This window comes from Sporolactobacillus spathodeae, from assembly GCF_016908935.1.
GTDB classification, from domain to species: Bacteria; Bacillota; Bacilli; order Bacillales; family Sporolactobacillaceae; genus Sporolactobacillus; species Sporolactobacillus spathodeae.
Map to the genome: position 1 here is coordinate 1 of NZ_JAFBEV010000013.1, position 86,689 is coordinate 86,689.

General features: G+C 43.5%; 75 protein-coding genes and 1 riboswitch. Of the genes, 54 read left to right on the forward strand and 21 right to left on the reverse strand.

Annotated elements, in window-relative coordinates:
* Nucleotides 1-404: 404 nt before the first annotated feature.
* The 12 genes from JOC27_RS07835 (at nt 405) to JOC27_RS07890 (ending at nt 10,160) form a co-directional block, all read left to right on the forward strand.
* Nucleotides 405-677, forward strand: a complete 273-nt coding sequence (locus JOC27_RS07835; protein ID WP_205006733.1) for an HU family DNA-binding protein — start codon at nt 405-407, stop codon at nt 675-677.
* Between the two features lie 706 nt (nt 678-1,383).
* Nucleotides 1,384-1,950 (forward strand): GTP cyclohydrolase I FolE, encoded by a 567-nt coding sequence (gene folE, locus JOC27_RS07840; protein WP_205006734.1) that lies wholly within the window; start codon nt 1,384-1,386, stop codon nt 1,948-1,950.
* A 25-nt stretch (nt 1,951-1,975) separates the two neighbouring features.
* A complete protein-coding gene (gene mtrB, locus JOC27_RS07845; protein WP_205006735.1) occupies nt 1,976-2,206 on the forward strand; it encodes a trp RNA-binding attenuation protein MtrB in 231 nt (76 codons plus the stop codon).
* Between the two features lie 58 nt (nt 2,207-2,264).
* A complete protein-coding gene (locus JOC27_RS07850; protein ID WP_205006736.1) occupies nt 2,265-3,053 on the forward strand; it encodes a heptaprenyl diphosphate synthase component 1 in 789 nt (262 codons plus the stop codon).
* On the forward strand, nt 3,050-3,760 hold the full coding sequence (locus JOC27_RS07855) for a demethylmenaquinone methyltransferase (RefSeq protein ID WP_205006737.1): 711 nt from the start codon (nt 3,050-3,052) through the stop codon (nt 3,758-3,760). The genes JOC27_RS07850 and JOC27_RS07855 overlap by 4 nt, the downstream gene beginning before the upstream one ends.
* Before the next feature lie 94 nt (nt 3,761-3,854).
* Entirely contained in the window at nt 3,855-4,829 is a 975-nt protein-coding gene (locus JOC27_RS07860; protein WP_205006738.1) for a polyprenyl synthetase family protein, read from the forward strand.
* Between the two features lie 110 nt (nt 4,830-4,939).
* Complete coding sequence (ndk, locus tag JOC27_RS07865; protein WP_205006797.1) at nt 4,940-5,359, forward strand: nucleoside-diphosphate kinase; 420 nt, start codon at nt 4,940-4,942, stop codon at nt 5,357-5,359.
* Nucleotides 5,360-5,757: 398 nt separating this feature from the next.
* Nucleotides 5,758-6,552, forward strand: a complete 795-nt coding sequence (locus tag JOC27_RS07870) for a CheR family methyltransferase (protein WP_205006739.1) — start codon at nt 5,758-5,760, stop codon at nt 6,550-6,552.
* Between the two features lie 54 nt (nt 6,553-6,606).
* Nucleotides 6,607-7,863 (forward strand): tetratricopeptide repeat protein, encoded by a 1,257-nt coding sequence (locus tag JOC27_RS07875; protein WP_205006740.1) that lies wholly within the window; start codon nt 6,607-6,609, stop codon nt 7,861-7,863.
* 67 nt (nt 7,864-7,930) lie between these two features.
* Nucleotides 7,931-8,479, forward strand: a complete 549-nt coding sequence (locus JOC27_RS07880; RefSeq protein WP_205006741.1) for a YpiB family protein — start codon at nt 7,931-7,933, stop codon at nt 8,477-8,479.
* A 135-nt stretch (nt 8,480-8,614) separates the two neighbouring features.
* Nucleotides 8,615-9,385: a sporulation protein YpjB gene (locus JOC27_RS07885; RefSeq protein ID WP_205006742.1), complete on the forward strand. Its 771-nt coding sequence runs from the start codon at nt 8,615-8,617 to the stop codon at nt 9,383-9,385.
* A gap of 88 nt (nt 9,386-9,473) precedes the next feature.
* The gene (locus tag JOC27_RS07890; RefSeq protein WP_205006743.1) at nt 9,474-10,160 is read left to right on the forward strand and encodes a zinc metallopeptidase; all 687 of its coding nucleotides are present in this window, start codon (nt 9,474-9,476) and stop codon (nt 10,158-10,160) included.
* Between the two features lie 153 nt (nt 10,161-10,313).
* On the opposite strand, the gene JOC27_RS07895 is transcribed toward JOC27_RS07890, so the two are convergent.
* Nucleotides 10,314-10,433 carry a YjcZ family sporulation protein gene (locus JOC27_RS07895; RefSeq protein WP_205006744.1) on the reverse strand — a complete coding sequence of 40 codons (120 nt, stop codon included), beginning with the start codon at nt 10,431-10,433 and terminating at the stop codon, nt 10,314-10,316.
* Between the two features lie 140 nt (nt 10,434-10,573).
* Nucleotides 10,574-10,622: riboswitch (PreQ1 riboswitch) on the forward strand.
* A gap of 10 nt (nt 10,623-10,632) precedes the next feature.
* On the opposite strand from JOC27_RS07895, the gene JOC27_RS07900 reads away from it, so the two are divergent.
* The 9 genes from JOC27_RS07900 to JOC27_RS07940 all read left to right on the forward strand — a co-directional run bounded on the left by JOC27_RS07900 (nt 10,633) and on the right by JOC27_RS07940 (nt 24,928).
* Nucleotides 10,633-11,127 carry a QueT transporter family protein gene (locus tag JOC27_RS07900; RefSeq protein WP_205006745.1) on the forward strand — a complete coding sequence of 165 codons (495 nt, stop codon included), beginning with the start codon at nt 10,633-10,635 and terminating at the stop codon, nt 11,125-11,127.
* Between the two features lie 164 nt (nt 11,128-11,291).
* Nucleotides 11,292-12,206 carry a 5'-3' exonuclease gene (locus JOC27_RS07905; RefSeq protein WP_205006746.1) on the forward strand — a complete coding sequence of 305 codons (915 nt, stop codon included), beginning with the start codon at nt 11,292-11,294 and terminating at the stop codon, nt 12,204-12,206.
* A gap of 621 nt (nt 12,207-12,827) precedes the next feature.
* Nucleotides 12,828-14,753: a 1,4-alpha-glucan branching protein GlgB gene (glgB, locus tag JOC27_RS07910; RefSeq protein ID WP_205006798.1), complete on the forward strand. Its 1,926-nt coding sequence runs from the start codon at nt 12,828-12,830 to the stop codon at nt 14,751-14,753.
* 47 nt (nt 14,754-14,800) lie between these two features.
* A complete protein-coding gene (gene glgA, locus JOC27_RS07915; protein ID WP_205006747.1) occupies nt 14,801-16,246 on the forward strand; it encodes a glycogen synthase GlgA in 1,446 nt (481 codons plus the stop codon).
* A gap of 299 nt (nt 16,247-16,545) precedes the next feature.
* A complete protein-coding gene (locus JOC27_RS07920; RefSeq protein WP_205006799.1) occupies nt 16,546-17,691 on the forward strand; it encodes a glucose-1-phosphate adenylyltransferase in 1,146 nt (381 codons plus the stop codon).
* Nucleotides 17,678-18,904, forward strand: coding sequence for a glucose-1-phosphate adenylyltransferase subunit GlgD (gene glgD, locus JOC27_RS07925; protein WP_205006748.1), 1,227 nt, complete (start codon nt 17,678-17,680; stop codon nt 18,902-18,904). Before JOC27_RS07920 ends, glgD begins: the two co-directional genes overlap by 14 nt.
* Nucleotides 18,905-19,108: 204 nt before the next feature.
* A complete protein-coding gene (locus tag JOC27_RS07930) occupies nt 19,109-21,532 on the forward strand; it encodes a glycogen/starch/alpha-glucan phosphorylase (RefSeq protein WP_205006749.1) in 2,424 nt (807 codons plus the stop codon).
* Between the two features lie 63 nt (nt 21,533-21,595).
* Nucleotides 21,596-23,449 carry a glycoside hydrolase family 13 protein gene (locus JOC27_RS07935; protein ID WP_205006750.1) on the forward strand — a complete coding sequence of 618 codons (1,854 nt, stop codon included), beginning with the start codon at nt 21,596-21,598 and terminating at the stop codon, nt 23,447-23,449.
* Nucleotides 23,450-24,007: 558 nt separating this feature from the next.
* Nucleotides 24,008-24,928, forward strand: coding sequence for a branched-chain amino acid transaminase (locus JOC27_RS07940; RefSeq protein ID WP_205006751.1), 921 nt, complete (start codon nt 24,008-24,010; stop codon nt 24,926-24,928).
* Nucleotides 24,929-25,150: 222 nt separating this feature from the next.
* Here JOC27_RS07940 and JOC27_RS07945 read toward each other — a convergent pair whose 3' ends face one another.
* On the reverse strand, nt 25,151-25,558 hold the full coding sequence (locus JOC27_RS07945) for a DUF2871 domain-containing protein (protein WP_205006752.1): 408 nt from the start codon (nt 25,556-25,558) through the stop codon (nt 25,151-25,153).
* Nucleotides 25,559-25,867: 309 nt separating this feature from the next.
* Here JOC27_RS07945 and plsX point away from each other — a divergent pair, with 309 nt between their 5' ends.
* Nucleotides 25,868-26,884 carry a phosphate acyltransferase PlsX gene (gene plsX, locus JOC27_RS07950; protein WP_205006753.1) on the forward strand — a complete coding sequence of 339 codons (1,017 nt, stop codon included), beginning with the start codon at nt 25,868-25,870 and terminating at the stop codon, nt 26,882-26,884.
* Between the two features lie 234 nt (nt 26,885-27,118).
* Here plsX and metA read toward each other — a convergent pair whose 3' ends face one another.
* Nucleotides 27,119-28,027: a homoserine O-acetyltransferase MetA gene (gene metA / locus JOC27_RS07955; protein WP_205006754.1), complete on the reverse strand. Its 909-nt coding sequence runs from the start codon at nt 28,025-28,027 to the stop codon at nt 27,119-27,121.
* Nucleotides 28,028-28,263: 236 nt separating this feature from the next.
* On the opposite strand from metA, the gene JOC27_RS07960 reads away from it, so the two are divergent.
* Together JOC27_RS07960 and JOC27_RS07965 are read left to right on the forward strand one after the other, a co-directional pair.
* On the forward strand, nt 28,264-30,438 hold the full coding sequence (locus JOC27_RS07960; protein ID WP_205006755.1) for a methyl-accepting chemotaxis protein: 2,175 nt from the start codon (nt 28,264-28,266) through the stop codon (nt 30,436-30,438).
* A 31-nt stretch (nt 30,439-30,469) separates the two neighbouring features.
* Nucleotides 30,470-32,047 carry a PucR family transcriptional regulator gene (locus JOC27_RS07965; RefSeq protein ID WP_205006756.1) on the forward strand — a complete coding sequence of 526 codons (1,578 nt, stop codon included), beginning with the start codon at nt 30,470-30,472 and terminating at the stop codon, nt 32,045-32,047.
* A 150-nt stretch (nt 32,048-32,197) separates the two neighbouring features.
* Here the strand turns inward: JOC27_RS07965 and codA are convergent, their stop codons facing one another.
* On the reverse strand, nt 32,198-33,472 hold the full coding sequence (gene codA, locus JOC27_RS07970; protein WP_205006757.1) for a cytosine deaminase: 1,275 nt from the start codon (nt 33,470-33,472) through the stop codon (nt 32,198-32,200).
* 17 nt (nt 33,473-33,489) lie between these two features.
* Nucleotides 33,490-34,893: a cytosine permease gene (locus JOC27_RS07975; RefSeq protein WP_239530088.1), complete on the reverse strand. Its 1,404-nt coding sequence runs from the start codon at nt 34,891-34,893 to the stop codon at nt 33,490-33,492.
* Nucleotides 34,894-35,621: 728 nt separating this feature from the next.
* On the opposite strand from JOC27_RS07975, the gene JOC27_RS07980 reads away from it, so the two are divergent.
* The 7 genes from JOC27_RS07980 to yfkAB all read left to right on the forward strand — a co-directional run bounded on the left by JOC27_RS07980 (nt 35,622) and on the right by yfkAB (nt 43,978).
* On the forward strand, nt 35,622-36,809 hold the full coding sequence (locus JOC27_RS07980) for a branched-chain amino acid ABC transporter substrate-binding protein (RefSeq protein ID WP_205006758.1): 1,188 nt from the start codon (nt 35,622-35,624) through the stop codon (nt 36,807-36,809).
* A gap of 136 nt (nt 36,810-36,945) precedes the next feature.
* Nucleotides 36,946-37,938: a branched-chain amino acid ABC transporter permease gene (locus JOC27_RS07985; protein WP_205006759.1), complete on the forward strand. Its 993-nt coding sequence runs from the start codon at nt 36,946-36,948 to the stop codon at nt 37,936-37,938.
* A 4-nt stretch (nt 37,939-37,942) separates the two neighbouring features.
* Nucleotides 37,943-39,250 (forward strand): branched-chain amino acid ABC transporter permease, encoded by a 1,308-nt coding sequence (locus JOC27_RS07990; RefSeq protein WP_205006760.1) that lies wholly within the window; start codon nt 37,943-37,945, stop codon nt 39,248-39,250.
* Entirely contained in the window at nt 39,247-40,023 is a 777-nt protein-coding gene (locus JOC27_RS07995) for an ABC transporter ATP-binding protein (RefSeq protein WP_205006761.1), read from the forward strand. Before JOC27_RS07990 ends, JOC27_RS07995 begins: the two co-directional genes overlap by 4 nt.
* Nucleotides 40,016-40,744: an ABC transporter ATP-binding protein gene (locus JOC27_RS08000; RefSeq protein WP_415641046.1), complete on the forward strand. Its 729-nt coding sequence runs from the start codon at nt 40,016-40,018 to the stop codon at nt 40,742-40,744. The genes JOC27_RS07995 and JOC27_RS08000 overlap by 8 nt, the downstream gene beginning before the upstream one ends.
* A gap of 279 nt (nt 40,745-41,023) precedes the next feature.
* Nucleotides 41,024-42,298: a hypothetical protein gene (locus JOC27_RS08005; protein ID WP_239530090.1), complete on the forward strand. Its 1,275-nt coding sequence runs from the start codon at nt 41,024-41,026 to the stop codon at nt 42,296-42,298.
* A gap of 549 nt (nt 42,299-42,847) precedes the next feature.
* The gene (gene yfkAB, locus JOC27_RS08010; protein ID WP_205006763.1) at nt 42,848-43,978 is read left to right on the forward strand and encodes a radical SAM/CxCxxxxC motif protein YfkAB; all 1,131 of its coding nucleotides are present in this window, start codon (nt 42,848-42,850) and stop codon (nt 43,976-43,978) included.
* 265 nt (nt 43,979-44,243) lie between these two features.
* On the opposite strand, the gene JOC27_RS08015 is transcribed toward yfkAB, so the two are convergent.
* Nucleotides 44,244-45,587 (reverse strand): MATE family efflux transporter, encoded by a 1,344-nt coding sequence (locus JOC27_RS08015; RefSeq protein WP_239530092.1) that lies wholly within the window; start codon nt 45,585-45,587, stop codon nt 44,244-44,246.
* Between the two features lie 84 nt (nt 45,588-45,671).
* The gene (lhgO, locus tag JOC27_RS08020; RefSeq protein ID WP_205006764.1) at nt 45,672-46,877 is read right to left on the reverse strand and encodes an L-2-hydroxyglutarate oxidase; all 1,206 of its coding nucleotides are present in this window, start codon (nt 46,875-46,877) and stop codon (nt 45,672-45,674) included.
* Nucleotides 46,878-47,101: 224 nt separating this feature from the next.
* On the opposite strand from lhgO, the gene JOC27_RS08025 reads away from it, so the two are divergent.
* Nucleotides 47,102-48,358 (forward strand): MFS transporter, encoded by a 1,257-nt coding sequence (locus tag JOC27_RS08025; RefSeq protein ID WP_205006765.1) that lies wholly within the window; start codon nt 47,102-47,104, stop codon nt 48,356-48,358.
* 58 nt (nt 48,359-48,416) lie between these two features.
* Here JOC27_RS08025 and JOC27_RS08030 read toward each other — a convergent pair whose 3' ends face one another.
* Both JOC27_RS08030 and JOC27_RS08035 read right to left on the reverse strand, forming a co-directional pair.
* The gene (locus tag JOC27_RS08030; protein ID WP_205006766.1) at nt 48,417-49,115 is read right to left on the reverse strand and encodes a 2,3-bisphosphoglycerate-dependent phosphoglycerate mutase; all 699 of its coding nucleotides are present in this window, start codon (nt 49,113-49,115) and stop codon (nt 48,417-48,419) included.
* 355 nt (nt 49,116-49,470) lie between these two features.
* Entirely contained in the window at nt 49,471-50,556 is a 1,086-nt protein-coding gene (locus JOC27_RS08035; RefSeq protein WP_415641048.1) for a CotS family spore coat protein, read from the reverse strand.
* 311 nt (nt 50,557-50,867) lie between these two features.
* Between JOC27_RS08035 and JOC27_RS08040 the strand changes: the two genes are divergently transcribed.
* The 3 genes from JOC27_RS08040 to JOC27_RS08050 are packed head-to-tail and all read left to right on the forward strand — an operon-like array spanning nt 50,868 to nt 53,491.
* Nucleotides 50,868-52,049 (forward strand): glycosyltransferase family 4 protein, encoded by a 1,182-nt coding sequence (locus JOC27_RS08040; protein WP_205006767.1) that lies wholly within the window; start codon nt 50,868-50,870, stop codon nt 52,047-52,049.
* Complete coding sequence (locus tag JOC27_RS08045; protein ID WP_205006768.1) at nt 52,027-53,079, forward strand: CotS family spore coat protein; 1,053 nt, start codon at nt 52,027-52,029, stop codon at nt 53,077-53,079. The genes JOC27_RS08040 and JOC27_RS08045 overlap by 23 nt, the downstream gene beginning before the upstream one ends.
* On the forward strand, nt 53,072-53,491 hold the full coding sequence (locus JOC27_RS08050) for a hypothetical protein (RefSeq protein ID WP_205006769.1): 420 nt from the start codon (nt 53,072-53,074) through the stop codon (nt 53,489-53,491). The genes JOC27_RS08045 and JOC27_RS08050 overlap by 8 nt, the downstream gene beginning before the upstream one ends.
* 85 nt (nt 53,492-53,576) lie before the next feature.
* Here JOC27_RS08050 and JOC27_RS08055 read toward each other — a convergent pair whose 3' ends face one another.
* Nucleotides 53,577-54,716 carry a glycosyltransferase family 4 protein gene (locus JOC27_RS08055; protein ID WP_205006770.1) on the reverse strand — a complete coding sequence of 380 codons (1,140 nt, stop codon included), beginning with the start codon at nt 54,714-54,716 and terminating at the stop codon, nt 53,577-53,579.
* Between the two features lie 448 nt (nt 54,717-55,164).
* Here JOC27_RS08055 and JOC27_RS08060 point away from each other — a divergent pair, with 448 nt between their 5' ends.
* Nucleotides 55,165-55,668, forward strand: coding sequence for an Lrp/AsnC family transcriptional regulator (locus JOC27_RS08060; RefSeq protein WP_205006771.1), 504 nt, complete (start codon nt 55,165-55,167; stop codon nt 55,666-55,668).
* Nucleotides 55,668-56,834, forward strand: coding sequence for an aminotransferase (locus JOC27_RS08065; protein WP_205006772.1), 1,167 nt, complete (start codon nt 55,668-55,670; stop codon nt 56,832-56,834). The genes JOC27_RS08060 and JOC27_RS08065 overlap by 1 nt, the downstream gene beginning before the upstream one ends.
* 378 nt (nt 56,835-57,212) lie before the next feature.
* Here the strand turns inward: JOC27_RS08065 and JOC27_RS08070 are convergent, their stop codons facing one another.
* The gene (locus JOC27_RS08070; RefSeq protein WP_205006773.1) at nt 57,213-57,863 is read right to left on the reverse strand and encodes a histidine phosphatase family protein; all 651 of its coding nucleotides are present in this window, start codon (nt 57,861-57,863) and stop codon (nt 57,213-57,215) included.
* Between the two features lie 237 nt (nt 57,864-58,100).
* Here JOC27_RS08070 and htpG point away from each other — a divergent pair, with 237 nt between their 5' ends.
* The gene (gene htpG, locus JOC27_RS08075) at nt 58,101-59,984 is read left to right on the forward strand and encodes a molecular chaperone HtpG (protein WP_205006774.1); all 1,884 of its coding nucleotides are present in this window, start codon (nt 58,101-58,103) and stop codon (nt 59,982-59,984) included.
* 70 nt (nt 59,985-60,054) lie between these two features.
* Here the strand turns inward: htpG and JOC27_RS08080 are convergent, their stop codons facing one another.
* Entirely contained in the window at nt 60,055-60,735 is a 681-nt protein-coding gene (locus JOC27_RS08080) for an SOS response-associated peptidase (RefSeq protein ID WP_205006804.1), read from the reverse strand.
* Between the two features lie 75 nt (nt 60,736-60,810).
* Nucleotides 60,811-62,235: an NAD(P)-binding domain-containing protein gene (locus JOC27_RS08085; protein WP_205006775.1), complete on the reverse strand. Its 1,425-nt coding sequence runs from the start codon at nt 62,233-62,235 to the stop codon at nt 60,811-60,813.
* 409 nt (nt 62,236-62,644) lie between these two features.
* Between JOC27_RS08085 and JOC27_RS13545 the strand changes: the two genes are divergently transcribed.
* A complete protein-coding gene (locus JOC27_RS13545; RefSeq protein ID WP_275587807.1) occupies nt 62,645-62,770 on the forward strand; it encodes a hypothetical protein in 126 nt (41 codons plus the stop codon).
* A gap of 207 nt (nt 62,771-62,977) precedes the next feature.
* On the opposite strand, the gene JOC27_RS08090 is transcribed toward JOC27_RS13545, so the two are convergent.
* A complete protein-coding gene (locus JOC27_RS08090) occupies nt 62,978-63,868 on the reverse strand; it encodes an SDR family oxidoreductase (protein ID WP_205006776.1) in 891 nt (296 codons plus the stop codon).
* Nucleotides 63,869-64,073: 205 nt separating this feature from the next.
* Between JOC27_RS08090 and JOC27_RS08095 the strand changes: the two genes are divergently transcribed.
* The 3 genes from JOC27_RS08095 to uraH are packed head-to-tail and all read left to right on the forward strand — an operon-like array spanning nt 64,074 to nt 66,564.
* Nucleotides 64,074-65,711, forward strand: coding sequence for a PucR family transcriptional regulator (locus tag JOC27_RS08095; protein WP_205006777.1), 1,638 nt, complete (start codon nt 64,074-64,076; stop codon nt 65,709-65,711).
* On the forward strand, nt 65,708-66,205 hold the full coding sequence (uraD, locus tag JOC27_RS08100; RefSeq protein WP_205006778.1) for a 2-oxo-4-hydroxy-4-carboxy-5-ureidoimidazoline decarboxylase: 498 nt from the start codon (nt 65,708-65,710) through the stop codon (nt 66,203-66,205). Before JOC27_RS08095 ends, uraD begins: the two co-directional genes overlap by 4 nt.
* A 14-nt stretch (nt 66,206-66,219) precedes the next feature.
* A complete protein-coding gene (gene uraH / locus JOC27_RS08105; RefSeq protein WP_205006779.1) occupies nt 66,220-66,564 on the forward strand; it encodes a hydroxyisourate hydrolase in 345 nt (114 codons plus the stop codon).
* A 147-nt stretch (nt 66,565-66,711) separates the two neighbouring features.
* On the opposite strand, the gene JOC27_RS08110 is transcribed toward uraH, so the two are convergent.
* From JOC27_RS08110 to JOC27_RS08120, 3 genes are read right to left on the reverse strand one after another with little or no spacing between them, the layout of a single operon-like run.
* The gene (locus tag JOC27_RS08110; RefSeq protein WP_205006780.1) at nt 66,712-68,049 is read right to left on the reverse strand and encodes a nucleobase:cation symporter-2 family protein; all 1,338 of its coding nucleotides are present in this window, start codon (nt 68,047-68,049) and stop codon (nt 66,712-66,714) included.
* Between the two features lie 34 nt (nt 68,050-68,083).
* Entirely contained in the window at nt 68,084-68,344 is a 261-nt protein-coding gene (locus JOC27_RS08115; RefSeq protein ID WP_205006781.1) for a ferredoxin, read from the reverse strand.
* A 27-nt stretch (nt 68,345-68,371) separates the two neighbouring features.
* A complete protein-coding gene (locus JOC27_RS08120; protein ID WP_205006782.1) occupies nt 68,372-69,412 on the reverse strand; it encodes an aromatic ring-hydroxylating oxygenase subunit alpha in 1,041 nt (346 codons plus the stop codon).
* A gap of 315 nt (nt 69,413-69,727) precedes the next feature.
* Between JOC27_RS08120 and allC the strand changes: the two genes are divergently transcribed.
* From allC to JOC27_RS08150, 6 genes are all read left to right on the forward strand, one after another.
* Complete coding sequence (allC, locus tag JOC27_RS08125) at nt 69,728-70,978, forward strand: allantoate deiminase (protein ID WP_338062789.1); 1,251 nt, start codon at nt 69,728-69,730, stop codon at nt 70,976-70,978.
* Nucleotides 70,979-71,003: 25 nt separating this feature from the next.
* Nucleotides 71,004-72,248 (forward strand): pyridoxal-phosphate-dependent aminotransferase family protein, encoded by a 1,245-nt coding sequence (locus tag JOC27_RS08130; protein WP_205006783.1) that lies wholly within the window; start codon nt 71,004-71,006, stop codon nt 72,246-72,248.
* Nucleotides 72,249-72,281: 33 nt separating this feature from the next.
* On the forward strand, nt 72,282-73,646 hold the full coding sequence (locus JOC27_RS08135; protein ID WP_205006784.1) for an allantoinase: 1,365 nt from the start codon (nt 72,282-72,284) through the stop codon (nt 73,644-73,646).
* Nucleotides 73,647-74,190: 544 nt separating this feature from the next.
* Nucleotides 74,191-75,654 carry an NCS1 family nucleobase:cation symporter-1 gene (locus JOC27_RS08140; protein WP_205006785.1) on the forward strand — a complete coding sequence of 488 codons (1,464 nt, stop codon included), beginning with the start codon at nt 74,191-74,193 and terminating at the stop codon, nt 75,652-75,654.
* Between the two features lie 387 nt (nt 75,655-76,041).
* Nucleotides 76,042-76,938, forward strand: coding sequence for a GNAT family N-acetyltransferase (locus JOC27_RS08145; protein ID WP_205006786.1), 897 nt, complete (start codon nt 76,042-76,044; stop codon nt 76,936-76,938).
* Between the two features lie 40 nt (nt 76,939-76,978).
* Entirely contained in the window at nt 76,979-77,563 is a 585-nt protein-coding gene (locus JOC27_RS08150; RefSeq protein ID WP_239530116.1) for a GNAT family N-acetyltransferase, read from the forward strand.
* Between the two features lie 169 nt (nt 77,564-77,732).
* On the opposite strand, the gene JOC27_RS08155 is transcribed toward JOC27_RS08150, so the two are convergent.
* From JOC27_RS08155 to JOC27_RS08165, 3 genes are all read right to left on the reverse strand, one after another.
* Nucleotides 77,733-78,158: a VOC family protein gene (locus JOC27_RS08155; RefSeq protein ID WP_205006787.1), complete on the reverse strand. Its 426-nt coding sequence runs from the start codon at nt 78,156-78,158 to the stop codon at nt 77,733-77,735.
* Between the two features lie 235 nt (nt 78,159-78,393).
* Complete coding sequence (locus JOC27_RS08160) at nt 78,394-79,335, reverse strand: AEC family transporter (protein ID WP_239530118.1); 942 nt, start codon at nt 79,333-79,335, stop codon at nt 78,394-78,396.
* Nucleotides 79,336-79,657: 322 nt separating this feature from the next.
* Nucleotides 79,658-79,852 carry a hypothetical protein gene (locus JOC27_RS08165; RefSeq protein ID WP_205006789.1) on the reverse strand — a complete coding sequence of 65 codons (195 nt, stop codon included), beginning with the start codon at nt 79,850-79,852 and terminating at the stop codon, nt 79,658-79,660.
* 365 nt (nt 79,853-80,217) lie between these two features.
* Here JOC27_RS08165 and JOC27_RS08170 point away from each other — a divergent pair, with 365 nt between their 5' ends.
* From JOC27_RS08170 to JOC27_RS08180, 3 genes are all read left to right on the forward strand, one after another.
* On the forward strand, nt 80,218-80,514 hold the full coding sequence (locus tag JOC27_RS08170; protein ID WP_205006790.1) for a hypothetical protein: 297 nt from the start codon (nt 80,218-80,220) through the stop codon (nt 80,512-80,514).
* 112 nt (nt 80,515-80,626) lie between these two features.
* Nucleotides 80,627-81,613 (forward strand): YeiH family protein, encoded by a 987-nt coding sequence (locus JOC27_RS08175; protein WP_205006791.1) that lies wholly within the window; start codon nt 80,627-80,629, stop codon nt 81,611-81,613.
* A gap of 667 nt (nt 81,614-82,280) precedes the next feature.
* Nucleotides 82,281-82,832, forward strand: a complete 552-nt coding sequence (locus tag JOC27_RS08180; protein WP_205006792.1) for a hypothetical protein — start codon at nt 82,281-82,283, stop codon at nt 82,830-82,832.
* Nucleotides 82,833-83,059: 227 nt separating this feature from the next.
* Here the strand turns inward: JOC27_RS08180 and JOC27_RS08185 are convergent, their stop codons facing one another.
* Complete coding sequence (locus JOC27_RS08185; protein ID WP_205006793.1) at nt 83,060-83,332, reverse strand: GNAT family N-acetyltransferase; 273 nt, start codon at nt 83,330-83,332, stop codon at nt 83,060-83,062.
* Between the two features lie 220 nt (nt 83,333-83,552).
* Here JOC27_RS08185 and JOC27_RS08190 point away from each other — a divergent pair, with 220 nt between their 5' ends.
* The 3 genes from JOC27_RS08190 (at nt 83,553) to JOC27_RS08200 (ending at nt 86,537) form a co-directional block, all read left to right on the forward strand.
* Nucleotides 83,553-83,885, forward strand: a complete 333-nt coding sequence (locus tag JOC27_RS08190) for a hypothetical protein (RefSeq protein WP_205006794.1) — start codon at nt 83,553-83,555, stop codon at nt 83,883-83,885.
* A 526-nt stretch (nt 83,886-84,411) separates the two neighbouring features.
* Complete coding sequence (locus JOC27_RS08195) at nt 84,412-85,953, forward strand: amidase family protein (RefSeq protein WP_205006795.1); 1,542 nt, start codon at nt 84,412-84,414, stop codon at nt 85,951-85,953.
* Nucleotides 85,954-86,102: 149 nt separating this feature from the next.
* Nucleotides 86,103-86,537, forward strand: a complete 435-nt coding sequence (locus tag JOC27_RS08200; protein WP_205006796.1) for a hypothetical protein — start codon at nt 86,103-86,105, stop codon at nt 86,535-86,537.
* Nucleotides 86,538-86,689: the final 152 nt, after the last annotated feature.

Sequence of the window (86,689 nt, forward strand, 5' to 3'; positions counted from 1 at the left end):
GCGTATGCGTGTAAATTATGGAACCGCCGTGTACGGAACCGTACGCACGGTGGTGTGAGAGGTCGGAAGCCGAAGGCTTCCTCCTACTCGATTTTTACGTAAAATAAATGTACCATTGTCCAAATGTTTAAAAAAAACATAGCGCGTCAATGATAATGAGGGGCGGAATAAATCAATTTAGGAGCTGTAGTGCGAAGGTGGCGAAAATGGTGATTGAGTCTGTGGACTGGCAATCGCTTACATTCTATCTGCTCCTAAATGGTATTGTGGTTTAAATAGGATTTAATTGGTAATATTTTTTATAAAAGCTGTTGAATTCTTCCATCAACTCGTATATGATAAGCGTTGTTGATGTTTCTTCCAGCGCAAACGGGAAGGCATTCCTTCTCAAGGAGGTGAAAATGTTGAATAAGACTGAATTGATTACAGCGGTTGCTGAAAGCACCGAATTGTCAAAAAAAGATGCGACTAAAGCAGTAGATTCTGTCCTGTCAACGATTGAAGACGCATTGAAAAGCGGAAATAAAGTTCAATTAATTGGTTTCGGAAACTTCGAAGTCCGTGAACGTTCTGCGCGTAAAGGGCGCAATCCGCAGACAGGTGAAGAAATTGAAATCAAAGCAAGCAAGATTCCAGCATTTAAGCCGGGCAAAGCTTTAAAAGATGCCGTCCAATGATCAATTGATACATAGGACGATCAGAATTGCGAGAGAGTCATCCTTGTGATGACTCTTTTTTAACAAGAAAATATAAGACTTTGCGCGTAGATTGTGGCAAAGGAGCTCTGGCGCCTACGAGAAGAGGAAGTTAAGCGCCCCCACAGATTCCAGCTTGTCTGCTGCTACGCGGTATCTGCGGCAAACGAGCGACCCAAGCACATTTGTTGCAAAAGAGGACTTGGCTAAGACAATGCTATGCCAAGTTTTTTTTGTAGGAGATTGCTATGTTTACATTTAATATTGTTTTTCTGACCAAAAGCCAATGTGTGCTGGCGCCTTGCGAAAACAGCGGGCCAGACGGGCTGCGCAGTTTCAAGTCGGTTCGAGAAGGCATCGATCTTGCCTGTGGTAAGCAAATAATCGAAGCGTATTGTTGCACAAAGACTTGGCTTTGCCGAGTTTTTCTTAAGCGTATCACTCAAAAGCTCTTAATTCGATAAGCTGATTGGTAGCGATGCCTCCCTGACGGTCAGAGTTGCAGCGTTTTCTTTACTTTTCATCTTTTTTTGTGCTAAAATTTTCATAAACCGCGAAAGTGAATTCGTGGTCTTTTACGGCGTCGGCTCGTGTTGATGCGAGTTGTGCACACCGAATTTTTGAATTTTAATGATACATAAGCAGATATATCTTTCTTCAGAAGGATAATCTGTTCGGGGGAACAAAGTTGACTGTTGATCATGAGAAAATCGAAAAAGCTGTTCGGATGATTTTGGAAGCAATTGGTGAAGATCCAGATCGCCAGGGTCTGATCGAAACACCGCAGCGGGTTGCACGCATGTATGATGAAATATTTCAGGGCATGTCGCAAGATCCGAGAGAATATCTAGCAAAGACGTTTGATGAATCACATGAAGAACTGGTGCTTGTCAAAGATATTCCATTTTATTCAATGTGCGAACATCACCTTGTTCCTTTTTTTGGAAAAGCACATGTCGGCTATATTCCGCGCGGTGGACGTGTCACGGGACTCAGTAAGCTGGCAAGAGCGGTTGAGGCCGTCGCGCGACGACCGCAGCTTCAGGAAAGGCTGACGACAACTGTTGCTGATAGCATTGTTGAGACATTAAGGCCATATGGCGTCATTGTAGTCGTTGAAGCGGAACATATGTGTATGACAATGCGCGGTATCAAGAAACCGGGTGCGCGGACGATTACGTCGGCAGTTCGTGGTATTTTTCAAACGGATCGAGCAGCGCGCGCCGAAGCGCTATCTTTAATTAATCATTCCTAAGAATTTTTAGAAAGCAGGTGTATCGATGGATCCGAGAAGTGAGGAAGTGCTAGGAGAATATTTTGTCATTAAAGCGGAAGAAGACGGTGTTAATGTTATCGGACTGACACGCGGTGCGGAAACACGATTTTTCCATACGGAAAAGCTGGATCAGGGGGAAGTACTGATCGCTCAATTCACCGAGCATACATCTGCGATTAAAGTCCATGGGAAGGCGACGATACAAACCAAACATGGTGTCATTAAATCTGAATAAGGCTCGCATTGCGGTTTGTACCGCTGACAGAGGGGCTTGATAGTAGGAGTATGAATATATGTCTTTAACTGAAGCGGTGGATCAATTAAAAAAAAGGCTGAGAGATGAAATTAACCATCCTTATGTTCGGCAATTTCTGAGTGAACCAGAAATTGATTGGGATAAACTGGTTGTCTATTATCTGCTCTTTGGCGGATTTGAGAATGAATCATTCGCCAGCACCTGTGCGCTGGCATTAATGGTTGCGGAGTTAGGTCTTGAAACGCACGAACAGATGACCACTTCGATAACTACGGGGCAGGAAGCGGTTCGCAAACGACAGCTCATTGCCTTATCCGGCGATTATTATAGCTCGCTCTACTACTACATTCTTGCTAAGGCCAATCAGTCCGAAATTACAGGTTGGGTTGCCCGCGCAATACAGGAGTATAATGTCAAAAAAAGCGAATTGTTCTATCCGCCGTTTCCAATTGCACGCGAACACATGATAAAATTGTTGCAAATTGTGGAAAGCAAGCTCGTGACGACGATCGCCGAGAAACTTGAAAGAGGCAATTTAACGCCGCTTCTTCAATCGTTCTTTTTGCTAAAAAGATTGATGCAGGAGCGTGGCGCTAAGGACAGCAAATTGCAGACTTATTTGATGGGGTGTTTCTCACTCAATCATTTAGCATACGCGCAGTGGCTACAATCGACAATACAAATCGCCCGAGAACAATTTGAAATTTCATCTGGCGCGTATCAGCGGACAGGTGCCGATAATGGGGAGCTGGTCTGGTCTTATCTGAGAGAACAGGTCACCCGCTTCAGAGTTGCAGGAACGACGGAAGAGGGACACACGATATGATAAATGAACAGCAAGAAAAATATGAGAAAGTTCATCATGTTTTTCAGACCATTTATAAAAAATATGATGCAATGAATTCATTAATCAGTTTCAATCGGCACATCGCTTGGCGCAAAAAAGCAAACGCTGTTGTTTCTGCAGAACCTGGGCAAAAGGCCATCGATGTTTGTTGCGGTACTGGCGATTGGACATTGTCGCTCGCAGAAGAAGTCGGCGAATCGGGACAAGTGGTTGGATTGGATTTCAGCGATAATATGCTGAAGGTCGCTCGTTCAAAAATCAATGCCGCTGGTGCAGCGAACGTAACGCTCGTGACTGGGGATGCGATGAATCTTCCTTTTACTGACGATACCTTTGATCGAGCAACGATTGGTTTCGGCCTACGTAATGTTCCTGATTACTTGACTGTGCTGAAAGAGATGCACCGTGTCCTAAAACCAGGTGGACGACTCGTCTGTCTGGAGACTTCGCAACCAAAAATTCCAGTTTATCGGCAGGTTTATTTCTTTTACTTCAGAATGATTATGCCTATACTTGGCAAAATTTTTGCTGGCAGTTATAAAGAATACGCCTGGCTTAATGAGTCGACACAGAAATTCCCTGATCGTGAATCATTGGTTGCGCTCTTTAAAGACGCAGGATTCAAGAACGTCAGTTTCATCTCTCTTATGGGCGGTATTGCTGCGATTCATCAAGGTGAGAAGTAATCGGGTTTATCCGGAGAGATACAAAGGACTCTGATCAGAATTGCTCCGGATACAAACAGAGCAGCATCTAGGTCGGGATGAAAGGTGTATCGGAATGACGCTTGTGCAAATATACAATCAACAAAAGAAAAATCTGTCAGTCATAGAAAAAGAATTGAGGCGCTCTGTCTCATCGGATCATCCGATGATTGAGTCCGCTGCTGCAGATTTAATCAAGGCAGGCGGCAAAAGAATTCGCCCATTACTCGCGCTCTTGGCCTCAGAATACGGTGATCCAAAACGGCAGGATGTGATCGATGCCGCAGTGACCTTGGAATTGATTCACATGGCATCGCTCGTCCATGACGATGTGGTAGACAACTCAGATCTACGACGTGGCCAGCCAACAGTGAAGGCAAAATGGGACAATCGATTTGCCATGTTTACTGGTGATTTCATTTTCGCTCGTGCGATTGAACGAATTTCTCATTTTGAAAATGCGGAAGCACATCGTGTGATTTCAAAAGTCATTCGTGATCTGAGTCTTGGCGAAATTGAACAGATCAAACAGCTTTTCCACAGTGAACAGAATCTTCGTTGCTATTTATTGAGGATTAAAAGAAAAACGGCGCTCTTGATGGCACTCAGCTGTCAGCTAGGTGCATTGGCGTCTGGCTGTACGTTTATGTTATCACGACGGCTGTATTACTTTGGCTATTTTATTGGTATGAGCTTTCAGATTACCGATGATATTCTTGATTTCACGGGCAGTGAGAAGGAACTTGGTAAGCCGGCCGGGAGCGATCTAAGAAACGGCAATCTGACATTGCCTACGCTCTATGCGATTTGGGCGAATCCGGAGATAAGGAAAAAGGTCGATTCTGTATTATCTGACCCGGAAAAAGATGACAAAGCATGGCGCCAAGTCATCCATGATATTCGCTTCTCAGGCGCGATCGAACGTTCCGAACAGCTGAGTAGGCGTTATTTAGAGAAGGCCATGAAGATATTAAGTGATTTGCCAGACTCAAAGCGGGCGACTGCAGCACTTAAAGAGATTGCAGCGTACATCGGCAAACGGAGAAATTAAGAGTTCGTTTATCGTTTGGCAATTCGTATACGTTTACAAGTCTTTTAAAACAGCGAAAAGAGCTGACAGAACAAGAGCTATTCGCTTGACTTACTGGAGGGTTTAAGATGATGGAAAAGACTTTTTTAATGGTGAAACCAGACGCTGTACAACGGGGTTTAATCGGAACAATTATTGCCCGTTTCGAATCGAAAGGTTTTAAGTTATTGGCAGGTAAATTGATGACTATCTCAGATACGCTCGTTCAAAAACATTATGCAGAGCATCAGGGCAAGCCATTCTACGCTGATCTTGTCAGTTTCATGACGTCAGGTCCGGTATTCGCCATGGTTTGGGAAGGCGAAGATATTATCCAGATTGCACGGCTGATGATGGGACCGACCGATCCGAAAAAGGCGTTACCAGGAACAATTCGCGGCGATTTTGCCACACGAATGAATCGTAATGTGATCCATGGATCAGATTCAGCAGAGAGTGCTTCGCGGGAAATCGGATTGTTCTTTGACAACTCGGAACTAATTGATTGGTAACCGATTGCGCAGCCTCTTCTTTCCGGCTGTGCTTTTTTGCTAATTAAGAAAGCATATGATTTTGATCGAGAGTTGCGACAATGACGCACTGGCGCCTGACGGGTAAGGAATGTGGGCAGTCGAAGCGCATGGTTACAAAAAAGACTTGGCGAAGCCTAGTTTTTATTAAGAGAAAAGAAAGCATTCTTTTGGCGAAAAATGAAGCGAAGGCGCGAGACGCCTGCGGGAAAAGCGAGCCAAGTGAGACCCCGCAGATTCCAGTTTATCTGAGGAGGCTCACCGATCGCCCGCGGCAAGCGAGCAGCTGGAGCGTAATTTTTGTAATAAAAAGACTTGGCGAAGTCTAGTTTTTCTTTCTAAAAAGCTTGGGCGGAATGAGCAGAAACAGGTGGCAGGCAATGGCACAGGGAGAAGACAGGGATTATCAACAATTTAAAGAATCAATTTTTCATTTGACAAATATTAATTTATCTTACTATAAAGAAGATCAAATGCGGCGAAGACTTAACACGTTACGCCTCAAGAAAGAGATGCCATCTTTCGTCGCTTATTTTCAAGCAATGCAACAATCGGATGCTCTTCTGAAGGAATTTCTGAGCAGGATGACAATTAACGTAACTGAATTCTTTCGAAACCGTTCGCGTTGGACTGTACTCGAAGAGAAGATTAAAAAACTTTCTCTAGAAAAGCGCAGAATCTCAATTTGGAGCGCTGCTTGTTCGACTGGGGAAGAACCGTACTCCCTGTCAATGCTGCTAAGACGCTATTTTCCCGCAGGTCATTTTTCAATTACAGCTACGGACATTGATCGTGAGGTACTTGCAAAAGCCGAAACAGGTACCTATATTGAACAGGCATTGGTTTCATTAACCGCAGAAGAACGGCAACTTTATATTTCGCAGACTGGTCTACTCTTTCAAGTCAATCCGGCACTGAAAGCAGAAATTCAATTTATTCAGCATGATTTGCTGAATGATGATCCCCCTGGACGGTTTGATATCGTCGTTTGCCGTAACGTACTGATTTATTTTACTGAAGAGGGCAAACAAGTCATTTATCATAAAATCAGTCAATCACTCGAACCAAAAGGGATACTTTTTGTCGGGAGTACCGAACAGATTTTTCATCCGGAAAACTATCAATTAGTTTCGGCTGAACCTTTTTTTTATCAAAAAGGTTTCGATATTGTTTGATAGTACTCGCATGAAGCGGATAGGTAGTTTTAACTTTTTAAGGAGGCAGTGTTAATGGATAAAATAGAGAAAGCCAACGCGTGTATGGCGAGCGGCGAAACTGAGAAGGGACTGTCGATGCTTCGGGATCTGGTGAGTGATCCTGATGACGCAATTGCTTTTGAAGCCGCATCTATCTACCAAAATTATGGATTTCTCGATGAAGCTGAAGCAGTCTATAAGCGCCTGCTTGCTAGCTATCCAGATGACAGTGAGCTGCTTTTGCAGGTCTCCGATTTATTGATTGATAAGGATCAAGAGGATCAGGCGATTGATTATCTGTTGCAGATTTCGTCAGGTGATGGCAATTATCTCAGTGCCCAAGTTCTTCTAGCTGAGCTGTATCAATTGGAAGGATTGGATGAGGTTGCTGAACGAAAATTGAAACATGCATTGAAAATAAGCCCAGGCAACCCACTACTCCTTGACGCACTCGGCGAATTTTATTTATCCTGCGGACAGCCAGCAAATGCGGCAACTTGTTTCGAAGCAATTGTTGAAAATAAAATGCTAGCGGATCAGAATATTGATTTAAAACTCGCTGAGGCATACAGTCTATGCGGCAAATTTGAAGAGGCATTGACTGCCTATCAAAAGGGATTAAAAAAAGAAAAAAGGCTTGATGGTTTATTTGGGTACGCAATGGCTGCCTCTCGATTACAAAAAAACACAATTGTCATCTCTTCGCTCGAAGAATTGAGAGAGCTCGATCCAGGTTATAGCACATTATATCCAGTGCTCGCGAATGCCTACAAACAGGAGGGGCAACTAGAAAAAGCACTGCAAATTGCTGAAGCGGGATTGGAACAGGACGAGTATAATAATCGGTTATTTACTGAGGCAGCAAATTTAGCTGCAGCCAGTCATCAAAATGAAAAAGCAGCATATTATTTTCAAAAGTGCCTCGAGTTGGATCCAGAAAATACCCAGTCTTTGATCCGCTTAATCGAATTATATGCACAAAATGGCGATTATCAGTCGATCATCAAGCAATTGGAAAAAAGGCACCCTGAAGATCCAATGCTTCAATGGTTCCTCGCAACTGCTTATAATCAGGAGGATCGACTTGACGAAGCTGGACACTACTACCAAGCTTGTTCGTCGCACTTTTCAGGGAATCCAGAATTTTTGAGGGAGTACGGCGACTATCTAAGAGATATCGGCAATGCCGAAAAGGGACTTATTTTGCTTGAAAGAGCTTTGAAACTGAACCCGGAAAATGATGAATTAGCAGAATTTATTAATAGGCTTAAGCAGGATGATTTCGATTAAGCAGCGAATAGTATAGAATAAGAGGGAGGAACTTTGGTTCACGATTTTCGGAGAGGGGATGAGAGAATTGGAACAGATCGTCACGAGCACACAAAAGAAAGTGTTTATTAAATGGCTAATTGAACAGCATGTACTGGATAATCGGGAAACGATATGGTTGTTAAATTATCTCAGAAGCAATGAACGTCTGTTGAATATTGTTCATTTTGTTGAAGCGATTGGTCAGCGCGAGCGGTCGATTGTTATCAGTTGCAACTCTCGACGCGATTCTGATTTTGAGTATATTAAATCTGCGGTTCGAACGACCGATCCCGAAAAAGCTTTTCATGATTTGCGTCTTAATCAAGATGATCCGGTGTATATCAAGATTAATATGGAATCAGTGCAGCCGAGCGCGGAGTATTTTGCTGTTTTGGAAGATAGCCAGGACTCATCACCGCTCTCGATTCACGAGACTTATGGGAAGGCAGCTGAGAACGCAACCAACGCCGCAGAACGCGCTTATGCTGAAACCATTATCTATGAACAAATCAATCATGCACTCGATATTGGCGATCGAGATAAATTTATTGAACTGTCGAAGCTTTGGAAAACGATCAAGGGCCAGAACCACTAGCTTTCTAATGCGATCTAATGAAAGCGTAAACATGTATAAAAATTCAGAATGCCGGCATATATCTCCTTTGTGCCGGTCTTTTTTTGTTTTCAGAAACATATACTTTTGAACAAGCCGTTTAGAGGAGGACAAGTGATGAATGCTGCACGGTTTGCTGCGATAATTGGTCTCGTCATCGTGCTTTTGCTTCCGCTTGATGCAAAAGCTGATAGTATCACCTTGAAAACCGGCCAAAAAGATACACTGATCGACCTTTCCGATCAAATATTTCAATACGCCAGTGCCGGTCAACAAACAGCTGCTGATAGCCTGCTTCACCAATTCCTCTCTCAATGGCATGTGGCGGAGAGTCATTATTCACAGCAGGACAGTCAGATTGTCACCACAGCAGCGAATCAGGTGCAAGTTGCCTTGCATGCAGATGCAACGAAGCGTGAGATCGAGAACAACGCGATTGTGCTGCGCCTTTGTATGGATGCATTATCAAATGATGGATCGCAGCCGCTCTGGAAAGCATTGCGTACACAGGTGTTATCCCCAATCAGCCAAATGAAAAGGGCATTGGGCCGTCATCAAAATCAGGAATACCAGCTGGCATTGAACCGTTTTCTTGATCAGTATTCGCTTATCTACCCCGCGATGAGCCTCGGCCCTCAAGCGGATAGGGTAAAGTCGATCGAAGATCAAGTGACAAGGCTCGATCAGCAACGTGATAATGCCACAGAGAATCGCAAGCAGCTGCAAGAAATAAATGTCATGGAAACGGAATTAAAACAGGTTTTCAATGTCAATCCGATAATGTCCAACCACGGCTATGCTATTCTAACAGCTATATTTGCTGTCCTTTTGTTCAGTATTCTGGGTTATACCTCATGGAAAAAATTTCACGCCGCACCTTTTCATTAAATGGTTTCTTATTGTCTGTAACATAATTTTGACAAAATGAATAAGTTTGACTAAAATTGACTATATAGAAATTGTTGGAGGAATGCGGATGTTACAATATTTGATTTACATGGCTGTCTTGATGCTGATTCCGTTATGGGCGCAAATGCGTGTCAAATCGACTTATGCCCGTTTCTCAGAAGTTGAGAACTCAACGGGGATGACCGGTGCACAGACCGCTCGACGGATTCTGGATGAAAATGGCTTGTATGACGTGACGATTCGTGAGGTTGAAGGTTCACTGACTGACCATTATGATCCACGCGATAAAACGGTCAATCTTTCTACTGACATTTATCATGGTGCGTCTCTTGCAGGCACAGCCGTTGCAGCGCATGAGGTTGGTCACGCCATTCAGGATGCCAAGGATTACACATTTATGCGTGTGCGAAGTGCGCTAGTACCGGTCGCTAATCTTGGTTCCAACTTTTCCTATATCCTGATCATCGCAGGTTTCATTTTCGGTGCGATGCAGCTCGCGACAATCGGTGTCTTGTTCTTTGCTGCCGCAGTACTTTTCCAACTTGTCACACTGCCTGTTGAATTTGATGCCTCAAGTCGAGCATTAAAGCAGATTGTTAATCTCGGGATTGTTCAAGAAGAGGAAAAGCGGTCGGCAAAAAAGGTATTGTCAGCGGCTGCGATGACTTATGTTGCTGCCGCGCTCGTCTCAGTGTTGGAATTGATTCGTTTCATCCTAATGATCACAATGGCTAATAATAATCGCGAAGAATAATCCAATCGCATGATGCTTAGAGAAGAAAAAGGCTACCACATTTGGTAGCCTCTTTACTTGGACTGATATAGGATTAACGCTGGCTTCGTTGTTGACGATGCCAATTAATCGAAGCGGTCCGATGTTCGGGGTCGAGGCAAACTGATTCTAAAATCAGTAGCAGAACGAAGCACCGATAATAATCAACAAGATAAACAAAACAACGAGCAGAGCAAAGCCGCTTCCGAGGCTGCTTCCACCGCATCCGCAACCGCCGTTTACTGGAGCACCCATCAACAAACACCTCCTCGTTAGGTGATAATACAGTATATGTACTAGTTGGAATGTGTGCGTGGGCAGATGGAGGCAAAAACCTTGTCCGTCATTGTTTGACAGCAAACGTCGACTATTGTAAACTGATGAAGTTTGTCAATAATAACGTGGTTCGAAACCATCCCACGTCTATCAAAAAACTAAGGAGGATTTCGTGAAATTGAAACTCAGAATTTTAGCGTTGAATGCAATTATTGCGGCGATTTATATTGTTTTGACGTATATTAGTCAACCCGTTGCTTTTTACGCCATTCAATTCCGGCTATCGGAAATGTTGAATCATTTGATTGTTTTTGACAAAAAATACTTTTTTGGAATCGTTGGTGGCGTTTTTCTTGCTAATTTGTTTTTCTCACCAATGTTACCTTTTGATTTAACTTTTGGGGTCGGACAATCGATACTCTCATTGCTCGTCACTACGCTCGTTATTCGCTTTTTGAAAAATATCTGGGTGAAACTGCTCGTCAATACAGTGATATTTTCTGCCTCAATGGCAATTATTGCATGGGAACTTAGTTTGGCTGGTGTCGCCGGAAAAATACCATTCTGGATGAATTGGCTAACGATTGCTTCCGGAGAATTCGTCGTCATGCTTATTGGCATGCCAATAATTTACGCGATCAATAAGCGGATTCATTTGGAGCAACAATTTTAAGCACAGCGTCAATCGATCAATTAGAATCGGATCAAATAAAGGTTGATAGTAGCCTTTTATCTGATCTGATTTTTTTTAGCAATGGTATTAGGCGGACAACTTCCCAGCGGCGAGGAGTGTCTATGCTATAATAAAAAGTATTATCCGAGAAATGAGGGAAGAAATTGAAGCGACCGAAACTCTTGCTGATTGACGGGATGGCGCTACTTTTCAGAGCTTTTTATGCAACGGCACCTTCCGGGCAATTTATGATAAACGGTAGAGGCGTACCGACAAACGGCGTTCAAGGTTTTTTGCGGCATTTGCTAATCGCAATTGAGGCGGTTCAACCGTCGTATGTTGCGGTATGCTGGGATACGGGTAAGAAAACATTTCGTCACGAGCTGTTTGACGGCTATAAAGCGAACCGCAGCGCGCCGCCAATTGAAATGTTACCTCAATTTGACTTGGCACGCTCGATGACTGATGCGTTCGGGATACCCAATGTTGGGGTGGCTGGATACGAAGCAGACGATTGTATCGGCACACTCTCTCGAACCCTGCATCAAAAGATTGACATTCGGATTGTGACCGGTGATCGCGATTTATTGCAATTACTTGCGCCCCATGTACATGTGCGTCTCCTGCAAAAAGGATATGGAAACTATCACCGATTTACTGAAACTCTCTTTCAAGAAGTGATGGGCATTACACCAGAACAGTTCATTGATGTCAAGGCGTTGATGGGCGATGCGAGCGACGGATATCCCGGGGTGCACGGAATCGGCGAAAAAACAGCACTGAAACTGATCAAGCAATTTGGTAGCCTTGATGCGCTTCTTGGTAAACTTGATGAAATCCCGGCAGGACAGCAGAAAAAAATTGTTGCAGACACGGATATGCTACTGCTTTCCCGTCGGCTTGCTGCCATTCATTGCAGTGTACCGATTGACTTTGAAATGGGCGAAGCCGCCTATCATGGGGTTCCAGAATCCTTTGTGGAACGTGTACACGATGAAGAGATGAAACTGGTTCAGCTTGATCTGAGGCAGAGGCATCATCTCGATAATTTGCGCGCTACTGGAAACTTCCCTCATTGAAAAAATGTTGCGCGGACCTAGACGGAATAGATGTTACTACTAAAGGATCACAAGCGGCAAGCGAACACATGGCAAGTATTTAATTAAAATCAATAGCAGACTTAAGCAGAGCTATAGAATAATAAACTACAAAAGGGATGTCTTAAGGGTAAATCGACTTTGGGATATCTTTTTTTATGCGTTGAATGTAAAAGATTTTGCGCGAGAAGCCTACGGGAAAAGCGAGCTAAGTGAGACCCCGCAGATTCTAACTTGTCTGAGGAGACGCGCGGCGCCCGCGGCAAGCGAGCAACCGAAGCGCAATTGTTAAAAAAGGACTTGGCTATGCCAAGTTTTTCTGATAGAGACACCGAATATTTCAAAAAGAGACCCCAATTAATGAAACAGAGTTCCGTTATGACTGTTTTTCTGTGAAAGAATCGTGGAAAGTGTATTCAGAGATAAAGCAAGAAACCAATAATATCACTGAATGTGACAATATCCTGTCATAATTTATCAAAATATTTTTATTTTATCAAAAAAATTGATTTGTTTGAGAGGAAAAAAAAGAGATTCGGCGAAATAGTAAATTAAGAATAATATTCGACAAGGGCGTGAGTAGAATTGCTGACCATTGAGAACATGCCACAACTATATCCGAGCGATTTCGATCTCTATCTATTTCATGAGGGAACACTATATGAAGGTTACAAGCTATTTGGCGCACACTACATTGAAGGCGAATTAGGTAACGGCTTCAGATTTACTGTATGGGCTCCGAACGCTCGAGCCATATCGGTTGTCGGGGATTTCAATGACTGGAAGCCCAATAGTCATCCACTTAAAATGGTGAAGCACTCAGGCGTTTGGACAGGCTTTATTCAGGATCTGTCGGAAAATGTACGTTATAAATATGCCATTGAAACCCGTTCCGGTACGATCATCTTTAAAGCGGATCCTTTTGCCTTTTATGCAGAAAAACGGCCCGCAACTGCATCGATGACATCCCGTCTGGATCGTTATGAGTGGCATGATCACAAATGGTTGAGGACACGCGAAAAGATCGATATTTATCATCGGCCAATGGCTATTTATGAATGTCATCTTGGATCGTGGAAAACCAAGGATGGCGAGTTGATGAGTTATCGGGAATTAGCGGACGAGTTGCCGGATTACGTGTGTGATAAGGGATTTACGCATATAGAATTGATGCCAATTATGGAGCATCCGTTTGATCGCTCTTGGGGGTATCAAGTCACTGGATTGTTTGCACCAACAAGTCGTTTTGGCAGTCCTGAAGATTTTATGTATTTTGTTGATGCCTGCCACGCACGTGGTATCGGTGTCATCTTGGATTGGGCACCTGCGCATTTTTGCCGCGATGCACATGGTCTTGGCCGGTTCGATGGAACGCCTCTTTATGAGCCGGTGGATCCCCGCCTAGCTGATCGGCCGCAATGGGGCACATATAACTTTGATTTTTCAAAGAATGAGGTTGTCAGTTTTCTGATTTCGAGCGCGCGGTTTTGGATGGATGTATTCCATGTTGAAGGCTTCAGAATTGATGCCGTTTCTTCCATGGTCTACTTAAATCATAATGATGATTTGCCTTATCGATTGACAAATAAAAATGGAGGTGAAGAAAATCTCGAAGGTATTGAATTTTTGAAAAAGCTAAATGCAACCATTTTCATTAAATTCCCTTCAGCACTGATGATTGCTGAGGAGGCAACGGATTATCCCCTTGTGACTGCACCTGTGGATAAAGGTGGTCTTGGGTTTAACTACAAATGGAATATGGGCTGGGTTCACGATATTCTTCGCTATATGAGTTTTCCGCCGGAACAAAGGCGGGATCATCATCAATTAATCACATTTTCCATGCTCTATGCGTATTCGGAAAACTTTATCTTGTCCTTTTCTCATGATGAACTCGTATATGGCAAACGTTCACTACTAAATAAAATGCCTGGAGACATGTGGCAGAAATTTGCCAACCTACGCGCGTTATATGGTTACTTTATAACACATCCTGGAAAAAAACTGCTCTTTATGGGCAGCGAATTCGCTCAATTCGATGAGTGGAAAGATCTTGAACAAGTGGACTGGAAATTGTTGGACCAATACGAGACACATCGTTCATTTTTGAAATTTTCGACAGCTCTCAATCATTTTTATCAGGAACATGCTTGCTTGTGGCGTCTTGACCATGAAGGGGAAGGGTTCGAATGGATTGATGCTGATAATAACCAGCAAAGTGTGATTAGTTTTATCCGCAGGGGAAAACGAAAAGGCGATTATTGTATTGTCGTTTGCAATTTTACACCAACTGTTTATCACGATTTTAAGATTGGTGTGCCGAATGCCGGTACTTATCTTGAGATGTTTAATAGTGACGCCGAGCTTTACGGCGGGAGCGGCCAATGTAATACCGAACCGGTTGAAGCGGAAGATGCACCATGGAATAATCAGCCCTATGCGCTAAAGGTGACCCTCCCACCACTTGGCATGTCAATTTTTATGAAAGAGACGAAAAAAAGATTGCAGGAATTTACGGCTCACAATTGAAGCAGGAATAACAGGGTTTTCAGTGACTACTGAGAGGAGATAGAGAGATGCATGTGCTTTTTGCTGCTTCAGAATGCGTTCCATTCATCAAAACAGGAGGACTCGGTGACGTTGTGGGCGCGCTGCCGAAGGCATTGCTCCGTCAGAATGCTGAGGTCAGTGTGATACTGCCAAAATATGAGGATATTGCCCCGAAATATTTGGAGCAGATGACTTTTTTGAGAAGTATTACAGTCCCTGTCGGCTGGCGGAAACAATATTGCGGGATTTTCTACTTACAAACAGACGGACTTACTTATTATTTTCTGGACAATGAATACTATTTCAAAAGACATGGCTGTTATGGCTACTATGATGATGGCGAACGCTTCGCTTTTTTCTCGCGCGCCGTTTTGGATGTTCTACCGTATCTGTTCACAAGACCGGATGTTATACATTGCCATGATTGGCAAACCGGACCAATTTGCGCGTTGCTGAAAAGCAACTACTTTCAATCCCAGAAATTTTATCAAAAAATAAAAACCGTGTTCACGATTCACAATCTGCAATACCAGGGGGTTTATCCAAGATCTGTCCTTCATGATCTGCTTGATCTTGATGACTGGTATTTCCAACCGAACGGTTTGGAGTTTTATGGAAATGTGAGCTATATGAAAGCTGGACTTGCATTTGCCGACCGTTTATCTACGGTAAGTGCTACGTATGCGGCAGAAATACAGATGCCGTATTATGGGGAAAAACTTGACGGTTTTCTACGCTGGCGCAATCATGATCTGCATGGCATTGTTAACGGAATTGATCGCGTGCGCTATAATCCAAACGATGATCCGGCACTGATTTTTCCTTATGCGAATCCTGAGGGAAAGAAAGCGAATAAAGCGGCGCTTCAAGATCAGCTTGGATTACCTGTTGATCAAGGTATACCGATGGTTGCGATGATCACGCGGCTTGTTGATCAGAAAGGCATTGATATTGTACTTAGAGTATTCCATGAAATGGTCGATTCGGGCATACAATTTGTTCTGCTCGGCACGGGTGATTCAGATTATGAGCAAGCCTTCCGTCATTTGGCAACGCAGTATCCAAACAGTGTATCCTGCAATATTTATTTTGACGATGCATTAGCAAGAAGAATTTATGCAGCCTCTGACTTATTCTTAATGCCGTCTAAATTCGAACCGTGTGGTATTGGCCAACTGCTTGCTATGCGCTATGGCAGTTTGCCAATTGTCAGGGAAACAGGCGGTCTGAAAGATACGGTCGTCCCTTACAATGAGTACACCGGTGATGGCTACGGGTTCAGTTTCGCTAATTATAACGCGCATGACATGCTTCATGTGGTGCGGCAAGCTGTTCGTTTTTACAAGGATCATCCGAGCGACTGGTATCGTATTGTTCAGCAAGCCATGCAGCTTGATTTCGGTTGGGATACTTCTGCGACAGCGTATTTAAACTTGTACCACTCGCTCACTGGTGATCGAATTCAAGTTTAAGATAAAGTGAAAACACTGAAAATACGCAAAATAGAGGAATTTATCGTTAAATTGTTGTGAATATAGAAGCTGCTCTTTTACTTCCAGAAGCTGCTTTTCAAATAATGTGCTCAAATTATACAAACGTGGAATGAAAACAAATGTGAGTAAAAAAAATTATTTGTTAAACTTGCTTTTTTTGATTATTTTCCGGTATTCAAAAGTAATGGTTTCACTTATCACTCATAAAATTTAAAAGGGTCCAATGTGCAAAGGGGGTGCATGGAAAGAGATGGATGCCCATTCTTTTTCCGCTCGTGATGAAAAATGAAATGATTGCAATGATATTAGCAGGGGGACAAGGTTCTCGACTTGGTAAATTAACGCGTACAATCGCTAAGCCAGCTGTTCCATTCGGCGGAAAATTTAGGATTATTGACTTCTCACTGAGTAATTGTTCGAATTCTGGAGTACGTACCGTTGGGGTTATCACTCAATATCAGCCTTTAGAACTGAATAGTCATATTGGTAATGGATCCTATTGGGGACTGGATTATCGGGATGGCGGTGTGACGATTCTGCAGCCGCATTCCAGTCTTGACGGTGAGAAATGGTTTGAAGGAACGGCGCATGCCATCTACCAGAATATCAGTTTCATTGACAGTCACCAACCCACTTATCTTCTGATACTATCCGGCGATCATATTTACAAAATGGACTATGAACGCATGCTTGATTTCCACAAAGCTAAGAATGCGACCGCATCTGTCGCGGTTATCCGTGTACCGCTTGCCGAGGCGTCACGTTTTGGCATTATGAATACTGATAATACCGATCGAATTATCGATTTTGAGGAGAAGCCGGCTCACCCTAAGAGTAATCTTGCTTCAATGGGCATTTATATTTTTAATTGGGAAGTATTGCGTCGATACTTGACCGAAAGCCATGCAACCGGTCAGAACATGGACGATTTTGGGAAAAATGTAATTCCATCATACTTAGCAAATGGTGAAAATGTTTTTGCTTATGCGTTTGACGGGTACTGGAAAGATGTTGGAACGATTGAAAGTCTTTGGGAAGCCAATATGGCTTTTATTGACCCGGAACATGAATTGAATATTCGCGATCGCTCATGGCGCGTTTATTCCAAAAATCCAGTCGCTCCGCCGCATTACTTGACGAAGGAGGCAAGGGTTCGTGAGTCATTAATCGTTGATGGATGTTACGTGTCCGGTGAAGTTGATCATTCGATCATTTCTCAGAATGTGAAAATAGGTGCGAACAGCAAAATTAGAAACTCAGTAATTATGGCTAATGCGGTCATCGGAAAGAACGTGACGATCGACCACGCCATAGTCGGTGAACATGCCATTTTTGCGGATAATGCTCAGGTAGTCGGAGACAAACAGATTGAAGTAGTGGGCTACAATGAAATCGTGGGGGGTCTTGGTGATGAGGAAGAATAAAATTTGCGGCATACTGAACTTGACTGAATCAAGAAGAGAAATGTATCCGTTAACGCATGTGCGTCCTGTGGCGGCGCTACCTTTTTGCTGTCGCTATCGGATGATTGATTTGCCTCTGACCAATATGACGACTGCGGGTATTGATACAATCGGTCTTTTTTGCAAAGACAGTTTACGTTCGATCTACGATCATATTCACAGCGGCAGTGAATGGGGGCTAGAGAGCGTTCACGGTGGCTTATTTTTCTTCTCTTCAGGCACAGCCGATCAGCATGAGGCAAGAGCTCTTGGTCGTTATGGAGATATCTACAATTACTATCAGAATCTCGAATTTATTGAGAAATCAGAAGCTGAATACGTTGTGGTCATGGGGTCGCGTACGCTCTGTAATATAGACATTCAGGCTGTGCTCCGCAATCACATTGAACAAGGCGCCGCAATAACAGTCGTTTACAAATCTGTTGAGCGTTTGACCGAAGACGACCAAGAGATGTCTTGCATGATGATCGATGAAGATGGGCGCGTTCGTGCGCTACGATCATGCAGTACGCAAGCACGTAATCAGAAATCATTTATTAATATGGAAATTTATTTGATGAAAAGTTCGCTTTTCACAAAGCTTATCCGTAATACGGTTGCAGAGAATGAACGTTGCAATCTTAATGATGTCCTCCATAAATCGATGATTAAATTACAAACAAACGGATTTGAATACACCGGCTATTTGAAAAATATCAATTCTATCCAGGCGTTCTACAACGCGAATATGGATATGCTTCAAGATGCCAATCTGACCGCACTATTAAAAGGTAGCCAAAATATTCATACCAAGGTGAAGAATGAGGCGCCTACCTATTATGCACGGACTTCAGACGTTAATGACTCGTTAATAGCAAATGGTTGCTTATTAAAAGGGGAAGTCAAGCATTCAATCGTGTTCCGTAATGTAACTATCGAAAAAAACGCAGTTGTCAATAGTTCTATCATTATGCAAGGCAGCTATGTTGGTACCGGTGCAGAACTACACTATGTCATTCTTGATAAACAAGTGCGCATCGAACCGAATACGAAGCTGATTGGAACAAAGGATAAACCGATAGTTATTGAGAAGAATTCAATCATCAGTCGGATTGTTGAAGATAAGCCAGTTGAAAACTCATTGATTTCTTTAAAAGTATCGCACGTGGACGACCAGACCTCTTTATTTTCTTAAGCAAATTTTATGTTGAAAAATGTAATCATTGATGGATGGCGAAATGAGTTAAATCGTCGAATTCTGGAAATGATTAATTAACATACTAAACTGATATTTTGCTGCGTAAGAGAACGGCTGGATCTACTCAAGGAGCCCACAACTGTCCTCTGAAAGATACCGATTGCCGCAAAAGACGCTCCAGAAGTAAAGGATGGTAGATTCATGGACTTGACTAAGAAAAGGTTTAAAGAGGATTTTAAAAGAATGCTAACTGAGCTTTATTCCATGGATGTTGCGCAATCGGAGGATACCGAGCAATATTTCGCTCTAGGCAACCTTGTCCGCTCGTATTGTGCCAAAAATTGGAGCAGTACGAATCGACTTTATATGAAAAAAGAAAAAAAGCAAGCTTATTATTTTTCAATGGAATTCTTGCTTGGGCGAATGTTGAAAAGTAATTTGCTGAATCTCGGTATTCTGGAGACTGTGCGCGGCGGATTAAAGGAACTCGGTATTGATTTAGAAAAAATTGTGCAAATTGAAGCGGATCCAGGGCTTGGAAATGGTGGGCTTGGACGTCTTGCTGCCTGTTTTATTGATTCAATGGCGACATGTGAAATTCCTGGGCATGGTAATGGCATTCGCTTTAAATATGGGCTGTTCAAGCAGAAGTTTGTCAACGGCTATCAAGTGGAATTGCCGGAAAACTGGCTGCAGAACGGCAACGTCTGGGAAACGAGACGGATGAATATGGCGGTTACCGTTTCATTCTATGGAAAAGTATGGCTTGAGGAAACGGTCAATGGGTATATGCTGCCGCATTATGAAAATACAGAACGGGTTTTAGCCGTTCCTTATGATACACCAATTATTGGTTATGGCAATAATACCGTGAATACGTTACGGCTTTGGTCAGCAGAATTGCCGGCGCAAGATGAGGCAATGGACTATTGGTCGTATATTCAGCGCAGAAATCGTATTGAGAGTATATCGGAAGTACTGTATCCGGACGATTCGAATTACGAGGGGCGTTTGCTACGTCTCAAACAAGAGTATTTCTTTGTCTCGGCGGGTATCCAGAGCATCATCCGCCACTATAAGAAAATGGGACTTAGCATTAATCATTTGGCGGAAAAAGTAGCAATACACATCAATGATACACATCCTGCTTTATGCATTCCTGAACTGATGCGTCTTCTGCTTGATGAAGAGCATTTAGACTGGGAACATGCGTGGAATATCACAATCAATGTGATGAGTTATACGAATCATACAATCATGTCTGAGGCACTGGAGAAATGGCCAATCGACATGATCAGTTCACTTCTGCCCCGTGTCTATCAAATTATTTCGGAAATCGACAGACGCTATGTGGAAAAAATGGCGGCGCTCCATTCAACTGGCAAGATTGAGCGAACACGAATCATCGAAGGCGGACATGTTAAGATGGCACATCTGGCAATCATCGGCAGTCACAGCATTAATGGCGTAGCCAAACTGCATACGGCTATCTTAAAAGAGAAGGTGCTTCATGATTTTTTCTTGATTTACCCGTCTCGTTTTAATAATAAAACAAATGGCATCACACAGAGACGCTGGCTGATGCTTGCAAACGAACCACTGCGTGAGCTGATTAACGAAAAAATCGGCAACGACTGGGAGAAGACGCTAACTGAATTGAAGATGCTGAAAGCTTTTCGAAATGATGAAGAAACATTGAAAGAACTTGCGGAAATCAAGCGAATTAATAAAGCCCATTTTGCCGAATACGTATTGGATGCCCTGAAAATCGAAGTCGATCCAGATGCAATTTTTGATGTGCAGATTAAACGACTTCATGCCTATAAAAGGCAATTGCTGAATTTGCTGCATATTTTAAAGCTGTATCTGGATTTAAAAGAAGATCCGAAAACGGACATTCACCCACGCGTTTTCATTTTCGGAGCCAAGGCGGCACCAAGCTATACGTACGCCAAAGAAATTATCAAATTGATTAATTCAGTAGCAGAATTGATTAATCATGACGCATCGATCAACAATAAATTGAAAATCGTATTTATCGAAAACTATGGGGTGTCGCTTGCCGAGAAAATTATTCCTGCAGCAGATGTCAGTGAACAAATCTCGCTTGCTTCAAAAGAGGCTTCTGGAACGAGCAATATGAAGTTGATGCTCAACGGTGCTGTAACCCTGGCGACACTAGATGGCGCTAATGTCGAAATTCGCGATCGTGTGGGTTCGGAAAATATTATCATATTTGGATTGACTGATAAGGAAGTTTACCAATATTACCAGGATGGGTCCTACCATTCACACGACTATTATGAAAACAATCCGGTACTGCAGCGCGTACTCAATACATTAATTGACGGAACGATTCCTGATGCAGAAACAGAGGGACGGGACATATTTAATTCACTTGTCAATTATGGCGACGAATACTTTGTGCTGCGAGATTTCGACGAGTATGTCGCAGCTCAGAAAAAAATTGATAAACTCTATCGTGATCCGCTGACATGGCAGCGGATGGCATTGATCAATATTGCCGGTGCCGGTGTCTTCTCATCGGATTATACCGTTTTGCAATATGCTAATGATATATGGGATGTCGCCTATCGGCCGGATGCAGGCGAACTTTTGAACTGAATGAGCGGCCTAAGAAAATCGATACGTGTGGATGTCGTGCAATGAGGAAGAAGGAAATGATGTATGGCGCCTGATTCAGCTTATTTTAATTCTTGGTCGGAAGCGTACCGGCGTCCGTTCGGTGCGATACAAATTGGAAAAAGTATTTTTATGGCAATTGACGTTCGTTTTGCTCATGTGCTACGTGTTGAATTGGCTATTCAAAAAGATGGTAGCGGTTTTGAGTATGTGGAAATGTTTCAGGACGGCGAAGATCCAATAAAATATCGTATAAAATATGTGACGGAAGGCGCAAGTGGTCTTTATTTTTATCATTTTCGGATCACTTGTCAAACCGATAGTGGAACGCGTCTGTACTATTATGGGAAACAAGCGGATCATTGCGGCGGTGCTGGGCAGCTCTTGGATGATCCAGGGGCGGTCAGTCAGTATCAGCTGACGTGTTACGCTTATAGTGACCCAGCACCCGAATGGTATACGCATGGGATCATTTACCACATTTTTATCGATCGCTTTAATAATGGGAATGCCTTCCATCGAATAAGCAATCCAAAGAAAAATTCATTTATTTATGCTACTGAAGATGACGACCCCTACTATATCCGCGATTCAAAGGGGCATATTGTGCGCTGGGATTTTTTTGGCGGCAATTTAAAAGGGATTATAGATAAGTTGCATGAGTTGCATCAATTTGGTGTGACGATTCTTTATCTCAGTCCGATTTTCGAGGCGAGTAGTAATCATCGGTATAATACCGCTGACTTTACAAAAATCGATCCGATGATCGGAGACCGACCTATTTTTGAGAAATTAATTAAGAAAGCGAAAAGATTAAACATCCGCATTATTCTTGATGGTGTATTTAATCATGTCGGTGCGGATAGTGTTTATTTCAATCGCTTTGGCACATACGGAAATGGTGGCGCCTATAACGACACACGTTCCGCTTATTACAATTGGTTTACCTTTCATCACTATCCGGACAGTTACGACAGTTGGTGGGCGGTCGATGATTTGCCAACGGTCAAAAAAGATTTGCCTGCCTATCGTCATTTTATTTTTGATTCGGATCAGTCCATCGTCAGTCAATGGACAGAGGCCGGTATAGGTGGTTGGCGTCTTGATGTCGCTGATGAATTGCCTGATGATTTTATTGCTGGTATTCGACGCGCGGTGGATCGGCATTCCAATGGAAATGACCGGAAAGTACTGATAGGCGAGGTCTGGGAGGATGCATCCAACAAAATCGCTTATGGAAAAAGGCGACATTATCTCGAAGGCGGCATGCTTCATGGCGCCATGAACTATCCTGTGCGGCACTTAATTATTGATCTCATCGAACAGCGGATCAGTGCGCGCAGTGCCGCACGGCAGCTTTTAACCTTGAAGTCCAATTATCCGCCAGAGGCTTTCAATGCCGCAATGAATAACATCGGATCGCATGATACGGAACGCATCTTAACTGTATTCAATGGCAATGAAGAAAAATTGAAATTAGCGATTTGGCTGTTAATGACCTTGCCAGGTGTCCCGTGTATTTATTATGGCGATGAAGCCGGACTGACTGGAGGAAAGGATCCAGAAAACCGTCGCTTTTATCCGTGGGGTCGTGAGAACCAGCGAATAAAACAAATTTACTACCAGGCGGCGCAAGCGAGACGTCATGACTTAAATTTACAATCCGGCGATTTTCTACCCTTTTCCATTGGTGATTTATTTGGCTTTGTCCGTTTCCGGTCACAAGAATATTGGACGATGTTACTGCTCAATCCAACGAGTATCGAGCAGCCTGTCCATTGGGATGAACGGTTTGATGAAACTGGAGGGAGTCGCTTGTTGGAAGCAATGCGTCTGTTTCTCCCAGTCGGCCTCTCGCTTGCACCTTGCTCGCTTCGGGTGATTTGCAACAACTCATGAGATTTGAGGCACATAATGTCACGAGAGAACACCTTTTATTGAACAAGGGAAGGATGCCTCAAAAGTTAATGGGGCATCCTTGTTTCAGTGCAGTGCTCGTCCGATTATCATTTAAGAAAATAGCTCTGTTTAAATTTAATCTTGATTTTCTGACGAAAAAGGCAATATGTGATGGCGCCTTTTGTAACAAAGCCAAGAAAATAGAGCGTTAGGACAAAATTTTGAATAATTACTCATCTAGCAATTTTTCTTGTGCTAGAATAGGGACAAGATTCTTTCCTCTAAAGGGTTGAATGAGAAAAAGAATATATGACAGAATATGCGGACTAATGTAATGAATCGAATAGATCGATTAAGTGCGAAAAAATAAAAAAAATCATTAGAAAATGAAAATATTTCTATTTTGCAAAAATATGGCATCAAATTTATGCTATGATAGATTTACAAAAATAAAGGCAGATGCTTTTCCAACAGTTTATTTGGAATCGAAACGGTACATAGTATTATAGCTCCCGTTTCAAGCATTTGTTATTGACCCAAAACCAAGGAGGAGTTTACATGTCAGAATCTTATGTGTTTTACCAAGGCGACATCGTCAAAGAAGACGATGTCAAAATCAGTGTTCGTAGCAAAGCGTTCAACTATGGACTCGGTGTCTTTGAAGGCATTCGAGCGTATTGGGATGATGAAGAAGAACAACTCTACGGATTTAAACTGAAGGAACATTATGAACGGTTGAAACAGTCAGCAAAGACAGTTAACTTGAATTTTGATCTGACGGTTGATCAGCTTGTTCAAGGAACAATCGAATTACTGAAAAAGAATAATTGCAGGCAGACAACCTATATCCGTCCAATTGTTTATAACGACTCGTTGGATATTGGACCGACTCTTGACAATGCAGATGTCAAGGTTGTTATGTACACTCAACCGTTGAATAAATACGCAGGCAAATCGGAATTGAGCGTTGGCGTGACTTCTTGGAGACGTCTTTCAGACAACCAGCTGCCGCCACGCACTAAAGCAACAGCTGCTTATCTGAACTCAGCGCTCGCTGCGCTTGAGACGAAACGCGCTGGTTTTGACGAAGCAATTTTTCTGACGGATACCAACCACGTCTGTGAAGGTTCAGGTGAAAATATCTTCCTATTCAAGAAAGGAAAACTGGTTACGCCATCCCCAGCTGATAATATTCTTGAAGGAATCACTCGTGAACTGGTAATCAAATTGGCTAAAGAAGAAATGGGCTTGGAAGTTGTCGAACGCAGTGTTTCAAGGACTGAGCTATACGCTGCCGACGAGGTATTTTTCAGCGGTACCGCTATGGAAGTTACTCCGGTAGTTGCTGTTGACCATCGAACAATTGGTACCGGACATGAAGGTGAAGTTTGCAAGAAATTGAAAGAACTGTTCTTCGGATTGACTCTTGGAAAGAATTCAAAATATGCAGAATCTTGCACCCCTGTTTATGATAAATAATTTTTGATGAAGAAAAGGATCGGAGAAGTTAATGCTTCTCTGATCCTTTTCTTTTTAAAAAGCTATGTTTAAATTTAATGTTGTTGTTCTGAACAAAAAGCAATAGGTGAGACACCTAAGGCAAGCGAGCAGCCGGAAAACTAGTTTTTCTTATACTTCATTCCTCTGAAATCTTACACACGCTTATAAAGGATAGGGTAAAGGCAGCTTTTTACAGGTGTCTTAATTTTTGACGGTTATCCTTTCTTTGAGCAGTACAAAAAAGAGGATCAATCCGGCTGTCAGGATCATATGGCCAAAGCCGGCGAGACCAGAGACAGCCGGACCGACTGTTTTTCCAAGAACAGTCATTGTTCCATGTATTGCCAAAAACAGAACCGACCAGGTAACGCCGATATTATAAGTCCAGAAGAACAAATTATATAGCTTGTTCTCTGTCAGTTTCCATGATTTTTCTATCACGAGCACCAGAAGAAAAAAGAACATGCCGAGAATCAGTAGATGCGTATGCAGAATAGAGAGCATCGAATATCCGGTAAAATGCATCGCCTTTGTGAACTCTCGTTCATAGATGCCGGATAACAAGCCGACAATCATATAAATAAGTGCGGTGTAATAAATTTTTTTCATAATATCGCCTCCACTTTTTTATGTCATTATCTACTATTATACTGTGTTTTGGTCAGACTTGAGAAAAAATGGCTTTGATAACATCGTAAGGCTGACTGTCGAATGATTAATGGTCCAAACGACAGAAAAAGGCGTGTCTCGGACGAAACTTTATTTGGACAGATGACGTATTTAATGATACAGTTAGAAATCGAATGATAGGCGTATTCGATTATTGGGCTAAATCATTAGATGTCATGGTACATCGATGAAAAAATGAAAGAAATACTAGGAATACGTATTTGTTCGAATAAAAAGGAGAGAACCAGAATGAAATTAGCAATTGATGCGATGGGTGGCGACAACGCGCCGGAAGCAATCGTCGAGGGTGTTATTCGTGCGGCAAAAGAATTCGATGACTTGTCTTTTGTGCTCGTTGGTGACAAAGAAAAATTGGAACCACGCGTTGGCAGCCAGGAACGCATCGAAATTCTTCACACAACTGAAAAAATCGAAGGGACGGATGCACCCGTGCAAGCCGTTCGCCGTAAGAAGCAGGCTTCAATGGTCCTTGCGGTACAGCAGGTGCGTGAAAAGCGTTGCGCGGCAGCAATTTCTGCCGGCAATACTGGTGCACTAATGGCTTCTGGATTGTTTGGCGTTGGAAGAATTAAGGGTATTGATCGCCCAGCGCTCGCTCCGACATTGCCGACTGTAGACGCAAACCGTGGATTTCTGTTTCTCGATGTTGGTGCGAATGCGGAATGTCGTCCGGAAAATTTGCTGCAATATGCAATGATGGGTTCGATCTATGCTGAAAAAGTCTGGCATCGTAAGAATCCAAAAATCGGTCTGCTAAATATCGGGACCGAGCCGGGAAAAGGAAATGATCTGACCAAAAAGGCCTTCCAGCTTCTTAGCGAAGCACCGCTAAATTTTATCGGCAATGTGGAGTCGCGTGAATTGTTGCAAGGCGCTGCCGATGTTGTGGTCGCCGACGGCTTTTCGGGTAATCTGGTTTTGAAAAGTATCGAAGGAACAGCGATGTCGCTAATGTCGCTCCTGAAAGAAACGCTGAGTGGTTCTTTGTACACGAAAGTATTGACTGGTTTGATGTATGGCAAACTGAAATCCCTTAAAACGCGGATGGACTATTCGCTTTACGGTGGTGCTCTTTTGTTCGGCCTGTCTGCTCCTGTCATTAAAGTGCACGGTGCTGCGAAGTGCGAGGCTGTCTATACCGCGATTAAGCAAGCAAAAGCGCTTGTTGAAGAAGATATCGTTGGTACGATTGAATCAACCGTTCTTGATGCTGATCACACGTGGTTGCATAACGACGCCAAATAATTTTTTACAAGATAAGCAAGTATAAATTTTGTGCAAAAAATGCAGCAGAGGCGCGAGACCCCTGCGGGCAGCGTGCCAGCGAGCTGCCGGAGCGCATTGTTACAAAAAGGACTTGGCTACGCCAAGTTTTTCTCATTAAAGAAATACTTTCAAAGAATAAAAGCGAGATTTAAAAAAGATAATTAAAAAAATGCCTTCCAGTATCGGCTATACCGGCTGGAAGGCATTTTCTGGTTATTCCCATAGATAAGGTGTTTCTTGATACACATAATAGTTCAGCCAGTTTGAAAAGAAGAGATGCGCGTGGGAACGCCACGTATTCACGGGAGATCTTAACGGATCATCTGTTGGAAAGTAATGCTCAGGAAGCTCCGGAGCGATGCCCTTTTTAAGATCGCGCTGATATTCCAGGGCAAGTGTTTCCGTATCATATTCAAAATGGCCTGTGACCATGATTTGATTGCCCTTATTGGCATAAAGGATAAACGGTCCGGCTTCTTCTGAAGCAGCAAGTATTCGGACCTCTGGATGCTGCGCCAGCTCCTCGCGATCCACGTCTGTATACCGGGAATGCGGGGCGGCAAATTGATCATCAAATCCGCGTAATATTTTTTCCCGCGGGTTCTGAACTGTGTGTCTGTAAATGCCGGATAATTTCTTTGGTAGCAGCACTTTGTCGATACCAAAGTGATAATAAAGAGCAGCTTGTGCCCCCCAACAAATGTTCAGAGTAGATGTAACGTTTGTCTTCGACCATTCCATGATCCGCTTCAGTTCATCCCAGTAGTCAACAGATTCGAACGGGTACTTTTCCACTGGTGCGCCAGTGATAATCAAACCATCAAATTTTTTCTCTCGAATTTTATCAAAGACAGTGTAGAATTGGTCGAGATGTAGCTGGCTGGTATGTTTCGCTTGATGCGTTGCCGTACGCAGAAAAGAGACATTGACTTGAAGCGCTGTATTGCCAAGTAGACGAAGTAACTGGGCTTCTTCACGCTGTTTCTCGGGCATCAGATTTAGGATTAATATATTAAGCGGGCGAATATCCTGTGTCCCTGCCCGTTCATTATCCATGACAAATATATTTTCATTTTCTAAGACTTCTTTAGCAGGAAGCAATTTCGGTATTCTGATTGGCACGGCTGTTCTCCTCTGATTCATATGATTATATGTATTATTATACATGAACGAGAGCAATAGAATATTCAGGATACAGATGAATAGAAAAAATCAATCAGTGGTAAAAAACGTTTTCAGACAAAAGTCCCAATATTTTTTTGAAAAAATCAATTGTTTTGGGAAAATCCTTGTATAATAAAATAAAGTCTTGTTTAAATTGTCAGAATATGTCGGTATTTGTGACTGGGGGAATTACTTTGCTAGGTTTGAAACTGCTTCATTTAAAAAACAGAGATCTGTCGCGTAAAGCTGAGATGGTCTTTGAAGGTATTTCCAATGGACGGAAACGGGCATTGGAAGAATGGTTTCAAGATCGCTGGCTCGAAATCGAAAATGTGAATCATATTGCGTACAGCTATGACGAACGCGGAACGGAAATACATAAAATTTTAAAGGATAGTCTTGATACTAGTGATTTTATCGAATTTCTGCTTCTTGATGAGAACGGAATGGCGATTGCTTCCTCGTACCCGCAACATATTGGTCAGTCATTTGCAGATTTACCAAATTATCAGAAAGGATTGGCCGGAGAGAAGCTGATGTATGGTCCGTATCTTGATGAACGAACGCTTGACATTGATTGTTCCGAACATGAATTTTTCGACGAAGTGACTTTGATGTTCTCCGTACCTGCCGTAAATGGCGATGGAAGAAAACGAATTTTTATCGGGCGTGTTCTGAATGACACAATGAGCAACGTGATACAGGACGAAGATACACATGTATATAAGGATTCTGGGGACAATTATCTGTTTATGGTTCAAACGTCGCGTCAAGTACCACCGGGAACGGCTATTTCACGCAGTCGCTTTGAAGATGACACGTTTACTTTGGGCGATAATCTCAAGGATGGCGTTCGAACAAAGCATTGGGGAACGGTCAAGATTGAAAAGCATACGGAATTTGAAATTTGTTTTACTGATCCTGAAACAGGCAAACTCCACCAAGGCATTCAAAACACGATGGATAAAGGTGAAAACTTGGATGTCTGGCCGGGCTATCCAGATTATCGACATATCATGGTCGGAGGCAAAGGAACCTTGATTCGTCCGCCGCATTCGGATGAAGTTTGGGGGATGATGTGTGAAGGTGACATTGCTGAAATCTATCACTTCAATAGTCTCAAACTTCGGTTGCCGTTTATTCTTTCAATGGGCGCAGCAGCAGCGGCTGTGATAGATGCTGTGGGTTATCATTATTCTTATAGATACGGAATTATTAGTTCAATTATCACATGGTTGCTGCTCGCTTTGTACGCTTTCATCAGTACGCGAAAATTGGTGGTTCAGCCGATTAACCGGACTGTTGATATCCTGCATGAAATCGCGGAGGGGGAGGGCGATCTGACCAGTCGTTTGGACAAAACCGGCTATGATGAAATCGGCGAGCTCTCACGCTGGTTCAACAAATTTGTCAATAACCAGATGACAATGATAAAACGTGTTGGGCGATCGGCCAACACTTCCAAAGCAGCGATTGCCACTGTAACCGAGATGACTGGACACATTTCAGACAGTATGTCGACGGTATCCGATACGGTTGATCAGATGCTGCTTACTTCAAAGAAACAAAACCAGGCCTTTCAAAATACACGGGATCACTTCAATGATCTATCATCCTCTATTCAAGAGATGAATGCTGTGATTCATCAAGTAACTGGTAAAACAGAAGCAGCCAATGATCGCGCGTCTGCTGCCAATCAGGATTCGTCGGAAGCACTTCGCTTTATCAATGAGCTTGGAAATGAAACGCATGAAACCTTGGATCATATCCATGCGCTAAACGCTCGATCTGACGAGATCACAAAAGTTGTGACGGTTATTTCTGGGATCAGTGAACAGACACAGCTATTGGCTTTGAATGCCACGATTGAAGCGGCTCGGGCTGGCGAAGCTGGAAAGGGTTTTGTCGTTGTCGCCAAAGAAATTTCCAAGCTCGCTGATCAGACTGATGAAGCCACTCGATCAGTACGTCAGCTTGTTGTAACGATTCAAGAAGAGACGCATCGAGCATTAAGCAAAATTGAAACAACTGATCAAACAGCCAAAAATTCAACGGAAAAGATTAAACAGACAATGACGACCTTCCAATATATTACAGAAGGAATTAATGATATTGCAGAAAAAATGACTGGGCTTCTGGAAATTACCAATAAACAAAGCAAGGATATTAACGATGTTGTGGTCAGCATTAATCAGTCGGCAGATGAAATTGAGCAACAAACAGCGCGCGATGCATCCAATAGCAAGACGTCCATCCACATGATGCACGATGTTGCCAATGAAGTCACCCGATTGAAACAGGTAACGGATAATTTGAATTATGTCTCTACTGATCTACAGAAAATGGTTTCTGATTTTAAAGTAGTATGATCGGGAGAGATGGCGTGCGGGAGGGAAACGATTGAATCAGTTGCTGACCATCAGGGATATTTTGAAGCGTCCTTATTTTCGTGACGTGACCGTGTATGCCAGCGAAAAAGCATTAAACCGAATTGTTGAATGGGTTCATGTTCTTGAAGTGGATGATGTCGGTGATTTGTTGAATGGCAACGAACTACTTCTAACGACAGGGTTAACTTGGCGTAGAGACAAGGCGAAGGGTGTCGATTTTCTGAACCAGATAATTTGCCGTCAAGCGTCAGGCCTTGTCGTTGAAATGGGGAGAGTGATTCATCAGATGCCGGCTCAGATGATTCAACGCGCTGAATCGGCAGATTTCGCTCTTATACTTGTTCACTCAGATATTCGTTATATCGATGTCACACGTGATATTCATACATTGATCATTAATAGACAGAAACAAATCATGGAAGAACTCGAAAGCTTTTCAAACAGTCTCAATCGTCTGTTGCTGAGGGGGGAAGGGATCAACAAACTACTGCAATTGTTTTTTACATATACAGGAAAAGCGGTTGCTTATCTCCCTCTGCATGGAAATCCGATCTATGTACCGAATGCGGCAAATTTTGACGACCCGTCACTAACGATAGAGGGCCACAAAAAAGCCAGCTGTCCAATCGTTATTATGAATCAACGTTGCGGGAGCGTAATTGTCCCCCACGATCGACTGCCGGATTCCTTTACCAGTCTGGCGATTGATCGGCTTGCCGTGGCTGTTGGTCAAGAAATCATGCGCTTGATGTATTGGCAGGAGCAGCAGTTGAATCAGGAAGGTCAATGGCTCTTAAATTGGTTCGAAGATCAGCTTGATGATAAGAAAGTCACGGATCAGCTTTGGCATGTTTTCCCCAATATGATTTTTAATCAATGTGCGGTTGCCGTTTTTGAGCCGAGCGGGGATATTTTCTCTGAGGAAGACGTTCCCGAGCCTATGCATCGAAAAATCGCATTGCGTACGTCTTTTCGTAACGTTTCTATTATTGTTTTGACGCTCAATCTGGAAAATCGGTTGATCTCTGTTCTTCTTGATTTGAAGGAAAATAGAAGTACAACAGCTTTCCAAACAGCTATTGGTTCAGCTCTCCAACAGTTTAGCGTTTCGTTAACCAAAAAATCAAGCCTGATGAAGGGCCTTTGGGGTGTATCACGGATTGGAGCAGTCACTTGCCGCATGAAAAAGCAGGTGACTGAAGCACTTACGGTGATCGATGTACAAAAACATCGTGTGGACTTGAAATCACCTTTTTACTCAGAATTGCATATTTATCAGACTTTGCATCAGATGGAGAAGAGCGGTTGTCTCAAATCATTTATCATCGAACAAATTGGCTGTCTGCTGAATCCGCCGAATGAAAAATCAATAGATTATCTGGAGACATTAACGATGTATTTGAACTGCGGATCAGTCAAGATTGAGGCGGCTGCAAAGCTTTTCATTTCCAGGCAATCGCTTTATAAACGTTTGGAACGGTTGAAGGAATTACTTGGCGCGGATTTTGAAGAACCGTATCGGAAATTAGCCATTGAACTCGCTTTACTGGGTTATCAATATTTACATGGACGGCAAACCGATCTTTAATTGAATGCGAATAAAAAGCCTGAACTGCTTCAAATTTCCATAGCAGTTCAGGCTTTTTTACATCAAACAATTGTCACTTGATTCGTCTAACAACGTGTGTAAAAAGGACTCCGTGTCAATAGGTGATTGAATCTATTGGTCATCAAAAATTTAATGAATCCAATCAACGTTCTCTGAGTGACCGTTAATCAAGAGCTGTGACTCACTCGGCTGGGTTTCAGCGATAAGATTGCCTTTTCGAACCGAATAGCGAATAGGAGCCAGTTTACGAATCGTATCATAGCTACTCATTTCGGACATCACGAGAAAGTTTGCTGGTTTTCCTATTTCGATACCGTATTGATCGGTAATAGCGAGCGCCTTCGCACTATTGTCTGTGATTAATTCAAGCGAATGCGTGATCGAGTCATAGCCCATCAATTGGCAAACGTGGAGCCCCATGAACAGCACTTGCAGCATGCTACCCGTGCCAAGTGGGTACCATGGATCAAAAATATCATCGTGACCAAAGCAAACATTTACTCCTGCTTCTAGCATCTCTTTCACACGTGTGATCCCACGTCGTTTTGGGTACGTATCAAAACGCCCTTGAAGATGAATATTGACAAGCGGGTTGGCAACAAAACTCATTCCGGACATCTTAATGACACGGAATAGTTTTGCTGCGTACGCGCCATTATAGGAATGCATCGCTGTCGTATGACTCGCTGTAACTCGATCGCCCATACCGCGTTTATATGCTTCTGATGCAATCGTTTCAACGAAGCGGGATTGTTCATCGTCAATTTCATCACAATGCACATCGATGAGTCGATCATACTTCTCCGCCAAGTCAAAGACAAATTGCATCGATGCAACGCCGTCTTCACGTGTCAGTTCATAGTGGGGGATACCGCCGACAACGTCAGCACCTAGCTTCATTGCTTCCTCCATGAGCTCACGTCCGTTGGGGAAGCCGAAAATACTCTCCTGCGGAAAGGCGACGATTTGAAGCGTCATCCAGTCCGCAACGCGTTCTTTCAGTTCAAGTAAAGCCTTAAGTGCTGTCAAATTTGGATCGTCTACATCACAGTGCGTACGGACAAACTGAATTCCTTGAGCTGCCTGCCATTTCAGTGCCTTTTCTGCCCGATCGAGCACATCTTCACGGCTTAATTGTTTCTTTCTCAGTGCCCACGTTTCGATGCCTTCGAACAATGTGCCGCTTTTATTCCATTTTGGCTGTCCTGCGGTTAATACGGTATCCAGATGAACATGTGGTTCGACAAAAGGCGGAATCAGGAGGCCGCCTTTGGCATCAAGCAGTTTATCCGTGCTTTTCTCAATATTTTTGTCCATGGCGGTGATCTCGCGTATCAAACCATCCTCCACGCGCAGCATCCAAAGCCCTTCGCGGTTCATCAATCGTGCATTACTTACAAGCATATCTTTCACCTCAAAAATTATTTACTGCGTTTAGCAATTGCCCAGTAAATCAAAGCGGATAGGACAATAACCGGATAAGTCGCCCCGATACTGTTTTTGAAGAAGTCCAAGTTATGAAGTAGCAAAAAGAGAACGATGCCGATAATCCATGTGAGAATAGCCTGCCAATGAAAACCAGATGTATACCAATATTTTCCGTTTTTTTGTGTAAACGCTGCCACGTCGTATGATCTTTTTCTGACGAGGAAGAAGTCGGTAACCATAATACCGATCATTGGTCCAAGAACCATGCCGATATAGTCGAGAAAAGCAATGAATGAATCGAGAAAGCTCCCAAAGAATAGGGGGACAAATGTCAGTAAAATTGCGAGCAGTGTTACGATCCAAAGAGCAGCCATCGGTTTCACTTTTTTAGCGATATTGGTAAGTGAGATACCACCAGCCATCAGATTAACCGCGTTTGCTGTAGTACTGGTAACAACGATCACGATCAGCGCGACCCAACCAAGACCTAGTTTGCTGGCAATAGAACTTGGGTCAGAATTATTCGGATCAAAGGTTCCCGAAGCAATGGCAGCACCGATTGTCGCGATAATACCAACAAAAGCAAACCAGAAAAGGCCAATATTGGCACCAATCATTGGCGCCACCGTCGCACTGGTTTTCTTTTTCGTATAGCGCGTAAATTCAGCAATTGCAGGAATCCAGCCGAGACTGAAGGCAGCCATAGTATCCATTGCCGTACCAAAAGGGAGCGAGAGAGAGGCTTTTGGGTGCCAAGCAAGAATCTGGGTGAGCGATACATTTTGCAGGACAACAATCGTTTCCCAAATGCCTAGAACAGCAACGAGAATCATGCCGACGCGCTCAATCACTTTTACTGAATGATGACCAAGGGAAATAGAAATAAGGTGCAAAACGCTCATAATCAGTATTCCGACTACCATTGATTTCGTACTTCCTGCTTGTCCAAACGCTGGCCATCCGAAACTCTCTTTCAGGAGAAAGCTGACGGAAATGGCAGCAATAAATGTGTTTACTGCTGTCCAGCCGATAAATGAGGTGATATTGACGAGCGTTGGTAGAAAGCTTCCGCGAATGCCGAAAGATGGACGTGTTAAAGCCATCGTTGATGTTCCTGCCTTATAACCCATGTATCCGACCAGAGCCATAAATAGATAGGCGATCGGATTGGCAATCAGCGTACAGGCTATAGCACCGCCGAAAGCAGCCCCAGCAACAACACCACCAACATACCATGTCCCGTTATTTGCGTTGGCACCAATCCAAGTGGCGATCATGTCGATAAAGCCTAAATTTCTTGCGCCATTGTGCGGCACACTTTCGGTAGCTGCATACTCTTTTTTTACTGAGGGTTCAGCAACAATCTGATCATCCTCATTTGAGAGAATACTTGACAAGTGAATTCCTCCTTAACTGAAAAAAGTTATATATTATGACATTACATGAATTAATATATAACAATAAATGAATCAAATAAAGATACACCTTGATTAAATCTGGTTGTCATAGATTGACAGCCTGTCAATATTGGCACTTTTTCATCTGCCAATTAATCGAATCTCACTCCATACATTCTACGCCCGATTGGCATATAAAATCGACAAAGGATTAAGTCAAGAATATGAAGCTATTGATGAACTACGAATGTAATAATCGACTAATTCAGATAATTAAGTAATATAGAAACTCAAATATATTAATATAGAAATAAAAGAGCAAAATTAGTTTTGAATAGATAAACACAGAAATATCTGAACGATACAAGAATGAATAGAAACACGCAAAATATTATTCAATAATAATTATTTAATCGATAATATTAGAAAAAAATCGACAGAAAAATCACTGCGATTTCTTCATATATTCTCGTGTTAACAGGCAGTAAAAGATATTAAAAACATTGATAGATAAATAAAAAATAAATTTCATGTGTCATATTATCTGACATATATGCTGACAATGATTACAATTCTATTTAATATATATTCTAAGAGTTGCGAGTTGCACATCTTTTCAGAAAACTGTTATAATTCATTGGTAAACTTATCGGGGGGTGAGTTATACATAAAATAGACAGAAAAGTAAGACCAATAGTTTTTCCGTTTTCAAAAAAAGGAGGGTAAAAATGAAGTTAAAGAGATTTATTCCACTTATGGCAGTTTTAGCATTAGTTGTCGGTCTTCTTGCTGGTTGCGGTTCTGGCTCTTCATCAGGTAAAAGCCTGAAGGTTATCAAAATTGCAACACAGACACCTCTTTCTGGCGGCAGCGCAACATTGGGCAATGCCATTAAATTAGGCGCTCAGCTGTCTGTTCAAGATTATAAAGCTAAATTTGCAAAACTGGGTTATAAAGTAGTTCTTGCTCCATATGACGATATGGCTGATCCAAAGAAGGGTGTTTCGAATGCTCAGGACATCGCTTCCGATAATTCTATTCTCGGAATTGTCGGTCACTTAAACTCCGGTGTCGCCATCCCTTCTTCTTCCGTATATGAACAAAACCACATTGCCATGGTGTCACCGGCAAATACTGCAGTCGAATTGACTGAACGTGGTTTGAAATCTGTAAACCGTATTTGTGCCCGTGATGATTTCCAGGGCCCAGCTGGCGCAAATTACGCAGTTAAGACATTGAAAGCGAAGAAAATCTTCATCATTCAAGATAAAACAGCTTACGGTTCCGGACTTGCTTCTGCATTCCGTGATGAAGCAAAGAAACTTGGCGCAAAGATTGTTGGTTATGAAGGGATTACAGTTGGTGAAAAAGATTTCAGTGGTGTTATTAGCCAGGCAGCTGCTACGAAACCAGACCTTCTCTACTTTGGCGGTGTTTATGCTGAAGGTGGTCTGATTATCAAACAGGCACGCCAACAAGGAATGAATATGCCAATTATGGGCGGCGATGGTCTTGACTCTTCGTCAACTGTATCTATTGCGGGTCCAGCCGTGAAAAATGTTTACTTCTCAACAGTTGTTGGTGATGTGACAAAGACTGAAGCAGGAAGAAAATTTGCTGCGGATTATAAGAAACAGTTTGGCAAGGACATTGAAGGCTATTCGGCATATGGTTATGATTGCGGCGGCGTTCTACAACAGGCCATCCTCAATGCAATTAAAAAGAACGGTGGAAAATTGCCAACACGTGCCAATGTTGAAACAGCAGTTCGCGATATTCACAATTATGATGGTCTCGCCACAAAAGTTGACTTCGACAATAAAGGCGACAATAAATACGCGAAGATTTACATCTACAAGTTTGACAAAGCTTCTTATCCTGCAACTGAAATGACTGAAATTCAGAAAACTAAATAATTTAATTCGTTCACTTGTGGAATGGAGCCATTTTTCGCTCACACATCATGGACACTGTCTAAAAGGGTATGGGTATTCTCGCTATACCCTTTTAGAACTTTTTAATAAGAGACACAAAATAAAAAGAGGTGTAAGAATGCTCCAGCACATTATTCAATTACTGCCACAGGTTTTGGTCGACGGCATTACATTAGGTTTTGTCTACGCTGTGGTTGCTATCGGTTATACGATGGTATACGGAATACTGGAACTGATCAACTTTGCGCACGGCGACATATTCATGACAGGTGCATTCATTGGTTCGGGCTTTCTTTTCTTGTTTATTAGCTTGGGTCTGATGTCTTCTCTTCCTGCACTTCTTGTTTTTCTTATTGTAATTATTTTATCAGCAATGATTACAGGAGGAATGGGGGTTGCGATTGAGCGTGTCGCCTATCGACCTTTGCGTAAGCGAAATGCGCCGAAGCTGATTGCCTTGATTACTTCGATTGGTATTTCATTTATCCTTGAAGACTTGGTACGCTTTATTGCCGAATGGAAAACTGGAAATTATATCGTGACCGCGCCTTCCTTATTTAATCATACGTTCACGATTGATATCCATTCAATCATGCCGTTTTTTAACAATGCCAAATTTCAGAGTTCATTTATTGTTGTATTAGTAGTCACAATTATAATGCTCATCGGCCTTGATTTGTTTGTCAACAAAACAAAATGGGGCATGGCGATGCGTGCTGTTGCGCAAGATCGTGAAACAGCTTCATTGATGACAATTAATGTTAATCGTGTGATTTCGGTGACCTTCTTTGTCGGTTCAGCACTTGGCGGTGCGACAGGTGTTCTGTTCATGCTGCAATACGGCACAATCGATCCTTATATTGGCTTTATCCTTGGTATTAAGGCCTTTACAGCAGCCGTTCTTGGCGGTATTGGAAATATTCGTGGGGCGATGTTCGGCGGGCTAATGCTCGGATTGATTGAAATGTTTGCTGCAGCAAACTTGTCGACACTGACAGGCGGTTTGTTCGGATCCGAGTACAAAGACGTGTTTGCTTTTATCATTTTGATTCTCGTTCTGATCTTTAAGCCAGAAGGTTTGTTCGGAAAAGCCACAATAGAGAAGGTGTAAGCAGATGGTCAAAGAATGGTTTCATAAATTTTCTCAAAGTTCGCGCGCCCAGTTATTCTTTATCATTACCTATGTTCTTGTGACTTGTCTCGGTCTGTATCTTCTTGAAGATTCAGCATCGGCGATCTTCCCATTTCTACTTGTGCTTCTGTCTCTATTGATCCTTTATTATATGAAGATTAACGTCAAGCTGAAATGGGCTATCGGATTTATTATTATTGCGGTAATGATCCCTCTATCTGCCAGTCAAGGGTCGAATTTTCAGGCATTTATGGATGTCGGAACACTTGTTTTGATTTACGTTGCAATGTCCCTTGGTTTGAATATCGTTGTCGGTTTTGCTGGATTACTCGATTTGGGGTTCATTGCATTCTTCGCAGTTGGTGCCTATACATACGGCATATTCGGAAGCAAGCAAGCCAATCATTTCATGCCATTTGGCCACTATCCGTTGCCCGGTGATACGTTTTGGATTTTTATCTTTGTAGGCGCGATTATAGCAGCCATTTTTGGTATATTGCTTGGTATTCCGGTACTTAGAGTAAGAGGCGACTACTTAGCAATTGTCACGCTCGGATTCGGAGAAATTATTCGGATTGTATTCAACAATATGGATCATCCAATCAATATTACAAACGGTTCGATGGGCATCTCACAGATTCAGCCACCAAGAATATTCGGATATCCAATTGATACACCTAGTGAGTTTTATTACGTTGCCTTGTTCATTTTCATCTTAGTCATTTATGTTGTGAAACATTTGGAAAATTCGAAGTTAGGACGATCGTGGAAAGCGGTGCGTGACAACGAAATCGCCGCACAGGCAATGGGAATACCGCTTGTGAAAACGAAACTCGCTGCTTTTGCGATTGGTGCTTCATTCTCTGGAATGATGGGCACAGTGTTTGCTGCAAAGCAGATGTTTGTCGATGCGACCAGCTTTACGTATCTTGAATCAACGATGATTCTTGTTATGGTTATTTTAGGCGGTATGGGAAGCGTACCTGGTGTTATCCTCGGTGCCGCAGTCGTTATCATCTTGAACAATCAAGTGTTAACGGATCTGTCTAACTGGATGACAAGTCTGAGTACAGCAGGTATTCTTAACGTTCCAGATGCACTCTCGCCATCCAAAATGCAGCGCTTCATCTTCGGAATTCTGCTCGTTGTTTTCGCTCTGTATCGAACGCAGGGGCTTATTCCTCATAAGAATAAGAAAGTGGATGCAGAACGTCTGAAACGTGAAGCAGCTGCTGAGCCGCCTTACGGAAATTCTGAAGCGAAAACGAATCTGGAGGGATCGGATTCATGAATGTTCTTGAAGTCAAAAACTTAACCAAACAATTTGGCGGTTTGACCGCGACGAATGATATTACAATGACTGTTGAAAAAAATTCGATCACCGCTGTGATTGGACCAAATGGAGCAGGGAAAACAACTTTTTTCAATATGATTACTGCTGTATACAAACCAACATCAGGAGATATTCTTTTGAATGGGCATTCGTTGGTTGGCTTGAAACCTCATGAAGTGAGTAAATTCGGAATTACCCGAACGTTCCAGAACATTCGTCTGTTTAATGAGCAAACCGTAATCGACAATGTGCTCATTGGTATGCATCAACATTTGAAGGCACATTGGGTAGGAACCTTGCTCCGCCTTCCGTCCATTCGTCTCGAAGAAGAAAAAGCTAAGGTGCAAGCCTATAAAATTTTAAAGTATGTGGGCCTTGAAGATTATGTTAATGAAAACGCTGGGAATTTGGCTTATGGGGCGCAACGCCGACTAGAGATTGCACGTGCGATCGCTGCGAGACCCAAGGTTTTGTTACTCGATGAACCTGCCGCGGGCATGAATCCGAAAGAAACGAAGAAACTGACTGATTTGATTCATGATATGCGCACGCGTCTTGATGTAACCATTGTGCTAATCGAACACGATATGAAATTGGTTATGGAAATTTCCGATTATATTTACGTGCTTGACCATGGCGAGTTAATCGCACAAGGCAAACCAGACGAAATTCGCAACAATCAGCGGGTTATCGAAGCGTACCTCGGGAAGGTGGCAGCAGAAAATGACTGAGATGGCATCAACGAATCACTTTCTTGAAGTAAAACAAATTGAGAGTTTCTACGGTCAAATCCAAGCGCTTAATGGGGTTGACTTATATATTGATAAAGGCGAGATTGTCACATTGATTGGCAGTAATGGCGCAGGAAAATCAACAACATTAAAGTCAATAAGCGGTCAGGTTCAACCGAAAAAAGGAACTATCCACTTTGAAGGAAAAGAGATTCATAAGAATCAAGCCCATCAAACAGCATTGCTTGGGATTGCGCAGGTACCTGAAGGACGACGTATTTTCCCAAGATTGACGGTCCGCGAAAATTTACTCGTCGGCGCCTTTGCGGTGAAAGACAAAAAGGCAATTGCTGATCGAATGGAACGTGTATGTGGCTATTTTCCACGTCTGAAAGAACGAATGGATCAGCCGGGCGGGACGATGAGTGGTGGCGAACAGCAGATGTTGGCGATGGGACGTGCATTGATGATGAAACCGAAGTTATTGATGCTCGATGAGCCCTCAATGGGTCTTGCGCCGATTATTGTGCAGCAGATTTTTGATATTATTAAGGAATTAAACAAAGAGGGAATGACCATTCTTCTTGTCGAGCAAAATGCGTATCAAGCGTTGCAAATTGCCAATCGTGGATACGTGATTCAAACAGGAAATATTGTTCTTGAAGGCAAAGGATCTGAATTGATGACCAATCAACTCGTTCGAGAAGCTTATCTTGCCTGATGTGAAACGTGCCAGGAGACGCAGAGTCTCCTGTTTTTTTATTAGAAAGATTTCGTCCAACGCGCGGCAAGCGAGCAGCCGAAGCATATTATTACAGAATAGACTTGGTAAAGCCAAGTTTATCATGCGATAATGTAAACGAATACATACAGAGGAATGTTTCTGATTTGCCTGAGAAAGAGAGAAACCCGTATAATGAAACATATGAAAAATATTTTTCAAGGTACAAAAAATACATAAATAAAATTATGTATACTAATTGCGACTGGAGATGAAATGATGCCAGGAACCAATCGAATTTATCCTGCTGAGACTGCCGACATCAAACATTTTGTTTCCGGAATAAATCAGCGAAACGATCACTATTTACATGCAATTATTGAATTTGATGGTTTCCTTAATATCGCAAGCTTAAAGAAGGCATTGCGCAGCACTTTTCGTGCTCTGCCGATGCTGACTTGCCGCTTTGTCCGTTCGGCTGAGAAAGCTTGGTGGGAGGAAGCTGGATGGACTGAAGACGCTATGATTGACTTGATTCAGACGGATAATAAGGAACAGACAATTCAGCAACAATTAATCTGTAAACCGAATGAGCTGAAAGGGCCGCAAATCCACATTGGTGTTGTTCGGACTGGAGAGAATGACTCGCTCGCCATTGTGTTGAATCATATGATTTGCGACGGGGGAGGCATCCGTGATTATTTATATTTACTGGCAACATGCTACACAACAATTGAACAGCAGGGCGATCCATCGGTAATAAAAATGCCGCTTGCCGATCATCGTAGCTTTCAACAAGTTTTTGAACATTTATCTGCAGAACAATTGAAAACGATACAGGAAACAACAGTATGCCATTATCCACAGACGGAAAAGGATCATTTGCCGCTTCAAGGCGATCCGAGTCATCCTTTTGTTATTCGGCACCGTTTAGCTGCCGAACGATTTGATACCATTAAAAAACATGCCAAACAATTCAATGCGACGATCAATGATGCATTATTCGCCGCTTATATTTGTGCCATGGCTGACTATCTTCCTGTCGAAAAAATTATTCTTGATTGCCCAGTTAATGCCAGAGCTTATTTGCCTACTGATTATCAACCAGGATTCTGCAATTTGACGAGCAATATTATTTGCGCGATTCCAACGCACCATGGCGAATGTTATGAAGAAGCACTGACTAGCGTAAAAAAAGTGATGGACGAACAAAAGGGTAGTCTGTCGCCTTTAAGCGTTTACTGGGATTTAGATCAAGCGTACATGACTCTGCCGTTAAATGATGCCATTAAAGAGTTCCCCAAAATTTACAGGATACCAATTAATGGGATGACTAATATTGGAATATTAGATGCTGAAAAACTGCGCTTCGGTTCAGCGACACCCGTTAATGCCTCTATTTCTGGTTCTATAAAATACGCGCCATATTTTCAAATTGCAGTGACGACCTTTCAAAAATCGATGACGTTTAGCACGAATTTTCATGGCACAGAAAATGACTTTCAATTTCTCGATCATTTAGTAACAAAAATGATTGGCTATTTTCCTGAATAATAAGTAGACGTCCAAATTTTCCAATTCTAGGTGCATCATAACCCATTTTGATATCTGGGAAACTGCCCGCTCATTTTGAGCGAGGCAGTTTTTTTAAGACATAAGAGAGCGTATAGAGAATTTTGTACAAAAATACAGCGAGGTGCTCTGGCGCCTTGCGGGAAATGCGAGCCAAGTGAGACCCTGCAGATTCTAATCTGTCTAAGGAGAGCGCGGGCCCGCGGCAAGCGAGCAACCGTAGCACAATTGTTAAAAAGGACTTGGCTATGCCAAGTTTTTCTGAATAAGGAAGCGATGTTTAATGGTTTAATATGGTTTTTCTGACCAATAAGCAATGTGTCAGACGCTTTGCGGGAATAGCATACAGTGAGCGTTACATTGCGCGCGCAGTTGTTGCAAACAAGGAATTGGCTAAGTCTTTTTTATTATGAATTGATAGATAAATAGTTGAAGCCTGAATAATGTTTCACAAGAATAGGGTTATATTATGGCAAAAATATGATATTATTAATTGACAAACAAGAAATAACAGGAAAGGGAACGGTCGCTATGGCAATTAATTTAGAGAATCATACCCAAGAGATGGGACCGGCCCATGACCCGTGGGAAGCTTACTTGGATATGGAGACATATGGTCATCTTGAACTGACCAACGTTGAATTGACAACAACAACGCTTTGTAATATGAGATGTGAACATTGCGCAGTGGGTTATACATTGCAAAAACGAGATCCAGAAGCGTTACCGATCGATTTGATAATGAAACGCCTTGATGAAGCGCCTCATTTACGGGCATTTAGTATCACAGGCGGTGAACCCATGCTCTCTTTAAAATCTGTCAAGGAAGAGGTTGTGCCACTCTTAAAGTATGCGCATGAGCGCGGGCTGCGGACGCAAATTAACTCAAACTTAACGCTTGACTTAGCTCGCTATGAAAGAATTATTCCCTATTTGGACGTGCTACACATCTCCTTCAATTATGGAAGTTTCCAAGATTATTCGGACATTGGTTTTGCGGTGATGGATAAGAAACCGAAGCGGGAGCAGCAGGAACTCTTCTTCAATCGGATAATTGAAAATGCGAAAGCGTTATCCGCACGTGGTGTTCTCGTCTCTGCGGAAACTATGATTAACAAACGGACGCTGCCGCATCTTGAAAGCATTCATGAACAAGTTGTCGCAATGGGATGCAAGCGCCATGAGATTCATCCGATGTATCCGAGCGACTTTGCAAGTGGTCTACAAGTCGCCTCGCTTGAAGAAATACGTAATGGAATCCATCGACTTTTGGATTGCCGCGACGAATCTGTTTGGATGTTGTTTGGTACACTTCCATTTTATCCATGCAATAAACAACAAGAAGATCTTGATTTGCTTGAACGTCTATATTCCTCGAAGAATGTTAGTGTCCGTAATGACCCAGATGGCCGATCACGATTAAATATCAATATTTTTAATGGAGATATTATTGTCACTGATTTTGGTGATACACCGGCGCTCGGCAATATTCAAACAACCGCTCTTGAGGAAGCTTACAAGAAATGGATGGCTTCACCGCTCGCACGATCATTGAATTGTCATTGCCCAGCTGTTAAATGTTTAGGACCCAATGTGCTGGTCAAAAACACATATTATAAAGATGTGGATTTTATGAAGCGGAAAGCTTTGATTACACGGTAATGTAGCAAGGATACTCAATTTTGTTCGAGAATGTCTCATTAGTCGATTTCTTCGACTAAGAGGCATTTTTTCTATTCACTCGATTTGCTTGTCTGTTCTTCGAACCGAGACGCTCACTTTCGTCAAGGTTCTTCACCTGGTGCATTTAAATAATTCAACAAGCAGCATTTTGGAAAATTGCGATTGCCTTAATTTTTCTGTTATTTAATTCCACCGTACTCTCCAGCTTTCTTAAGCAGTTAATAAAAAATGGAATTTCAATGTTTTATCGAAGGGATCGAGCGGTACTTACTTTCAAATGGAAAAATTTCTTATAGCGGAGATGCAAAAATAAAGCCTTAAAGGTCAAATCGATTCCTTGAGCAATCCAAATGCCGGCAATGCCCAGGTGCAATTGAAGACCGAGCAAATAGATGAATATGACGCGAATACCCCACATGCCGAGCGCTGTGCTGTACATCGGGCTTTTCGTGTCTCCGGATCCTTGTAATGCACCAGCAAGCACGAGACCAACCGCAAGCGGCGGCATAAAGAAAGCATCAATTCGCATAGCCAGTGTAATCATCTGTTGCGCTGGAACATTGTCTGTAAACCAGTTTGCAACAACAGGTGTCCCAAAATAGAGCAAAACTCCTGATAGGCTCATAATCACAATGCCGACGATTACTGCCTGATAACCGATATTTTTGGCTGACTGCGGCTGCCCGGCGCCAAGCGACCGACCAACGAGAATCGTCGCTGCTACACTTAGACCGAGACCAGGGAGGTATGCGAACGTTTCTATATTTTCAGCAATCAAATTGGCGGCGTAAATTTCCGTGCCCATTCGTAGGATCATACCGAGATAGACAACCTGTCCAAGTCGCATAATCAGCCGTTCCGCTGCAGCGGGCAGCGAGAGGCGAATAATGTCAAGACGGATCACCCGATCGCTTTTTTTTGATGCTTGAAACCATGAAAAGCGGATGGCTGACCGATGAATGAAATGCCAGAGTAGGAGGACGCCGATTAATCGAGCCAGAACTGTTGCATAAGCTGCGCCAGGTACCCCGAATCCTTGGAAACCGTCCCATCCGAAAATTAACAGATAATCAAATAATAAATGAATTAGATTGACGATCACACTAATGAGCATCGGTGTTCGCGTATCGCCGCTCGCTCGCAGCACATTACCGAAGTGAATCATCAAGGCAATAATGACCGATGGAATAGCAACAATTTGAAGATAGATCATGCTTTCGTCGCGAATCGAAGCCTGTGTTCCCATCAGAACAAGGAGCCCGCTCGCTGCGAATACAGTAACCAAGCCAGTAAATATACCACTGTAAAGAGCGACAATGGTTGATTGTCTAGCTGCGTCACGAGCGACAGATAAATTTCCTGAACCGATACTTTTGGCAATCAGTGAAGAAGTGCCAATACCGACAGCCATGAACACGGCTATGTACACAGCAAGCAGCGCATTCGCTGCGCCAACTGCTGTCACCGCTTTCAGACCAATACGGGCAACAAACAGCGTATCAGCAAAGCCGACGAGCGTTTGTAATAAATTTTCAATCATTGCTGGTACGGCCAATGCAAGGATTGGCCGATAGTTCTTTAAAAGCAAAGGAGACCCAACCTTCTTGTCGTGCGATAAGGATTCAAGTATAGCACAAAGAAAATTGTGAATCAGCTTTAAGAAGAATGTGTTTCAGACAAGCGTCAGGTGCGTGGGTTCTGGAACTTCACTGCAGATCGCCTCACCGATCGAAAATGATGCGGTTGCCGCTGGAGATGGGGCGTTCAGGATATGCAGGGCATTTTCATGATGAATCATGATAAAATCATCAGCCAGTTTGCCGTCATCCGTCAATGCCTGTGCGCGTACGCCGGCGTGCGATGGGATGACATCCTCTTCGCGGATCTCCGGGAGCAATGCTTTCATGCGCGCAACAAATCGCTTTTTACTCAGCGAACGGATAATTTCCCCAAGACCAAAACGCAGATTCTGGCTTCCCATCTTCCAAAACGCTGGGTAGGTTAGTGTATCAATGAATTCTTTAAAATCAAAATCACTTTTGCGATAGCTCTCACGTTTCAGTCCAGGTACTGCATTGGGACCCGCAAGTACGCGACCGTCGATCATCCGAGTAAAGTGAACCCCGAGAAATGGAAACTTCGGATTTGGTACAGGATAAATTAAATGCTTCACGAGCTGACGCTGCTCAGGCTTCAACTCATAATATTCACCGCGGAAGGGTACGATTTTCATCCCAGGGTTCACACCGGCCATCCGGGCAATCTGATCACAATGGAGTCCGCCGCAATTGATTAGAAAATGTGCTGTATAGCTACCCTTATCGGAAACAACAGTCACACCATCGGGCTGATGGCTGATTTTTTTAATCTCAGTATTGAAAAAAATCTCGTTTTCGTGTGCGCGGAGATCGTCGGCAAGCGCACGTGCAACTTGCTTATAATCCACAATTCCCGTGGCAGGAACAAGAATGCCGCGAATGCCGGCTACATGTGGTTCATATTCCTTAAGCCCATCTGCGCTCAGTCGTGTTAGTGTCAAGCCGTTTTCAAGGCCGCGCTGATAGAGAGCCTCGAGATTCTGCAGCTCATTTTCTTGGGTTGCGACAATAACTTTTCCACATGTTTCGTACGGAACTTGATGTGTTTCGCAGAAATGACGTAGCCTCGCGCCGCCTTCCTTGGCGAAACGGGCTTTTAGGCTGCCCGGCTGATAATAAATACCGGAATGGATGACCCCGCTATTATGTCCGGTCTGGTGAAATGCCGGTTCATTTTCTTTTTCTGTTATCAGAATTTTTGCCTGAGGATACTTATTTTGAATCGCATAAGCAGTAGCCAATCCAACGATTCCCGCGCCGATAATTAAATAATCATACATGCAGACCCTCTCGCTTTCTAGAAAAATTTTTAATGATTGTAAGCGATATCATTATCTAAAACTAAATTATAAAATTATCCAATAAAAATATCAATTCAGAAAAATCAAGTGTATTTATTTGCCATAACCATCTTTCGAGTTTAGTATAGTTCATGAAATGTTCACATTTTAGACGAAACAAATGGAAGCGTTACCACAAAAATCAGAAAAGAGGCAATGCTGAAATGGCAAAAAATGAAAATGCCGGTTTGTCGTTAAACAGCCATTTGAAACCTGTGCACACGATGCAATTCCGCTGGTGGTTTGCCGTTGCTTTGTGGCTTTTATTGCTCATTTCGTATATCGATCGAACAAATATTTCCATTGCGGCACCTTTTATGGTAAGTCATGGAATCGTGACAGCAGCAGCTTTAGCACTGGGAAACAGTTTGTTTTTGATCATGTATGGGGTATCGAATATCTTCGGTGGGTATTTGAGTGATAAGTATGGTGCACAGAAAATCGCTCTTGTTGCGCTGATTTGGTGGTCGCTGATGACATTGTTTACTGGTTTTATTTGGAGCTCCTTGTCGCTTATCTTCTCACGCATTCTGCTGGGCCTCGGAGAAGGCATGCATTGGCCACTCAATTCGAAGTGGGTAAAAACATGGTTTCCAGCTCATGAACGTGCGCGGGCGAATATGTTTTGGAATTTTGGTTTATCGATGGGACCAATTATTACCGGACCACTTGTGACTTGGATGATTCTTTCATCAGGATCCTGGCGTACGCCATTCGTCGTCTTTTCACTTGTTGGACTTATTATTATGGTCCCGCTTGTTATAGTCGTTGCTAAAAACCGACCGGAAGAGAGTCGTTTTGTCTCAAGACAGGAACTCGCCTATATACAGAGCGATAAAGCTCAAGATGTTGCAGAATCAGTCAAAATCAGCAATGTGCTAAAAAAATCCGATTTCTGGCTCCTCCTACTTAACTGGTCCGGTATGGCTACGATTTTTTACGGCATTCTTTTCTGGCTACCGACATATTTAATTGAAGTTCGCCATATTTCTGTAAAAATGACAGGTGTCTGGTACATGATGCCCTATATATTAATGACTCTATGTATTATTGCAACTTCATTTCTCAGTGATAAATTGATGAAACGGGCAATTTTTGCCGCAGTCGGTACGCTTGTCGCCGGGCTAGGCTTGTTCATAGGCACGCATGTTTCCAATATCGTGTTGGCGATGACCCTGATATCAATCTCAAGCGCAATGAATGGCGTCATATTGCCGACGATTTGGAGCAGCTTGCAACGAATGTTCCCGAGTAAGAAAGTAGGTGCCGGTGCTGGACTATTGAATGGTTTGGAAAATATCATTTCTGCGATTGGTACATTTATCCTCGGCGTTTCATTCAACTTTGGTTTCACGTATTTGATTGCTTTTTCCGTCGTTGGCGGATTGTGCGGCTTCGTTCTTGCAAAAAAAGGCTATTAATTTTCTCATGACGTGAAAAAAGCAGGGCAGCGGTAGATCATACCGTTGCTCTGCTTTCTTACACCGGATCGTTCGTCAGCTGATTTTTCGAGAGAATACGTAATTTACTGTCCAGTTCGTACACAATCGGGACACCAGTTGGAACATCTACGTGAACGATTGCATCATCTGAGAGTTTTTCTAGATATTTGACAAGAGCGCGCAGCGTATTGCGGTGACTGACAATCAGAACATTTTCGTCATGCAATAAATGTGGCGCAATGACATCACTCCAATAGGGAATGACTCGATAGAGGGTGCTTTCCAAACTTTCTCCAGCAGGCAACAAGCGTGGATCAACATTCCGGTAACGTGGATCATTTCCCGGATGGCGCGGATCATCAATATCTAGCAGCGGTGGATAAGCATCGTAACTTTTCCGCCAGCGATTCACAAGAGCTCGTCCACGGCGTATGGCTGTTTCTTCCTTATTTAATCGCTGCAGGGCACCATAGCTGCGTTCATTCAACCGCCATGATTTATAGACGGGAAGCCATTCCTCACCAAGTACATCGAGAATGGCTTCGAGCGATTTTATTGAGCGACGTAGCACGGAACAAAAAGCAACATCAAAGGTCAGTCCCATTTGCTTGAGACGTTCGCCAGCCGCTGTAGCTTCCTCAAGTCCTTTGTCAGTTAAAGGAACATCCTCCCAACCAGAGAAGAGATTCTTTTCATTAAATTCGCTTTCGCCGTGACGGACAATGGCTAGCTTCATAGCGGCTTGATTCCTCCGTTTACTCCTTGCAGTTGTACAAGCAAAGAAATTTCTTATGCTTCTCAGTATACTTCATTGAAAATTATTTTCCAACGTGGTTATTGATGACAAAACGATTAATCTTTTCAACTTTTCGTTTAACGCATCGTCAAAAAAAGTTGTTTACTCAAAAGATAAGTAAACTTAAGGCTTCGTGTGCGAAAAATGCAGTGAAAGTCCAAGACGCCTGCTGCAGGCAAGCGACCGGAACATATTTGTTACAAAAAAAGAACTTGGCGTAGCCAAGTTTATCTTACACGTGATATTGTTCCTATCCGTGAGCATATGATGCGAGATTTTTGCATAACGCAGGCAATTAGGATTCTGCGCGCAGGATCCGGGTGATTTCATCTTTTTTCGTCCGCTCAAATGCGAAGGCTTGCTCTAATTCATCAAGCGACGACTCACCTTTTCTGCCGAATTTATTCTGTACCACCGAATAGAGTTCATAAGGAAAGAGCATATCGATATAAAGAACACGCTTTTCCTCAGAGGTCAGTGGATGAAAATTCTCATAGGAAGCGATCATGTGATGAAAATAATCAGCATCCCATGTGCCGCGATCATTCATCAGTGGGATAACAATTTTGCGTATATCACGAATCGGCAGATCAAACGAAGTGGTGTCTAGATCAATCAGCCAAATATCGGTATTGCCACTGCGGTCTGAGAGGAGTGTATTTCCAGTTCCATAATCCTGGTGACATAAATTAGGCGATTCTTTCACCTTTTCGACCCAATTGAAGTAGCAGGAGTGATTCAATTCGTCAATCAACGCTTCACCATAACGAATAAATGCATCGATCTCCTGTAAATAGACTGTAGAAAACGGATCATCGGGAAACTGTGCTGCAATTAATTTCCAAGTGTCCATCTGCTGGCAACGCTTAATATAGTGACTAGGCCATTTACCGAGTTTGCTGAAAACAGGTGTTCCCTCAGGCGGCAGATAACCGATCGATTCTGTATGATAGTCCGCGAGTCCTTTCATCATCCACGTTAAATCTTCCTCAATCTGATCATTGAATACCCGGCCGATAATCCAGTCATAGACGACGTAAAGGAACGGTCCTTGTTTGGTATAGAGGCTGCCGCTTTTATTTGCAATAATTCTCGGAACACGACAACCTTTTTTAGCAAGATAATCCTGAGCATAAATTGAAAATAATGCTTTCTTTTCCGGGCGGTGAATTCGTTTGAGGCAAAGCGGACCCTTGTCGGTAGCCAATTTCCAGACAAGGGCCATCTGTCCGCCTTGAATCAGTTCAATAGCATTGACGTTAATTTCCCAATGAGTGAGCAAAGTTCCGGCAAGTTGGTTGAGTTTTTCCACCATTTCTGGAGGCAATTGTTCCTCTTCATCTTGTTTATCATCAATCGGATCCTCAAGCTCTTGATCCAAATTCAATCGGTTCCTCGTCGTTCCTGCGGTTAATGAATCAGTCCCAACCTGTTCGTAACTTTGCAATTGAATCCCTTGGTAGAGAAGGATCGGTTTCGCTTTTTTTTCTTCCAATGTTCCATGCCCCCCAAATAGAAAAGGTTTCTCAATAGTTTATGGAAGGCAACGGCTTACCGCGCCTGTTTAACAAAGAATTGGGTCAGTTGTCTATGGGTGGATGCCTTTTTTTATAAATGCCTGTGCGCCAAGGCACGCAAGCAGCGGTCTATCAGTACAATAGCTTAAGAGATAGTTAGTTTAGGGGGAGAGCTATGAAACTTGCCTTGATTGCAACGGAAAAATTGCCCGTACCGGCAATCCGAGGCGGAGCCATTCAAATCTATCTGCAATCAATCGCTTCGCTTCTTGCTGCTAGTGGTCATGAAGTGACTGTATACTCGATTAGCGATCCGGCACTCGAAGATCAGGAAATCCGCAACGGTGTGCGTTATGAGCACTTACCCGTTAATGGTTATCAGAGGCATTTGAGTGAGGCGCTTAAAAACGAGTCCTATGAGATTATCCATGTGTGCAACAGGCCGAGCTGGATTATTTCGCTAACGGATGCTGCGCCCAAGAGCAGATTTGTACTCAGTGTTCATAATGAAATGTTTTCGGAAAGCAAGCTGACTCAAGAAGAAGGAGATGCTTGTATCGCCCGACTTTCAAAAATTGTTACAGTCAGTGATTACATTGGACGGACGATTAAGGACCGATTTCCGCAAGCTGAAGCGATTACCGAAACCGTTTATTCGGGTGTTGATCTCTCAGCGTATCATCCAGTGTGGACTGAAGAGGGCCAAGCGATTCGTGAACAGCTTCGCAAAAGCTTGCAGGCAGCCGACAAAAAAATTATTTTGTTTGTCGGCCGTCTTAGCAAAGTTAAAGGACCACATATACTGCTTCAGGCAGTTCCGGCGATTGTGGCTGCGCATCCAGAAGCTTTTCTACTCTTTGTGGGATCCAAATGGTTTGGTGATAATTCCGTCAATAATTATGTCCGCCATTTGTACACGTTAGGTTCTTTACAGAAAGAAAATGTTGGCTTTATCAAATTTATTCGTCCGGATGAGATACCTGCTCTTTATACGGTTTCCGATCTGTTTGTTTGTAGTTCACAATGGCAGGAACCGCTAGCCCGTGTTCACTATGAGGCTATGGCTGCAGGATTGCCAATAATCACCACAAATCGTGGAGGAAATGGGGAAGTTATCGTTCCTGATGAAAATGGCATTATTTTGGACAATTTCGATGATCCTGCCGCCTATGCACAGGCCATAAACCGTCTTTTCAGCGATGAGGCGATGCGGCAACGAATGGGACGCGCGAGCAGAAAAATGGCGGAAGAAAAGTATGGTTGGTCAAGAGTCGCCGGACAATTACTTTCTGTTTATGAACAGGCGAGGGACAAAGATATGAGGGGGGAAATCGATGGCGAAACAAAATCCATTTGAAAAATTGAACGCTGTTTTAGCGCATTATTCAATCGAGCCAATTCATGTTCGTCTGCTCGATTCAAGCAGCGATAAAAACGAATGGCTGATTGAAACCAATCATGGGAAAAAAATTCTTACACAACAGTACATCCGCCCCGAACGAATGATGTTCATCGCTGGTGCGCACTGGCATCTGCAAAAAAATGGTTTTCCGATTGCCCGACTGATTCCGGCAAAAGGAGGCGGACTCATTCTTTCAGCAAAGGATCACGTCTACACGCTTTGTGAAGCGGTCGAGGGACGAACAATTCAGTATTATGACAAAAGTGATTTGTTGCAAGCCATGGAACATATCGCTCATTTTCAGGCGGCAGCGATAGGGTATGTTCCTGCAGCTGGGAGCAAGAGTCGGAAAAGAGTTGGCAAATGGGAGAAAATGTATCGATGGAAACTCCAGGAACTCGAAAACAATAAACGTTTGGCGGCGTGCTGTCCCGATGACCCATTTTCTGAACTGTTTCTCGAACATGCGGATATCCTGATTGCTCGTGGCAAGCAGGCGCTAAGCGAACTGACGCAGCCTGTGACGCATGAATGGGTTACGAAAACGGTGGAAGAAGGGGCATTCTGTCATCAGGATGTCACGCTAGCCCACGTGAAGCTTATAGAAGGAAAGCCGATGATGCAGGATTTACATTCGATCACGCGAGACTTGCCCTGCCGTGATTTACGCGTGATTCTAAATAAAGTGATGAAAAAACGCAACGTTTGGGATGAGACACTTGCTTGCGAATTGCTTCACGCATATGATGCCATACATCCACTGAAAAAAGAATACTATCAGGTGCTTTGGACAGATTTGAAATTCCCGCATCTTTTTGCGGCAACGATTCACAAGTATTACCTCAGCCAGAAAAAATCATGGAGTCATGAAAAATTCATGATGAATCTGAAAAATGTCTTGGCTGTTGAACAATCAAAAGATACCTTTCTCAATCATTTTGACGAATCGATTCTCAAAATAAAAGGAGACGGAGGCCATGAATAATTCTGAAAGTGAGCCGCAAATTCCACAAATCGAATTGACTGACTTTCAATTTTCACCACCAGGTTCGATGGGTTGGAGTCAGGCTGATTATGAAGAAATCCTCCGCCATCCGGAAAAAGATATTCAGACAACACCAACTGATCTGCCAGGCGTTCCAACGACGGACTTACACGAATTACTTCCAGTTGTTGGATTTACGCCGGAACAAGTGATTGATGCTAAACAGATTAACAAGCCAGAACAGCAGAATGCAACAGGGGAGATGAGGCAGTCGCAACCGGATGCGTATAAGGCTGTTCCGACGGCTACTAAGACGAAACATGGGGAACAAGAGAAGGCACAACCACCAAATGATGGGTACATCCTTTCAACACAACCACCAGCAAAACCATGGTTAGCCTCATTTATTTAAGCAGCAAACGAGCAGCCGGAGCGCATTTCATGCTACCCACTGCACCACGCTTGTGTAAGCCTTAACCAAACGATATAAGTGACGATTACGTTCGTAGTGCATTGGTATAGACTTTGTTCATTCTCATAGCCACATCACTGAATTTGTGATTGGTGAGAACAAAGACACGGCCATTGTCTGCGAACGTTTTTGCTGTTTCCGGATTGGCTAGCAGAAAATCGATTGCTTCAAAAAAGGCTTCCGGGTGTTGATAATCATCGATTAGCCAACCGTTTTCCATATGGCGGACGACTTCGCTATTGCCGCCACGGTTCGTTGTGATTAGCGGCACACCTGCCGCCATCGTTTCGTAATGAACACGTGCAAGTGGTTCTTGCCATTGAGAACTGCAGACAAACAAATCGGAAGCCAGAAAGAGATCAGGAATTTCGTCGGCGGGTACATAATTGAGAAATCTCACGTTGCCACGAATTGGATCGGCAAGACGGTGCAAAGCCGCAATATAATGACTTCTACTATTATCACTGAACCATTTACCACCGGCGATAAGGAGGATGGCCTCAGGATGATAGAGCAAGACGCGTTTCATTGCCTGTATTAAAATATGCGGTCCTTTTTTGAAGCTTAAACGTCCAGCAAATAGAATAACAGGTTGTTGATCGAGACCGAGTCGCTCTCGCCAGTTCAGACGAACGGCAACTCCTTCTGTTGAGTCTGCTGTTCGATAACGTTTTTCATCGATTCCTGAATAAACAGTCGTAATTTTCGCCGCTGCCTGCGGAAAACGATCAAGTACTGTGTTGCGAATGTAGTTGCTGACAGTCATAATAGCTGCCAATTGATCGATAATGATCCGGCCATCCGCATCGCTGACCTTGCGCGGATGGAACATCTCATTGTGAAGACTTAGTACAAATCGACTTTCTGGTGCTGCTGATCGGTAGATCAGGACATGAAGCGGACGGTTAAACACGTGGATCAGGTCAAAATGATGAACCCGAAGCGCGTTGGCTACATGTTCCGCATAGTTGTTTCGCGGGAGGCGAAAGTAGTGAATGCCGGCATGTGTTTCCGCATCTGGCAATTTCTCATCACGAACTGAGAAAATCGTCAAGTCATAAATTTGAGACAAATAAGGTGCCACCCCGTCAATCATTAGTTGGATAGCCCCACCGCGAATCGCCGGGGAAGGCAGCTTTTCTGTACAGATAAATGCCAGTTTCATAATTCTTGCTCCTTATAAAATTGGATAAGATCGTCAATCTCTTTTGCCAAACCAGATTCAAGTGTTGTGAACGGCGCGTAATTAAGTCATTTTTCTGCTTTACTCAGATTGGCCCATATACGACGTGGTTCCCCCTTTGCTTTTCCAGAATATGTTCGTATCAGTCGTTGCTTCATCAGCAGATTCGAGCGTGCACGCTGCCTATTGTTCTGCTTACATCTTATTCCGAGTGTTTGAACGAGAAACTTGTCTCTGGTCAATCCGTCAGTTGTTGGTAAATGCATCGTACACTAAAATATTCTTGAAGCTTCATCAACACCCCCTTCATACGCGAAGATCATGCGAAGAAATGACTAAACGCGATCAGGACGCAGGACGTTTTCAAAGCGCAACATGCGTAATATAATGGAAGAGTTAATTTATTCGTGATGTAAAAGGAGGAGTTTAATTGAAACTCACCGCAACAGAAATAGAAATTGCAGAAATCCTTGAAAAAGATGCCCGGTTGACTAATGAAGATGTGGCTAAGATGATGGATTTAAGCACGGAACAAACAGCTGAAATTATTAAAAAGTTAGAAAATGAAAAAATCATTGTCCGCTATGTAACACTTGTCGATTGGACAAAAATCGAGGGACATCAAGGCGTAACTGCGATGATTGATGTTAAAGTCACACCAAAGCGCGATGTCGGTTTTAACGATGTAGCTGAGCGAATCTATCGTTATAATGAAGTAAATTCCGTCTATCTTATGAGCGGAACTTATGATCTGTCTGTTGTCATCGAAGGAAAAACAGTCAATGAGGTCGCTCATTTTGTTTCACAAAAACTCTCGACAATCGATGGCGTCATTTCGACGACGACTCATTTTGTGTTGAAAAAATTCAAGCATGACGGAACACTTTATGATTCAGACGATAACAAAGATAAGCGAATCGTGGTGTCTCCGTGATGGCGCTTAAAACCAGCTATCTGGCAAATCATGTTCGCACGTTGAAGCCGTCCGGCATTCGCAGGTTTTTCGACGCGACCGCTGGCATGACCGGTGTCATATCACTCGGTGTTGGCGAACCGGATTTCGTCACGCCATGGAATGTACGCGAAGCCGCCATTCAGTCACTTGAAGACGGTTATACTTCCTATACGGCAAATGCTGGGATTCCGGCACTGCGTGAAGAAATTGCCAATTATATGAATGATTATTTCTGCGTTTCTTATAAACCGGAATCGGAAATTATTGTGACCGTTGGTGCAAGTGAAGCTATTGACATTGCCTTACGTGCCATTCTCAACCCTGGCGAGGAAGTGCTCGTCGTTGAACCTTGCTTTGTTTCTTATGCGCCGCTTGTCACCATGGCCGGTGGTGTCCCTGTGACAGTTCAGGCTTCTGCAGAGAATCAATTTAAAATTCATCCGGAGCAGCTTGAACGAGCGGTCACCGATCGGACAAAAGCAATTATGATCTGCTCGCCAAACAACCCAACAGGGGCGATGCTTAGCCGCGAGGAAATGCTGCGAATCGCAGCGTTTGCCAAAGCGCATGATTTATTGATCCTCTCAGACGAGATCTACGCGGAATTGGTTTATGACGATATTTATACAAGTTTTGCTGCCTTGGAAGGCATGCGTGAACGAACCATTCTTGTCAGCGGATTTTCAAAGGATTTGGCGATGACCGGCTGGCGTCTCGGTTTTGTCTGCGCGCCTGAAGAAATTACGCAAGGTATGTTGAAAATTCATCAGTACGCGATTATGTGCGCCTCCACGATGGCACAGCATGCCGGACTCGAAGGGCTGAAGAACGGTAGGAAGGATGTCAATGAAATGAGGAAAAGCTATAGGCAGCGTCGCAATTACATTGTTGAGTCGCTTAATGAAATGGGCCTAAGCTGCCACCGCCCGGAAGGGGCATTTTATACTTTTCCGTCGATCCGTTCAACAGGTCTCAGTTCGGAAGACTTTGCCCATCGATTACTTGAAAATGAAAAAGTAGTTGTTGTACCAGGAAATGCATTTGGAGAAAGCGGGGAAGGCTATGTCCGTTGCTCCTATGCTACATCGATGGCGCAGCTGCAGGAAGCAATGACCCGTATGCGCCGTTTTATTGCCCAGTTATGACTCGCTTTATTTGGGGTGTTCCGAACAACTCTGAACAATTTACCGATAAAGAGCGATGATCCAGATAACCTGAATCGATAAGAAAAAGAACTTAAAAAAGGCTGTACACGATCACTTTTTGTCGATGTACAGCCTTTTTTTACGAGATATGATAAAAGTATAAAACTTCTTGCCCAAAAATGCAGCACAGGTGCGCTGATGCCTTGCGGGAGAAGCGATCCGGCCGGTGCGCATTTGATGCAAAAATAAGGAATAAGCGGTTTTTTGCCTAGAATTACAGAGTGTTTGAGGAGACGCGCGCCGCCCGTGGCAAGCGAGCAGCGGGGCACAATTTTTGCAAAGAAAGACTTAGCTACGCCAAGTTTATCTGATTACAGATTACAAGTTTTCTGTCCGCCCGATGTAATCAAGGAAGAACTGGTTGCCGTCAAAACGTATTTTGGTCACGCTCGCATTTGGCACGCGATCAATTTTCAGTCCTTCAGGGAAGAAAGCATGCAGAATGCAGCAGATCATCAACGAATGGCTGACAAGCAGAATATGCGCCGCTGGATCATTTTTTAACATGCGTACCAGATCATCAATTCGCGCATGGATCTGATCCGCATCTTCTGCGTAACTGATCGTATCTAGTTTTTTAATTCCAGCCAGCGCCTGAAGCTTCAAATCGATTGGCGATTTACGGCTCATTCCAGAAATGCCGACTGCTTCACCTGCTGCTGCCCACATTTGATGATTGTCCATTGCCTCGCAACTTCCAAACGAAATTTCACGTAAATCTTCTGTTTCGTTTAGAGGAACAGCAGCATTGTCTGAATGGTTTAAAATCAAATGTGCGGTTTGCCTTGCACGACCGGAATCGCTCGTGTATGCCGAATCAAAATGAATGGCTTTTGCTTTAAGTGCTTGACCAATCGTCTCTGCTTGATCAATCCCATTATCGGTCAGCGGAGAATCCGCCCACCCTTGAGAACGGTTGAGCAAATTCAGTAAAGTCTCGCCATGTCGGATAAAATACAATGTCTTCATTGGTTGTGCGGGAGAATCCGCACGATCATCTCCTTTATTTGAAAATTATTAGAGCTGATAGATCTGAACTTATCGTACCATTCATCCAATGCTGACGTAAACCGGATCTGCATCGTAAATTTGACAAAATGACATGAATGAGCTATAAAAATATTGTTAGCACTCTAATATATTGAGTGCTAAATGGATGAAAAAAAGGATTAACAGAGCAACTGTTCGACAAAGGGGAGAGTTGACGTGCCGACAAGGGAATTTAAAGCAGAATCCAAGAAACTGCTAGACATGATGATCCATTCGATTTATTCGCAGAAAGAGATATTTCTTCGCGAAATTATCTCAAACTCCAGCGATGCTATTGATAAAATTTACTATAAGGCATTAGCTGATGAATCACTGGTTTTCAACAAAGATGATTATTTTATTCGAATTGTTCCGAATAAAGAAGAACGGACATTGACGGTTTCCGATACCGGTATCGGAATGACGGAAGAAGAACTGGAGAAAAACCTCGGTACCATCGCGCAAAGTGGTTCTTTAAATTTTAAATCGGAAAATGAAGCCAAAGACGGCCATGATATCATTGGCCAGTTCGGTGTTGGTTTCTATTCGGCATTCATGGTTGCTGATCAGGTGACCGTTATAACCAAAGCACTTGGAAGCGATCAGGCTTTCAAATGGGAATCTCAAGGCGCCGAAGGCTATTCAATTGAACCTTGCACCAGAGAGTCGGTCGGCACGGATGTGATTTTAAAGCTCAAGGAAAATAATGAGGACGAGAAATTCGACGATTATCTAGACGACTATCGACTCAAATCAATCGTCAAGAAATATTCCGACTTTATCCGCTATCCGATCAAGATGGAAGTCACAGAAAGTCGTCCGAAGAAAGACAACGACAAAGAATTTGAAGAATACAAAGAAGAGCAGACGATTAATAGTATGGTTCCGCTCTGGCGCAAGAATAAGAATGAGCTGAAAGAAGAAGACTACGAGAATTTCTATAAGGAAAAACATTACGGATTTGACAAACCGCTGCGGCATATTAATATTCAGGCAGACGGTATGGTACGCTATCACGCCATTCTTTATATTCCTGAGAGCATTCCATTTGATTATTATTCCAAAGAATATGAGAAAGGTTTGGAACTCTATTCGAACGGCGTATTGATAATGGAAAAGTGTGCTGAATTGCTTCCGGACTATTTCAGTTTTGTCAAAGGAATGGCGGATTCCGAAGATCTATCACTGAATATCTCCCGTGAAATTTTGCAACAGGACAAGCAATTAAAGCTAATCGCCAAAAACATCAATCACAAAATTCAGAAGGAACTCGAGAAGCTTCTCAAAGAAGACCGCGAGACCTACGAGAAATTTTATAAAGCTTTTGGTCGTCAACTGAAATATGGTGTGTACGCGGATTACGGTATGCATAAAGAAGATTTACAGAATCTTCTTTTGTTCTACTCTTCGAAAGAGAAGAAACTTGTGACACTTGATGAATATGTGTCACGGATGCCGGAAGACCAGAAATACATTTATTATGCAGTCGGTGAAACGAATGAGAAGATCGAAAAACTGCCGCAAACAGAACTCGTTACTGACAAGGGCTATGAGATTCTCTTCTTTACGGAAGATATCGATGAATTTGCGATTAAGATGCTGACGAACTATAAGGAAAAAGAATTCAAATCAGTTTCCAGCAGTGATCTTGACATTGAGAGTGACGAAGAAAAGAAAGAGGCTAAAGCGGAAGAAGAGGCAAGTAAGCCTTTATTCGAAAAAATGAAAGGCATTCTTTCGGACAAAGTCAAGGAAGTACGGGCTTCCAAACGCCTTAAATCCCATCCAGTCTGCTTCGCCACAGAGGGTGAAGTATCGATTGAAATGGAAAAAGTACTCAATCAGATGCCGAACAACGAAAATGTCAAGGCAGATAAAATTCTTGAGATCAACACACATCACAATGTTTTCAAAGCATTGAAAGCGGCCTTTGATCTGAATGATGAGCAAAAAGTATCGCTTTACACCAATCTGCTTTATAACCAGGCGCTTCTTGTTGAGGGCTTGCCGGTTCAGGATCCGGTTGCCTTTGCCAATGACATCTGTAAACTGATGGGTTGACAAATAATAAAAAAGCATGGGTCCTCTCTTAGGATTCATGCTTTTTTCTATGATACGATAAACAGGTTCGTTAAATACTCTGGATTAACTCCGGACCGTTGTTTTTAGTGGAATTGACCGCTTGGGAGACAGGATAGGCAAGCATCAATTCCTCCTCAAAAGGATGGAGGAGTTGATTCAATCCGCGGATATCCTGATTCTTCGGATCGAGCCAATCTGCCTCATCTTCTTTATGAAGGATGACCGGCATCCGTTGATGGATCGGTGCCATCAATGGGTTGGCTTCAGTGGTAATAATCGTACAACTGAAAACTTTTCTGCCATCCGGGTTCTGCCACGATTCCCAGAGCCCAGCCATGGCAAATAATTCGCCAGTACGCAATTGAAAGCGTATTGGCTGTTTTGTTTTTCGGAAAGACGTATCACGCTTCCATTCGTAGAAGCTGTCAGCGAGGATTAAGCAACGCTTTTTTTGATAGGCAGAACGAAAGCTTGCGCGTGTCGACAAGCTTTCAGCACGGGCATTAATCAGTTTATAACCGATCTTTTCATCGTCAGCCCAAGGAGGAATCAGACCCCAACGAAGCAGGCCGAGCCGATTTTCTCGGCCATCATTAACGACAGCCATCACGTTGCTGCCGGGCGCGATATTATAATTGGGCATATAATTCGACGCTTCTATATGTTTCGCCGTATGAAAACGCTGGATAATTAAGACGAATGGCGCGATTAAAGTGTAGCGTCCGCACATGGAATCACCGTCCCCAAGTATCTTTTCTTTCAGCATACGCTTTTCTCTCAGGCAGGTAAATCACAGGCATCTGGTTTACAAAATTTGTCCTTCACTAGTTTGCCCCTGAAACTCGGGCACGTCATAAGTAAAGTAGCTGTTTAGATAGCTATTTTTGTCATCTTCAAATAATTGATCGGTAATCGCTCGAACGACTCGCGGTAGACTATATTTCATCGCTGAGAGCGCCGAGGCGGAAAGCCCGCAACTAACCATCGCGGCGTAGGTAAACGAAAAGATGCCGCGCAGCATTTTATTTGTCGCTTCTTCCTTACCTTGAAATGCAAAGCCTTCGCTGAGGTAGGGATGTGCATCAAGCATCGGACTTTTGATTGCCTCAGGTGCGCTGTAGCGATCCCCCCAGCGAACGATATGATCGGCAATCAAACGCAGTTCAGGGCGAAGTGCGGGATCGGTACGTAAACCGGTACTAATTATTAGATAATCGAAAGTGAATCTGCCGTGCGGGGTTTGAATCGCCGCTCTTCCATCTTTTTCACAGACATTTAGCCAGGGTGCGCCAAGATGAAGATAAAATCCAGGGTAAGCAGCCGCACGATTAAACATATCTGTAGTCGGCGGTTGATTCAAAGAGAAAAATCGAGCCATGACGGCGTATTTCTCAGCATCATTTAATGTATGAAAATGATTGATTAAGCCGGAAGGCTCCATTTGGCGGATCGGATTAATCCGCCCGAGCGCTTTACGACGTACAAAGACATGGACTTCATTAACATTCTGGGCGAGTGCAGCGGCTGCATTATCAAATGCAGAAGCCCCACCACCAAGGATTGCCAAACATTTACCTTTAAGTTTCGAAAAGTCGATGGCTTCGGAAGTATGGGCATAGAGATTCTTCGGAAGTCCCTCTTTAATAAAATCAGGCACATACCACGCACCGCCGCCTTGAACACCTGTCGCTAGAATCACTTTGCGCGCGCGAAGAGTCTCAGCAGGCGCGCCTTTTCCTTCAATATGCAAGGTGTAAATCCCATTTTGTTCGGGTTCGATCAGTCGCAGACAGATTTCGTTGTGAACCGGCAAGTTAAGAATCTTTCGGTACCATTTCAGGTAGTTCATCCAATCGGTGCGTGGAATTTTATCAAGCGCATGCCAACTCTCCGCTCCATACTGTGCTTCCCACCAGGCACGAAAGGTGAGCGACGGTATGCCGAAATCGATTGGGGTCAGATCTTTAGGCGTCCGCAATGTGCGCATCCGTGCGTAGGCCACCCATGGGCCTTCGAAACCTTGCTTATTCTCATCAATGACGAGAATATTGCGGATACGTTCACGAATCAGACCGAAAGCAATACCGAGGCCGCATTGGCCGCCGCCGACAATGATTGCGTCGTATACCGGACGGCCGGAGTCACTCGCCGGTAGGACCCATTCTGGACCATTGAGAGATAGATAGGAAAGATCTTTTTTCACTTGATTGTTCAAATCCATTAAACTCACGGCGACCACCCTCTATCATGTTATATCACTTAACACTAAGCTAAGCATAAACCGCCGGTAAATATTGTTCAATTGCAAATTATCTAAAAAGTAAAAAGTCAATTAGCCAAATCAACCAGTACAATCACGTGAAATAGACAAAATGACTAAATGAAGACAATATATTGGTGTATTTGCTCAGAGCTAAGAAGAATAAAGATTTTTGCACGAAAAACGCAGCGAAGGCGCGGCGCCCGCGGCAAGCGAGCAGCTGGAGCACATTCGATGCAAACAAGACCTGAACATCGACAGAGTAGTGACCAACTCAGCAGAGGCATAAAATTATAGCATGGCATTTGTGTAAGAATGTAGCGTAGGCGCGAGACGCCTGCGGGAAAAGCGAGCCAAGTGAGACCCCGCAGATTCCAGCTTGTCTGAGGAGACTCACGGATCGCCCGCGGCAAGCGAGCAGCCGGAGCACATTCGATGCAAACAAGACCTGAACATCAGCAGAGTAAGGAGCGACATCGACAGAGTAGTAATTAGCTACCATTAATTTTATTAACGGAAGAATAGCTAACATGACAATGTACACATGATTTCATCAACTCTTTATAAATGTGGATCTACTACAAAAAAACTCAGATTCCTCAACAGAAAGAGGAACCTGAGATGAGAAAACAATGTGCTTGATCAAAAGAGAATTTGGCTGTTGATCATCATACGAAAAAACTACAGAATTATTTATTGGTTGAATAAGGGATTACGCTGTTGGTAATCCTCCAGTAACGCCATAAATCTGTCCGGTGACGAAGCTCGAATCATTCGAGGCGAGCATCACATAAACGCTTGCCAGTTCCGCCGGTTGACCGGCGCGTTTAAATTCAGAGCTCTGGCCAAATTTGGGGATTGATCCGGGAAGCTGTCCACCACTGACCTGAAGCGGTGTCCAAATGGGGCCAGGTGCAACAGAGTTGACCCGTATGCCTTTTGGCGCGAGTTCTTTGGCAAGGCCTTTGGTAAAAGCAATAATCGCACTTTTGGTTGGTGCGTAAGAAAGCAGATCGGGGCTAGGGTTATACCCTTGTACCGAAGAAGTAGTAATGATCGATGCACCCTTGGGGAGATAGGGAAGCGCTGCCTGAACGGTCCAGTATAATGAAAAGACATTCACTTCAAAAGTCCGCCTCAAAATATCTGAAGGGATTTCTTCAATGCTTTTGCTGGCATGCTGCATACCGGCGACCAAGGTCAGAATATCGAGACCATCGAGTTGCTTTGCGGCATGCGCCACGAGTTGTTTGCAAAAATTTTCATCACTCAAATCGCCGGGCAAGAGAATCGCCTTTCGACCGGCTTTTTCAATCAGATCGCGGACTTGAAGCGCATCTTCCTGCTCGGATGGAAGGTAATTAAGGACAACATCTGCGCCCTCTCGAGCGTAAGCGATCGCTGCTGCGCGGCCAATACCTGAGTCCCCGCCAGTGATCAGCGCTTTACGTCCGGTCAATTTACCGGAACCGCTATAGGTTTTCTCGCCGCAGTCTGGCACCGGTGTCATCTTTGCCTGTATGCCAGGACGCTCTTGTTTTTGCTCCGGATACGTTCCTGAGGTATATAATTTTGTTGGGTCTTCGGTAGTCGTATGCATCATTACGTTCCTCCTGATTCAGTGGATTTGATTTTGAACAATAGTTAGTCTGCTTCACTTGCATGCAGATGAAAGATGAAAAAATAACGGAAACTTTTGGAAAAGAATTGCGTGTGTCACTTGTGTTTTAATTTACAAAAGATTCAATCAATGCTTCAATAGAGAAAAGATGTTATTTTTGTCATTTATCGAGGTGCGGCAATCGATTATGAAAGTATCCGAACTTTTTCAAATCCCAGTATTCAATGATTTCCGACTCGTTGCGGGGAGCGAAGGCACAGAAAGAGAAATCTGCAATGTGAATATGATGGATGCCCCGGATATTATCGATTTTCTGAAACCCAATGATTTTTTAATCACAACAGGGTATCATCTTCAGAGAGATCCAACGCTTTTTTACAATCTGGTTGAGCAGATGGCAGCACGTGGCTGCGCTGCATTAGGTATCAAATCACGTCGTTTTTTGAACGGGATTCCGAATGAAATTATTGAACGGGCGGATCAGCTGCATTTTCCACTCATTGATTTACCAAACAGTTTGGCGCTAGTGGACATTACCAACCAAACCTTGACAAGAATTCTTGACGCACGAACGAAAGAGCTGCAGTTTGCTATCGATACACATCAGCAGTTTACGGAGCATATGGTCAGCGGTGAGGGGATTGATCGGCTGCTCAAACGTCTGTCTGATATGATCGGGTTTCAAGCGCTATTGCTGGATTCCTATTTTAAACAAGTGGCCCCAAATTCCGGAACCGAAAAAAGAGAAGGGGTGCTACGGCATATACAAGCGTTGGAACAAATATTTTTGGGCTTGAGCACAAATAAATCCGCATTTTCGATTATCGAAACAAGACAGACTTATTCCTTATTTGTTCTCCATACATACAGAAAAAAACGGTACTTTTTGTTAATCAATGGTCTCTTGCCCCAAACCGACCGACTGTTGATGTTGACGGTTGAACAAGCATCAAATGTGCTTGTTTTTGAATTAATGAAAGATGAAGCGTTGAAGCAGACAGAACGGAAGATGCGCGATGCATTTTTCGCCAATCTTCTTCGTGGGAGTTTCTCCGGTGGTGAGGAAATTATCAGTCGGGCTAAGGAATTCGGTCTGGTAAATGGTCTGACCTATGTTCTTGTGTGTGGTGAACTGGATATGAATAAGGAACCGCTCAGCTTCATTACTTTTCAGCTCGAAAATAATGATGTCTTTGATTATCTTGAAGGGGAAGCAGGCTTGCTCCCATTTCCTGCGCATTATTTTGTCAACGATCATACGTGTGCGCTGATTTGTGAACTGACTATGACATGGGAAAACGGGCTGCATTTTTTGAAACCGGCTTTGAAAGAAATTCAACGGAAAATTCAGCGAATTTTCCCTCACACGATCTCTTTTGGCCTAAGCAGCGGCTTTACTGATTTAGCCGATTTGCCCGATGCCTTTCGTGAGGCAGCCGGTGCGCTACACAGGGGGAAACAGGCCGGCGATCATTCGTTTATACAAGTTTATCAAGCAAGCGGTCTGACCGATCTACTGCGACGGATGCCGTTTGAGGAACTCGGAAAGATTTATCGGGATACGTTGCAAGATCTAGCATACCCGGAAAAGGATGAAGATCGTGCGCTGCTTCAAACGCTGACTGTTTATCTGGAATCAAATTGCCAGATATCTGAAACCGCAAAGAAGTTATACGTTCATCGAAACACGGTCATCTATCGGATAGAGAAATGCGAACATCTGCTTGGAAAAGATATTAAAGATCCGGAGACAACCTTTCAACTGCGTTTCGCACTCAGAATTCGTCCACTAATTGAGGAACAGAATGGAGGGATTGATGGATGATCGATTGGAATCAGTGCACAAGGGAAAGGTTTATTGTTTTATTTGGTCAGATTTTTGAGCAGTCTCCATGGATTGCGGTAGCTGCGGAAAAAAAGAGACCTTATCAATCCGCGGAGGCACTATTTCACGAGATGACCGAAATTGTTTATAGCGCGAATGAAGCGCGGAAATTGGCATTGATTCTGGCCCATCCCCGGTTAGGGAGCAAGAAAAAAATGAACGATGTCTCTGCGGGTGAACAGCGTCAAGCGGGTCTACTTCGGCTTAAGGATGAAGAGTCGGCTGAACTCGAGATTCTGAACAGAGCTTATGAAAAAAAATTTGGCATGCCGTTTATCAAGGCTGTCCGCGGTTTAAGAAAAAATGAAATTCTTGCAGAACTAAACTTGAGGTTGCAGCGTTCAAAAGATCAGGAATATGATACGGCAATAAAAGAAATTATTAAAATCGCCAAGTTTCGCTTTGATGATTTATTACATTCCGGAATCGAGTGAAGGGAGTTATCAAGATGGGCAGAATAACGACACATTTGCTTGATTTAACGCTTGGTGAACCGGCATCGCATGTAGAAATCAATTTATATAGGGTTAAAGATGAAAAAAAAGAGCAACTTGCGAAACGGCAAACAAATGTGGACGGACGACTCGATCAACCCCTTCTTGAAGGAGACAATCTCATCAAGGGGACTTATCAGATGGAGATCGCGATTGGCGACTATTTTAGACAGACAGGACGCGTATCGGATTTTCTAGAGGTTGTTCCTATCCGTTTCCAGGTCAATTCGACAACAGAGAATTATCATGTTCCGCTCCTTATCTCTCCGTTCGGCTATCAATTCTACCGCGGAAGCTAAAACATAATAAGCGACTGAGATAAAATCGTCCTTTTCAACAAATTCGCCACGTTTTAGCCACAAAACGCATAGACATTCTTCGTATGTGAAAACGCAGCGGGAACACGATTCCCGCTGCGTTTTTTCTTCTTTTTATCAATGAATGATTTAAGACTTGGCTGCGCTTGTTTCTGCAACCATTTGACTGGCAATTTCCGAAGCTTTTTCGGATTGCTCGCTCCGTCCAACATTAAAGATGAGATTTAAAATCAATGCGGCTAAGCTCCCAGAGACAATACCATTATTTGTAAGAATCTGAATCAAACTTGGAAATTTGGCAAACAGTTCAGGCTGGACGGTCACTCCGAGACCGATACCAACGGAACAAGCAATAATCAGCAAGTTATTCTGTTTGGAAAAATCTACTTTTCCGAGCATCCGCACACCAGAGGCGATCACCATGCCGAACATTGCTAATGTCGCGCCGCCAATCACTGCGTTTGGAATTAATACAGTGAGGGCACCAATTTTCGGAATCAGTCCGAGGACAACAAGCGCAAACCCGCAGATAATCGATACTTTCCGCGTTTTGACTTGAGTCATTTGCACAAGTCCGACATTTTGTGAGAATGTGGTATAGGGGAACGCGTTGAAAAGCCCACCGACAAGTATCGCAAGACCTTCCGCTCGATAGCCGTGTTGCATTGCTTTTTCATCAATTTTTTGGCCACAGATTTCACTGAGGGCGAGGTATACGCCGGTTGTTTCAATCATGCTAACGATCCCAACGATTGACATTGCTATAATCGCATCGACATGAAATGTTGGAAATCCGAAACTGAAGGGGTGAATTAGGCTGAACCAACCTGCCTGACTCACTGTTGAAAAATGCACCATGCCCATGAGTGCAGCTGCCAACGTTCCGACGATGATGCTGATCAGAATCGAAATCGTCTTCATAAATCCTTTAAAAAATCGGTTCATGATAATGATAAGTGCGAGAACCCCAAAACCGAGCGATAAATTCTGTGCGCTACCGAAATCTTTTGCACCGACGCCGCCTCCTAAATTATTGATGGCGACAGGAATCAAGGTGATGCCGATAATCATCACAACGGTGCCGACGACAACCGGTGGAAAGAGATTGACGATCTTTCCGAAAAACATTGATAAAAGAAGGACGACGATGCCTGCAACAAGGATAGCACCACAAATACCCGGCATACCGTATGATTTGCCAATGATAATCATTGGTGAAACAGCCGTAAAAGTACAGCCCATCACAATCGGTAAGCCGATACCGAAAAAGCGGTTCTTCCATGCTTGAAGCAATGTGGCGAGACCGCAGGCGGCTAAATCAATTGACACGAGCAAGGCGAGCATCGACCCATTCAGACCCACGGCTCCGCCGACGATTAGCGGCACGATCACTGCACCACCGTACATCGCTAGCATATGCTGAATGCCAAGCGAGAAGATTTTTCCCGGCTTCTCTGTTGTTTCCATCGTATCACGCTCCATTTAAAATGTTTGAATCTGTTTAACTTGCGGCATCGCGATTGTTTAAAGCATCGTCATGAAAGGGAGTCGGACTCATTTTTATCGACTCGGTTGGGCATCCTTCGCAGGCATCAACCACATCGTCGTACTGCGCCTCAGGTATCTCGGCTGTTCCCTGATTGTCATCGAGCAGAACATGTGAAATGCCGTCCGGATCATAGCCGAATACATCCGGGGCCGCGCAGCCGCACGCACCGCAAGCAATGCACGTGTCCTTGTCAACAATGACATAACCGGCCATCTAAACCACCTCCTTTAAAAGACTTAATCAGCTTGTATACTGTTTGCCGAGCCCCATCTCTTTGAGCAGTTTTCTGTAAGCAATCGATGTTTTATCGGCCATAATATGTGCTTCCGCTTGAAGATCGAGCGGTAATTCTTCGGGTTTCTGATTTTCGACCATTTCGCGATCCTCATTAAATATTTTCAAATTGAATGCGCAAGCATCTTCGACTGACAGTTTCTTGTCAAAATTTTGGACAATCGGACAGTAGAGACGTGTCTTGCGAGCGGAAACCGGACACGGCGCATTCAGAATCCAGAGCAGTTTATCATCCGGAAAATGGACAATTAAACGGGCGGCAAGAGGTGGGTAGACATCATATTCGCGAAGCCACTTAAAGTCAGCCGGAGTGCTCGGATCAGAATTGTGCGGATAATTGCTCACGGTACTGATGTAGTCAGTGTGAATGCCTGATTGGGTACGTGTCACTTTATAACTTGGCACAAATGAATTATCGCGATCGGCGAAGGATTCCGTATGCACCCAGGCAAAATGCGCGACATCAAGAAACCCTTCAACTTGACGACCCGCCGATCCATTCATGTCCAGAACTGGTGCGATAAAGCTAATATAGTCCGGATGATTCCAAACAGGGAGTGGCGGTATATGCGCATTCGTTCCGTTTAACGTGGTCCAGATCAATCCGTAGCGCTCGACACTCGGGAAAACGGTCAGACAGAGACGTGGCGAAATTTTGGCCTCAGGATGAGCCGGGATCGACACACATTGACCGTCAGCAGCATAACTGAATCCGTGATAGGGACAAACAATTTTATCACCATCCATCCATCCCATCGTCATTGGTGTGCCACGGTGGATACAAAGATCACGTGCGACGACAACTTTTCCGGCAGAGCGATAGACAACCAATTCGACATCGAGCAATTTTGCGGCAACTGGTTTGTCGGTCACGTCATCGCTCCGTGCCACTGGATACCATGCCTCAGCAAGCACGTTCCAATCGCTTTCTGTAAAAGTACACGTTGCTGGATAACGGGCTCTGCTTACGGTTTCGGCAGTATCCATAGCCCATCCCTCCTTTTGATTTCATCTTGGTTCGTGTAAAGAATATAACAAATCTGAATTTTCATGCATAATAAAGTTAGATAATCTGACAAAGACGTCGCTTTTTTGTAGGGATAGTCGATTTCTTACGAACGTTTTGTTTAATTTGTCTAATTTGTGAACGCGGATGAACAGCCCTATTGAAAGACTTTTTTTCTGTTTATTTTGACTAAGAGATGAAAAAGATTTTAGATCATTTGCTAATGGTAGATAGAAGATAATTTGCTAAACTTATATCAGGATATGTAATTAATCCTAACAAGAAGGAGGCGTGGTGTGACGATTGATCAAGAAGATGTGACTGAACACGCAGGTGAACTGGATTATTTAATCCAATGGTTGTCCGCTTTCGGTCAAACGGAAAACGGAGGCGTGACGCGCCTGCTCTATGATAAGGCATGGCGCGAAGCACAAAGTTCCATGCAGGATAAAATGCGAGAGCTGGGATTTTCAACCTATTTTGATGATGTCGGCAATTTATTCGGGAGAATCCAAGGAACAGAAAATACGCCGAATGTCATTCTGACTGGATCGCATATCGACACAGTTATCGATGGCGGCAAATATGACGGCGCTTACGGTATTCTTGCCGCACTGCTCGCAGCGTCAAGACTTGTCAGAAAATACGGCATGCCGAAACGAACAGTAGAAGTGGTCTCGCTTTGCGAGGAAGAGGGTAGCCGTTTTCCGCTCTCTTTTTGGGGCTCAGGAAATATAACAGGAAAATATAACGCTGAAAATGCGTTAAAAGTTGCTGATACCCATGGCGTGACGCTTTTGAATGCGATGCAAGCGGCAGGTTTCGGAAAAGGTGACCACGTCAATGCGAGAAGATCGGATATTGATTGTTTTATCGAAACACATATTGAGCAAGGACGGATATTAGAACTTGAGAAAAAATGCTGGGCACCTGTCAGTCATATTGTTGGGCAGCGGCGCTATACCGTTTCGCTATCTGGCAAAAGCAATCATGCTGGGACAACGCCAATGTATCTACGTAAAGACGCGCTTTATGCAGCTGCACAGATGATTGCAGAGGTTGTTCATCGCGCAGAAGTGTTGCACAATGGTCTAACGACAACATGTGGCAGCATTGTTGCAGATCCAAACGTGTCCAATGTGATTGCCGGGAGCTGCCGTTTCTCACTCGATATTCGTCATCACCAAACGGATGTGCTTGAACAGTTCAGCGCCGCAGCCATAGAATTTTTTAAATCTTTAGCAAATCAGTCCGGGATTGGGATAACCATCGACAAATGGATGGATGTTGAACCTGTCCAATTGGATCCGGGACTGACCGAAATGAATTTTAAGATCGGGGAAAAAGCAGGAATCCCAATTAGAAAAATGATTAGCGGTGCGGGTCATGATGCCCAAATATTTGGAAATTTTTGTCCGACCGCTTTATTGTTTGTGCCAAGTCACAACGGGATCAGCCATTCTCCAGAAGAGTATACGGATACGGAAGCTCTAGAGATCGGTATCCAGATGCTGATGCGCGTTCTTTTCCGTCTCGCGTATAATTGAAAGATAAATGCAAAGGGTGACAAAGATGACTGAAACAATCACGAAACCGGCGAAGCTTACTGTTCCGCCTCGGACAATTATGACACCTGGACCGGTCGAAGTCGACCCGCGTGTACTACGCGCGTTGTCGCTGCCGATCCTCGGTCAATTTGATCCGTCTTTTACCAATATAATGAATGAAAATATGACGATGCTGCGCCAAGTTTTTCAGACACAAAACCATTGGGCGTATCCGATTGATGGGACATCGCGAGCGGGAATTGAGGCACTGATCGCTGCCTTGATTGAACCTGGTGATAAAATGCTTGTGCCGATTTACGGCCGTTTTGGCGATCTTTTTGTTGAAATCGGCGAACGTTACGGCGCTGAGATTCATACGCTCGATAGTGAATGGGGAACGGTTTTTGACCAAGAAGCAATCATAGCGGAAATAAAAAGAATTCATCCGAAAATCGTGACACTTGTTCATGGAGAAACATCGACCGGACGGATGCAGCCGCTTGATAAAATTGGCAGCTATTGCCGAGAAGAGGATGTGCTACTTGTTGTAGATTGTGTGGCGACGTTCTGCGGTGCGGATATACGGCCGGATGAATGGTGTATCGATGCCCTTATCGGTGGTGCACAAAAATGCTTATCGATTCCGTCAGGCATTACGCCGATCACTTATAATGAGCGTGTTGAACATATTATTTTGAAACGGAAGAAAGTAGAACGGGGCATTGCGACAGCAGAGGAGAGAAAGCGTTCCACAGGGCTACCTATTCGCAGCAACTATTTTGATTTGGGCCAATTGCAGGATTATTGGAGCGAACGCCGTCTGAATCATCATACTGAAGCGACCTCAATGAATTACGCGTTGCATCAAGGACTTGAGCTTGTTCTTGAAGAAGGGCTTGATAATCGGTTTGCACGGCACAAATTGAACGAGAAAGCACTGATGGCTGGAATTCTGGCAATGGGACTCGAGCTGTTCGGCGATCCGTCCTGTAAAATGCCAACTGTCACATGTGTACGTGTTCCTGAGGGGATTAATGCGGATCAGGTGCGCCGTGTGCTACTCGAACATTTTCGAATAGAAATCGCTGGATCGTTCGGCGCGCTTCAAGGGAAAATTTGGCGGATTGGTACGATGGGTTATGGTTGTCGCCAGGATAATGTACTTGCTGTGCTTGCCGGCCTCGAAGCCTCGCTCATTCGTTGTGGCGCGGTGGTGCGACGTGGCGAGGGATTGCAGGCAGCAATTGATGTTTACGATGCGGCTGATTGAATTTCTCATAAAAATCTAAAGGAAGCGACCTAAATGGCATATGACCTGCTGATTAAAGATGGAAATGTTGTCCTGCCAGACGGCGTCAGGAAAATAGATATCGGCATCAGCAAAGGGAGAATAGCGGCGATCGGCGATAGCCTCAATGAACCGTCTGCGAGCATCCTTCATGCGGAAGGGTTAACGATTTTTCCTGGAGCGATTGATGTTCATGTTCATTTTGACGAACCAGGACGGACTGAATGGGAAGGGTTTGAAACAGGCTCATCAATGCTTGCAGCAGGCGGTTGCACGTCCTATTTTGATATGCCGCTCAATGGTATTCCGTCTACCGTTTCACGTCAGGCACTTACAGATAAGGTGAAAATTGCTGAAGCTGAGTCGCATGTTGATTTCGCTTTGTGGGGGGGACTCGTTCCAGGAAATATCTCTGATCTAGCTGAGATGCACGAAGCCGGTGCGATTGGTTTCAAAGCCTTTCTTTCTCCTTCGGGCAATGCAGAATTTGAAGCGGTCGATGATCTTTCACTACTAGCCGGGATGCGTCAGATCGCCTCACTTGGTGCGATACTCGCTCTTCATGCTGAAAGCGCGCCAATCGTTACTTTCTTGCAGAAAGAAAAGGAAGAGAAAGGATTGACGGGTTTCAATGATTATCTTGCCTCGCGACCAATTGTTGCTGAAGTGGAGGCTGTCTCAAGGGCACTTTTGTTCGCTCGCTTAACCGGATGCAAATTGCATTTTGTCCATATCAGTTCTACAGAAGCTGTCGCATTAATTCAGCAGGCTAAGGCGCAAGGACAGGATGTCACACTGGAAACTTGTGCCCACTATTTGCTATACAGTCACGAGGATTTTTGTCGTCTTGGCGTCATTGGCAAATGTGCACCGCCGCTACGTCCGGAGACTGAGCGTGTGAATCTGGTTCACGCGTTAATTGATGGAAAAATTGACATGGTTTCCTCGGATCATTCACCGTGCACATGGGAAGAGAAGGATAAAGACAATCTCTTTGCGGCATGGGGTGGTATCAGTGGTGGTCAGTTCACATTGCTCATTGTTATTGAGCTGGCGTTGAGTTATCATTTGCCGTTGTCACGTGTTGCCGAATGGACTGCTGCTTCCCCCGCTCGACGCTTTCAATTGGCGCCTGAAAAAGGGGGGATACAGATTGAGGCTGATGCGGATTTGGTATTGGTTGATCTGAACGCCCCATATACGGTTTCGAGCGAGAAACTCTTTCAAAAGAATAAGTTTACCCTTTATAAGGGACATACATTTCCTGCGTCTGTTCGGACCACAATCAGCAGGGGGCGTGTTGTCTATACAGATGGGGAAATCATGGGACGAACAGAAGGACAATGGCTAAGGCCACATGGAATTATTGCTGCACACTAAACCATTCTTTAGCGTGCACAAATAAATAGGTGAACTTAAGGACAGGGTCGATGCGACGCCTGTCCTTTTGTATATGCCGCTCATATTCGATTTTAAATGTTGTTTTTCTGACCCAAAAGGCAATGTGTGTTGGCGCCTAGCGGGAACAGCGTGCCGGACGGACCCCGCACTTTTGTCTGTCCGAGAGGGGCTCGGTGCGTCCGCAGCAAGCGAACGCATGGCAATAAGCGATTAAAAACAACAGCGGATTTTTGCAAAGTCATTATTTAGACAGTGAAGAAGCGACCACCGCTCAAAAAAGCTGGTAATGGAAACGTTATTATCTGAAATATTAGTTAGATTATCGGACGCGTGCGACGCTTTTTGTTTAATCTGTACAATGACAGGCGAATACGTACTGAGTAAGATAACTTGTATAAGTTGTTATTATATATAACGTGTGTTGTCAATAAAAGTTACGAAAATAACTTTTGAAAGGAGGCTTATTTTCGCTTGGACTGTCAGATTCATTCGATCGGATAAACTAAAGAAGGAAGGTCCATCAATGGCAAATGAAATTTTCACAGGTGATATTCTGAACGGTCATGAAAAACTCTATAATAAAGATTTGGCACCAGCAACGGAACGGAATTGGAATGTGTACAGTTTGCTCTCAATGTGGATGTCAGACGTGCATAGCATCGGAACCTATACGTTTGCAGCAGGTTTGTTCTTTCTAGGGTTAAACGGTTGGGAGGTTCTTATTGCAGAAATTATCGGTGCTGTTGTTGTTTGTTATTTAGCAAACCTCACCGGAACAGCGGGTACAAAGCTTGGCGTTCCGTATCCAGTTCTCTCGCGTATATCCTTCGGGGTATTCGGTGGCAATATTCCGGCACTGATTCGCGGGTTCGTTGCTGTTTTCTGGTACGGCATTCAAACGTATTTGTCCTCAGTAGCTGTAGTAGCTGTACTACTTCTCGTTTTCCCGGGAATGAAAAACATGATGGGCATCTCCTATCTCGGTTTGTCACTGCCCGGATGGATCGGATTTTTGTTTCTCTGGCTTTTACAATTTCTGATTTTCCGTTATGGCATGGAGTTTATCCGCAAGTTTGATAATTTCTGCGGTCCTGCTGTTTATGCAATGATGCTGATTCTGATTGTTTGGATTTCAATAAAAGCAGGTGGAAAAATCAACATCGGCATCAGTCCCGTTCATGTAACTGCGGGTCATGCGCTCTTCCAATTCTTCAGTGCCATTTCGCTTGTAATTGCTTATTTCTCAACAATCATCCTAAATGTCAGTGATTTTACACGTTTCTCGCCATCAGCGAAGACAACAAAACGAGGAAATTTCTGGGGACTTCCGGTTAACTTTACCGCCTTTTCGCTCGCAAGCGTTGTGATTACTGTCGGCACGATAACGGTATTCGGAAAAGCAATTACGGATCCAGTGTTGTTAATTCAGAAAGTGAACAATCCGTTTTTCTTGGTTCTCGGCGCTATTGTTTTCATCATCGCCACAATGGGTGTCAATATTGTTGCCAATCTCGTTTCTCCAGCCTATGATTTTGCTAACGCAGCGCCGAAGCATATTGATTTCCGCCGTGGTGCGATGATAACCTCAATTCTCGCAGTACTCGTCATGCCATGGAAAATTTACAGCAGTCCTGTAGCAGTAAACTATTTCCTTGGTGGACTCGGTTCACTCCTCGGCCCGATTTTTGCCATTATTGCTGTTGATTATTATCTGATTAAAAGAGGGAAAATTAATATTCAGGCACTCTATCAGACGGGCGAAAAGCACGCTTATTGGTACCAGCACGGTTATAACACAAAGGCATTTATTGCTTTTCTCATCGGTATTATTGTGACTGTACCTCTCGCTCTGATACCTGCTTTCTCGGGCGTTTCCGCCTTCTCTTGGCCGATAGGTGTTGCGATCACCGGTGTGGTTTACGGAACGCTGATGTGGAGCGAACAATACGCTTACCACAGTGAAGCAGAAACAAATACAGTAAACTGAATAGCCATTCGTATAAAAACCGTCCGTGCAGAAAGATCATACACGGACGGTTTTTTTTTGATAAAATTATATATGTTCGGATCTCTTTGGAACGATTGAAGTACGGAATTCTTTAATAGATCCGAGTATATCTCAAAACACCAATGACGTGAGATCTAAATAGAATCTTTTAAATAATAAGCTATGTTTAAGTTTAATGTTGTTTTTCTGACCAAAGGCAATGTGTGAGACGCCTGCGGGAACAGCGTGCCAGCGAGACACCGCAGATTTTTGTTTGTCTGAGGAGGCTCGCGGTGCGCCCGCGGCAAGCGAACACATAGCAAAAACCTATTAAAAAACAACAGCAAATTTTAATAAAGCCAAATAATAATGAATGGAGTTACCCTTGTGATTATTAAAAAATATCAGAAACTGAATGCGGATACAATCGTGCAAATACGCCGTTTGGAAGCAGCATGCTGGGCACATGATGGGGAAAAAGACCCTGTCTATCTGGATGATTCGATCCATTTTAACCAAGAAATCAACCATACCTTTCTCATTTTTGAAGCGGGCGAATTGATCGGTTTTCTCCATTTATTTCTTCCCACAGCTTTAGAAGCGGAACTTTCAGGCATGATCTTGCCCGAGTTCCGTGGCCAGGGCTATTTCTCTGCCTTATTCGCTTGCGCGCGCCAGGAACTGATTCGCTATAATATACCGGATATTCTGTTTGTTATCGATACATTAACTGAAGAACAGAATCAAAGCCTAATGAAGCATTTCGGTGCCGTATACGATTTTTCTGAATATGTAATGGGACTTGATCAGGCATCTTGGATCAATTCCACATCGGAGAATGGGGTCAAGCTTTCAGCGGCGGATCCAAACGATATAAGCGAGTTAACGGCGATAAGTGTTGCGGCTTTCGGCGACAACCCTGCAGATGCGCGTAGCATTATCGAAAAGTCAATGCAGAATGATTCACATCGAAAGAATTATACTGCGCGACTAAACTGCAGACTGATAGGCATGAGTTCGATTAGTTACGAAGAAACTGACCCGTACGTTTTTGGCTTTGCATTATTACCCGAATTTCAGGGGAAAGGTTACGGTCGCCGATTTCTTTCCTTGCTGATTGACAAGCTGTTTTCTGAAGGGTTTAAGCAATTAAAACTTGAAGTCGACAGCAAAAACAGCCATGCATTGCACCTCTACCAGAAGACCGGTTTTAATCAATTGAACGGTTACGCCTATTATCGACTGCCTGTCGCTTTTATTGAATTGGATAATCGTTTTGATTGATAAGAAAATTAGAGCTAGAAACTTGAAAGGAAGCATGGCTATGATTGTTTATTCAGACCCGGATAAGGGGATTGAATCTATTGCGCTGGATTCGGCACATTGGCAGGATTTCACGGAGCTCTTCGGTGAACGTGGGGCATGTGGCGGCTGCTGGTGCATGTCCTGGCGTTTGAAAAAGGCGGATTTCGAAGCAAATAAAGGAACACAGAATAAAGAAGCGATAAGACAGCTTGTCGATCACGGCGAACCGGTTGGCGTGCTCTTATACATCGATGGAGAGCCGGTCGGCTGGTGTGCCGCAGCTCCGCGGGTAAAATTCATTCGTCTCAATCAATCAAGAGTCTTAAAGCAGATTGATAGTCTGCCTGTCTGGTCAATAACTTGCCTTTTCGTAGCAAAGAAGCACAGAAGGCAAGGGGTATCATTCGCATTGATAAAATCAGCGATTGCCTGGTGTCGATTGAATGGGGCAATGGTGATTGAAGCCTATCCATCTGATCCTTATAAGCTTAATGATCCGGATGCATTTCTCTGGACCGGCATTCCGTCCGTTTTCGAAAAAGCTGGCTTTCGTAATGAACCGACTCCATCGAAGAGGAAACGATACATGCGGTATTTTATTTAATGAAATATGCTCGCTTGTCGCAGTAGGGGTGCGAAAGCCACATCTGCATCTTTAATCGATTTTTATTGATTTTCTTTAAGAATAGCGTTCAGAAAATAATTTTAAAGATTAGGCACTACTATTAAAAAGCGATCCCCCAAAAATCCAAGGGATCGCTCTTTTATTGTTCTTATTCTTTTCCTTCGGTAAAAATTTGAAAAGCAATGCCGAATTTGTCGGTAACCATGCCGTAGGCTGGACTAAAAAAAGTTTCCTGAAGCGGCATGTTGATTTTACCACCATCACTGAGCTTAGCAAAAATCGTCTCGGACTGTTCTTTATCAGGCGAGGTAATACAAATCGTTAGTTGATCCCCAGAAGTTGCGCGACTCCCTGGCATCTGATCAGAAAACATCAGCTCGGACTCACCAATTTGCAGCATCGCATGCGAAATCAGATTTTTCGCTTCTTCCGCAAGCGGAAATTCAGGATTTTCAGGCATCTCTTGAAAGGTTTGCTTGAAAATAACTTTGGCGTCCAATGCTTTTTGGTAAAAGTCGATGGCTTCCGCGGCATTTCCATTCATCACGAAGTATGGCGTCAATTTCAAAGGCATATGGTTCATCTCCCTAGGACTGTTTATAGTTTAGAATTGGAGAAGCGCAAGCGAATCCTGAATTAGTAAAGTATTCTTAAATTAATACTTTACAGGACAATATATTTTTAAACGCGCTTCCCACCATTATTTTACCTTTTCTGAAAAAAATAGCATTTAGAAAGTATTGAGAATTGTATGATTAGATGAAAACAAAGTCGCTCAGTGACTTCAGCGATTCAAAGCATCGTTGTCATTATTCGCCGATCAGCGTCATTAAAATAGGAATCGCAATAAGGCTCAGCAGTGTCGTTTCCGTTACCATAACTGCGGCATATTTGGAATCAGCGTGGTACATTTTCGATACAACCGGAGCATTGGTCATCACTGGCATGGCTGATTGAAGAATAAAGACGGCTTTCATTAAAGCTGGCATTGGTGCCGGCATCACAAGAAGTGTCATCAAGATCGGCGCGGCAAGAAATCGGCCAATCAGTATGCCACAGCTATCACGGTTCAAGCTAAGCTCCCGAAGTCCCGCCTGACGGATAGCGATGCCAATAAAAATCATCGACAGTGGAATCGTTAGACCACCAATATATTGAAAATCCGACATCAGGAAATTCGGCAGATTGACATGTGCGAAGACAAGCAGAAGACCAGCAATAAAACCGAGCAGCGGCGGCGAGAAAACCTTTGCCAATGTATCTTTGACAGTCAGTCTTATTTTGCTACTGCCGTCCTTCTGAATGAGATATACGCCGAGCGTCCAGAAGAATGTGGTGTTCGCCATATAGTAAACAAGTACATAAGGTAAGCTTTTTGGCCCGAAAAGGGCGAGGTTGACGGGAAGACCGACGAAGACGGTATTCGAATTACAAAACATCGATTTGAATAAACCGCTACGCTGTGGTGAGATTTTAAGTAAGCGGACGAAGAGAAACGAAAGACCGAACAGAATCAGCATCGAGAGAACTGGAAAGCTTAGATCAGGAAGCAATCGAATCAGCTGTCCGCTTGTAAAATGCTGTGTAATCGTGCTGAGCATATAGGCAGGCAAGGCGATTTGCGTGACGATCCGTGCGATCAGACGGCTTGATTTTTCATCAAACCAACCACGTGCTGCCAGCACATAGCCAACGCTGATCATAAGCAGAATGACAAGAACACCCTGAATGCTTGAAAGAAAAGTCCCCAAAGTAAATCCTCCTGGATAAAAAATAAACATAATGATTAAGTACTTATTCGATAGATGCCAGAGATTTGATTTAGGGACAGTTTAACACAATCTATTGCTGAAACATTTACGATAATTAATTGTCATCAAAACGACATAATAAAAACGATTACAAGTCATCAGGTAAGATGATGCGAAAAAGATTGTTGCATTCATAGCCAAGTATTAATATTAGGTATAAGAATATAGAAACCGGGATGATAAGTGCTTTCAAAAACCAAAATTTCTGCTAAGAGCGAACGAGTAAAACAGCAGCCCAATAAAATGGGCTGCCGTTTTTTCTTTATTCTTTTTTATCTTTTTGTGCGGGTTTTGCAGGCGGCGGGTTTTGAAACAAGATGATATAAAGCAGGCAAACTGAAGGGATGATCGCCAAAACGGTTGTGAGCGGTAGCCAATTAAAAAAGATTGAGAAAAGAAAAAGACTAATTGAACCAATTGCAATAATCATCCGTACGATTAATTTGAATTGTTCCATTTGAATTCGCCTCACACTGAGAAATAGTTACGTAACAATCTATGCAAGAAACGTGTTAATTAATTAAGATATTGTGAAAAAATTAACAATAATTTTGTTGGGGGATTACCTTTTTTTATTTATCATCTCTGTCTATAGTAAATGCGATTGACGCGGGTTTGGTGAATCAGAAAAGGCACCGTCCCAGATGCAAGAGTTGTCGGATTAAGAAGAGAGATGAGGAATAAAAAAACGATAGCATTTTACCAACGTGAATAGAATAGGACATAGGGTAAGAGCTGACTCATTCGCTTTCCATTCTTGCCGCGATGAGTGGGGCCTTAGACAACAGACAACAGTTATTACTAAGAGAGGAGGATCTATTCGTGAAGAAGGAATTTCTTGGAAGTCTACGTATCGCCTCAATCCTTTTACTTGCTGGCGTAATCATGCAAGCACTTCTCGTAGGAATTTATCATTTGATTGGCTTATCGCTTCACTTTCACGGAATCATTCTCTCGTTTCTGGGTATTCTCGCGATTATTTTTGTGTTGTATAGGAACAAATGGCAGTTCCATGGATTTTACAATGGCAAGAAAAAAGAGCGTTTGCCGCAGAAACTATCCGCTATACTTATTGTCTTGGGAATTATTTTTCTAATCCTTGCACCATTCATTTTTTAGACTCTAGGTTTTTGTTTCGAAAAGCACAGACTGCAATAAGCGGAGCATTGCCCGATGGACGAGCAGCCCTTATAATGAATGCTGAAACTTTTGTTAAATAGGACGTGACTCTATGGAAATGCTTCGTACTCGGATTCCTGGTATCATACTGGCAGCTGTTTTGGCTATGCCGGCTTGGCTGATTGGCAATGCCGTACCCATTGTCGGCAGCCCAATAATCGGTATTGTGCTTGGTCTTCTTCTCGCTTTTTGGCGCAGGCCGGAATGGTTACAAGAAGGGCTTTCCTTTACCGGAAAAAAGATTCTGCAATATTCTATTGTTCTTATGGGCTTTGGCTTGAATCTTTTAAATGTAGTTCATGTGGGTGGCCAGACGCTGGAACTAATGATTTTTACTTTGACTGCATCGTTTCTGACCGCCTTTTTTGCTGGCAAATGGCTAGGTGTGGAAGGTAAAACACAAACATTGATCGGCGTCGGCACATCGATTTGCGGCGGTTCGGCAATTGCCGCGACGGCGCCGGTTATTAAGGCAGACGGTCAAGAAGTGGCGCATGCCATTTCCACCATCTTTCTGTTTAATATTCTGGCTGCTTTTTTGTTTCCTTTTGTCGGCCACCTACTTGGTATGGATGCTCATACGTTTGGACTTTGGGCAGGTACAGCAATTAATGATACGTCGTCTGTTGTCGCTGCAGGATATAGCTTCAGTCACGCAGCTGGCAACTTCGCCGTTATTGTCAAGTTGACGCGAACATTGATGATTATACCGGTAACTCTGTTTTTGGCAATCTATACTTCGCGCAAAACAACAGGTGCGGACAAGGGAAACTACCACTTGTCAAAGATTTTCCCGTGGTTTGTGCTGGGCTTTCTCCTAGCTTCAATCATCAGCACCGTGCTGCCGTTGCCTGCAGCACTTGTTGGTAGCTTGGTGTTAATCGGAAAATATATGATTATCATGGCAATGGTTTCCATTGGGCTGAATACAAATTTAATTGCATTAGTACGGAGCGGTGTTCGCCCCATTTTGCTTGGCTTTATTTGCTGGCTTGTTTTATCACTGACTTCGCTTGCTGCTCAGTATTGGATTCTTTAATTAGCGGTAAAGAAAAAAGACTTTCGCACGAGTCAAATCGTGTCGAAGGTCTTTTTTTATACGCTTGAATGTATAAGCTCTTGGAAGCTTCTCAAACATTCGGTGGACTTGGCTTGGTTCGCCAAGTTTTTCTGAAAAGATAAGAATGTATCAGATCTTCTGAAAAAAATGGAGCGAAGGCGCGAGACGCCTGCGGGAAAAGCGAGCCAAGTGAGACCCCGCAGATTACAGATTGTTTGAGGAGGCTCACGGATCGCCCGCGGCAAGCGAGCAGCCGAAGCGCAATTTTTACAAAAAAGGACTTGGCGTACAAGTTTACCTTACCGGTAAAAATAGGTATCGCAACAATAAACGATCCAGCAATGCCCAACAAATCTTCGCTGCGATTTTCGGCAAAAAACAGCATCAATCAGTAAATTTTTAAAAAAAAGCATGTGTGCTTTGTCGAGTCATACGCTATAAGCAGATTTCCATCAGCTTTTGTAGAAATATATTTAGACGAGATGGGAAGGAGTATCGCTTAATCTGTCTAAATGTATAAGTAATATCTACTTATATAGTTATCGGCTATTTGCCACACGTCTTTTGAGTAACATAAAGTGGACAGGTGCTTGGCAATACTGGAAAATTAAAATTCCCCGCAAATAGGGAGAACGAGGGTGAGTCAATGAAGACAGCAAAAGGAACAAGCTATTATTTTACGAAAGATGTCTTAAAAAAATTAAATATTACACGTAACAGGCTAAGAGGACTGACAACTGCCATTGAGAAGCAAGGTCGCCGCTTTCAACGCAATAAAAATAATCAACGTCTGTTCTTTGAAGAAGACGTACAACTTTTGAGCGCTTTGCAAAATGAAACACGTCAAGGAGCGCTCCTAGAGGAAGCTGCGGACAAATTATGCGGCAAAAAAAATAAAATAGCGGCCCTGCCCATGAATACGTCAGCTACGCCTTCTGACCAAGTGCCGATCCTGCCTGCACAGAGACTTGCCGCACAAACGATTGCGCTAACCGAAGAACAATTCCGGCTTGTTGTTGAGCAGGTCGCTGTTTCAGCGGCGGAAAAAACAGCGGAACACGTCATAAAGAAATACGACCATGAAATCGAACAAATTATTGAACGCCGGGATCGAGAGTTGATGAATCGTTTGCGGGAAGCAAGTGAGCGAGGCAACAAGAAAAAGTGGCTGTTCCGTGTGCTGGGAGCAGCTCGTTAAGATATTGACCGCGGCTGAAGGTCTTTCAGCTGTTTTTTTATATTTCGAATCAGCTGAAAGATTCGGAGTTGCTTAAAGCGAGTGTTTTGGATTCGCTAGGTGTTCGCATGCCGCGGGCAAACATTGCTATGCCCAAACAGAAAGCTAGGGGTCCTAAACGGCACGCCGGCTCTGCAAAGGCTGTGTGCCTTCCCTTTGATAACAGTCAATAAAAACAGAGTCAATTTTTAAAGTATATCTTTATAGCTTTCTCTATTCCTTGTGAAAAAAACCTGCGCATAGGAACATTCGGGAAGGATCTGCCATTTTTCTTTGCGCGCTTTCTCAGCGGTCGCTTCTACTAACTTCCGTGCCAGATTCTGTCCTCTATAAGCTGGGTTGACATAGGTATGTGTGAGACGAATGACGTCCGATGCAGCAAATGAATAGGTAATTTCACCAATCTCATTGCTATTGTCATCAATCAGATAAAAACGGTTTTTTCCTTCTCTAAGTTCCATTGAAATGCCTCCTTCACTACATTTATCATACCCTTTTCTAATCAGTTAAGCTGTTTTAGCGCCTTAGTTTCAAGAAGGTGTTCGACATATTCTCGTGGATCGGCTAGTCGATGATTAAAAATCAACGGATGAACCAGTCATTTTGTCCACCCGTCATTTAGACTTTTTCATACTGTATAGATGTAAGGCTAATATAAAATTTCTCAGGGGGAATTCATTCATGTCATGGGATGATATGGTATTAGGCGGTATCGGCCGGGGAAATTGTTCCTGTAACCGCGGAAATAATATCCCGTCAAATATCGTTAGTGGAATTAACAATAGGCGCTGCGATGGCAGGGAACTACTTCAAGGTGTTGCAAAAAATGATTGCATCAAAGTCTTTCTGAAAAATTCAACACCGGTTAAAGGTTTCTTTGCTGGCATTAATGGCGGTGTTGTGACGCTTTTCAATTGTGATCACAACCGTGTATCAAGCACAAGCATCTGTGTCGAAGATATTGTAGCTGTTCGAACATTCTCAAGAAACGATTGTGATGATGATCACTGCTAATTAATCAGCTATGAGTGGCAAACGGCCGTCCTCAATCAAGAGGACGGTTTTTTTTACATTAAGGATGTATATAAGATTTCAGAGGAATTAATCAGAAAAACTAAGGATTGGCCATTGTTCACGGAACTTTGCGAAGCCAATTTTTTCTAAAAAGATAAGAATTATAAGAATTTGCACAAAAAATAGAGCGAAGGCGCTCTGGCGCCTTGCGGGAAAAGCGAGCCAAGTGAGACCCCGCAGATTACAGATTGTTTGAGAGGCTCACGGATCGCCCGCGGCAAGCGAGCAGCCGAAGCGCATTGTTACAAAACATACTTTTCTATGCCAAGTTTACCTTATACGTTAAGATGTATATGCTTTTATATGTAAAATGTGACGAATGTGCTCTGAATGTCAGAAACTTTAGTTATTCGTAAGAGATGCCGCTAACTAACCTGATTTTCAATGTTGCATGTTGGAAAATATAAAGGTAATATGAATACGATTGAAGATTGGCCAACGGATGAAGAGTAATGGAGTGAAAATAATGTCCAAGAAAAAGAAATTTGCCTTAGCTGCGGCGTTAACCGGTGCTACCGCTGCCGCATTAACAGCAGGTGTATTTTTGCGGCAGGAGGTAGCCAAACGACACCCGTTTACACTCGATGAAGCAACCCTATCAGATTTGCAAAAGGCATTAAGAGCCGGCAGGTTTACCGCCAAACAGCTGACTGAGGCCTATTTAGAACGCATTCGTCAGCATGAGGCGTTGAACGCAGTTCTTGAAATAAATCCAGATGCCCTTCATGATGCCGAAGCAAGTGACGTGAAGCGCGCTGTCAATCCGGAAGTTGGGCCGCTTTTCGGCATCCCACTATTGATTAAAGATAATATTGAGACGTCAGGGGAAATGCATACGACAGCAGGCGCGCTTGCGTTCGCAGACTACCATGCGAAACAGGATGCTTTTCTCGTACGCAAGTTGAAAGAAGCAGGAGCAATTATTCTTGGAAAAACAAATTTGACGGAATTCGCTAATTTCATCAGCGAGCAGATGCCGAACGGTTATAGTACACTTGGTGGACAGACAATAAATCCATATGGTGATTCTTTCGATGTTGGTGGTTCGAGTGCTGGGACCGGCGCTGCTATTGCCGCCAATCTGGCTGCAGCTGGAATTGGAACCGAAACATCCGGATCGATCCTCAGCCCGGCATCACAAAACTCACTAGTCGGCATCAAGCCAACCATTGGATTAGTCAGCCGTAGCGGGATCATCCCTCTTTCCCATAGTCAGGATACAGCAGGCCCAATGGCTCGCACGGTTCGCGATGCGGTGATCTTACTGAACGCAATTGCCGGCTTGGATGAAGAGGACGAAGAAACAGTCTGGAGCCAAGGCGATATACAAAAAGACTATACCGTTTTTTTGAAACGCAAAGGTCTGAAAAATGCACGTGTTGGGATAGACCGCGCTTTTCTTCGGTCATCAAGCGATGAACATATCGAATTGATAAATGAGGCGTTGGATGTAATACGGGATGAGGGAGCAACAGTAGTTCCCATCAACATCCCGTCTGCCGATGCTCTTGAAAACAGAGAATCCACTGTGATGTATCAAGAATTCAAATGGGATATCAACCGTTACCTGGAACGACTTCCAGAATCCGTACCCGTACATTCTCTGACCGAACTCATTGCCTTTAATCAGGCTCATGCGAGCGAGGCACTTAAATATGGACAAGCAGTCTTTGAGAAAGCAGAACGGATGAGTGGAGACCTCGGTGAAAAAACCTATCTGATTGATCGTGCGGACGACATCCGGCTCTCACAACGAGAGGGGATTGATGCGGTGATGAAGACGCATCATCTCGATGCATTGCTTTTCGAGGGCTATAAAGGCAGTGATATTGCAGCAAAGGCAGGTTACCCATCGATTACTGTTCCTACTGGATACACCCATGATGGCCAACCTGTGGGATTGACCTTTTGTGGTATGGCATTCAGTGAACCGAAATTGATTGAACTTGCCTACTCATTTGAACAGGCGACCGAATGCCGCGTGGCGCCAGCGTCCTCGCCAAAATAAAAAAATGAGAGTCATCAGAAGTGTTCCTAATAATAAGGAATGCTTCTTTTTTTTATTTGCGCAGCAGCGCCAATTTTTCTTCGTTCTTCAGACACTTGCCCAAATTCCAGTGCATAAACTGATAGAAGATTAGCAAAGGGGGCTGTGCGATGACGCAAAGATACAGTTATCAGACAGAACAGGGAAAAAACGGCAGGTTCATTACTATTTTGCAGGAATCCCTCTGTCAGATGAGCCGTTCGCTGGCTGTCACTGTTTCTCTTGCCGAGGAATCTTGCGGTCGCGAAGCTGAAAAACTAAACAGGATTCTGACAGAGGACCGTGCGGATAGCACATATTTGCACGGATTGTTGAAGGAGAACGGTGGAGTGCCTCTTTCCTGTGAGCAATTGACGCTTTCTCTTACCCGGCTGGAAGGACTGCGCCAATCAATTGAACGGCAACTGACGCTGGCAGATTTATACGGACAGCTGGCGGATTTAAGCGAACAGGCGCATCAAGAGGCTACATTTCGGAAATTGGCCGGCAAGAAGCAGAATGCTGCACTTTGGCTGCTTTACCTTTATACGTTGAATAAAAAGTGAACGATCTTAATGTATGGAAAAAGGCGTCTTTAAGATAAAAAATCTTAAGACGCCTTCTTTTTAGTGCGCCCGGCATGGGTGACAGCTAGGCGGTGAAAGTCCGCTACAGGCTTGGCAGTAGGAACTGTTAGCTGAGGACAAGGGTGTCTGCC

Coding starts and splice junctions, on each gene's coding strand:
- JOC27_RS07990 (WP_205006760.1), top strand. CDS start 37,943: ATGGTCAAAGAATGGTTTCATAAATTTTCTCAAAGTTCGCGCGCCCAG.
- JOC27_RS08190 (WP_205006794.1), top strand. CDS start 83,553: ATGTCATGGGATGATATGGTATTAGGCGGTATCGGCCGGGGAAATTGT.
- JOC27_RS07930 (WP_205006749.1), top strand. CDS start 19,109: ATGGACTTGACTAAGAAAAGGTTTAAAGAGGATTTTAAAAGAATGCTA.
- JOC27_RS08095 (WP_205006777.1), top strand. CDS start 64,074: ATGAAAGTATCCGAACTTTTTCAAATCCCAGTATTCAATGATTTCCGA.
- JOC27_RS08050 (WP_205006769.1), top strand. CDS start 53,072: ATGAATAATTCTGAAAGTGAGCCGCAAATTCCACAAATCGAATTGACT.
- JOC27_RS08040 (WP_205006767.1), top strand. CDS start 50,868: ATGAAACTTGCCTTGATTGCAACGGAAAAATTGCCCGTACCGGCAATC.
- JOC27_RS08025 (WP_205006765.1), top strand. CDS start 47,102: ATGGCAAAAAATGAAAATGCCGGTTTGTCGTTAAACAGCCATTTGAAA.
- JOC27_RS08130 (WP_205006783.1), top strand. CDS start 71,004: ATGACTGAAACAATCACGAAACCGGCGAAGCTTACTGTTCCGCCTCGG.
- JOC27_RS08140 (WP_205006785.1), top strand. CDS start 74,191: ATGGCAAATGAAATTTTCACAGGTGATATTCTGAACGGTCATGAAAAA.
- JOC27_RS08110 (WP_205006780.1), bottom strand. CDS start 68,049: ATGGAAACAACAGAGAAGCCGGGAAAAATCTTCTCGCTTGGCATTCAG.
- uraH (WP_205006779.1), top strand. CDS start 66,220: ATGGGCAGAATAACGACACATTTGCTTGATTTAACGCTTGGTGAACCG.
- JOC27_RS07985 (WP_205006759.1), top strand. CDS start 36,946: ATGCTCCAGCACATTATTCAATTACTGCCACAGGTTTTGGTCGACGGC.
- JOC27_RS08200 (WP_205006796.1), top strand. CDS start 86,103: ATGACGCAAAGATACAGTTATCAGACAGAACAGGGAAAAAACGGCAGG.
- JOC27_RS08000 (WP_415641046.1), top strand. CDS start 40,016: ATGACTGAGATGGCATCAACGAATCACTTTCTTGAAGTAAAACAAATT.
- JOC27_RS07920 (WP_205006799.1), top strand. CDS start 16,546: ATGAAAAATGAAATGATTGCAATGATATTAGCAGGGGGACAAGGTTCT.
- JOC27_RS07870 (WP_205006739.1), top strand. CDS start 5,758: ATGGCACAGGGAGAAGACAGGGATTATCAACAATTTAAAGAATCAATT.
- glgA (WP_205006747.1), top strand. CDS start 14,801: ATGCATGTGCTTTTTGCTGCTTCAGAATGCGTTCCATTCATCAAAACA.
- JOC27_RS07935 (WP_205006750.1), top strand. CDS start 21,596: ATGGCGCCTGATTCAGCTTATTTTAATTCTTGGTCGGAAGCGTACCGG.
- codA (WP_205006757.1), bottom strand. CDS start 33,472: ATGCTTGTAAGTAATGCACGATTGATGAACCGCGAAGGGCTTTGGATG.
- JOC27_RS07860 (WP_205006738.1), top strand. CDS start 3,855: ATGACGCTTGTGCAAATATACAATCAACAAAAGAAAAATCTGTCAGTC.
- JOC27_RS07995 (WP_205006761.1), top strand. CDS start 39,247: ATGAATGTTCTTGAAGTCAAAAACTTAACCAAACAATTTGGCGGTTTG.
- JOC27_RS08055 (WP_205006770.1), bottom strand. CDS start 54,716: ATGAAACTGGCATTTATCTGTACAGAAAAGCTGCCTTCCCCGGCGATT.
- JOC27_RS08030 (WP_205006766.1), bottom strand. CDS start 49,115: ATGAAGCTAGCCATTGTCCGTCACGGCGAAAGCGAATTTAATGAAAAG.
- JOC27_RS07890 (WP_205006743.1), top strand. CDS start 9,474: ATGTTACAATATTTGATTTACATGGCTGTCTTGATGCTGATTCCGTTA.
- JOC27_RS08185 (WP_205006793.1), bottom strand. CDS start 83,332: ATGGAACTTAGAGAAGGAAAAAACCGTTTTTATCTGATTGATGACAAT.
- JOC27_RS07875 (WP_205006740.1), top strand. CDS start 6,607: ATGGATAAAATAGAGAAAGCCAACGCGTGTATGGCGAGCGGCGAAACT.
- JOC27_RS07855 (WP_205006737.1), top strand. CDS start 3,050: ATGATAAATGAACAGCAAGAAAAATATGAGAAAGTTCATCATGTTTTT.
- JOC27_RS08150 (WP_239530116.1), top strand. CDS start 76,979: ATGATTGTTTATTCAGACCCGGATAAGGGGATTGAATCTATTGCGCTG.
- JOC27_RS08195 (WP_205006795.1), top strand. CDS start 84,412: ATGTCCAAGAAAAAGAAATTTGCCTTAGCTGCGGCGTTAACCGGTGCT.
- JOC27_RS08005 (WP_239530090.1), top strand. CDS start 41,024: ATGCCAGGAACCAATCGAATTTATCCTGCTGAGACTGCCGACATCAAA.
- yfkAB (WP_205006763.1), top strand. CDS start 42,848: ATGGCAATTAATTTAGAGAATCATACCCAAGAGATGGGACCGGCCCAT.
- JOC27_RS08135 (WP_205006784.1), top strand. CDS start 72,282: ATGGCATATGACCTGCTGATTAAAGATGGAAATGTTGTCCTGCCAGAC.
- JOC27_RS08115 (WP_205006781.1), bottom strand. CDS start 68,344: ATGGCCGGTTATGTCATTGTTGACAAGGACACGTGCATTGCTTGCGGT.
- JOC27_RS08180 (WP_205006792.1), top strand. CDS start 82,281: ATGAAGACAGCAAAAGGAACAAGCTATTATTTTACGAAAGATGTCTTA.
- lhgO (WP_205006764.1), bottom strand. CDS start 46,877: ATGTATGATTATTTAATTATCGGCGCGGGAATCGTTGGATTGGCTACT.
- plsX (WP_205006753.1), top strand. CDS start 25,868: ATGAAATTAGCAATTGATGCGATGGGTGGCGACAACGCGCCGGAAGCA.
- JOC27_RS07980 (WP_205006758.1), top strand. CDS start 35,622: ATGAAGTTAAAGAGATTTATTCCACTTATGGCAGTTTTAGCATTAGTT.
- JOC27_RS07940 (WP_205006751.1), top strand. CDS start 24,008: ATGTCAGAATCTTATGTGTTTTACCAAGGCGACATCGTCAAAGAAGAC.
- JOC27_RS08045 (WP_205006768.1), top strand. CDS start 52,027: ATGGCGAAACAAAATCCATTTGAAAAATTGAACGCTGTTTTAGCGCAT.
- JOC27_RS08175 (WP_205006791.1), top strand. CDS start 80,627: ATGGAAATGCTTCGTACTCGGATTCCTGGTATCATACTGGCAGCTGTT.
- JOC27_RS07945 (WP_205006752.1), bottom strand. CDS start 25,558: ATGAAAAAAATTTATTACACCGCACTTATTTATATGATTGTCGGCTTG.
- glgD (WP_205006748.1), top strand. CDS start 17,678: ATGAGGAAGAATAAAATTTGCGGCATACTGAACTTGACTGAATCAAGA.
- JOC27_RS08070 (WP_205006773.1), bottom strand. CDS start 57,863: ATGAAGACATTGTATTTTATCCGACATGGCGAGACTTTACTGAATTTG.
- JOC27_RS08120 (WP_205006782.1), bottom strand. CDS start 69,412: ATGGATACTGCCGAAACCGTAAGCAGAGCCCGTTATCCAGCAACGTGT.
- JOC27_RS07895 (WP_205006744.1), bottom strand. CDS start 10,433: ATGGGTGCTCCAGTAAACGGCGGTTGCGGATGCGGTGGAAGCAGCCTC.
- JOC27_RS08080 (WP_205006804.1), bottom strand. CDS start 60,735: ATGTGCGGACGCTACACTTTAATCGCGCCATTCGTCTTAATTATCCAG.
- glgB (WP_205006798.1), top strand. CDS start 12,828: ATGCCACAACTATATCCGAGCGATTTCGATCTCTATCTATTTCATGAG.
- mtrB (WP_205006735.1), top strand. CDS start 1,976: ATGGATCCGAGAAGTGAGGAAGTGCTAGGAGAATATTTTGTCATTAAA.
- JOC27_RS08090 (WP_205006776.1), bottom strand. CDS start 63,868: ATGATGCATACGACTACCGAAGACCCAACAAAATTATATACCTCAGGA.
- ndk (WP_205006797.1), top strand. CDS start 4,940: ATGGAAAAGACTTTTTTAATGGTGAAACCAGACGCTGTACAACGGGGT.
- JOC27_RS08065 (WP_205006772.1), top strand. CDS start 55,668: ATGGCGCTTAAAACCAGCTATCTGGCAAATCATGTTCGCACGTTGAAG.
- JOC27_RS07850 (WP_205006736.1), top strand. CDS start 2,265: ATGTCTTTAACTGAAGCGGTGGATCAATTAAAAAAAAGGCTGAGAGAT.
- JOC27_RS07885 (WP_205006742.1), top strand. CDS start 8,615: ATGAATGCTGCACGGTTTGCTGCGATAATTGGTCTCGTCATCGTGCTT.
- JOC27_RS08155 (WP_205006787.1), bottom strand. CDS start 78,158: ATGCCTTTGAAATTGACGCCATACTTCGTGATGAATGGAAATGCCGCG.
- uraD (WP_205006778.1), top strand. CDS start 65,708: ATGATCGATTGGAATCAGTGCACAAGGGAAAGGTTTATTGTTTTATTT.
- JOC27_RS08165 (WP_205006789.1), bottom strand. CDS start 79,852: ATGGAACAATTCAAATTAATCGTACGGATGATTATTGCAATTGGTTCA.